This window comes from Spirosoma gilvum, from assembly GCF_054776815.1.
Genome location: NZ_BAAHBH010000001.1, coordinates 1,038,084 through 1,153,426, shown reverse-complemented (window position 1 = coordinate 1,153,426; position 115,343 = coordinate 1,038,084). Strand labels below are relative to the sequence as shown.

The 115,343-nt window shown below is 49.8% G+C and carries 84 protein-coding genes, 1 tRNA gene and 1 pseudogene (2 of these 86 cut by a window edge); 41 read left to right on the top strand and 45 right to left on the bottom strand.

The features are described 5' to 3' along the window. On the bottom strand, nt 1-984 hold the 5' end (the start) of the coding sequence (locus ACYVFD_RS04600; RefSeq protein ID WP_461088577.1) for a metallophosphoesterase. It extends 2,601 nt beyond the left edge of the window; the window shows 984 of its 3,585 coding nt (coding positions 1-984); the start codon lies at nt 982-984; its stop codon lies beyond the left edge, outside the window. Between the two features lie 518 nt (nt 985-1,502). Here ACYVFD_RS04600 and gltB point away from each other — a divergent pair. Both gltB and ACYVFD_RS04590 read left to right on the top strand, forming a co-directional pair. Further along, complete coding sequence (gltB, locus tag ACYVFD_RS04595; protein ID WP_461088576.1) at nt 1,503-6,077, top strand: glutamate synthase large subunit; 4,575 nt, start codon at nt 1,503-1,505, stop codon at nt 6,075-6,077. A 12-nt stretch (nt 6,078-6,089) separates the two neighbouring features. Beyond that, on the top strand, nt 6,090-7,580 hold the full coding sequence (locus tag ACYVFD_RS04590) for a glutamate synthase subunit beta (protein ID WP_461088575.1): 1,491 nt from the start codon (nt 6,090-6,092) through the stop codon (nt 7,578-7,580). 116 nt (nt 7,581-7,696) lie between these two features. On the opposite strand, the gene ACYVFD_RS04585 is transcribed toward ACYVFD_RS04590, so the two are convergent. Next, nucleotides 7,697-8,407, bottom strand: a complete 711-nt coding sequence (locus tag ACYVFD_RS04585) for a DUF2461 domain-containing protein (RefSeq protein WP_461088574.1) — start codon at nt 8,405-8,407, stop codon at nt 7,697-7,699. A gap of 214 nt (nt 8,408-8,621) precedes the next feature. Here ACYVFD_RS04585 and ACYVFD_RS04580 point away from each other — a divergent pair, with 214 nt between their 5' ends. After that, complete coding sequence (locus ACYVFD_RS04580) at nt 8,622-9,005, top strand: DUF779 domain-containing protein (protein ID WP_461088573.1); 384 nt, start codon at nt 8,622-8,624, stop codon at nt 9,003-9,005. 147 nt (nt 9,006-9,152) lie between these two features. Continuing rightward, nucleotides 9,153-9,587, top strand: coding sequence for a DoxX family protein (locus tag ACYVFD_RS04575; protein ID WP_461088572.1), 435 nt, complete (start codon nt 9,153-9,155; stop codon nt 9,585-9,587). A gap of 104 nt (nt 9,588-9,691) precedes the next feature. Here ACYVFD_RS04575 and ACYVFD_RS04570 read toward each other — a convergent pair whose 3' ends face one another. The 5 genes from ACYVFD_RS04570 to ACYVFD_RS04550 form a co-directional block, all read right to left on the bottom strand. Next, entirely contained in the window at nt 9,692-10,744 is a 1,053-nt protein-coding gene (locus ACYVFD_RS04570) for a spore photoproduct lyase family protein (RefSeq protein ID WP_461088571.1), read from the bottom strand. Nucleotides 10,745-10,882: 138 nt separating this feature from the next. Beyond that, nucleotides 10,883-11,704, bottom strand: coding sequence for a sulfate/molybdate ABC transporter ATP-binding protein (locus ACYVFD_RS04565; RefSeq protein ID WP_461088570.1), 822 nt, complete (start codon nt 11,702-11,704; stop codon nt 10,883-10,885). Beyond that, nucleotides 11,701-12,366, bottom strand: a complete 666-nt coding sequence (modB, locus tag ACYVFD_RS04560; protein ID WP_461088569.1) for a molybdate ABC transporter permease subunit — start codon at nt 12,364-12,366, stop codon at nt 11,701-11,703. Before modB ends, ACYVFD_RS04565 begins: the two co-directional genes overlap by 4 nt. A gap of 98 nt (nt 12,367-12,464) precedes the next feature. Beyond that, nucleotides 12,465-13,196: a molybdate ABC transporter substrate-binding protein gene (modA, locus tag ACYVFD_RS04555; RefSeq protein ID WP_461088568.1), complete on the bottom strand. Its 732-nt coding sequence runs from the start codon at nt 13,194-13,196 to the stop codon at nt 12,465-12,467. A gap of 5 nt (nt 13,197-13,201) precedes the next feature. Next, complete coding sequence (locus ACYVFD_RS04550) at nt 13,202-13,708, bottom strand: molybdopterin-dependent oxidoreductase (RefSeq protein ID WP_461088567.1); 507 nt, start codon at nt 13,706-13,708, stop codon at nt 13,202-13,204. A gap of 251 nt (nt 13,709-13,959) precedes the next feature. Between ACYVFD_RS04550 and ACYVFD_RS04545 the strand changes: the two genes are divergently transcribed. From ACYVFD_RS04545 to ACYVFD_RS04535, 3 genes are all read left to right on the top strand, one after another. Next, nucleotides 13,960-14,523: a hypothetical protein gene (locus ACYVFD_RS04545; protein ID WP_461088566.1), complete on the top strand. Its 564-nt coding sequence runs from the start codon at nt 13,960-13,962 to the stop codon at nt 14,521-14,523. Then, nucleotides 14,520-15,929: a glycosyltransferase family 39 protein gene (locus ACYVFD_RS04540; protein WP_461088565.1), complete on the top strand. Its 1,410-nt coding sequence runs from the start codon at nt 14,520-14,522 to the stop codon at nt 15,927-15,929. The genes ACYVFD_RS04545 and ACYVFD_RS04540 overlap by 4 nt, the downstream gene beginning before the upstream one ends. A 112-nt stretch (nt 15,930-16,041) precedes the next feature. Continuing rightward, nucleotides 16,042-17,016 carry a DUF4886 domain-containing protein gene (locus ACYVFD_RS04535; RefSeq protein WP_461088564.1) on the top strand — a complete coding sequence of 325 codons (975 nt, stop codon included), beginning with the start codon at nt 16,042-16,044 and terminating at the stop codon, nt 17,014-17,016. Between the two features lie 164 nt (nt 17,017-17,180). On the opposite strand, the gene ACYVFD_RS04530 is transcribed toward ACYVFD_RS04535, so the two are convergent. Beyond that, nucleotides 17,181-19,850, bottom strand: a complete 2,670-nt coding sequence (locus ACYVFD_RS04530) for a cation-translocating P-type ATPase (RefSeq protein WP_461088563.1) — start codon at nt 19,848-19,850, stop codon at nt 17,181-17,183. Nucleotides 19,851-20,229: 379 nt separating this feature from the next. On the opposite strand from ACYVFD_RS04530, the gene ACYVFD_RS04525 reads away from it, so the two are divergent. Continuing rightward, nucleotides 20,230-20,799 (top strand): antibiotic biosynthesis monooxygenase, encoded by a 570-nt coding sequence (locus ACYVFD_RS04525; RefSeq protein ID WP_461088562.1) that lies wholly within the window; start codon nt 20,230-20,232, stop codon nt 20,797-20,799. Between the two features lie 9 nt (nt 20,800-20,808). On the opposite strand, the gene ACYVFD_RS04520 is transcribed toward ACYVFD_RS04525, so the two are convergent. The 9 genes from ACYVFD_RS04520 to ACYVFD_RS04480 form a co-directional block, all read right to left on the bottom strand. Then, on the bottom strand, nt 20,809-22,089 hold the full coding sequence (locus tag ACYVFD_RS04520) for a sensor histidine kinase (protein WP_461088561.1): 1,281 nt from the start codon (nt 22,087-22,089) through the stop codon (nt 20,809-20,811). Between the two features lie 104 nt (nt 22,090-22,193). Next, nucleotides 22,194-23,567 carry a sigma-54-dependent transcriptional regulator gene (locus ACYVFD_RS04515; RefSeq protein ID WP_461088560.1) on the bottom strand — a complete coding sequence of 458 codons (1,374 nt, stop codon included), beginning with the start codon at nt 23,565-23,567 and terminating at the stop codon, nt 22,194-22,196. Between the two features lie 123 nt (nt 23,568-23,690). Then, the gene (locus ACYVFD_RS04510) at nt 23,691-24,059 is read right to left on the bottom strand and encodes a four helix bundle protein (RefSeq protein WP_461088559.1); all 369 of its coding nucleotides are present in this window, start codon (nt 24,057-24,059) and stop codon (nt 23,691-23,693) included. 175 nt (nt 24,060-24,234) lie between these two features. Continuing rightward, nucleotides 24,235-25,389 (bottom strand): ABC transporter permease, encoded by a 1,155-nt coding sequence (locus tag ACYVFD_RS04505; RefSeq protein ID WP_461088558.1) that lies wholly within the window; start codon nt 25,387-25,389, stop codon nt 24,235-24,237. Between the two features lie 92 nt (nt 25,390-25,481). Continuing rightward, entirely contained in the window at nt 25,482-26,726 is a 1,245-nt protein-coding gene (locus tag ACYVFD_RS04500; RefSeq protein ID WP_461088557.1) for an ABC transporter permease, read from the bottom strand. Nucleotides 26,727-26,845: 119 nt separating this feature from the next. Next, nucleotides 26,846-27,217, bottom strand: coding sequence for a four helix bundle protein (locus tag ACYVFD_RS04495; RefSeq protein ID WP_461088556.1), 372 nt, complete (start codon nt 27,215-27,217; stop codon nt 26,846-26,848). A gap of 127 nt (nt 27,218-27,344) precedes the next feature. After that, nucleotides 27,345-28,007 carry an ABC transporter ATP-binding protein gene (locus ACYVFD_RS04490; protein WP_461088555.1) on the bottom strand — a complete coding sequence of 221 codons (663 nt, stop codon included), beginning with the start codon at nt 28,005-28,007 and terminating at the stop codon, nt 27,345-27,347. A gap of 80 nt (nt 28,008-28,087) precedes the next feature. Continuing rightward, complete coding sequence (locus ACYVFD_RS04485; protein ID WP_461088554.1) at nt 28,088-29,533, bottom strand: TolC family protein; 1,446 nt, start codon at nt 29,531-29,533, stop codon at nt 28,088-28,090. 4 nt (nt 29,534-29,537) lie between these two features. Next, nucleotides 29,538-30,797, bottom strand: coding sequence for an efflux RND transporter periplasmic adaptor subunit (locus ACYVFD_RS04480; protein ID WP_461088553.1), 1,260 nt, complete (start codon nt 30,795-30,797; stop codon nt 29,538-29,540). Between the two features lie 486 nt (nt 30,798-31,283). Between ACYVFD_RS04480 and ACYVFD_RS04475 the strand changes: the two genes are divergently transcribed. Continuing rightward, the gene (locus ACYVFD_RS04475; RefSeq protein ID WP_461088552.1) at nt 31,284-32,123 is read left to right on the top strand and encodes an alpha/beta hydrolase; all 840 of its coding nucleotides are present in this window, start codon (nt 31,284-31,286) and stop codon (nt 32,121-32,123) included. A gap of 311 nt (nt 32,124-32,434) precedes the next feature. Here ACYVFD_RS04475 and ACYVFD_RS04470 read toward each other — a convergent pair whose 3' ends face one another. From ACYVFD_RS04470 to ACYVFD_RS04455, 4 genes are all read right to left on the bottom strand, one after another. Further along, nucleotides 32,435-32,788 (bottom strand): tellurite resistance TerB family protein, encoded by a 354-nt coding sequence (locus tag ACYVFD_RS04470; protein WP_461088551.1) that lies wholly within the window; start codon nt 32,786-32,788, stop codon nt 32,435-32,437. A 157-nt stretch (nt 32,789-32,945) separates the two neighbouring features. Then, nucleotides 32,946-33,338, bottom strand: a complete 393-nt coding sequence (locus ACYVFD_RS04465) for a hypothetical protein (protein ID WP_461088550.1) — start codon at nt 33,336-33,338, stop codon at nt 32,946-32,948. Nucleotides 33,339-33,752: 414 nt separating this feature from the next. Further along, nucleotides 33,753-35,108: a HAMP domain-containing sensor histidine kinase gene (locus tag ACYVFD_RS04460; protein ID WP_461088549.1), complete on the bottom strand. Its 1,356-nt coding sequence runs from the start codon at nt 35,106-35,108 to the stop codon at nt 33,753-33,755. Then, the gene (locus ACYVFD_RS04455; protein ID WP_461088548.1) at nt 35,105-35,800 is read right to left on the bottom strand and encodes a response regulator transcription factor; all 696 of its coding nucleotides are present in this window, start codon (nt 35,798-35,800) and stop codon (nt 35,105-35,107) included. The genes ACYVFD_RS04460 and ACYVFD_RS04455 overlap by 4 nt, the downstream gene beginning before the upstream one ends. Before the next feature lie 317 nt (nt 35,801-36,117). Between ACYVFD_RS04455 and ACYVFD_RS04450 the strand changes: the two genes are divergently transcribed. Next, nucleotides 36,118-36,597, top strand: coding sequence for a DUF2975 domain-containing protein (locus tag ACYVFD_RS04450; RefSeq protein WP_461088547.1), 480 nt, complete (start codon nt 36,118-36,120; stop codon nt 36,595-36,597). A gap of 3 nt (nt 36,598-36,600) precedes the next feature. Beyond that, nucleotides 36,601-36,816 carry a helix-turn-helix domain-containing protein gene (locus ACYVFD_RS04445; protein WP_461088546.1) on the top strand — a complete coding sequence of 72 codons (216 nt, stop codon included), beginning with the start codon at nt 36,601-36,603 and terminating at the stop codon, nt 36,814-36,816. Between the two features lie 50 nt (nt 36,817-36,866). On the opposite strand, the gene ACYVFD_RS04440 is transcribed toward ACYVFD_RS04445, so the two are convergent. The 3 genes from ACYVFD_RS04440 to parS all read right to left on the bottom strand — a co-directional run bounded on the left by ACYVFD_RS04440 (nt 36,867) and on the right by parS (nt 39,089). Then, entirely contained in the window at nt 36,867-38,072 is a 1,206-nt protein-coding gene (locus tag ACYVFD_RS04440) for an RNA-guided endonuclease TnpB family protein (RefSeq protein ID WP_461088545.1), read from the bottom strand. Nucleotides 38,073-38,211: 139 nt separating this feature from the next. Then, nucleotides 38,212-38,700, bottom strand: coding sequence for an RES family NAD+ phosphorylase (locus tag ACYVFD_RS04435; protein WP_461088544.1), 489 nt, complete (start codon nt 38,698-38,700; stop codon nt 38,212-38,214). Next, nucleotides 38,700-39,089, bottom strand: coding sequence for a type II RES/Xre toxin-antitoxin system antitoxin (gene parS, locus ACYVFD_RS04430; RefSeq protein WP_461088543.1), 390 nt, complete (start codon nt 39,087-39,089; stop codon nt 38,700-38,702). Before parS ends, ACYVFD_RS04435 begins: the two co-directional genes overlap by 1 nt. 287 nt (nt 39,090-39,376) lie before the next feature. Between parS and ACYVFD_RS04425 the strand changes: the two genes are divergently transcribed. Both ACYVFD_RS04425 and ACYVFD_RS04420 read left to right on the top strand, forming a co-directional pair. Then, nucleotides 39,377-41,662: a GH92 family glycosyl hydrolase gene (locus tag ACYVFD_RS04425; RefSeq protein ID WP_461088616.1), complete on the top strand. Its 2,286-nt coding sequence runs from the start codon at nt 39,377-39,379 to the stop codon at nt 41,660-41,662. Between the two features lie 94 nt (nt 41,663-41,756). Then, nucleotides 41,757-42,407, top strand: a complete 651-nt coding sequence (locus tag ACYVFD_RS04420) for a GNAT family N-acetyltransferase (RefSeq protein WP_461088542.1) — start codon at nt 41,757-41,759, stop codon at nt 42,405-42,407. Between the two features lie 141 nt (nt 42,408-42,548). Here ACYVFD_RS04420 and ACYVFD_RS04415 read toward each other — a convergent pair whose 3' ends face one another. Continuing rightward, nucleotides 42,549-43,526, bottom strand: coding sequence for an NADPH:quinone oxidoreductase family protein (locus ACYVFD_RS04415; RefSeq protein ID WP_461088541.1), 978 nt, complete (start codon nt 43,524-43,526; stop codon nt 42,549-42,551). 276 nt (nt 43,527-43,802) lie between these two features. Beyond that, nucleotides 43,803-46,361: a M14 family metallopeptidase gene (locus ACYVFD_RS04410; protein WP_461088540.1), complete on the bottom strand. Its 2,559-nt coding sequence runs from the start codon at nt 46,359-46,361 to the stop codon at nt 43,803-43,805. A gap of 183 nt (nt 46,362-46,544) precedes the next feature. Here ACYVFD_RS04410 and ACYVFD_RS04405 point away from each other — a divergent pair. Then, nucleotides 46,545-46,616, top strand: a tRNA-Glu gene (locus tag ACYVFD_RS04405). A 239-nt stretch (nt 46,617-46,855) separates the two neighbouring features. Here ACYVFD_RS04405 and ACYVFD_RS04400 read toward each other — a convergent pair. Further along, entirely contained in the window at nt 46,856-47,251 is a 396-nt protein-coding gene (locus ACYVFD_RS04400; RefSeq protein WP_461088539.1) for a hypothetical protein, read from the bottom strand. Between the two features lie 400 nt (nt 47,252-47,651). Here ACYVFD_RS04400 and ACYVFD_RS04395 point away from each other — a divergent pair, with 400 nt between their 5' ends. Together ACYVFD_RS04395 and ACYVFD_RS04390 are read left to right on the top strand one after the other, a co-directional pair. Then, complete coding sequence (locus ACYVFD_RS04395; RefSeq protein WP_461088538.1) at nt 47,652-48,179, top strand: hypothetical protein; 528 nt, start codon at nt 47,652-47,654, stop codon at nt 48,177-48,179. A gap of 390 nt (nt 48,180-48,569) precedes the next feature. After that, entirely contained in the window at nt 48,570-48,779 is a 210-nt protein-coding gene (locus tag ACYVFD_RS04390) for a hypothetical protein (protein WP_461088537.1), read from the top strand. A gap of 207 nt (nt 48,780-48,986) precedes the next feature. On the opposite strand, the gene ACYVFD_RS04385 is transcribed toward ACYVFD_RS04390, so the two are convergent. Next, nucleotides 48,987-49,391, bottom strand: a complete 405-nt coding sequence (locus ACYVFD_RS04385; protein WP_461088536.1) for a hypothetical protein — start codon at nt 49,389-49,391, stop codon at nt 48,987-48,989. Between the two features lie 294 nt (nt 49,392-49,685). On the opposite strand from ACYVFD_RS04385, the gene ACYVFD_RS04380 reads away from it, so the two are divergent. The 6 genes from ACYVFD_RS04380 to ACYVFD_RS04355 all read left to right on the top strand — a co-directional run bounded on the left by ACYVFD_RS04380 (nt 49,686) and on the right by ACYVFD_RS04355 (nt 58,628). Further along, complete coding sequence (locus ACYVFD_RS04380; RefSeq protein ID WP_461088535.1) at nt 49,686-49,856, top strand: DUF1059 domain-containing protein; 171 nt, start codon at nt 49,686-49,688, stop codon at nt 49,854-49,856. Nucleotides 49,857-49,974: 118 nt separating this feature from the next. Further along, nucleotides 49,975-50,334: a DsrE family protein gene (locus tag ACYVFD_RS04375; protein WP_461088534.1), complete on the top strand. Its 360-nt coding sequence runs from the start codon at nt 49,975-49,977 to the stop codon at nt 50,332-50,334. A 254-nt stretch (nt 50,335-50,588) separates the two neighbouring features. Beyond that, the gene (locus tag ACYVFD_RS04370; RefSeq protein ID WP_461088533.1) at nt 50,589-51,749 is read left to right on the top strand and encodes an FG-GAP repeat domain-containing protein; all 1,161 of its coding nucleotides are present in this window, start codon (nt 50,589-50,591) and stop codon (nt 51,747-51,749) included. Nucleotides 51,750-51,820: 71 nt separating this feature from the next. Next, complete coding sequence (locus ACYVFD_RS04365; protein ID WP_461088532.1) at nt 51,821-53,071, top strand: GDSL-type esterase/lipase family protein; 1,251 nt, start codon at nt 51,821-51,823, stop codon at nt 53,069-53,071. 9 nt (nt 53,072-53,080) lie between these two features. After that, nucleotides 53,081-56,563: a PVC-type heme-binding CxxCH protein gene (locus tag ACYVFD_RS04360; protein WP_461088615.1), complete on the top strand. Its 3,483-nt coding sequence runs from the start codon at nt 53,081-53,083 to the stop codon at nt 56,561-56,563. A 46-nt stretch (nt 56,564-56,609) separates the two neighbouring features. Then, entirely contained in the window at nt 56,610-58,628 is a 2,019-nt protein-coding gene (locus tag ACYVFD_RS04355) for a M13 family metallopeptidase (protein WP_461088531.1), read from the top strand. A 50-nt stretch (nt 58,629-58,678) separates the two neighbouring features. Here ACYVFD_RS04355 and ACYVFD_RS04350 read toward each other — a convergent pair whose 3' ends face one another. After that, entirely contained in the window at nt 58,679-59,638 is a 960-nt protein-coding gene (locus ACYVFD_RS04350) for an NAD-dependent epimerase/dehydratase family protein (RefSeq protein ID WP_461088530.1), read from the bottom strand. Between the two features lie 5 nt (nt 59,639-59,643). Beyond that, on the bottom strand, nt 59,644-60,627 hold the full coding sequence (locus ACYVFD_RS04345) for a methylenetetrahydrofolate reductase (RefSeq protein WP_461088529.1): 984 nt from the start codon (nt 60,625-60,627) through the stop codon (nt 59,644-59,646). A 291-nt stretch (nt 60,628-60,918) separates the two neighbouring features. Between ACYVFD_RS04345 and ACYVFD_RS04340 the strand changes: the two genes are divergently transcribed. The 8 genes from ACYVFD_RS04340 to ACYVFD_RS04305 all read left to right on the top strand — a co-directional run bounded on the left by ACYVFD_RS04340 (nt 60,919) and on the right by ACYVFD_RS04305 (nt 74,704). Continuing rightward, nucleotides 60,919-61,881, top strand: coding sequence for an amidohydrolase family protein (locus tag ACYVFD_RS04340; protein WP_461088528.1), 963 nt, complete (start codon nt 60,919-60,921; stop codon nt 61,879-61,881). 128 nt (nt 61,882-62,009) lie between these two features. Continuing rightward, nucleotides 62,010-63,044: an FHA domain-containing protein gene (locus ACYVFD_RS04335; RefSeq protein WP_461088527.1), complete on the top strand. Its 1,035-nt coding sequence runs from the start codon at nt 62,010-62,012 to the stop codon at nt 63,042-63,044. A 362-nt stretch (nt 63,045-63,406) separates the two neighbouring features. Beyond that, complete coding sequence (locus ACYVFD_RS04330; RefSeq protein WP_461088526.1) at nt 63,407-64,858, top strand: PP2C family protein-serine/threonine phosphatase; 1,452 nt, start codon at nt 63,407-63,409, stop codon at nt 64,856-64,858. Next, the gene (locus ACYVFD_RS04325; protein WP_461088525.1) at nt 64,858-66,438 is read left to right on the top strand and encodes a serine/threonine protein kinase; all 1,581 of its coding nucleotides are present in this window, start codon (nt 64,858-64,860) and stop codon (nt 66,436-66,438) included. Before ACYVFD_RS04330 ends, ACYVFD_RS04325 begins: the two co-directional genes overlap by 1 nt. 6 nt (nt 66,439-66,444) lie before the next feature. Next, nucleotides 66,445-67,728 carry a serine/threonine-protein kinase gene (locus tag ACYVFD_RS04320; protein ID WP_461088524.1) on the top strand — a complete coding sequence of 428 codons (1,284 nt, stop codon included), beginning with the start codon at nt 66,445-66,447 and terminating at the stop codon, nt 67,726-67,728. A gap of 117 nt (nt 67,729-67,845) precedes the next feature. Next, complete coding sequence (locus ACYVFD_RS04315) at nt 67,846-71,817, top strand: FtsW/RodA/SpoVE family cell cycle protein (protein WP_461088523.1); 3,972 nt, start codon at nt 67,846-67,848, stop codon at nt 71,815-71,817. Between the two features lie 72 nt (nt 71,818-71,889). After that, nucleotides 71,890-72,792 carry an FHA domain-containing protein gene (locus ACYVFD_RS04310; protein WP_461088522.1) on the top strand — a complete coding sequence of 301 codons (903 nt, stop codon included), beginning with the start codon at nt 71,890-71,892 and terminating at the stop codon, nt 72,790-72,792. 262 nt (nt 72,793-73,054) lie between these two features. Then, a complete protein-coding gene (locus tag ACYVFD_RS04305) occupies nt 73,055-74,704 on the top strand; it encodes an SMP-30/gluconolactonase/LRE family protein (protein WP_461088521.1) in 1,650 nt (549 codons plus the stop codon). Nucleotides 74,705-74,758: 54 nt separating this feature from the next. On the opposite strand, the pseudogene ACYVFD_RS04300 reads toward ACYVFD_RS04305, so the two are convergent. Beyond that, a pseudogene (locus ACYVFD_RS04300) lies at nt 74,759-76,180 on the bottom strand (glycoside hydrolase family 32 protein). Between the two features lie 368 nt (nt 76,181-76,548). Here ACYVFD_RS04300 and ACYVFD_RS04295 point away from each other — a divergent pair. The 3 genes from ACYVFD_RS04295 (at nt 76,549) to ACYVFD_RS04285 (ending at nt 80,099) form a co-directional block, all read left to right on the top strand. Further along, the gene (locus tag ACYVFD_RS04295) at nt 76,549-77,118 is read left to right on the top strand and encodes a DJ-1/PfpI family protein (protein WP_461088520.1); all 570 of its coding nucleotides are present in this window, start codon (nt 76,549-76,551) and stop codon (nt 77,116-77,118) included. A gap of 46 nt (nt 77,119-77,164) precedes the next feature. Then, nucleotides 77,165-78,376 (top strand): dienelactone hydrolase family protein, encoded by a 1,212-nt coding sequence (locus tag ACYVFD_RS04290; protein WP_461088519.1) that lies wholly within the window; start codon nt 77,165-77,167, stop codon nt 78,374-78,376. Between the two features lie 139 nt (nt 78,377-78,515). Beyond that, complete coding sequence (locus tag ACYVFD_RS04285) at nt 78,516-80,099, top strand: Na+/H+ antiporter (protein WP_461088518.1); 1,584 nt, start codon at nt 78,516-78,518, stop codon at nt 80,097-80,099. Between the two features lie 48 nt (nt 80,100-80,147). On the opposite strand, the gene ACYVFD_RS04280 is transcribed toward ACYVFD_RS04285, so the two are convergent. From ACYVFD_RS04280 to ACYVFD_RS04265, 4 genes are all read right to left on the bottom strand, one after another. Further along, nucleotides 80,148-83,675 carry a VCBS repeat-containing protein gene (locus ACYVFD_RS04280; protein WP_461088517.1) on the bottom strand — a complete coding sequence of 1,176 codons (3,528 nt, stop codon included), beginning with the start codon at nt 83,673-83,675 and terminating at the stop codon, nt 80,148-80,150. A 20-nt stretch (nt 83,676-83,695) separates the two neighbouring features. Beyond that, nucleotides 83,696-84,730, bottom strand: coding sequence for a GntR family transcriptional regulator (locus tag ACYVFD_RS04275; RefSeq protein ID WP_461088516.1), 1,035 nt, complete (start codon nt 84,728-84,730; stop codon nt 83,696-83,698). A 348-nt stretch (nt 84,731-85,078) separates the two neighbouring features. Next, a complete protein-coding gene (locus ACYVFD_RS04270; RefSeq protein ID WP_461088515.1) occupies nt 85,079-86,581 on the bottom strand; it encodes a RagB/SusD family nutrient uptake outer membrane protein in 1,503 nt (500 codons plus the stop codon). 9 nt (nt 86,582-86,590) lie between these two features. Beyond that, nucleotides 86,591-89,842, bottom strand: a complete 3,252-nt coding sequence (locus ACYVFD_RS04265) for a SusC/RagA family TonB-linked outer membrane protein (protein WP_461088514.1) — start codon at nt 89,840-89,842, stop codon at nt 86,591-86,593. Between the two features lie 120 nt (nt 89,843-89,962). Here ACYVFD_RS04265 and ACYVFD_RS04260 point away from each other — a divergent pair, with 120 nt between their 5' ends. Continuing rightward, entirely contained in the window at nt 89,963-94,012 is a 4,050-nt protein-coding gene (locus ACYVFD_RS04260; RefSeq protein ID WP_461088513.1) for a two-component regulator propeller domain-containing protein, read from the top strand. A gap of 24 nt (nt 94,013-94,036) precedes the next feature. Here the strand turns inward: ACYVFD_RS04260 and ACYVFD_RS04255 are convergent, their stop codons facing one another. The 3 genes from ACYVFD_RS04255 to ACYVFD_RS04245 form a co-directional block, all read right to left on the bottom strand. After that, nucleotides 94,037-97,009, bottom strand: a complete 2,973-nt coding sequence (locus ACYVFD_RS04255; RefSeq protein WP_461088512.1) for a PVC-type heme-binding CxxCH protein — start codon at nt 97,007-97,009, stop codon at nt 94,037-94,039. Nucleotides 97,010-97,022: 13 nt separating this feature from the next. Then, nucleotides 97,023-99,200: a hypothetical protein gene (locus tag ACYVFD_RS04250; protein ID WP_461088511.1), complete on the bottom strand. Its 2,178-nt coding sequence runs from the start codon at nt 99,198-99,200 to the stop codon at nt 97,023-97,025. Between the two features lie 100 nt (nt 99,201-99,300). Then, entirely contained in the window at nt 99,301-100,317 is a 1,017-nt protein-coding gene (locus ACYVFD_RS04245; RefSeq protein WP_461088510.1) for a hypothetical protein, read from the bottom strand. Between the two features lie 173 nt (nt 100,318-100,490). On the opposite strand from ACYVFD_RS04245, the gene ACYVFD_RS04240 reads away from it, so the two are divergent. Further along, entirely contained in the window at nt 100,491-102,176 is a 1,686-nt protein-coding gene (locus ACYVFD_RS04240; protein WP_461088509.1) for a glucosidase family protein, read from the top strand. Between the two features lie 93 nt (nt 102,177-102,269). Here the strand turns inward: ACYVFD_RS04240 and ACYVFD_RS04235 are convergent, their stop codons facing one another. Continuing rightward, complete coding sequence (locus ACYVFD_RS04235) at nt 102,270-103,097, bottom strand: SPFH domain-containing protein (protein WP_461088508.1); 828 nt, start codon at nt 103,095-103,097, stop codon at nt 102,270-102,272. Then, nucleotides 103,094-103,282: a hypothetical protein gene (locus ACYVFD_RS04230; protein WP_461088507.1), complete on the bottom strand. Its 189-nt coding sequence runs from the start codon at nt 103,280-103,282 to the stop codon at nt 103,094-103,096. Before ACYVFD_RS04230 ends, ACYVFD_RS04235 begins: the two co-directional genes overlap by 4 nt. Before the next feature lie 213 nt (nt 103,283-103,495). Between ACYVFD_RS04230 and ACYVFD_RS04225 the strand changes: the two genes are divergently transcribed. From ACYVFD_RS04225 to ACYVFD_RS04210, 4 genes are all read left to right on the top strand, one after another. Continuing rightward, nucleotides 103,496-104,605: a hypothetical protein gene (locus ACYVFD_RS04225; RefSeq protein ID WP_461088506.1), complete on the top strand. Its 1,110-nt coding sequence runs from the start codon at nt 103,496-103,498 to the stop codon at nt 104,603-104,605. Nucleotides 104,606-104,758: 153 nt separating this feature from the next. Then, complete coding sequence (locus ACYVFD_RS04220; RefSeq protein ID WP_461088505.1) at nt 104,759-105,670, top strand: pseudouridine-5'-phosphate glycosidase; 912 nt, start codon at nt 104,759-104,761, stop codon at nt 105,668-105,670. Nucleotides 105,671-105,903: 233 nt separating this feature from the next. Continuing rightward, nucleotides 105,904-106,296 (top strand): response regulator, encoded by a 393-nt coding sequence (locus tag ACYVFD_RS04215; protein ID WP_461088504.1) that lies wholly within the window; start codon nt 105,904-105,906, stop codon nt 106,294-106,296. A gap of 212 nt (nt 106,297-106,508) precedes the next feature. Further along, nucleotides 106,509-106,676, top strand: a complete 168-nt coding sequence (locus ACYVFD_RS04210) for a hypothetical protein (protein WP_461088503.1) — start codon at nt 106,509-106,511, stop codon at nt 106,674-106,676. 143 nt (nt 106,677-106,819) lie between these two features. Here ACYVFD_RS04210 and ACYVFD_RS04205 read toward each other — a convergent pair whose 3' ends face one another. Then, nucleotides 106,820-107,239 carry a response regulator gene (locus ACYVFD_RS04205; RefSeq protein WP_461088502.1) on the bottom strand — a complete coding sequence of 140 codons (420 nt, stop codon included), beginning with the start codon at nt 107,237-107,239 and terminating at the stop codon, nt 106,820-106,822. A 436-nt stretch (nt 107,240-107,675) separates the two neighbouring features. Between ACYVFD_RS04205 and ACYVFD_RS04200 the strand changes: the two genes are divergently transcribed. After that, nucleotides 107,676-107,912, top strand: coding sequence for a hypothetical protein (locus ACYVFD_RS04200; protein ID WP_461088501.1), 237 nt, complete (start codon nt 107,676-107,678; stop codon nt 107,910-107,912). A gap of 52 nt (nt 107,913-107,964) precedes the next feature. Here ACYVFD_RS04200 and ACYVFD_RS04195 read toward each other — a convergent pair whose 3' ends face one another. The 3 genes from ACYVFD_RS04195 to ACYVFD_RS04185 form a co-directional block, all read right to left on the bottom strand. Then, entirely contained in the window at nt 107,965-109,248 is a 1,284-nt protein-coding gene (locus tag ACYVFD_RS04195; RefSeq protein ID WP_461088500.1) for a hypothetical protein, read from the bottom strand. Nucleotides 109,249-109,529: 281 nt separating this feature from the next. Further along, nucleotides 109,530-112,649, bottom strand: coding sequence for an efflux RND transporter permease subunit (locus ACYVFD_RS04190; protein ID WP_461088499.1), 3,120 nt, complete (start codon nt 112,647-112,649; stop codon nt 109,530-109,532). Between the two features lie 71 nt (nt 112,650-112,720). After that, complete coding sequence (locus tag ACYVFD_RS04185) at nt 112,721-113,815, bottom strand: efflux RND transporter periplasmic adaptor subunit (RefSeq protein WP_461088498.1); 1,095 nt, start codon at nt 113,813-113,815, stop codon at nt 112,721-112,723. A 539-nt stretch (nt 113,816-114,354) separates the two neighbouring features. Here ACYVFD_RS04185 and ACYVFD_RS04180 point away from each other — a divergent pair. Further along, nucleotides 114,355-114,594, top strand: coding sequence for a hypothetical protein (locus tag ACYVFD_RS04180; RefSeq protein ID WP_461088497.1), 240 nt, complete (start codon nt 114,355-114,357; stop codon nt 114,592-114,594). A gap of 33 nt (nt 114,595-114,627) precedes the next feature. On the opposite strand, the gene ACYVFD_RS04175 is transcribed toward ACYVFD_RS04180, so the two are convergent. After that, on the bottom strand, nt 114,628-115,343 hold the 3' end of the coding sequence (locus tag ACYVFD_RS04175) for a hypothetical protein (protein WP_461088496.1). The gene runs 1,051 nt beyond the window's last position; 716 of the gene's 1,767 nt are visible here — the last part of the coding sequence; the start codon falls outside the window, past its right edge — the gene reads right to left on this strand; it ends in the stop codon at nt 114,628-114,630.

The window sequence follows — 115,343 nt, the reverse complement described above, 5'->3', positions numbered from 1 at the left end:
ATAAAAATAATGAAGAGAGGATGCGGTTGCCGTTCCTTCCAGTTGAACTACCGGCGGCCCGGCCGCTTCGATGATATAATAATATTTTTGGTTTGGAATAAGATTGGAAAGCTTAATCTGATGGTCTGATCCGGCGACTATTTCGGTAGCCAATTTCGCGTTGACATTCCCCACAGTCAGGTCGGTAGCCAGGGTACTGTACCGAACCTGCCCCTTCGAGAGTGCTTCCGTACTCCAGCGAATGGTCATGCTGGTGGTAGTGCCCATCTGGAGGTAAGGTCCCCGCAAGATTTTATGCTGAAGGGTGGTTGTCACCGGAACTGCCTCTAGCCAGAATCCGAATCGAAGGTCGGTGCTATTGATAAGGGGATTGGCCGGATTCGGGACAATGCCTCCCGACTCTATGCCCTGGTGTACTTCAGCCGCAATGGTATTTGTCCCGGTATGCAGAAACACCCGTTTTTCGACATTGTCGGTCGATACATCCGATGTAATGGTCTTCCAGGCCGCTTCGTCGGTGACACTTGACGCAGACATGGTATGGGTAAGAACCACATCCGTTGGTAAATTTTCCCGCTTCACTTCTGCCCCATTGACATATAGCGCAATGCCATCATCACGCTTGTAATGGATAATAAATTTCTGATAGTCATTGATGTTTGAGATCGTGAAGGTCTTTCGGAAATAAATGGTAGGAAATTTTCCAGCGCAATTGTATATACCCGGTGGACAGCCTGTGCCTACAGTTGTCGTTTCGCTGTCGACTCCCCCCGGCGAATAACCCAAAGGTGCCTGTCCAGATGGCCAGTTCGAATCATCGAATGCCGCCCCTCCTTTCCAGTTGTTGGAATTAGGTGGCGCAGCATTGGCCCAATATTTCCAGACGGCATTCGAGTCGATAATCGTTTGGGGAGCTTGGGCGATCAGCGTAGTATGTACACCAACTAAAATGATGCTACCAACTAAGTATATGATTGCTTTCATGTAAAAGAGAGGTTACAGTAAAAGAAAGTTAAATTATATCTTAGATAAATCCAAAATATAATTTAAAGTATCATATTTTCATGCTATTGAGAGCAATAGCCGGTTGAACTAGCCAGCCGTTGGAAAACTATCCCTGACCTCGATGCCCAACGCGTATTGAGAAGGGCTTGTCAAGGGCGTGGCTTGCTGAATTTAGGGTATTGAAGTAGTGATACGACTGTCGTCAGGATGCAGTTTAGAAACAGAACATATTCACTTTTCAAGAAGAATTATAATCAAATTCACAATTCAGCCCATTTGCTATTAAATTCCGGCAAACGCTGTTTTTGCCAAATTTTTTTTGTAGTATATTGCGTGACTTTGTCACAAACGCCCTTCTGTCCGATTGCCTTCTCCTTGATTAATTCACAGGCCGGGCAACCTGTTAATTTAGATTTTCTTAATAATTGGCCCTATTTTTTGCAAATCTGCTAATCAGCATTTCAGAAAAAGTGGCCTTATCCAACGCTGTTACGACCATGTCTGATCAGGTTGACCAACTGGCGGGACTGTACCGCCCCGAGTTTGAACACGACAATTGCGGTATCGGCTTTGTGGCCCATATTAAAGGCCGCAAGTCACACCAGATTGTTTCGGATGCGCTCCAGATGCTTCGGCGTATGGAACACCGGGGCGCTGTAGGGTCCGAACCCAACTCCGGTGATGGAGCTGGCTTACTTATCCAGCTTCCGCACGAATTTTTCGTCGACGAAACCCGTAAACTGGGTGTTCACCTGCCTCCTGCGCTCGAATACGGCGTGGGTATGGTGTATTTCCCAAAAGACGTCTGGCTTCGCGAAGAATGTCGTGCCATCCTGAACCGGAAAATGAAAAAACTCGGCCTGGAGCTGCTTTGCTACCGGGTTGTACCCGTCAACAATAGTGATCTGGGAAATGGCTCCCGTTCGGCCGAACCCCAAATGGAGCAGGTGTTTATCAAACGCCCTTCCGACATTACTAATGCCGACGATTTTGAGCGTAAACTTTACATTCTACGGAACTATAGTACCCGAATCATCAACGAAACGATTGCGGGTGTCGACCATTTCTACTTTTCGTCGCTTTCCTGTCGGACCATCACGTATAAAGGTCAATTAACGACGCTTCAACTGGAGCCTTACTTCCCTGATTTACAGAATGAGGAGGTCGTGTCGGCTATCGGGGTTGTCCATTCCCGCTTTTCGACCAATACGTTCCCATCCTGGAAATTGGCCCAGCCGTTCCGCTACATTGCGCACAATGGGGAAATCAACACCGTAAAAGGAAACGTCAACTGGATGAAAGCGGCCGAAGGGCTGCTCGAATCAGCGAAGTTTACGAAGGAAGAGATGGACATGCTCCTGCCCATCTGCGATCCTAAACAGTCGGACTCGGCCAACCTCGATAATGCCATTGAGCTGCTGGTCATGAGCGGTCGTTCGCTGCCGCACGTGATGATGATGCTTGTTCCTGAAGCATGGGATGGCAATGACCATATGGACCCTGTCCGGAAAGCGTTTTATGAGTTCCACGCGGCCTTGATCGAACCCTGGGATGGCCCGGCGTCGATCTCGTTCACCGATGGTCGTATCGTAGGGGCTACCCTCGACCGGAACGGGCTTCGTCCGTCGCGCTTCTGGGTGACCAACGAGGACATCGTGATCATGGCTTCGGAAGTGGGCGTGCTGGACATCGATCCGGCTACGGTTGTTTCGAAAGGTCGTTTGCAGCCCGGTAAGATGTTCCTGGTCGATATGGAGCAGGGCCGGATTGTATCGGACGAAGAAATCAAAGCTGACATCTGTTCGCGACAGCCTTATCAGCAGTGGCTGGCCGACAATAAAATCAAGATTCAGGATCTCGAAGCACCCATTCGGTCGTACAACCCGTACGATCCGGCCAAGCTGCTTCGCATGCAACAGGCGTTTGGTTTCACCTCCGAAGATTTGCGTATGATTCTGGCACCGATGGTTGAAACGGGGAAAGAAGCCCTCGGTTCGATGGGTGTCGATGTGCCACTGGCGGTTCTTTCGGAGCAAAGCCAGCACATGAGTCACTATTTCAAGCAGTTGTTTGCCCAGGTGACCAACCCACCGATCGACTCGATTCGGGAACGGTCTATTATGTCGCTCATTTCGTTTGTGGGCGCAACGTATAACCTCCTGAGTGAATCGCCCGAACATTGCCATCAGGTTGAACTGGAGCAGCCGGTTCTGACCACCAAAGAATTCGATAAGCTTCGATTCATCGATCAGCCAAAATTCCAGGCTAAAACGATTAACTGCTTATTCACGGCCGATGGTCTGGGCAAATCGCTCGAACGGGCGTTGGAACGTATCTGCCGGTATGCGGAAGATGCAATCCAGGATGGCTATTCGATTCTTGTCCTTTCTGATCGGGCTATCGATTCCAGTCATGCTCCAATTCCATCTCTCTTAGCCACCTCAGCCATTCACCACCACCTGATTCGTCAGGGACTGCGTGGTAAAGTCGGTATCGTGGTCGAAGCAGGGGATGTATGGGAAACCCACCACATCGCTACCCTCATTGGGTACGGAGCCTCGGGCGTTAACCCTTACATGGCGTTCGAAACCATCGCCAGCATGAAAGAAAAAGGGCTGCTGGGCGTAGACTACGACCTCGACAAGTTGTATAAGAACTACGTGAAGGCGATCAATGGCGAACTCCTGAAGATCTTCTCGAAGATGGGGATTTCGACCCTGCAATCGTACCAGGGCGCGATGATCTTCGAATGTCTGGGATTGAATCAGGACGTGGTTAGTCGTTATTTCACCGGTACAGTATCACGGATTGGCGGGATGGGTCTTGATGAGATCGCCCGTGAGATTCTGGTGCGTCACTCGATCGCTTTCCCCGACACCCCAATGGTAAGCCCTCGGCTGGAAGTCGGCGGTATTTATCAATGGAAACAACGGGGTGAAAAACACATCTTCAACCCCGATACGATTCACCTGCTCCAGCAGTCGACGCGCAAGAACGATTACTCGATCTTCAAGAAATACTCGAAGCTCATCGACGATCAAACTCAGAAAGCGATTACAATTCGCGGTTTGCTGAAATTCAAAAAAGGCACACCAGTTCCGCTGGATGAGGTTGAACCCATCGAAAGCATCTTCAAGCGGTTTGCTACGGGCGCCATGTCGTTCGGGTCGATTTCGTGGGAAGCCCATACGACTCTTGCCATTGCCATGAACCGCATTGGCGGTAAAAGTAATTCCGGCGAAGGTGGTGAAGATGAGTTACGCTATAAGCCACTCGAAAATGGCGATAGCATGAACTCGGCCATCAAGCAGGTTGCTTCGGGCCGCTTTGGCGTAACGAGCTATTACCTGACCAATGCGCAGGAGCTACAAATCAAAATGGCACAGGGTGCCAAACCAGGCGAAGGTGGTCAGCTACCGGGCTTCAAAGTCGATGACTGGATCGGCCGGACCCGTCACTCAACCCCTGGTGTTGGCCTGATTTCGCCACCGCCCCACCACGATATTTACTCGATCGAGGATTTAGCACAGCTTATCTCCGACCTCAAAAATGCCAACCGGGCTGCCCGCATCAGTGTTAAACTGGTATCGGAAGCAGGCGTTGGTACTATTGCGGCCGGGGTTGCGAAAGCCCACGCCGATCATATCCTGATTTCAGGACATGACGGAGGTACGGGTGCTTCTCCCCTCTCGTCGATTCGCCATGCGGGTCTGCCCTGGGAACTGGGTCTGGCCGAAGCGCATCAGACACTGGTGAAAAACAAACTGCGGGGCCGCGTAACGGTACAAACCGACGGTCAGATTCGTACGGGTCGTGACCTGGCAGTTGCAGCTTTGCTGGGCGCCGAAGAGTTTGGTGTTGCCACGGCGGCACTGGTTACGGCGGGCTGTATCATGATGCGCAAATGCCACCTCAACACCTGTCCGGTGGGCGTTGCTACGCAAAATAAAGAACTTCGGGCTCTGTTTACGGGTAAGCCGGAACATGTGGTGAATATGTTCACGTTCCTGGCGATGGAATTGCGCGAAATCATGGCCGAGCTGGGCTTCCGTACTGTCAACGAGATGGTTGGTCAGGCTCAGATGCTCGAACTGCGTGATAATCTGCCCCATTGGAAATACAAGAAAATCAACCTCGATGGGCTGTTGTACAAAGAGCCAACAACCCTCGAAGTTGCTCAGTATAAGCAGGAAGAGCAGAACCACCACCTGGAAGAAGTGCTCGACCGAAAACTGATCGAACTGGCTCAGCCAGCTCTGACATCCGCCGAATCGGTTTACGGTGAGTTTACGGTACAGAATATCGACCGGAGTATTGGTACGATGCTCTCGAACGAAATTTCGAAAGTATACGGTGGCCCCGGCCTACCCGAAAGCACGATTCATATCAAGCTTCGCGGTACAGCCGGTCAAAGCTTTGGAGCTTTCAGTACCAGTGGTATTAAACTTGAACTGGAAGGTGATGCCAACGACTACTTCGGCAAAGGCCTTTGTGGAGCCCAACTGATTGTGTACCCCGACCGGGTTGCTCAATTCAAACCTGAAGAAAACAGCATTGTCGGTAATGTTTCGTTCTATGGCGCAACCTCGGGCGAAGCCTTTATCCGGGGTATGGCGGGCGAACGCTTCTGCGTACGGAACTCAGGGGCTAAAGTTGTAGTCGAAGGTATCGGTGATCACGGTCTGGAATATATGACGGGTGGTCTGGCCATTATCCTGGGTAAAACGGGGCGCAACTTCGCGGCAGGTATGTCGGGTGGAGTAGCTTACGTCTGGGATCAAGACGGCACCTTTGCCTCGAAAGTAAACGGCGAAATGGTGAGCCTGGAAAGCCTGAATGAAGAAGATCTGGGCATCGTTCGCGAATACGTCGACAAACACTTCCAGTACACTACCAGTAACGTTGCCCTGTCACTGATTCAGAATTGGGACAAGCTGGTTGGTCAGTTTGTGAAGGTGATGCCGGGCGATTTCCGTCAGGCGTTGGCTGGTCGCGGCATCTCGCTGTCTGATCAGATTCGCGACAAAAATGTGGTTTATCAGGACATTACCGTCGATGTGACGCACGGATAAGAACGAAGTAAAATGGGAAAACCTACCGGATTTTTAGAGTTTGCGCGTGAATTACCCAAAAAGCGCGCTGCACAGGATCGAGTTCACGATTACAAGGAAATTGAAGTACCTCACTCCGAGCAGGATTCACAACGGCAGGCCGCTCGTTGTATGGATTGTGGTACCCCATTTTGCCATAGTGGTTGTCCGCTGGGCAATATTATTCCTGAGTTCAACGATGCCGTTTACGAGCAGAACTGGTCGTATGCGTATGAGATTTTAAGTTCGACCAACAACTTCCCCGAATTCACAGGACGGATTTGCCCAGCTCCCTGCGAAGCGTCGTGCGTGTTGGGTATCAATAAGCCGCCCGTTGCCATTGAGTTCATCGAAAAATCGATCGCTGAAGTCGCTTTCGAACGTGGCTACGTTACGCCTAAAGTTCCTAAAGAGCGGACGGGCAAACGGGTAGCGGTCGTTGGGTCAGGACCCGCCGGTTTGGCGGCCGCGGCTCAGTTGAACAAAGCTGGCCACACGGTAACCGTTTTTGAACGCGCTGATCAGATTGGTGGGCTGTTACGCTATGGTATTCCTGATTTCAAACTCGAAAAATGGACCATCGACCGTCGTCTGGCGGTTATGGAAGCCGAAGGGGTAACTTTCAAAACGAGTGTTAACGTGGGTGTTGACCTGAAAGCGAAAGACCTGCTGAACGACTTTGACCTGATCATGCTTACCGGCGGTTCGACCGTTCCGCGCGATCTTCCCATAAAAGGTCGTGAGCTGAAAGGAGTTTACCCCGCGATGGAATTCCTGAGCCAGCAAAATAAACGGGTCGCTAGTCGTCCGGTCGAAGTGGATCACCGTGGGGAAAAATATGGGGATGGCGACATCTTCGCTACCGACAAAAACGTAGTGGTTATTGGTGGTGGCGATACGGGTTCCGACTGTGTGGGCACCTCGAATCGCCATGGGGCTAAGAGCGTAACGCAAATTGAGCTGATGCCAATGCCTCCAAAAGAGCGTGCCGAAAGCACTCCCTGGCCCAACTGGCCGATGATGTTACGGACCAGTACGTCGCACGAAGAAGGCTGCGACCGGCACTGGTCAATCAATACGAAAGAATTTATCGGCGACGAAAACGGCAACCTAAAAGCCCTTCGTATCGTTGACCTGACCTGGAAGAACGAAAACGGTCGGATGCAAATGGTTGAATTACCCGGTTCGGAGCGTGACATTCCCTGTGAACTAGCCCTGTTGGCAGCGGGCTTCCTGCATCCGCAGCATAACGGCCTCCTTGACGACCTCGGACTCGAATATGATGAGCGTGGTAACGTAAAAGCACATAATTACCAGACTACGAATAACCCAAAAGTGTTTGCCGCTGGCGATATGCGCCGTGGGCAATCGCTGGTTGTATGGGCTATTTCGGAAGGCCGTGAAGCGGCTCGGTACGCCGATCTGTACCTTACAGGTGATACTCAACTCGAAGCCAAAGCGGTATCGCTGATCACTGTGGAGTAGTCATAATCAGTATTTTATGCGTGCAAAAGGCTCGTCAGCAATGGCGAGCCTTTTCTTTAGAAAAAGCTTTCCAAAAGTTAAAAACTTTCGGAAAGCTTGCGAGAATCCAATCAACCCTAAAGTGTCACGGGTTCATCTTTCTCGTCGTAGAACAAATAGTTCAACAGATCGCAATAGGGTTTGATGATCCGGCATCCCTTTACGAGTTCATCGACAAAATTGGGCTTAAGAACTTCCTTGTCTGTATAACGATGCATAAAGAATAGTTCTTTCCGGCGTAGCAGGTCGATTTCGGGGTGGTCAGCCGGGTATCCTTTCGGCATCACTTTCAGCGTTTCACCGTGGGCCTCGGGGAAGTATGCTTTGAATTCGTCGGCTTCAATAATGTCCTTTAGTTCCTGTACATTGTAATCGACTTCCTGCCGAAATTTAGCCAGATTGGCCGGGGTTGGTTGCCACATCCCTGCGCCCAGAAAGGATTGATTATCAGGCTGAATATGTACGTAGTAATCGATACGACCTGAGTGCCTGCCGCCCGGACCAATGGCAAAAGCCAGATTGGATTTATACGGTGCTTTATCTTTTGAAAAACGGATGTCACGGTTGATCCGAAATATACAATCTTTAGCCGATGTGTTGGCCAGTGGTTCGAAGGGGCTTAACTCGGCGAGTACACGTTCAGTAACGCCTACAAGCTCCGCTTTGGCCGCATCATATCGACTACGATTCGCCTGAAACCATTCCCGATTGTTGTTTTGAACAAGTTCACGCATGAACTCCAGCGTAGCCGCTGTAAAGGTGGATTTTGATGCCGATTGTTTTGCCATAACGCATCAAAGGTACTATAGAACGCTGATTTTAATGATAGTTATAGCAGTTTATGTTTTAAGTAAAACACATTATACGTTTCGATATATCACCTGCACCCTATAACTCCTTGTAATCCCCGACTTACGTTGATAGGATTCTGCATGTATTTAAGAGAATTTTATTAGCAATTTTGCATGATAGCGTCAAAATTTGTAATAAATCTCAGCTATCATGAATCGTATCGACTGTACACCGGCTGCTGCCGACGTTATTGACAAACTAAGCGCCCAGCATGGCCCCTTGATGTTTCACCAGAGTGGCGGTTGCTGCGATGGCTCCTCCCCCATGTGCTACCCGGTCGGCGATTTCATTATTGGTTCGTCAGATGTCTGGCTTGGTCAACTTCATGGGTGCGATTTCTGGATGTCACTCGACCAGTTTGAGTACTGGCAGCACACACACCTGACAGTCGATGTTACCCCTGGGCGCGGAGCTAGTTTTTCGCTGGAAATACCCCTCGGCATCCGGTTCATTATTCGGTCGCGACTGTTTGAGTCTGATGAAATGACCCACCTCACACCCGTGCACGTGGGCCCATTTGAAGAAATCAGTTAGCGCTCTTTACAGTTAGCGAATCAGACGTACGCACGTCTTAAAACTAGATTAATCCGTTAAAAAATATAATTAACAGATTAACCATCAGCTTGCTTTGCAGTTATTCTATCTGTAGATTCGATTCAGATTCACGAAATGCTTACAGATATGAACCTACTAACGCGCATCGAACACTGGGGCGATACTCATCACCCCGCCTGGACCGACGCCCTACGGATTATGCTGGGCCTTATTCTGATCCTCAAAGGAATCAGTTTTATTAGTGACACTACGTATCTGAACCAACTCGTCGGAGGGGTCCATTTTGGACTTTTTCCGGTCATGGCTGTCCATTACGTTGCTTTTGCACACCTAATGGGTGGCTTCCTGATTATGCTGGGGTGTTTGACCCGATTGATGTGCATAATTCAACTGCCCATTCTGGTTGCGGCCGTTTTCTTTGTGAATATCCGTCAGGGATTTTCTCCACTGAACTCCGAGTTGTGGTTATCACTCATCGTATTGGGCCTTTTATTGGCGTTCACGGTGCTAGGTTCCGGTCGTTTTTCGATGGATGAGTACGTTAAACAACATGCCCACTGAACCTGAACCGGGATTTATATGATTTAACGGACCGACTTTGATTGGCTTTCTTTAAAAGCGTTTATAAAATCAAAGTCAGTCCGTTAAATCATATAAATCCCGGTTCAGAAAATATACCGAATCTGGCACCAGGGTATTTCTTCCTGGACAAGCTTTTCGAATATCTCGATCATTTTTCGCTTCAACTGATGCTGGTAGCGAATATTCCAGCCGCCAAACTGGCTTACCTTACTCTCCTGTAATTCAGGCACCCACAGCAATTCTTCTGCTTTCGGATTAATAGCCAGGTTGGCCTGGTGCTGCCATTGGTTATGCGTCAGAAATATTACTTCACATTTGAGTTGTTCCCGAACTTCAGGCCGTAGGGCCGCATTCAGTTGACGGAATAAATCACGGTAGTCGTTCCGCCAGGCTTTTCGGTCACCATCGGGTCCAGTATAGACAATGACCGGAGAAAAGTTAACGTGCACCTCATAACCGGCTTCGTAAAAATCGTTGATAGCCGCCAGCCGTTTCTCAATACTATCGGTACGCACATCGACCAGTTTACTCACATGAGCAGGCATCAAACTGAACCGTATCCTCACTTTCCGCTCTGGATCGACCTTAAGCATATCGCGATTTACATACTTGGTAGCAAACGTCGCCTTAGCCCGTGGATGAGTCCGGTAAAACTCAAAAACCTGCCGAATTCCATCGGTGAGTCCATAATCAATGGAAATATCTGAGTTACAGCCTATATCGTACGTATAAAACTGGTCTTCAGTCTGGTTAGGCACTTTAGGCCATGGTAATGTCATTACGTGCTGATTGACCGATACCAGGTTTTCCTCTACGTTGGTAAAAAGCGTGATAGGATTCACCGTTTTATGGCGGTCAACATAACAATAAGTGCATCCCCCAAAACAGCCGTTCGCCAAACTGGGAGCGATATAATCCGCACTTCGACCACTCCATTTAATATCCTGGCTTTTCAGTCGACCCAGCACCAGCACATTGGACTTAATCTTGAAATGATTCATGCCCAGATCAGGCAGGCGATTGTGCTGCTTTATTTCCAGTGCCTCCGCTTCGGGAAATTTGGCCAACACGGCCTCCCCCCGATTATTCAGAGCATCGGCCGTATACAGGATCATTGATGGATTGAAATCAGTCATGAAATTACGTTGAGGGTATATAAACTAAACGCTTCCAATGGTTGCTTAGTTCATTAAAAACCATCAGCCAACCTACTAATTATCAAACACTTAACTACATAATTAAACCCATTTATTGGGCGATTAGCATAAATCACTTTATATAGAATTATTGACTTGGATAAAGTCACCAACCCGCCGTTTTCCCCAGGCCGGGTTCGTTGACTGAAGCTGCGAGGTAGCCGTTTGGACTATCCATTGTTGCCGCTCCTCATGATACGAGATATGCGTAATGGGTTCCAATACTAAAGCACCTTCGAGCTTATCAGACGAAACTTCGTCCTGTTGTATTTGTCCCTGAACAATGCGAATCACCCGCCTGGCTAATGTCTGTGTATCCTGTACATGGTGGCTAACCAGCAGCGTTGTGGTCTTCCATAGGTGATGTAGTTCCAGTAGAACCTGCCGGAGTGTATGGCTGGCCTGTGCATCAAGGGCGGCAAATGGTTCGTCGAGCAACAACACCTGTGGTCGCCGGACCAGGGCACGGGCCAATGCTACTCGCTGCCGTTGGCCACCCGACAACTGGGCAGGTTTCTGATGCATAAACGTACGGAGCCCGGTAATGTCGATCAATTGGTTCACAAACGCCTGGTCGCCATTGGGAGCTGCAAACTGTATAGCTTCCCGGACGGTCATATTTGGGAAGAGCGCCGTATCCTGAAACACATAGCCAATCGACCGCTGTTGGGGCACCCGATTAATACGTTGCTGTGTATCCAGCCAAACATGATCATCTACAACAATTCGGCCGCTTCGTGGTGACTCCAACCCGGCCACCAGGCGCAGCAAGGAGGTTTTTCCGGCACCCGACGGACCGGTTAACACTGTTAGACTGCCTGATTCTAAGGCAAGTAGCACATTTAACTCTCCAGCCCCTTCAGTAAACAAACGCGGCATCACGACATCAATCTCAATCATACCGTTACGCGTTTATTGATGATATAGACCAGTAACAAAATAGCAAATGATAGGGCCAGCAACAGGATCGCATAAGCATGAGCTGTCTGGAAATGTAGCAGTTCCACTTCATCGTAGATCGCTATTGATGCCACACGCGTCTGACCGGGTAGATTACCCCCAATCATTAATACCAGGCCAAATTCGCCTATCGTATGCGCGAAGGTGAGGACAATCCCGGTCAATAAGGCAGGTTTGCAATTGGGTAGTAATACCCGCCATAGGGTCCGGGCTGGAGACTGGCCCAGTGTATAAGCGGCTTCTCGCCAGGATACGGGCAGGTTTTCGAGGCCAGCCTGAATCGGATGCACCATAAATGGTAAACTATACAACAGGGAGGCTACCACCAACCCTTCGAAGGAGAAGACCAGTTGCAGGTTCAGATGGTGCAACAGCCAGTCGCCGAGCCTACTCGTTGGACTAAAGGTCAGTAGTAGGTAAAAGCCAACCACCGAAGGCGGCAAGACAAGTGGTAAACTGATGATAGCTTCTACTACGGGTTTCAATCGAAATCGGCTCAACGCCAGCCAACTGGCCAGCGGCACTCCTATCATTAACAAGAGCAATGTTGTTATTCCGGCCAGCCGAAGCGTAAGCCAGATCGGTTCCCAGTCGATGGGCATAGGTGTAAAGGAGGAAAGGGAGGAGAGGAAGAAGGGGACGGAAGGGATGGTTCTGGTTTTCCATTTATCCCTTTCGTCCCGCTCCTCCCCTTCCTCCTTTATTTATATCCAAATTTCTGCAAAATACGCCGGGCCTCGGTACTACGCAAAAACGTTATAAATTGTCCGGCAGCTTTCGCCTGTGTTGTCCGTTTGAGGATGACTACACCCTGCGCAATGGGTACATACCCTGTTTGTGGCAGATCGACCCAATGCCCACGATTGGTAAGACTTGGGTCGAGCACGACCGACTTGGCCGTAAAACCAACTTCAGCCGCTCCCGAGAGAATGTACTGATTTACCTGCGCAATGCTCTCGCCATAAACGATTTTAGCCTGTACTTTATCCAGTAGCTTTTTCGCTTTCAGAAAATCAATAGCTGCTTCTCCATAGGGTGCCGTTGCCGGATTGGCGACAGCTATATGTCGCACCGATGGTTCCGACAATACCTTCAAGTCGGCAGATACTGGCCAATCACCTGTGGTCCAAAGCACCAACGAACCATAGGCATACACCACCGGGACTGCCGTTGTCAACCCCGCTTTGTACAGCGTTTGCGGGTATTCCATATCGGCCGATAAAAATACATCGTACGGGGCTCCCTGCTGAATCTGTGTGGTGAGTTTACCCGATGAGTTGACAACCGTTTCGACTGTAACGCCCGCTTTTTTCTGAAAAGCGCTCTTAAGCTCCTCCATCACAAACTGCGCATTAGCGGCTACCGCTACCCGTAAAGGCTGAGCAAATCCACTCAGCGGGCACAAAAAAAGGAACAGAATGAGTTTTTTCATTACGCTTAATCAGCTACACGAACGTCAAGCGTTTTGACCTGCCGAACCCAACGGGTCATTTTTTTCTCTCCCGGCACAACGATCCGAAACGGGCCTACATCGTTGCCCAATGGTTCACCATCAACGCTGTCAACCAGTAATGGGAGACGAGTAGCAAATTCCGGGTCTAATTCAGGCAAGGTAAATATTACTTCATAGTCATCAGCCGCTCTGACAACAACATACTTTTTCAAATTTTTACCCCGTAATTGGCCTCCCATCGTAGCTCCTGCCTGCCTAAGCAATTCCGACACGGGTATACCTGAATACTGGTGCTCTTTTTCGTCATGGTCTTTAGCCGTTACGGTTGTATGCGACATCGCTTTCAGATCAGACGCCTGTAGTCTCAAGGGTTTCGTGACTTCGCCAGAGATGGTCAGAACGGTTTGGGCGTTACCGCTGAGACAAATCATGAACAATAATCCAGTGACTACCCATATACCCATTTTGCGCTGTAGACTTAGCCGATTCATACCGTTTAATCGCCAATCGTTATATCCGCACAAACATAACGATTGTTTTGATTGAATTCAGCCGATTGTATCGATTTTGGCCTTTATCTTAGCCGTAAAGGATCATTTGCGCCTGGTGTATGTGTCGTCCCGAATTGAGACTGCTCGCCGAACTGTGGCACGCCTGATACAAGCGCCTGACTATCAATTACATAATCAGCCGTACCACAGTTTAAAATGCGCTCTCTACGAATCATTACGTATTTCGAATAATGAGTCAAAAACGTCTTTCCTACTGGCAATTCCAGCTTATCTATCTGACGGGCAGTTGTCTGCTAGTGTCCTTATGGCTCTGGCTCCCGAAAAATCAGGAATGGCTTTCCTCAACGGTAGAGCGGTTTTATACACAGCGACAACAACTGGGCAGTCAGACAAATCTGTCGGCTCGACGGCAGGAAGGTTATGGAGATGTCTACACCTTTACATCACTGATTCAACAGCGATGCGGGCCCGACGATTATTTTCTGATTCCACCCCAGCAATACCTGATACGAAATGCCTGGCAGCAGGGGAAGACAACCGGCTATGCCTGGTTATACCCAAGTGTACTGTATTATCACCTTGGCAAATCGGTTCATCTAATCGATATGACGGCTCCTGATTCAGTACTTCAGCGAGCTACGCATACCTTTTGGGCATACGACAATAAGGTATTTCTGCTCACCTTCAAGCCTCATAATCGGCCACTGGTTCTCAGCGAATTTCGAAAATATGACACTCATTTTTTTGCTTACACCCCCGATCAGGCTCGTCGTTACTATCGTTCCAAACCATGAGTTTTTCTATACTTTTCTTAATCGCCACGCAATTTCTGACTGGTTTTGGGGCCATAGCCCGCCTACGTCCGGTTACAAATGGGTTCAGCCTGCTGGGGCTTTCCATGCTTATGGGTTTAGGCCTTAGTTCTGGCGTACCGTTTATGCTGGAGTTTATCCACTTACCCATCGCCCGGACACCCATGTTTGTTGGATTGGTCACGATGGCTTGTATATCGCTTTTTGGGATACGACAGCGAAGGGATTATCTGCAAAGCCTCTTTTCTCTATCCCAGCTTCGGGTGCGGCTATACGAACTGCCTTTTCTGGCTTTCTGGGGGTATTTGTTATTTATCAGTGCCTGGAAATGTGCCTGGTTTCCTAATCTTCCATTCGACACCATCGTTGGTCCCGATTTGGTAGCCACCTTTGCGGTCAAAGAACACCGTCTTGTCTCGTCCGTTTTTACCAGTCACTTACCATCGGTATCCGTATTCAGCAATCAGCCTTTTTATGCACCGTTTACGGCTATGCAGCAGATTATCTATTTGCTGGCGGCTGATGGTGTCGGTCCATTTGCGTTCGGAAAACTGTGGCTTACTATCCTGGTCATACCGTTTGGATTATTCCTCTATGCTGAACTCCGCGAACGTATTCACCCGTTGTTGGCAGGGCTGCTTATCACCATTCTGGCCTGTAGTCCCGAATTGTTTGCCTATACGTTTCTGGTGCAGACCGACTGGGCCAATGCCGCTTTTTTCGTGACGGGGGTTATGGTCCTGCAACGGTATCTGGAATCTGGGCAACGTGGATCATTTATCGCCGGTATGCTTTTCCTGGCGCTGGCCTGCTGGACTCGTACTGAAACCATCCTTTTTGTACCCATCGGTTCGCTCCTGATAATCAGCCAAACGGCGTCGGCCCGTAAAATCCAGGCGTTCCAGGATGCAACCCTCCTACTACTGACCTGTTTGATCCCTGTGTTGTTCTGGAACTATGGATTCTTACGCGGCTTCGTACCCCTGCCCCCGCACACGCACTTAGGCGTCGTTCATTCAGTATCGGCCCCATATGTTGCAAATCTGCTAGCAATCTATCAGGACATGAACGAGCTGGTTGTCTTTCACGATTCATATTGGAACTACGCCGTTCCTGTTTTCATTGTCTTGGCGCTGACGAATCTTCTTATCTTCCGCGATAAACATGGTCTATCCATTTTAATCTGGATTCTCGGAACCTATTTTCTCTTTGGCCTGATTATCCTGCATGTCGAAGGCGCCAATATTTCTTATACGTTTCGGCGCGGATTCTTCAAGCTTCTCCTGTTGATGTACGTGTATTTGGGATCGAGTTCCCTGTTTCAATGGCTCTCAAGCTGGCTTTATCTGTGGGAAGGCCAGGCAACAAAATCACCTGTTAATCAGTAATTTACTGGATAAACTATCGGCGAATGCCATTTATTGATCGTTTTTCTACGGGTAGAGAAAGCCTAAAACCGGTTTACTATTAGTATTACTCATTGCCTGACTTCCCGTATTTATGCATTCACTCAATCGTTACGGTCAATACGTTTTCATTCTCTTTGTCTTTCTGCTTTCCGTCGATACAGCGTTTCCACAATCGCCAACGGCGAATCGTGGCGAAAAGTCCTTGCGCTTGTTCATGATTGGGAATAGCTTTTCGCAAAACGCATCGAAGTACCTACCGGAGTTGAGCAAAGAAGGTGGGCATACGCTCATTATCGGTCGGGCGGAACTTGGGGGCGCACCCCTGCAGCGGCATTGGGAACACGCGGAAGCCGCCGAACGGAATCCCGACGACCCAAAGGGCAAACCTTACGGCGGGAAATCATTGAAAACATTGTTATCGGACGGCACCTGGGATGTTGTCACGATTCAGCAGGCTTCTATCCTTTCCGGCGATGTTGACACCTACCGGCCCTACGCCCGAAAACTGTACGACTATGTCAAAAAACTCCAACCCAATGCAGTCGTGGTCTTTCACCAAACCTGGGCCTACCGCTCCGACTCGAAGGACTTTAGCCGTATTGCCAACGGCGACTCAGCGAAAAATGCGCGGCAAATGTGGGAGAAATCGAGGGCGGCCTATCATACCGTTGCCGATGAACTGAACATACCCATTATTCCGAATGGCGACGCGTTCTGGCAGATTAACGCAAGCAGGAAATGGGGCTATCGGCCCGATGCTGATTTCAACGCTTCTCAGGCCCAATCGCCGACCCTGCCCAATCAGACTCACTCACTGCATGTGGGCTACTTCTGGAATAATGGAAAACTAGCGTTTGACTCTCACCACGCCAATGCGGCAGGCTGCTACCTGGGCGGGTTGGTCTGGTATGGTTTCCTGTTCAATGAATCTCCCAAACGGCTGACATTCGTTCCTGCTGAAGTTGACAAAGCGTTTGCCCGCCGACTCCGTAAAACCGCCTGGTCGACCGTAAAAAAGGAGGACAAAAACTACAGACTTCAAGCTGTTCATTATAGACTATTTTAAAGCCTAATAGAAAACAAAAACAGACAACTTTGTCATTTCGACCGAAGGGAGAAATCTCAAGGTTTTTGAACTCTCCGATCAGGAAATTCGTAAGATTCCTCCTTCGTCGGAATGACAAAAACCACACAAAATAAACGGTTTACATGCGCCCAGGCCTTCCCTGCTTACTTCAGCGCTCTTGCCAGCACCCGCACAAGTTGTATAATCAATACAGGCACAAGACCAGCCGCCAGTATCAACTCGAATTCGGTGATGGTCATTGGCTGAATGTTGAGCACATCGTGCAGCATCGGCACAAAATACGTGAACGCCAGAATCGCCAGACAAAGCGCAATGGCATACCAGATATACCGGTTACGGGTGATTTCGTTGACGAAAAACGACCGCTCCGAATGCAGGTTGAACACGTGCATGAGTTGCGCAAATGACAAGGCATAAAACGTCAGGTTGTTGCCCTCATCCTGATTTAGCCCGAGCAGCCGCGTACCGAGCACATACGTCCCCAGCACCGCAGCCGTCATCGCCAGTGCATACAAAACCACCGTCCGCCAGTCGCGGGTGTCCATAATGGGTGTTTTGGGATCGCGGGGCGGCTGCTCCATCAGGCTGGCGTTTTCTCGGCCAACACCCAGCGCCAACGCCGGAAAAACGTCGGTTACGATGTTGATAAACAGAATTTGCAGCGGCAGCAATGGCGTTCCAACATTCAGAAAACCGGCAAACGTAACCACAAAAATCTCGCTCAGATTACACGACAGCAGGAACAGTACGAACTTGCGAATGTTCTCAAAAATGACTCGTCCCTGGGCAATAGCGGACACAATCGACGTAAACGAATCGTCCTTCAGAACCATATCGGCGGTTTCGGCAGCTACTTGTGTGCCGCGAAGCCCCATGGCGATGCCGATGTCGGATTTTTTAAGCGCGGGGGCATCGTTTACGCCATCGCCGGTCATGCCCACAATGTCGCCCTCCTGCTGGTACAGGTCGATCATGTCGAGTTTCTGGGCCGGACTAACGCGGGCAAACACCCGGCAGTCGAGCAGTTTCTTTTTCTCCTCGGTTGTGAGCTGGGCAATCGGCTTGAGGTCTTTTCCGGTCAGAACGATTTCTTCGCCGGGCTCAATCAGCTTTACTTTGGAGGCAATGGTGAGCGCAGTGGCCGGATGGTCGCCGGTAACCATAATCACCTTGATGCCCGCTCGTCGGCAGGATTCGAGCGAAGGTGTTACCTCGGTCCGGGGTGGGTCCAGAAACCCGATCAGCCCCAGATAGGTCAGGTCTTTATCAGCAAAATCGTCGCCGGGTCTGGTCATCTTATCAGTTTCACGATACGCAAAGGCCAACGTTCGTAATCCGTCGGCTGCCATCTTTTCCGAAATCTCGTACTGCGCTTTCCGGGCTGTTTCATCCATAGACACCGAGCGTTTCATGACCTCTTCAGCGGCTCCTTTCACGGCCACTACATACCGGTTTTCGTGTTCGTGCAGCGTGCCCATAATGCGGGTATCCGAACTGAACGACCTTTCTGCCTTGCGGGGATAATCACGGTTGAGCCAATCGGGATTTTGACCGGCAGCTATTGCAAATTTCAGCAACGACACTTCCACTGGGTCACCTACTTCCCGCGCGTTCCCGTCTACAATATCGTAGTCGGCATTGTTGCAGAGTACGCCAATCTGAACCAGTTTCTGAAACGCTTCCGACTCTGCAATGTCGTTGTCGCCTGCTACAATCCGAAGCGTTTGCTTTTCGGCATCTGCCTGCACTTCCGCCGACCGATCGGGCAGTTGTACGGTGTTGACCTCAATGCGATTCTGGGTAAGCGTGCCGGTTTTATCCGTAAAAATGACATTCGTGCCGCCCAGCGTTTCAACCGCCGACAGTCGTTTGACAATTACTTTCTTATCGGCCAGTCGCAGCATTCCGTAGGCCAGTGCGATGGTCGCCACCACCGACATGCCTTCCGGAATAGCGGCAATGGCCAACGCCAGCGCCGTTTCGACTAACCTAAGCGGCTCCTCGCCCCGAATTAGCCCAACGATCAGAAACAAAACGGCCAGCCCGACCGTCACCCAGATCAGTACCTTGGCCAGGGCATCCAGCTTTTCTTCGAGCGGTGTGGCCGACCGTTTGGCCTCCTCCACCATCGTGGCAATTTTACCCAGCTCCGTCTGTTGTCCGATACCCGTCACGATGGCCCTCCCATTTCCGGCGGTTACCGCCGTTCCTTTGAACAACCGGTTGAGCTGGTCCCCCAGTGGCGCATCCCCGGCAGGTAGCTCTGTATTTTTATCGACGGGCAACGACTCGCCCGTTAGTGCCGATTCATCGACCTGCAACTGATTGACCAGAAACAGATTCGCATCGGCCGCTACCAGATCACCGGCCTCTACAACCAGCACATCACCAATGGTTACGTCTTCGGAAGCGATTTCGCGTATATGCCCCTCCCGCAACACCCGAGCGGGGGTACTATCCAGTTTTCGGAGCGCGTCCATCGACTGCCGGGCGTTCCATTCCAGCACAAAACCCGTAACGGCGTTGATCAGCAATACGGCGATGATCGCAAACCCTTCGACGGTATCACCCAGAAAAAAGGAGATTCCAGCCGCAGCCACCAGAATGTAAACAATGACACCCGTAAACTGTCGCAACAGGATTCTCAATACACTTTCACGTTTGGTTTCCTGTAAAGCGTTCGGCCCAAATTCATCCAGCCGGGAACGGGCTTCGTTGGCCGATAGCCCCTTTCTGGGATCAGTAGCTAAGTCTTGGAAAAGTCGCTCGGAATCCAGTTGATGGGGCTGATTGGGAACGATGGGTGTCGGCATGATTGGGTATCAGTGAGGGGAAAGGCAAAGTACTACTTTAATCCCATTTTAATACACATAAATTCGTCTTTACTCGAACCTGTTTAAACTTTCTCTAATCAAGCTATAATGGATGTATTTTGTCATCCCGACGCAGGAGGGATCTTCGGACGGAGACCATTTAATCGGCTCATCCGAAGATCCCTCCTGCGTCGGGATGACAAAAAAGCCATTGAAATTAAAGTTTAAACAGGTTCATCAATTAGTTATTCCTTGCTCAAAGAAAATGCCATTGACAATTTCGTTTTCGATCTGCCGCCAAAACACTAGCGATTTACAGCTTCTTTCGTCTATTTTTAAGCGCAAAGTTGAAAGTTATTCACGAAAAAGACATTCTGCCATGCCAGCCGGTATCCCCATCGAACTAGACAGTGCCGTTACGACAATTATTGTTCAACGCCCGTATAAGAAGCAGGTTGAGGCTTATGAAAACTGGTTAAACGAAATTGTGCCGCTGGCTCAGTCATCGCCCGGTCATCGAGGGGTAAATATTATCAGGCCACACGGTAGCAGCGATGAATACACCATTGTGCTGCACTTTTCGTCGGAAACGAATCTGCGCAACTGGCTGGAGAGCGACACGCGCCGACGTCTGATTGAGCAGGTGCGCCCGCTGCTTAACACCGACGAAACGATAGACATAAAAACCGGCCTGGAATTCTGGTTCACCCCACCGAAGGCCAGTAATAGAGTGGCGTCCCCTTACAAACAGTTTCTGATCACGCTATCAGCCATTTACCCGCTGTCGATGCTTGTTGCGTGGCTCCTTGCGCCTGTTTTTTCGGCACTGCCTTTGTTATCGACGCTTTTCGTTAGAGCGTTTCTGACAAGCGCGGTTATTGTCGGACTGATGACGTTCGTAATTATGCCCCGCTATGTTCGACTGGTAGCCAACTGGCTTTTTCGATAAGCAGAATATTTAGGTAAACTCAATCAGGAACTCGGTCCAGCCATCGGGTTTGGTCTGGAGCGAAAACGGGAAGTGATGGTTCAGGAGAATTTCGCGGGTTACGGTCAGGCCGATGCCCTGCCCGTCGGGTTTGGTGCTGTAAAACGGATTGAACAGATTAGCCGCTGTCGATTCGGGAATTGGGTGGCCGTTATCGCGAATCAGGAGGGCCGTAGTCGTTCCGACAACCTCAATCCGGTCGCCCGGCTCGCAGGCTTCGAGTGCATTTTTGATGACGTTGACTAGCACCTGCTCCACCTGTTCGACATCGATAGACCGAACGTTGGTGCTATTCGCTGTGTACGTAAGGCTGACATGTCTCCCCTCGGCCTGCCGCTGCATCAGTCGTACCACGTTCCGGGCAATATCGCTGACATCGGCCGACTGTCGCTGGGGTTGAGGCAATCGAACCACATCGGCAAACCGACGCATAAAATGGTTCAGGCGGTCGTTTCGCTCAACGGCCACGCGCAGTGCATGTTGCACGTCGGGTTCATCGACATACGACTGAGTAACGCCCAGTATGGAGTTAACTGCGCCAATGGAGTTGTTCACCTCGTGCGCCATCATCCGAATCACCTTACTATAAGCGCTCTTTTCGGTCGCCAGAATCTCCGGCGTTAGCTCTTCAATGATCAGGAATGACCGACGGAAGCCCCGATCCATGAAATTCGATCGCTGCACTTTGTAGGTTTCAATACCGTTTGGCTTCATCACACGCGAGTCGCCATCGGTCATATCGGCCATTTGCGCCAGCAGCGAAAACCCAATCTGATCCAGTTGTTTGGCCACTACGTCATCGGGCTGTACCGACAGAAGCTGACAGGCTCGTGGGTTAATGGACGCAATTCGCCCGTCGAAGTCGAAAATCAGGATGGCAATCGGAGCGGCTTCGATCAGCTTTTCCAGAAAAAACTGCTGTTCAATCTGCCGGGTGCGCTCCTGCCGGAGTTGGTCGATCATCAGGTTATACACGGTTATGAGTTCATCGACCTCCCGATTACCCGTCGGCACGAATTTGACTGTAAAATCTTTATCGCGAATGGCTTCAATCCCCGACGCGATAAACTCTGACGGTTGCTGAAACTGGCGGTAGATGCTGACGGCCACATAGATTGACACCAACAACCCTAGCTCGCTGGCAATAAACAGGGGCTTGTTCTTCTCTAAAAGCAGAAACAGCAGTCCGCCAATAGCCAGGTGAATGGCAATGATATACAGCAGGTATCGGGTTCGAAAGCTAATGTGCATGGGCAGAGGGCATGGGGCGAAGGGCAGAGGGTATGGGGCAAAGGGCATGGGGATAAATCGACTCTTTCCCCCTGCCCTTCGCCCCATGCCCTTACCCCTTTGCCCTATGCATCTTCGTACGGGATTCCAAATTTCTCCAATCGGCGGTAGAGTGCAAAACGGGTGATGCCGAGTGCCCGCGCTACTTTCGCGACCCGGTTCTGATGAAAGGCCATCGCCCGCTGAATCATCTGGTACTCCATCTCTTCTAAAGTCATGGTACCAACGTCTGGCAGGGAGCGCGGTGCCAGGTGCTGGGTGCTGGTCTTTTGCGGGAGATTGCGCTCGAAATCGTCGGGCTGGAGTTCGGTATTGGGCGAGAGTAGTACGGTTCGCTCAACGATATTCTTAAGCTGGCGAATATTTCCCGGCAAGGGTAGATTTTTCAGCCACTTCTGAGCGGCCGCACTAACGCGCAACTCAGGCCGGTTGTAGATGGTTTTCAGGTTGTTGACAAAGTAATTGACCAGCAATGGAATGTCGTTGGGGCGCTCCCGAAGGGCGGGCAACCGGACGGTAATCAGGTTGATACGGTAGAACAGGTCTTCACGAAACTGCCCCTTACTGACCATTTCTTCCAGATTTCGGTTGGTCGCGCAGATGACTCGAACATCAACCGTACGGGATTTACTGCTACCCAGCGGTTCAAAGGTCCGGTCCTGTAATACCCGCAATAGTTTAACCTGACTGGCGGGGTCGAGATCACCGATTTCGTCCAGAAAAATAGACCCTTTATTGGCCAGCTCAAACCGACCGACGCGGTCGGTTTTGGCATCGGTAAACGCACCCCGTACATGTCCAAAGAGTTCGCTCTCGAACAGCGTCGACGATATGCCGCCCAGGTTAACCTTCACAAATGCCTGTCGTTTTCGGCGGCTGTTCTGGTGAATGGCTTCGGCAATCAGCTCTTTACCTGTTCCGCTTTCGCCCGTAATGAGCACCGGTGCATCGGTTGGTGCCACCCGCCCAATGGTCGTCAGAATATCCAGCAGATTAGGGTCTTCGCCGACGATATTTTCAAACTGAAACTGCTGGTCAAGTTTCCGTCGGTTGGGAGACGTTGGCGTGGGTTGCGCCAGATTCAACGTCGTTCGCACCGATTGGACAATGTGGTCGTTTTGCCAGGGCTTGGTAATGAAATCTTTAGCACCAGCTTTCATACCTTCTACGGCCAGGTCGATGCTACCCCAGCCTGTTATTAGAATTACGGGCACATTAGGCAGTCGCTCTCGAATCCGGCGCAACAACCGAAGCCCATCATCGCCCGACGTATCGACCGAGAAATTCATATCCAGAATAATCGCTTCGGGCGTTTCCAGATCCAGCACCTCGAACGTCTCGAACGGCCCATCGGCTACCCGAACGGTGAACCCTTCTTTCCGAAAGAGTAAAGAGAGTGAGGTCTGAATGGCAATATCGTCGTCGATGATGAGGAGCATATGGGCGGGGTGCAGGGAGCGTGGAGCGGGGAGCGGGGGTGTGGAGCGGGGGCGTGGAGCGTGGAGTGGGGAACCTTACTGATTACACCTTGCTCCCTGCTCCACGCTCCCTGCACCTCGCTCCTAGCCCCTTACTACAATTGTTTTCTGGAAACTATTAATTTTTCGGCTGAGATGTTCGAGCCTGTCAAATAAGTCTTGCTTTACAGTTTCGGAAATGTGTTGCCTACGCTGAATGACAACCAGAATATTGGCGCATTCATAGCAGGAACGACGGGCATAGTTTAAAAAATGATAGAATTCTTTCGACGAAGCAGAACCTGATCCTTCACAAATATTATTGGAAATACTCATTGTTGCACCTCTCAATTGCTCGGCAAACCGATATAGTCGTTTTACTTCCAATTCATCAGCAATATCCAACAGACTATCTCCTATTTCAATAGAAAAATGCCAAATCTCTAAATTCTCAAATCGAAATTGACTCTTCATAAAAGTATACTGTAGTTTAAATTAAGCGACAATATACTTATTTGCAGGGAGCTTGGTGCGTGGAGCGTGGTGCGTGGTGCGTGGTGCAGGGAGCAAATCAGTAATGTACCCTACCCCTGCTCCATGCTCTCTGCACCTTGCCCCAAGCTCCACGCACCCTGCACCCCGCTCCACGCTACTCTTCATGCAAGGCAACGGCGGGTTGAATTAAGGCGGCCTGACGGCTGGGGAATAAGGCGCAGAGCGTGACAATGCCGTAAATGACGGCGATGGCAATCAGAATGGCGGTTATATATACCCCGGCCTGCACGTCGAACACGTTCAGCAAGGGGAACTGGGCGGCAAAGAGTAGACCAATTAACATGGCAAAGGTCGCCAATACCCAAATTTCCCCGACAAACTGCGACGAAATGCCAGCACCCGTAGCACCAATAGCCCGCCGTAATCCAATTTCGCCACGACGTTTGGCAATACTCAGGTTCAACACGCCAAACAGACCAAGAGCGACATTGATCAACAGAAAGCTGGAGACAATCAGGGCAATAATGATCGGTACCTGTACCAGGTTATGCTGGTTTTTCCGGGAATCGGTCAGGTAATCGACCTCAACACTCCACCCTTTTGCCATCGACGCAATCTCTTTTACGATTTTAGCTTCGAAAACGGCGTCGGTTCCGGGTTTCACTTTAATCAGCATGGTATCATTCCAGACCGCATCCGCTTTCACCAATTCAAAAAGTGCCGGTTCGTTGGTCATGTATTCGCCTTTGGCCTTGAAATTATCGACTACGCCAACGACGCGAAATTTCTCACCAATAATCTTACCCAGCGGGTTTTCATCCCCAAATAGTCCTTCTTTGGTTTTTCGATTAATGAGCACTGGAGTGTATTTTCCAATGCTATCGATATCCCGATACCAACGGCCTGCAACAACGGGGATGTCAAGTGTTTTGGCAAAATCTTCATCCGCCACGTAAAAATCGGCGATGACCTTCCGCTTCTGGTATTCAATCCCGTTGTTCATCTGATTGGCCGAAAAAGGGAAGTTGCTGCTCATGCGCGAAACCGATGTTACTTCAGGATACGCCCGTAATCGCTGCTTGATCCGTTGTAATTTCTCGGCCACATCAACCGTATCCTGATTGCTTTTCAGGCCCAACGCCCACACGTTTTCGTACGAAAACCCGATCGGTTCCCGGTAATTCCTGACGTTTATGACGATCAACGTAGCCAGACCAAACAAGACCATAAACGAAGCCCAGATCTCCACCATCAATAAAGCGTGGGTCTTCTTCTTGTTCCAGATAAGTTTAAACAGATGTTGTAGCATGATAGTATGTATTGGGGTAAGGGCAGAGGGCGTGGGGTAAGAGTGGAGCGTAAAGTTGTATACCTGTCACCCTACGCCCTTACCCCTATACCCTATGCTTTTAACGCTTCGGCGATGGTAAGTTTCGACATGCGGAGGGCGGGTAATACGCCTGAGAGGAAACCAAAAACCAGACAAACCAACAAGCTGACCAGGAAAACATTCAGGTTGATCGTCAGATCAGCATAGGCAATCCAGCCACTTGCGTTGATCAGATGTATAGCGATCAGCGTCAGCACCAGGGCTATTGTACCTCCTAGCAATGTGATGAATACATTCTCGATGATAAATTGCCAGACGAGCGTTCGGACGGGCGCACCAAATGCTTTTCGTATACCAATTTCAGAAGCTCGTTCGAGAATTCGGCTGACGTTGACATTGACCAGATTGATCGCTGGCAAACCCATCAGCATGAGCATGATAAAAGTGATGACTCCAAAAAAGATGGTCCTCAAACTGTTGTTTTCGCCGATAATCGTTCCAACGAAATTCTCCATGTAGGGATCGCATCTCACTTCCAAAGCCCAGTATTTAAAACCATCTTCCACAGCTGGTAATGGTAACTTGTTGATGCGGCTCTGGAATTCGTCCTGAATGCTGGGGAAATCAGCTTTATCCCTGGCCAGAACCATAGCGACATACCCTCCCCGCATGCCACCTCGCTGGTAATTACTTTTCGGAGTCGTATAGGGAAAGTACACATCCGAATACGTAAATGGCCGGGTAATGGGGCCGCTTCTGACTACGCCAATTACCTTATAGTCAATACCTTCAATTTCGATTTGTTTTCCAACGACAGATTCGGCATCATCAAAATACTGCTTTTTCAGGTCGTCGGTAATGACGGCTACGTAATCGCCATTGGCAATGTTCTGTTCGTTGTACGGCTTTCCTTCGAGAAACTCAAAATCGGCAACCCGCCAGAATTCGGCATCGGTAAACTTGGTATTGAGCTTGATTTTCTGCGAGCCTACATACGCATTGGAAGTATTGACGAAGGTGCAGATGGTTGACCGTTCGGGGGTTTTCAACGTTTTGACGTAGTCCGTTAAAAACTTAAAACTCATTGGCCCCGAACTCCGGCCAGTACGTGCCGAATCACGCTGATCCATCTGCATGATGTACAGCGTACGATCCCGCTTTGTTTCGGGGTAGTGTGTCCCGAAAATATGGTCGAGGAACGACGTGAGCACCATCAGCACCGTTAGGGTCAGGCTAATGCCGAAGAGCGTAATGAAGGTATAAAACGGGTGCCGCAGCAGGACCTTCCAGGCGATTTTTATGTAATTTACTAGCATAGGGCAGAGGGGTAAGGGCAGAGGGGGTAAGGGAGTGGACAGTGGGTTCGAGGCAGTGGGTATGGGATACAATCGATGCTTTCCCTATCTCTTACCCCTCATGCCCTCTGCCCTTTCCCCTATACCCTCTGCTCAAGTGATTTTTGAAAATTTGTGATCTTTCGACTTAATTCTTCCAGGCGATTAAATAGGGATTGCTTCATTTCCTCTGTAATAAAATTACGTCGTTGCAGAAGAATTAAAATGTTAGCACACTCATAGCAGGAACGTTTAGCGTAATTTAGAAACTGGTAGAATTCCTTCTTCGATGCGGAGCCTGAACCTTCGGCAATGTTGTTCGATATACTCATCCCGGCTCCACGAAGCTGTTCGGCAAAACGATATAGTTTTCGTAATTCCATAGCATCGGCTATATCAAACAGGCTGTCACTGATTTCGATACTTATTTTCCAGATTTCTAAATCTTCGAAACGAAATTTCCGAATTAGCATAGGGATAAGGGTTTGTGGCAAACGAGTCTGCCGGTAACTGTTTTGTTTATCCAAACTGAGACATCTGAAAGCGACTAAAGTATCATCCATCTTCTGCCCTTACCCCTATGCCCTATGCCCTCTGCCATTACAACACTTGCGTTCCGTCGAATAACCTTACCAGCCGGTGGGTGCGTTTGGCCATTTGTTCATCGTGCGTCACCATCACGATGGTAGCGCCGTCGTTGTTGAGCTGTTGCAGAATATTCATGATTTCGTTGCCCATCGCACTGTCGAGGTTGCCGGTCGGCTCATCGGCCAGAATGATGTCGGGGTTGCCGACGATGGCACGGGCAATGGCAACGCGCTGTTTCTGCCCCCCCGACAACTGTTTCGGGAAATGCTTCATGCGGTTGCTCAGGCCCACTTTCGTGAGGGCATCTTTGGCGTAATCCTGACGCGGGCGACCGTTGGCCGAGCGATACAACAACGGAATCTCTACATTGTCGAGTACCGACAGGTCGTTGATCAGATGGAAGCTCTGAAAAATGAAGCCAATCTTCTGATTCCGAAGATGCGCCAGTTCTTTGTCGCGGTACTGTGTAACGGCCTGCCCGTCGATCTCGACGGTTCCTTTCGAAGGTTCGTCCAGTAGCCCCATCACGTTCAGGAGCGTACTTTTTCCGCAACCCGACGGTCCCATGATGGAGACAAATTCACCCTTTCGGATATTCAGGTTGATGTTGTTCAGCGCCAGCGTCTCGATGGTGCTGGTCCGGTAAACTTTTTCGATGTTTTGAAGGTGTATCATTGGCTGGGGGCATGGAGCTTGGGGCATGGGGATAAGGGTTGTGACTGAATCACCCTATGCCCTTACCCATTTGCCCGATGCTATTTTATTTTCTGGTTTGTTTCAAAATCATACAGTGTCAATAAACGCAGGGTGTAATGGGCTTGCCAGAAATCGCGCAGGGCGAGAATGGCATCCCGGCGGGCGCGGTCTTTTTCCTGCGTGGCAATACTTAAGTCGGTCACACTCAGATCACTTAGCTTGAAGCGATCCTGGGCAATCTGATAGCGGCTTTGCCCAATCTGGTCGGCCTGAGCGGTGAGCGTTACCTGCTGGCGAAGCATCTGCAAAAGCGTTACCTGGGTGAAAATTTCCTGCTCAAACGTCAGTTTATCCTGCTCTACGGTTTGCTGGGTCAGTTCGCGGGCTGCTTTTGCCGTTTCGACCGTTGCCTGCGCCCGGCCCCAGGTCATGATGGGCAGGGTAAACTGCAACGAGACGTATTCGCGGTTCTGCGGTTTCGTATAGATATCACCCAGATTCGGGCCCTGGTTCGACAAGCCATATCCGGCCGTCAGTAAGGCATTCAGGCCGTTATTTTTTCGAGCCTTGTCCAGATCACGGTCGGCTTCCAGTTGCCGACGCCGGAAAGCAATCGCGGCCGACCGGTTGGCAATGGCTTCGTCGAGTGCCCGCTTCACATCGACAGTCAGCATGGGGAGCTGATTGGGAATGACCAGTTCGAACGGCCGTTCATCCCGCGCCCCAATAAACGTTTTGAGTTTCAGCGAAGCCACAGCCGCTGTCTGCCGAGCCGACGCCAGATCCTTTTCGGCACTCAGCACACCCATTTGCAACTGCAACAGGTCGTTCTGCGAGATCTTGCCCAAATCCAGTTTATGGAGCGCAATCCGGTAAAGTGTGTCGTTATTAGCCCGGTTCGTTTCGGCAATCCGCAGATTGACCTGAGCTACCAGCAGATCGAAATACAAAGTTGTGGCCGATAGCGAAACCTGTTCCAGGTTTTCGATAAGCTGCTGATTTCCTTCGGCATACAGCAACGGCTGAATCCGACGATCCCACCGCATGACGTTGAACTGAAAAAGAGGTTGGGTCAGGCCAATGCCAAACGGGACACCATTATAGAGCGTGTTATTCTGGATAAAATTATCGAACCGCTGAATCTGCTTCTGAATAAAAATGGTTCCGCCTGTTGGGGCAATCGTCTGGCTGAGCGACAGATTGAGCGTCGAGTTGTTGTATGATACGGGCTCAAACCGGATGTTGCCATCGGGCTGTATAACCTGAATATACGACCGCGTAAAATTCGGCAAGGTTCCGTCCAGACTAAGCTGGGGTTTAAACTGCGCCAGAAACGCCCGGTACGACCAGACATTGGTGCGTTGCTGGGTAGCGGCCCGTTTGGATGCCACCGACTGAGCCTGGGCCAGTTGCAGTACCTCGTTCAGCGTCATCACCTGGACCTGACCGAAGGTTTGCCCCGCCATCCCCAGTATGCCGAAAAGAAAGATGTAAAAGCGGTTCATACGGTTAGCGTTTCGGGTCAATGGTGATCTCTTCCAGATGCTCATACTTGCTCAGATCGGTCAGGATGATCTGCTCACCCGGCTGAATACCCTGCTTGATTTCCACAAAATTGAAGTTGGAGAGACCAACGGTAACTTCCTGTCGATGGGCGACCTGACTCCCTTTGGGCAGCACATAGACAAACTGTTTCCGTTTTCCTTTAAACGCGGGTCCGTTAGGCACCCGAACGGCATTAGCGGTTCGGTCGGTCACCACAAAGACATCCGCTTTCATATTGGGGCGCAACGAGGTATGGCGGTTGTCGTCCAACTGAATCACAAACTGAACGACCCCATTCTTGACGGCGGGCTTCACCTGCGTAATCTGCCCCCGAAGCGACGTCTCGTTTACTTTTACAATAACTGGCAACCCTACTTTCACCAGGTCGGCGTACACATCCGAGCACGAACCTTCGACCCGGAAACTGGCCAGATCGGCCAGTTTAGCCAGCATTTCGCCTTCATTCACGGCCGAACCAATGTTTTCATTCACCCAGGTCAGCACACCCGGTCGGTCGGCGACGATGTCGGCCTGCTTCAGTTTATGCTGAAGTTCTTTCAGATTCTTCTCTTCGATCTGAGCCTGTATGGTCGTTTCGCGCAGGCTGGCCCCCATCGACTGCCGGTTATACGTCAGGTCGTTTTCCAGTTGTTTCTTTTCCAGTTCGGCTACACGCAGGGCATTTTCGGCTCGGGTAACATCTTCGGCCGTGTTTCCGCCTACTTTCTGCAACCGACGGACACCGTCGAGTTCGGCTTTTAGTTTGCTGATGTTGAGCTGTTTAATCTGGTCATTCACCTCGGTATCATACAGACTTTTATTTAGTTTCATCCGCAACTGATCGATGCCATTTCGTTTCAATTCGAGCTGGTCTTTTATCTTTTCCAGCTCAATTTCTGTCAGCGATTTATCGAGGTCGAGGATGGGCTGACCGGGTTTTACGGATGTACCGGGCGTAAGCAGAACGCGCCGGATGCTGGCCCGGATGGGGCTAGTGATGATCTGTTCGAACGCTGGAATAACCTCGCCCGTGGCATCGAGCGTATTTTCAACGGGCCCTACCTCCGCTGTAGCCAACCGTATCTTTTCTGCTTCGACAGAAGTTTTCAGCGCATCGCGCGTCCAGGTTAAGGCAACGGCCACCACAATAACGGCCACCACACCCACCAGCAGGTTTTTATTGCGACTTCGGGTGACGACCTCCGGGGCTAGTTCTCTGTCCATTTTCTGTGTTGTTCTTCACAGATAAATAGCCAAACAACATGCCAGCCCACAATACCCTGATTATCAGTGGCTTCATAGGATTAGGCGCAAAGAAAAATGTGCGCAATCGCACACATATGTGTGATTGCGCACAAGTCAACGACAAGAATCAAAAAAACTTTATTTTTAAAAAAATAATGAGAATGAAGGTAATCTGTTGGGAATCTAACACGTAAATTAGTAGGCATAACACAATAAAAAGCGATTAATCTGATCAATTTCCTTGTGTACCAAGCGCCTAGACGGTAGAAGGAGGAATACTTGTGTAAAGTAAGCTAGCGAGAATCATTTTGCGATTATTTGATAACTTACGTAAATGCACTTCGCGTAACAGGTATTACCGCAGTTAATTGCGGTACAAACTACTGCGGTAATACTAACATTGGTGGCAATTTCGAACGAGACATTCTACCATTTTGTACAATTATTGAACTATTCTTTGATTACATGAAACGCTATATAGTCATCTTTATATTTCTCACTTTACAGGCATCAGCCCAATTGCCGAAGTTATACAATCATATTTCCAACGAAGTGCATGTAATTCATTCCCGGGTATTAAATCAAGACCGCCAGATATACATTCACGTTCCAAAACTCGATTCTGCACATATAAACAAAGCATTGCCTGTGTTGTATCTCTTAGATGGGGAGAACCATTTTCACATCCTTTCCGCATACATAGAGTATTTAAGGCATTGGCAAGCTGTTCCTCCAATACTAGTAGTAGGCATTGTTAGTGTGGACCGGGTAAAAGACCTCACGCCGACTAGTAGCTTAATCAACTTTGACGGCAAAGTCAACTCTAACTATAAGACATCGGGCGGCAATGAGCAGTTTTTTGACTTTATTCAACAAGAATTGATGCCTTACATGGAGGCCAATTACAAAACCGGTCCTTTCAAAATATTTGCCGGACATTCGTTCGGTGGCCTTACAACAATCAATTGCATGCTTATGCGCCCTGATATGTTTGATGCTTATATTGCCATCAGCCCCTCATTATGGTTTGGCGATAAATATGTTTTGAAATTAACAGCCAAAAAATTAACCGGATCATCTGCACTTAATAAAAAGCTTTTTTACAGTAATGGAAATGAAGACGGTTCGTTTAGGAGCGACTTACGAAATTTTGATAGCCTAATTAAACAAAGTAATATAAAAGGATTTGAACACAAGTATGTTTATTATCCGGATGAAAACCATATGACAGAACCAATTCCTGCATATTATGATGCACTAAGATTTATCTATAAAAATTGGGCGGACACGACAACGAAGAAATAGTGTACAATACCAAAAATAGAAAAGCCAAAAAACTACCAACAACAGTGTGTTAATAAAATTGTGGCTGGACGTTAAGTATTCGACAACGAATCGCAAATTTGCTTTTGTTCGCAATTGAATCTGACGTTTTTCAATTACCACAACTTCATAAACACGTTGATGATACGGTTGGGTACGCTGGCCCATCCTCTCTATGCAAACAAGCAGAATTAAGCGTGAGTAATAAAGGAAATATTTAATTATATCATCAAATCCATACTCACCTAATCACTCAATCGCTAATTCGCTCAATTACTTAGCCGACAGCCTTGTCAGAGCTGCCGAATTTCGCGCCAGAAGCGACGGATAAAATGCCATTCATGGGCAGAGATGCCCTTGTGTGATCGGGCCACCCGCAGTAACGTAGCCACAAATCGGCGTTTGAGTCTTTCCGTCAGTTCAGTTCGTTTACTAACCAGCCGACGCATGCCAAACGCATACGCTTCCTCGGGCGATTCCCTTACATCTTCTCGCAAAAAAAAGCCGTTGAGCGCTACTGAGCCATGTGGCTCTCTGCTAAGCAATGCCCTGGCTGTTTGTATTTCTTCCTGATGAGGCCGCCCGTCTAACGTAGCCAGGGCATAAACGAGGCTGCCTAAGCCTAGTGCTATATCGGGTGAGTACATAATTAATGGGAAAGGAATTTGTAAGCGAAAAGAAAAATTGATCTTACGTTGAGTTGGTGCATGTTTACAGGCTAGCCCACACGCGGGCTTCCTGTCTCTGTGTGGACCAGCCTGTAAACATGGGCAACGATCTGGCAACGCTTTCGCTGAAGCCTCGTTAGTTGCCGCCGGTATGGCTCAGGTTTTGTTGTACGCTGGCTGCTACCTCCGCATCCATCGATGTAGCCGGGCGGGGTTCGCTAACGCGCTGAATCTTGTAGTTCCGAACGGCTACGTCCATTTCGGGGGTGTGCGGTGCCACTACCCCACCCACCGGCTCGATGCCCGGAGCCTGGTGTTTATAACTTAGCACTTTTTCCTGATTCATGGCGGGCGCGTTAACCGCTACGCCTTTTTTATCAGCCCATTGACGAGCCTTGGCCGCTTTGTTTGGGTGTTTATAGTTATGCGTTGAGTACGTCACATCACGACGTGATTTCGAATCATCCTGAGCCGCAGCGTTGAGGATGGTTAGCGTACTTAGGATAGCAATAACAAGATATTTTTTCATGGCTTTTGTCAGTTTTCAACTAGTCAACCCGGCAAAAAAGGCTTCTTATAAGCCGTGCCTGATCGACAGAACAAAGGTCATGAACGGGCGTTAGGCTCGTGTTAGAGCCACATTAGAACGGCATTAGAAATTTCAAAGGAAGTCTGAACTAGATACAATTCATCGAAAATCACCAGTGTAGAAAGATTATTTCTGTATTTAACGTGGTTACGGATTATAATAGAAGCTCATTAAGGGCGATTTTGTCATCCCGACGCAGGACCGGGCCGCCGGAGCGGGGATCTTCGGTAATCGGAGATTTTCCGCCTAGTCCGAAGATCCCCGCTCCGGCGGCCCGGTCCTGCGTCGGGATGACAAAAACAATCCACTGATATTCTGTGGATTACCTTGGAGTAGATGCATAATTCACGTTATTTAGCGGGGTAGCGTAACGGTAAACGTCGTACCAAATTCAGGGGATGATTCAACCTCAATTGTCCCTTTATGAATTTGAATGATCCGTTCGGTAAGGGGTAGCCCAATTCCATAACCGGGTCGACTGCCCGCGTTACGGCCCCGCTGGAAAGGCATAAAAATCGCTTTAAGCTGGTCGGCCGGAATTACACTGCCGGTATTATGCACCTTCACCTGAACCGACCCAGCCTCGACCAGCAGACTAACCGCTACGGAATGATTGTCTGAAAACTTACTCCCATTGTCGAGCAGGTTGAGAAAAGCCGTACGTAAAAGGCTGTCATTACCCAATACCTGCCAATGCGTCTTTACGTCTCCGGCTAAGCGTATGTGAAGCGTATAATCGGGATGAAGTCGCTGAAATTCCTGCCGAATCTGGTCGAACAGTTTATCGATATGCACCGTCCCCATCGGCACGGCCGAGGAATCCATACTGGCGTTTGTCAACGCCAATAGCCCGTTGGTCATTCGATTGAGGCCGCGCACATCGTCCAGTACCGACCGAATCGTGGCCCGCAGTTCATCGGGTTCATCTTCGGCCAGCAGGGATACTTCCAGTTGGCCAGTAATAGCCGTCAGGGGGGTTCGTAATTCGTGCGAGGCATGCGATACAAACAGGCGTTGCAGCCGAAACGCTTCTTCTAGCCGGTTCAGCATTCGGTTGAAGCGGTGCGCCAGTTGAGCCAGTTCATCGGCCCGATCTCCTTCGGGCAAACGTTGCGACAGATTAAGGGCCGTAATGTCGTCGATTTGCTGATTGATCTGATTGATGGGCTGCAACGTTCTTCCGGCAAATAAACGACCGGCCACCAGCATCAGCCCCGTCATCAGAAACCAGCCAATGCCCAGCAGCTTAGCAAAATTCTGAATCGTCCGTACATTATACGTATCGACGGCCGAAGCAATAATCGCAAACGGAATCCGGTCGTCGATGAAGAGTACCCCCACAATCTGCCGGTCGCCCTCTCGCCAGTTCGCCTGCTTCTGTTTCCGAATCCGGTTTAGCGTCCCTTCTGTTAGCGTCAGGTAGTCGGTACCACTTTCGTAAACTAACTGATTCGTCGCATTATAGATAATGATTTCTTCATCGGGCAGTACGGTCAACTGGTTCTTATCCATCAACTTGTAGAGGGATGGCCCAATACGCTCCCGCCCGACCAGCAGATGCCCCGCTGTGAGGGCTTCGGCCCGCAGCCGGTTCTGAAACTCAGTTTCCCGATACCGCTCGGCTACCAGATAGAGCAGCAGACAAAACAAGGCCAGAGCAACGGATACGATGGCCGTAAAAAATAAGATCAGTTGATTGCGCAGACTCATTTTTCTTTCAGGACATACCCCATGCCGATTAGCGTGTGAATAAGTTTATTCGGTGAATCTCTGTCAATTTTCGCCCGTAAATAACTGACATACACGTCAATGACATTAGTGCCCGTATCGAACCCAATATCCCAGACGTGCTCGGCAATATCGACCCGTGAGACCACCCGGCCAGCATTATGCATCAGGTACTCCAGCAGGGCATATTCGCGAGCGGTCAGATCGATGGTTTGCCCATTCCGCCGGGCTACGCGTTCGTGCAGGTCAAGCTCCAGATCAGACACCCGCAGCGTTCGGCCCGGCTCTTTCACCCTGGGTACCCGACGCAGGAGTACTTTTACCCGCGCCAGCAATTCCATAAAGTCGAACGGTTTTGCCAGATAATCGTCGGCACCGGCTTCAAAGCCCAGTAATTTATCGGCAATGGTATCGAGGGCCGTCAGCATCAGAATGGGTACCTGACTAGGCTTGTTTCGGATGTATTCGGCAAGTTCCAGCCCCGTTATATCAGGCAGGTTAATATCCAGAATAATCAGGTCGAAAGGAGTCTTTGCCAGCAGGGCTTTGGCTTCTTCCCCCGTTGAAGCAACCGCTACAGAATACGACTGGGTCTGAAGTCCTTTTTTAATAAACGTGGCAACTTTAGGCTCATCTTCAACCACTAACAACTGTGCATTCTGGCCTGTATCCATATTATTGGCGAATAAAGTAACGATAAGCACTTACCCCAGCGCTACGAACTGCCCTGTAAGATAGCGCTGGCTAAGTTATTGCCAACTCGTCGTAAATCAACCAATTATTGATACCCGGCTGATTTTCAGATAAAAAAATTGGCCTGCTTCGCGAAAACGAGCTGCAGGCCCGACGGTAGGCTACTTAAAAGCAGGTTTATTGCAACCGTTGGAAATATTCACTACTAGTAGCGTTTTATCAACCACAAATAATCACTAAATATTTATTGATTATCAATAAATATTTATTATGTTTGCAGCATAATCTTACTATCACTATGAAAAAAGTTTCAATAATCTTCCTTCAGGCAGTCGTCGTGCTTATCGGCCTGGTGGCACTTACTATCCTGATTCGGGTTCCCTTAACCGAAGGGCGAGCCACCAACCTGGACTTGTTCAGCATTTACGCCGATCCGTTCATCCTGTATGGATACGCAGTCTCAATCGCTTTTTTTATTGGATTGTATAAGGCGTTCAAATTACTGGGGTACATCGGACAGAATAAAGCCTTTTCATCAGACTCGGTCAGCGCGTTGAAGAGTATCAAGTATTGTGCACTTACATTCAGTGGTTTAATTATGCTGGCAGGATTATACATAAAAATAGCCCATCATAAAGACGACGATCCGGCGGGTTTTCTGGCCATGTGCATCGTAACCATTTTTGCGTCTCTGGTAGTGGCAACGGCTGCGGCAATCGTTGAAAAAATCTTACAGAATGCCGTCGATATGAAATCTGAAAATGACTTAACCATTTAAGCTATGCCAATTATTGTAAACTTAGATGTGATGATGGCAAAGCGAAAAATTTCTCTGAATGAACTTTCGGAAAAAGTTGATTTGACATTATCGAACCTGTCAATCCTGAAGACAGGAAAGGCGAAGGCCGTTCGTTTTAGCACCTTAGACGCAATCTGTAAAGCATTAGACTGTCAACCCGGTGATATATTGGAATACGTAAATGACGAGAAAAACTAACAAATCGTTAGATCGTTATCAAGTGAACCACCACCTTCTAAGAAGGTGGCTTAGGTATCGGGCAAAGCCCTCTTGGGCTTACCGGACACTAACTTTTCCTGTTTCAACGCCCCGACCATTGTCAGCGACTCCACAGGCCCAACGCGACGTTCCATCGCTGAATCTTTTAATAAACCGAAGTGCAAAATGTTGATAGCCGCATTCATATCCCTTAACACTACCTCCCCGCAATTGGGACAAGTCCACTCCCTATCGGAGAGCGTGAGGCCTTTGTAAATATACCCACAGGGGTTATGGAGTTTGCTTGATGGTTCAAAACGACCAATTGTGACCACATTCTTGCCACGCCAATCCGCTTTGTAGGCCAACATCGCTCTAAAACCAGACCAACCCGCGTCACTAATAGAACGAGCAAGTTTATGGTTCTTGACCATGTTGGACACCACCAGATCTTCTAACACAATGGTGTCATATTGCTTGGTTATCGCATCTGATGTCTTGTGCAGAAAATCGTTACGTTGGTTGGCTACCTTCTCATGCAAGCGGGCAACCCGTTGGTTGGCCTTCTTTCGGTTGTTACTTCCTTTCTTCTTTCGGGATGCCCGACGCTGTAAAAGCTTGAGCCGGACAAGGGATTGGTTTAAATGTTTGGGGTTGGCATATTCCGTACTATCTGACAGTGTAGCAAAGGTTTTGATACCTAAGTCAATACCAACAGAAGTTTGCCGAACGACAGGCTTTAATTCCGGTTTCAGCTCACCAGTTTCGACCAATACCGACGCAAAGTATCTGCCTGTTGGCGTGCGTGATACCGTCACGGTCTTTACCGCCCCTGTAAACGGACGATGCAAAACAGCTTTGATTGGTTCTTTGAACTTTGGCAAGTCAATTGTTGCCGCCTTAAAATCAATCGTTACGTTTTGCGGACACTGGAAGGACTGCTTGTTATGTTTCTTTTTAAAAGTCGGAAAGTCGGCTACTCCTTTAAAAAACAGGCTATATGCTGAGTCCAGATTGACCAGTGCTGATTGTAACGATTGGCTATTAACTTCTTTTAGCCAAACACATTCTTTTTTGAGGTCTGCCAATTGTGTGTTCAACTGGAAGCGGGAAATATTGACCTGCTTAGTTGAGTACGCTAACATCTTAGTCTCCAATGCCAGATTATATACAAAACGAACGGCTCCAAAATGCTTATTGAGCAACTGGGCCTGTTCGGTTGTGGGATAAATCCGGTATTTGAAAGCTTTTAACATGAGATAAAACTATGTCTATTTTTACACACAAACAACTATTTGTCTAAAAACAGGCATAGCCAAAATAAGTACATAACCACTGCCTAAGGCGGTGGGTTTCCGAGTTTCACTAAAACTACCTTCTGATACGTCGCTCTTTTTACAAAGTAGCCGTTGGTAATCGAGGATCAATTGGGTAGGCTTCAATCCGCACAATCCGGCATTGTGTCCTTAGCGGATGCAAGGGATCTAGTAGCACATTGCGCGATGGCGATAACGACACAACCGCCGAAGGTAATGCGATAGCCAAGGTGCCGTGTTGTCCGAATTGGGTATCTATAAACTGGGGCAATCCCATTGGTGTGATGTGTGGACTGTTCCAGCCCGCAGGCAAATCGGCCGCTTCCAGCCACGTAATGCTTGCGTCAGGAATTTCTATCTCACAAAGAATTAAAGGAGGCAAATCAGCCAGGGAAGTTCCTTCCAGGTGAACCATGTATTCCAGAAAACATAGCTCCGGGGTTGTGGCGGTATAGACCATTGGTCGTCCGCGAGCGTTCCAGCGACCACCGTGTAGTTGAGCCCCAATCCCATCAAGAATAGTATCCCGATGGCTATCGGTCTGAATTCTGTAAACAATCGTTGACATTAACTAAAGACTCCATAATCAATTCGCCCCAGCAGATCCTCAACTAGTTGAACACCAACTGAACTGTCCAGCAAATCCAGGGGCGAACGATTTTCCAGAAGCCGCAGTGGCCGTCGCAGCCAGCGTGTAAACTTACCTTTATCCTGAAAGACGGCTTCTCCATACACAGCCAGCCGGGTCAATAGCAATAACCGTTCGGAAGTTGGGGCATCGAGATGTGTCGTTTTGACCTGTCGGTGAAAGGTCGCTACAGACTGGTTCAGCAAACGCGCCATCTCCTTGTCTGTAACACCAAGTAACCCGGCAACCCGACTCGTTTCAGGCCCTGCCAGCCCCTGTCGTGACCGGTCGATCAGTTGAAGTGGTGTAAGTACAGGATTGATGGTCATGACTCCTCTGTTAATTAAAGGCACAATACAAACTCATTTGATTGCAAGGTAACACGCATTTGTAATATATGGTTGCGAAAAAATCGATTTCTTGTTCAGTCTAACTTATACATAACGCTCTTTTCTGTCATCACTCATTCTTCGGGATGACAGAAACAAATCTGAATAAGCTCAACTATTTTAGGCTGAGTACTCACTATGCTTTTTTGCCAACCTATTAACTTTCATGCACCGCCTGGCTGCCCGGACAGAAAATGAGCCTATCTTCGGGGAAAAACTTTGCCTTAATGAGTGTTCGCCTGACCATCCTCCTTCAATTTCTCTGTTTCCTTTCTTTCGCGCAGCAAAACCTTGTCCCCTACGTTCATCCGCTGATCGGCACCGAAAAAATGGGGCATACCTTTCCGGGTGCCACCGTCCCTTTTGGCGCTGTACAGCTTAGCCCCGATTCCGACACGTTGTCGTATGAGTTCAACGGCAAATACAACGGCGATGTGTACCGATACTGCGCTGGCTATAAATACGAAGACAAAACGATTGTCGGGTTCAGTCATACGCACTTCAGCGGGACGGGCCATTCCGACCTTGGCGACTTTCTGATTATGCCCACCGAAGGCGCATTGCAACTAAATCCGGGCGTGGCCGCGAATCCGAAAACCGGCTACCGGTCTGCGTTTTCGCACGCCAATGAAGTAGCCGAAGCGGGTTACTACAAAGTCAAACTGGATGACCACAACATTCTGGCCGAACTGACGGCCTCGAACCGGGTTGGTTTTCACCAGTACACCTTTCCAAAGTCCGACCAGTCGCACATAATTCTGGACTTAACCCACGGCATTTACAATTACGACGATAAAGTTGTCTGGACGTACGTCCGCGTTGTGAACGATACGCTGATCACCGGCTATCGGCAAACCAACGGATGGGCCCGTACCCGAACGGTCTATTTTGCGCTATCGTTTTCCAAACCGTTCAAGTCGTACGGACGCCAGAGCCTGGATAAGCCGCAGGTGTACAAAGGCTTCTGGGGCAAATTCGACCAGAATCACAATTTTCCTGAAATAGCCGGTAAGCGAATCCGGATGTATTTCGATTTCGATACGCAGTCGGGTGAGCAGGTAAAGCTGAAAATGGCGTTGTCGCCGGTAAGTCAGGAAAATGCCCTCGCCAACATGCAGGCTGAAATCCCGCACTGGAATTTTGATCAGGTGAAAACGCAGGCGCAGGCTGCCTGGAATAAGGAATTAAATAAAATCCAGATCGAAGCTTCCGAAACCGATAAAGTGAATTTTTATACCTCGCTCTACCATGCGTTCGTCAACCCAACAACGTATATGGACGTCAACGGCCAGTACAAAGGGCTGGATCAGGACGTGCATCAGGCCAGCGGGTTTACCAACTATACCACCTTTTCGCTCTGGGATACGTACCGGGCACTGCATCCGTTTTTCAACCTTATCCAGCCCTCGCGAAACAACGACATGGTGCAGTCGATGCTAACGCATTACGACCAGAGTACGCTGAAAATGTTGCCCATCTGGTCGCACTACGCCAACGACAACTGGTGCATGAGCGGCTACCACAGCGTGTCGGTCCTGGCCGATGCGATTGTCAAGGGCGTATTTAAAGGCGACGCCCAAAAAGCCCTCGACGCCTGCATCGCTACGTCGAACCACCGTAATTATGAAGGCATTGGCGACTATATCGACAAAGGGTACGTACCGGCCACCGTCAACAGTAACTCAGTGTCGCACACGCTGGAGTATGCCTACGATGACTGGTGTATTGCTCAACTGGCTAAAAAGCTGAACCGGCCGGATGTGTATGAAACCTACCGAAAGCGTTCGGAAAACTGGAAAAACGTCTACGACAAGTCGATCAACTTCATGCGACCCCGCCTGGCCGACGGCTCGTTCAAAACTGGGTTCGATGTGCTCAGTACCCACGGACAGGGATTTATTGAGGGCAATTCCTGGAATTTTAGTTTTTTCGTTCCGCAGGACCCCGCCACGCTGATTCAATACATGGGTGGTCCGAAGAAATTTACCGCCCGGCTCGATACGTTGTTTTCCATGAACCTGCCTGATAAGTTTTTTGCCGAAACCGAAGACATTACGCGGGAAGGTATTATTGGTGGATACATTCATGGCAACGAACCGGCTCACCACGTAGCCTATCTGTACAATTGGGCGGGTCAGCCCTGGAAAACACAGGAACGCATTCGGATGATTCTTAATATGCAATACAAACCCACGCCCGACGGACTGGGCGGCAACGACGATTGCGGCCAGATGAGCGCGTGGTACATGTTTTCGTCGATGGGTTTCTATCCGGTTGCACCCGGTTCAGAAGACTATGCCTTGGGTAGCCCATCCGTCAAAAGCGCCCGGCTGCAGCTCGAAAATGGCCAGACCTTCACGATTGAGGCTGTTAATCAGGGGGATAAAAATGTCTACGTTCAAAACGTACTGCTGAATGGCAAGCCCCTGACGAAACCCGTTATTACTCATGCCGATATTCTGAAGGGTGGAAAGCTGACGTTTTATATGTCGGCCAAACCGACGAAGAAATAGTTCGTATCAACTGATTTTTCCGGTTTTCTGTGCTCAGGTAAAGGGCAGTTTTATGTACATTTACCTGAGCACAGATCAACAACTCAACCCACACATGAAAGGAAGCAAACTGGATTTATGCCTGAATATGGGCTACTTTCGGATGCAGCAGGACATTTTTACGTGTCAGTACGTCCTTTTCGAAAACAAGCTTTGCCCCGTTTACTGGCTTCGCATTGTGCTGGCAGATGTGGACTACGGTACCAAACAACTCCGGCTCCTTCGAAGCAATGAGAAATTTTCTGTAGCCGTCAAACCCTTTATGTTGTCCTATGAGTTAGAGAATCTGTACGCCCTTTATCGAAGTGCCATCAATTTCGATGCGCCCGACTCAGTTGAATCCTGTCTGCTCGATGGCGCGATTGATAATGCGTTTGATACGTATATGGTAGAGGTGCGCGACCAGGGCCAGTTGATCGCGGCTGGCATTTTCGATGATGGTTTTCAGAGCATTGCCGGAATCATGAACTTCTACCATCCTGCTTACCGAAAGCATAGTTTGGGCAAGTTTCTGATGTTACAGAAAATAGCTCACGCCCGTCGGCAGCAGAAGATTTATTACTACCCCGGCTATATTGCGTATGACTACACCAAGTTTGACTACAAGATTTTCCCCTGCGAAGCAGCTACCGAATTATTGGATACGAACAGTGGCCTGTGGGTCCCGTTTTCCTGGGATCTGCTCAAAACGTTATCGGAAGATTAAAAAAAATGTTTGGTAATTCCTCCTCCATGGTCTGTGTCCTCACAGATCACCTATGCGTCAGCTTATTAAAGCTAGCTAGTAGAATGGTCTGTGAAGACATAGACCACGGAGGAGAAGCCTACCTGGCACTTGAAACATAACCTACTCGACAACAACTACGGCTTTCCCAATAACCCGTCGTTCCATCATATCGGTTAGTGCCTGTGGCGCTTCGGCTAACGAATATCGTCTGGATATATAAGGGGCTAGTTTACCCTGCAAAACCCAGGTGGCAATATCCTGCAAATTTTTCAGACTTAATGCGGCTTCTTTCTGCGTAAACATGCCCCAGAAAACACCCACCAGCGAACTTCCTTTCAGTAAGGCCAGGTTAAGCGGAATCTTAGGAATCTCTCCCCCGGCAAACCCAACGATCAGATAGCGCCCACGCCAGGCCAATGATCGAATCGCAGGCTCCGCCCATCGGTCTCCAACAGGATCATAGACCACGTCGATGCCTTTCCCCTGCGTAATGTCTTTGATTCGTTCACGTAGGTCTTCGGTAGCGTAATTGATTAGATGCGTAGCCCCTTTTTCCTGACAAACGGCCAGTTTTTCAGCTGTCGAAGCGGCTGCAATCACCGTAGCCCCCATCAACTTCCCTAGCTCAACAGCGGCTAAACCAACTCCACCCGCAGCGCCCAACACAAGCAGCGTTTCGCCCGGCTGTAGATTGGCCCGATCTTTCAGGGCATGATACGACGTTCCAAACGCATATAAGGTCGAAGCACCCGTTACGAAGTCCATACCTTCCGGCAACGGAATCGTCGTACGGGCATCGGCAAGACGTTCTTCGGCCAGTCCACCATGTGTCCCGTACGTAAATACCCGGTCGCCTGGTTTAAGGTGTGTGACGCCCTCACCGATGGCCTTAACGATTCCCGATGATTCACTCCCTGGCGAAAAAGGCAACGAGGGCTTAAACTGATACATATTCCGAATCGTTAGGGTATCCGGGTAATTCAAACTGGAAGCTTTCACCTGAATCACCACCTCACCAGGACCGGGCACAGGCGACGGAATGTCTTCCAGAACCAGGGTATCGGGCAGCCCGAAGGCTTTACAAAGAATCGCTTTCATACAAATGATGAATGATGAATAATGTAAAATGAGTAATGGATTGGCGTTCATTATTCATTTTACATTGAACCTGTTTAAACTTTTTAACTTTCGGTATAACTAGATCGATTTTTTGTCATTCCGACCGGGACGCGTAGTCGCAGGAGGAATCTCAAGATTGACTAATGGGCGACTTTGAGATTCCTCCTGCGACTACGCGTCCCGGTCGGAATGATAAAAAAGAGTCTTACATTTTCCACAAAAAGGAAAGTTTAAACAGGTTCATTATTCATTCCTTTAGTTACCAACCATAAATACGGCATTGCTAAACAGTAGTTTACCGTTGTACCAGAAACCCCGGAACAGCGGATCATCGGCCAGATAAACAACGCTACCACGGCCCATATCCTGAACACCCATCAGCAAGGTATTTTTCAGTTTTTCTTTCGCGTTACGACCCGAAAAACCCGCCACGTAATTATCGCCTTTCAGATAGCCGACATTCCAGCCATCTTTCAGAAAATCGAAGTTAAATGCGTTTTGTACAAGCGTATAATAGCCCCCGGTCAGGCCAAAGCCCAGCGGATGACTGGTATCAACATTAACCCGATAAATACTACCTGGAATATCGTCCGAAATAGCCGCCCGCTCCCGGTTGACATAAATTTTCAGGGAATCGACCGGATTGCCTTTTTTATCCTTTTTCCCTTCTTCCTTATCCGATTTCTCCTTCAGGTCAAAGCCATCTTTACCCGACAGGAAAGCCGCTGCCCGTTCCATCGCAATGAGTTTACCCCCAGCCCGAATCCACTCTTTCATCGCCGTAAGGGTTCGCTCATTTAGGATACGCCCATAGTTGTAGTTCGTAGGCAGGACCAGTACATCCAGTTTGCTCCACTCCACATTGCCTAGCGTATTGCCATCCAGTAGTGTTACCGGGTAGTTCAGTTCCTGATCGAAGAAATGCCAGACTTCACCTGCCGACGGCGGAGGAGTGCCATCCCCTACTACCAGTCCAACACGCGGAGCTTTCAGACCCGTTACAAAATCGGACCCAAAATCAGAACCCGACGTTACAAAACCCGTTTGAACCGGAATTACCTCAGCCCCCGTCTGAGCTGCCACCTGCGCAACGACCGTACCGAGTCGATCTCCCAGGCGCTCATTACCCGTCCTAGCCACGATCAACGTTCCCGATGCATAGGTTTTTCCTTCCAGTTCAAACGCTTTTTCGGCCGCCCGCACCCGTATTTTTTGCTTCAACAGCGCAGCCAGGGTCTGCACGGCCGGTAGCGATTGCCAACGGATCAAGTACGCATAAGCAGCCGGAACCGTATTCACAGCCAATTGATTAGAAGCAGGCAGGGGCTTGGGTTCAATTCGGGTGGTCACGCCAAACGTCTGCAAACCAAAGGCATAGGGTAATGACCAGGCCGTAATATCGTAGGTAGCCGAGTCTTCCAGCGCCGAATTCTGTTCAAACAGAATTTTCAATAAGGTCGACTTAGGCTGATAGGCGCTAATGACAATATCGTCGGCCGCAATCGCGACGTTTTTATCGGTTTTCTGGGACGTATAGTTAAACCCAGTGGCGACGGTCTGCGCCTTTCCGGCCACGCCAAAATTAATTTTATTCCGATCCAGCAGTTGCTGCAAGGCCCTGATTCGTCCGGCATCCCCATTCGATTTGATCACATAACTTTTATAGGGGCCAATCGGTGAATTGCGGGATTTATCGAAAAACTGTCCGAACTCCTTGACGATTTCCGCCGGACGGTCGGCTACCGATTCGAGCGTAGCGATGCTGGCCGTGTAGTGATGATCGATCCGCTGACGCAGGGTAAGCGTATCCCCATCGGCTTTTGTAATCGCCAGTCCGGCCCGGCCACCTCCCCCCTGCTCGTACGTCATGCCAATAGCACCATTGTAGGTCGGATACGTATCGCCATAGCTGGGGTAAAATAAGTCAAAGCGTTCGCGGGTATAGTACAGCCAACCATTTCGGTCGAAGTAGCGGCTGCAGTATTGCCCAATGATCTGCTGGAACTGACGTTGGTATGGCGTAATATCTTCGTGATACGGTTTAGCCGAAGGCGCAAAATAATAGGGACTCTCCACACCCATTTCATGAAAATCACCATGTAGCTGCGGCATCCATTGCTGATACAGTGCCATGCGTTGCTGGGTAATCTCCTGCGTTTGCCAGGCCCAGTCGCGGTTTGGGTCGAACAGGTAATGCGTATACCGGCCACCGGGCCAGGGTTCGCTGTGTTCCCGGGCATTCGGGGTCGGATCGGGTGTACGGCCCTGCATCTGATTGTACCAGTTCACATACCGATCATGCCCGTCGGGGTTCAGGCCCGGATCGAGCAGAACGATGGTTGAGTTCATGATTTTCTGCGAAACGGCATCGGTCGTATTGAGCAGTCGGTAGAGGACCTCCATAAAGGCTTCGGTACTAACCGCTTCGTTGCCATGCACATTGTAACTCAGCCAGGCAATGGGTGGCTGTGGGGTCGCTGTGGGGTTACCTTCCAGTAGACCAATCCGTTTTAGGTTATTGGTCCGTATTTCTTCCAGACGCGCCAGATTGGCTTCGGAGGCTACAGCAACCACCATTAACTGGCGGCCTTCGTAAGTCGTACCATAGGGAATTAATTTTACCCGATTCGGTAACTGACGGGCAACTTGTTCGGCATAGGCCAACACACGGTAGTGAGGTGTAAATCGGCTACCAATCTTGTAGCCCAGGAACTGTTCGGGAGTTGTCAGACTCGTTGATGATGAAGCGGTTGACTGGGCAAAGCCTGCCAGCGAATAGGCAACCAGACTTGCCAGCAATAAAAATTGTTTCATGAAGGCTGTAAAAAAATTTAAAAGCTAACCTCCTCAAAAATAGCAGTAAAACGAGCACAAACCCTTTTTTTGAAAAAATTTTACAGTCAGGTATTGCATTATAAAAGTATCGCCTTACCTTTGCACCACGTTTCGCTAACGCAGCGGCAAACAAGCCAAAACGTTAGGTCTTTCACACAAGACGGCCGATTCGTCTAGCGGTTAGGACATCGCCCTTTCACGGCGGTAACACGGGTTCGATTCCCGTATCGGTCACTTAGTCCAATGGCTAATTCTGAAAAAACCAGCCCTAATCCGGCTGGTTTTTTCTTTTATTCCCTCCCTGCTCCAGGAGGATCAGGGATCAGTTTCAAAAGTTGTGGAGGGCGTTGCATTTTTCTAGGTTTGTCGCTTCGCCCGTAGGTCAGTAAATTAACTGCCCCTGATTTATTAAGTGATGAATGGATTGAACGAGCCTTGTTCCATAATGCTATAGCAGGTCCGGCTTGCCATTCCTACAACCGCTTATAGACCGAAAATACGGTGCCCGACGAATGGCTGACCAGAATTAGCTCAGTGGCAGTAACCGATTCGATAACACCCCGGCCTTCCCGGTTATTGTCTTTATCAATTAAATAAAGGGCTTGCTTGCCGCTGGATTGTGGCTTAAGTTCATAGCGACCCTTTACTTTTACTGTGTAGAATTCACAGGTGCCGTCGTTATTAAAACGCAGGTAATCCTGTGCCTGGGTAATGGCCTCTTTTCGTTCAGCTTCATCAATCTTATTGTTGGCATTGCTGTCGATAATCTTTTGAGTAAGTTGCCACTGACCGATTAAATTAGCAGGAGGCTTCATCTGAGTATGGGCAAGAGTGATTACCGAAACTACGAATACTAAGAAGGATTTCATAGCGAGTCTAGAGCTTACAGTTTTTACGGGAACAAGCTAATCCTAAACTAATTTACGTGTATTCAAGAGCTTATCAACCAACCGATTTATTTAATGGACAACCTGCCTTCCTTATTTTCTACGGTGAAACTGGCGCTCTGCATTCGATGCCGCAGATGGAAAGGTGATTGTTTAGTTAAACGGACATCCGTCACCTGCTATTGATGAAATAAAAGTCTGAACCAAGTGCTCTCAACACATGATCGGTTGTCAAACCAATAAGACCTGGATTTAAAATGACCCATAAGCGCAACCAATTGCATTAGCCTAACTAAAGCTACCTTTCGCTAAAATAGTGAGGATCGGCATCGCCAGTTTCTGTTTATTGACTGACATTCTGGTTCACTTAACTAGTAAGGGTATGAAGTGTCTGTTATGCATTCTGATCGTCCTTATCAGCCTGACCAACAGTAGGCAATCCATTGAAGAGCAGTTGAAAACAAAGGTACTCCAACTGGAAGCTGACCAGCTCCGTCAGAAAAATCAATCCGTGGCCGATCTTCAGTTTGCCTCGTTCCGCTATAGCTTAATTCCCATCAAAGACTGGTGGAAACGGCTCTATGATACTCACGTGGAGTTTAGAACACAAATGAGCCTTCTAACGAATGAATCCTACGGGCAGTTGCGTGAACAAGATCGATTGAAAGGCACTCACAAAGCTGATTCGCTGGCGGCTATAGTCAGGAAACAGGAACAAGCCAACCAAACAGACTTATCGAAGGAAGAAGCTTATTTCAAAGCGAAGTATGAAACGGCCGACCCTGGTCAGCAGGTTTACGAGACCATATACGAGCTTAGATATAATCAGTCAGGTCAGCCCCGACAGTCTAGACCCATACGGCAAGCTTTTTATCAAAGAGATCTGTCTCGGGTACAATCGTTTAAATAAGCTTATCGTAGTTGCCGGTAGAACCCGACATTAAAGACGCACAGCGTCAATAGGTTTGTGAAGGCGCTCAAAATATAGTTTGGAGCACGGCGCACAACCAACCTATATCACCAATATAAGGAAGCTGTTTAAACTTTTTTAATTTTATTAAAACTGGGTAGCTTTTTTTGTCATGCTGAGGAACGAATCGGACCGCCGAAGCGGCATCTTTGGTAGCAGTATTCTTGTAGTTACCGAAGATGCCGCTTCGGCGGTCCGATTCGTTCCTCAGCATGACAAAAACACGCACTTTCGATTTTTCTTTAAAAGTTTAAACAGCTTCAAGGTTAAGCATACCTAAATCAAACCTCTAACACTGGTTTGGAAGGAAAGCAACTCATGTAATCTATCATGAGAAGCAAATCAGCGTATACAGTCCCCAACCCATTCATTCTACTGAACGATCTACTGGATCGTCCGCTCCAACAAATCCACCTGGACATTGCCCCTGTGAAACCTTATCGATTCAATACCAGCCAGCTACCCAATGGTTTATACCTGATTCAGGTTACGCCCGCTGATCAGGTGCCGACTATTTTACGACTGCTAATTCAGCGATAGTCTACGGAGCAGGCTTTAGTATTGACCTAAAGCCTGCTCCGTTATTGGGTAAAGCCCTCGACGGCGTATGGTTTACCCAAGCCGGGCTCACGCAGTCATCACCGCAGGAAGGGGCTATTTATGAGATCGAGCAAGTCGTCTGTTACAAGCTAGTAGCCTCTTAAGTAGTTTTGCACCAGCGCTTATCTGAGTTTCAATGATGACATGTCATTGGGTTATAGGACCAATACTGACGGGCTTATTGGTAGCAAGTGGAGCAGGTACGTACTCGGTTTTATCGGGATTTGGCTCAGTCAAGCCCAACGGATAAACCGGACTTAATTTAATATCATACCAGGCATCAATAAGTTCCTGTTTCAGCAGAAGTTTAGGCTTATAACCTGGACAACGAATAACGACTAAATCGGTGGCTATGGCGTCTGACAGGTCGACCTGAAAGCTACCATTGGGGCTTACCTGGCAGTAAATCGGCTTATCTTTAACTTTGATACTAGCCTCTGGCAATGGTTTATACGTCAGATTGTCGCCTATTTGTCCCTGAAATGACTGAGCGACTGCAAGCCTAGTCAGTAGAACTATGCCAGCTAATAAGACAGCTCTAATGAATATCATACGATCAAATGTTAGTGTATAAAGTAGAAATAGGCTTCATAGTTAATGCATAGCATAGTACTGTGCTAAACATACTACACCAGTGGTTCTATTTCCTGCTCTATGGTAAAAGAAGACTAGTCGGTTAATAAGAAAGTGATCAACTGTATGGGATTATACGACGGCTTCCGGTTTTGGCTCTGTCAGCTCCGTTTATAAACTACAACCCGCCATCTACATAGTTGAATCATTCTCTTCCCCTCTTAGCGGTAAGTTTAACCTGTTATTCCAACACACTCAATCGATTTTTCAATTATGAAAACATTATATTGTAAGGAGGTGGGCTTCGATTGCCCGGCAGTCGTGAAAGCAGATTCCGACGAGGAAGTACTCCACCAGGCAGCTCAACACGCCCACGCAGTTCATGGCGTCACCGTTACGCCAGAGATGGCCGAACAGATTAAAACCCTCATTCACAATGAATAATTACGCTACTACCCTGATAGCCAGGAAGCTGGCAATATTCATTGCTCTATGGAGCTGCTTGTGTTGTACTTCGTTAAACGCTCAGTCAACAAACGTAAAGCCAACAAGCTCACCAAAAATGAAATTTCTGATCCATGTTACCCATGGCCCGGCCGACCCTACTCGGGCAGCTCTAGCTTTTCTGGTGGCACGAACGGCTTTGGAGGAAGGGCATACGGTCACCCTATTTCTAGCTGGCGATGCCGTTACACTACTGAAAGACAGCGAAATGGATAAGGTAGTAGGACTTGGTACCGGTAAGCTGCGCGAGCATTTTGAAGCGATCGTGAAAACCGGTGGTCATTTTTATCTATCCGGCATGTCGTCCAAAGCAAGAGGGTTAACCGATGCCGACATCGCTGGCAAACCTGTAGAGTTTGCCTTGCCTACAGTCCTGGTTCGACTGGCCACCGAAAGTGATCGGATGTTCACGTATTGAGCCTTTACTACTATTCCAGAATATAAATTAGCCAGTTATCTGGGCCAAGCTAGTGTGTGGCCCGGATAACTGGCTAATCTATTGTTGGTAAATGTATAGTTTAACTTGAATTGGTTTACCGCTTTCCATTTTTTCATCCTCAACAAGGCCTCGATATAATGTAGAGTAGTAAAATTTCTGCCCAACAACCTTATCTAGCCAATGGCCCCTAATCGCTTGTAAGCGTTATCTGGAAGGGAATTAAATGTCACACTATGCGTTTCCAACGAATAAGCAAACACCTTGTCTTTTTTCTTCTTTTACTGATTGGTGTTCAACCCACATTTGGTCAAGCGAAAAAGCGGGCTACATTTCGCAAGCAAATGATAGCGACCGAAAGTGCGGAATCGGTAGGCGTCTTCGATGTCAATGGCGATAAACACCCGGATCTGATTTCGGGTAACTATTGGTATGAAGGTCCTGCTTTCCTGAACCGGCATCTGATAGGCCAGAGCGATCGAAAAGGCGAGTACTTTGATGACTTCGCTACCATTCCCCTCGATATTAATGGCGACGGTAAACTGGATTATATAACTGGGGGATGGTTCAATAAAAAAATGGTCTGGCGCGAAAACCCGGGCAATAACGGCGAATGGAAAGAGCATGATCTGGCCCAATCGGGTAATGTCGAAACAATCCGGGCCTGGGATGTCGATGGCGACGGACGAATCGATATTGTACCCAATACGCCCAGCCTGCCGTTGGTTTATTATAGTCTGGTACTTGATCAGGCCGGTAAACCAACCGGACAGTTTTCGGCCACTAAAGTAGCCGAAAAACACGGTCATGGACTCGGCTTTGGCGATATTAATGGCGATGGCCGGGGGGATTTTATTGTGGCCGATGGCTGGCTGGAAGCCCCCGATAAGCGATCCGACAAGTCGCTCTGGAAACACCATCCCTCGTTCAACCTGGATCACGCCAGTGTCCCCATTCTGGTTGTCGATGTAAATAAGGATGGCCTGATGGATGTGATTGTCGGGCAGGGGCACAATTATGGACTGGATTGGTATGAGCAAAAACGGGTCAATCAAGCAATAACCTTTATCCGACATCCCATCGACCCGTTTCAGTCGCAGTACCATACCATGGAGTGGGTGGATATTGATCAGGATGGCGAGAATGAGTTAATCACGGGAAAGCGTTACCGAGCCCACAATGGAAATGACCCAGGAGCCAATGACCCCCTTGGGCTGTATTATTTCAAGTGGAATGGGGAGTCCTTCACGAAAAACTTCATCAGCTACGGCCCCTATGGAGAAGGCAAAGGCGCTGGTCTCTACTTTTCGGTGGCCGACCTGCTTGGCACCGGTCGAAAGGACATTATCGTTGCCGGAAAAGATGGGCTGGTTGTTTTTTTTAATGAAACCCGCTAAACAAAGTCGGTATTTTCTATAGGCAACTAGCCTTTTCAGATCAAGAACCTTTGCTCTACCATTACTCCTCCATGCGAAAGCAGTTGATTGCGCTGACCTATCTCTCAGGTTTGCTTTTTATAGGATTTGGCCTGCAGGCTTCGGCCCAGTCCCAAACGATTTCCGGTAACGGCCTGTCAGAAAATGGATTTAAACTTACGAATAGCGACCGGGTAGTTTTCCTGGGTAATTCATTGATTGAAGATGATGTCCAATTCGGCTATCTAGAATTGGCGCTAACCACCCGCTGGCCCGGTCGGAATATAACCTACCGAAACCTCGGCTGGTCGGGCGATAATGTGTTTGGTGACGCTCGTAGCTACGTCACAACTCCGCCTACGTCTTACGAACTACTCATTCAGCAACTCACCAACGCCAAACCAACGGTTGTCTTTCTGGCTTACGGGGGTGTTGAAGCGCAGGAGGGCGAAACGGGATTGTCGCGCTTTAAACAAGGGCTGAATCAGTTGCTCGATAAGATCGACCAGCTTGGAGCACAAACCATTTTAGTATCACCGATACCCGTGTTGTTGCCTTCTTCCAACAACGTAGCCCAACGCAATGCAGCGTTGGAAAGTTATGCATCGACCATCGCCCAAATCGCGTCCGAACGAAAAAAACGCTACGTCGATGTGTTCAAGCCGATACAGGAAGCCAGTAAACAAAGCCCGATTACCGATGACGGTATTCACCTCAACGAAACGGGCTATTACTACCTGGCTACCGCTCTTGAAAAAGGACTGGCCCTACCAACTCGCACCCATGATATTACCATCGATCTGGCAAAACAGCATGTCGATTCCCCTATACCGACAAGGCTGCTGGCTACGGACAAATCAACCACGACTGTGAGTTTTGTCGTCAACGAAGCCATTTTGCCGCTACCTGCCCCAAAGCAGGATGATAAAGCCTTGCTCGTTGATAATGGACAGATGCTGACTATCAAAGGTCTGAAGAAAGGATTTTACACGTTAAGCGCTGATGCGGATGAGGTGATTACTGCCTCGGCGAAGCAATGGGCGGAGGGTGTTGTTCTTCGGCAAGGACCGTCATTTACTCGTTCGGCGGAGCTGCAAACCCTTATCCAGAAGAAGAACAAACTTCATTTCTTCCAGTACCGCCCTCTGAATCAGACTTACATAATTGGTTTCCGCTCCTACGAGCAGGGACGCCACAAAAAAGGGCTGGAAGAGCAAAGTTACCTCATCACCTGGCTGGAAGGAGAAATTGATGCTGCCAGCCAGCCCAAGCCTACAACCTATTCCCTTACGCTGCTAAAGTAACCCATCATGATGCCGCGCATCCGTTTCATACGTCCTTCCTCGCTCTTCCGCAAAAGCTTGCTCATGCCGTTGCTGGTGCTCACCACGGCTCTGGTTAATCAGGATAAAGTGCCCGATGTGCCGAACCCCGACGTGCAGAAAGAGCTCGAATCGTTCAAACTGGCGGATGGCTTTGAGGTGACCTTGTTTGCCGCCGAACCATTGGTGGCCAAGCCGATACAGATGAACTGGGATGCCGATGGGCGGCTATGGGTTGTGAGCAGTACCGCCTACCCGCACCTGAAAACAGGCGAACAGGCCAACGACAAGATTTTTGTGCTCGAAGACACTAACGGCGACGGCAAGGCTGACAAATCGACCATTTTTGCCGAAGGGCTGCTTACCCCAACGGGTATTCTGCCCGGTGACGGTGGCGTGTACGTAGCCAACTCGACCGAAATTCTGCATTTTTCAGATACCGATGGTGATGGCAAGGCCGATAAAAAACGACGGATACTCAGCGGGTTTGGTACGGCCGATACGCATCACCTGATTCACACCTTCCGCTGGGGACCGGAGGGCAGTTTGTATTTTAACCAGTCCATCTACATCTACAGCCACGTCGAAACATCATCGGGGGTAAAGCGACTGGAAGGTGGGGGCGTCTGGCGATTACGACCTGAGCAGCTTGATCTGGATATCTATGCCAAAGGGCTAGTCAATCCCTGGGGATTACAGTTTACCCGCTGGGGCACAACGTTCATGACCGATGGGGCTGGCTTCGAAGGCATAAACTACGCGTTTCCGGGGGCAACTTTCCTGACAGCTCCCGGTGCTGAACGTATTCTTCGCGGACTTAACCCAGGCCAACCCAAACACTCCGGCTTAGATGTCATTTCTGGGCGACATTTGCCCGACGATTGGCAGGGCACGCTCATTACCAACGACTTCCGGGCCAACCGCATCAATCGATTCAAACTGGAAGAACAGGGTAGTGGGTTTGCGTCGAAACAACTAGCCGATTTACTGTGGACCGACCACGTTGCGTTTCGTCCGGTCGATATTTCAGTAGGGCCAGATGGCGCCATTTACGTAGCAGACTGGTATAATCCAATCATTCAGCACGGTGAAGTCGACTTCCACGACCCCCGTCGCGACCAGCAGCACGGGCGCATCTGGCGAATCGTGGCCAAAAATCGGCCATTGGTTAAACGACCTCAACTGGAAAAAGCGACGGTCACTGAATTACTCGATGCGCTTCGTCAACCCGAAGACTGGACGCGTTTACAGGCCAAGCAAGTACTCAAGCGGCATGGCGCTAAAGACGTGATTCCGACGCTGGAGAAATGGGTAGCCGGGCTGGACCCGAAAGCGACCGACTACGAACATTTGCTGCTGGAAGCCCTTTGGACCTACCAGACCCTCGACACGGTGAATGAACCCTTGCTGCTGAAGTTACTGAAAGCCAGTGACCACAACGCACGAGCAGCCGCTTTGCGTGCTTTTCAGTTATGGCATGGTCAAGTAAAGGATGAACCTGCCTTGCTGGCCAATGCGGTGCAGGACCCGCATCCACGGGTGCGACTGGAAGCTGTCATTGCCTTACGAAAACTCCAGTCGGCCGAAGCGGCCCAGAAGGCGCTGGTGGCCCTCGATCAACCGATGGATGAATTTCTGGATTTTGCCCTCTGGCAAACTGTCCGTGAGCTCGAACCAAAGTGGGCCAATCGATTGAAAGCAGAGCCAAACTTCCTGGGTGATGCGCGCAAAACGGTCTTTGCCCTGAAATCGGTGAGTAATGCGGAGGCCGTTGCCCAATTGACCCGGCTTTATCGGCAAGGGCTGGTACCCGACGACTATCAGAAAGACGTACTCACCTCAATAGCCAAGTGGGGCCAGCCAGAAGCGCTTTCTACGTTGTTCGACATGACCGTTCAGGGTCAACGGGATAAACAAACCGTAGCCAGACTAAGCACACTGGCCGATGCCGCCCGCCAACGGAAGCTTAAGCCAACGAATGACCTTAGTCGAATTACCGCTTTTCTCAATAGCGATGACGAAGAGGTAACCACGACTGCCATTCGGCTAATCGGGCTGTGGCATATGGATGAATTGAGCAACCGATTGGTAGGACTGATTCCTAAAGGGACCAAAGCGGTTCAGAAAGCGGCTTTAGGCGCCTTAGCGACCATTGGAAGTGATCAGTCGAAAAAGATGCTGGTCGGCCTAAGCGGCCCCGGAAACTCCCCTACCCTGCAGTTAATGGCAGCCGCACATCTGGTGTCGGTAGATGCTCCCGAAGCAGCGCGAATCGGCACACAGCTATTACGAACCATACCAGCCGATGTTGACGCTACGGAGTTGTTTCAGGCATTTTTTGCCACTAAAACAGGACTCCAGGCGCTGGCGGATGCCATCACGGCCCAAAAGATTCCGGAGTCGTATGCCAAAGCGGGTCGGCAACAGATGGCCCGTAATCTCCCCTTTAACCGGCAACGGGCAGACGAGATGACCCGACTACAGAAAGCCCTCGAAGCGTCAGGAGGCACGCTGCCCGTAGAGCGTATGCCGCAACAACTCAGCAACGATGAGATTACGGCCTTAGCCCAAACCATCAATCAGTCGGCCGACCCTATGCTGGGCGAACAGGTATTTCGAAAGAGTGAGCTACTTTGCCAGACCTGTCACGGTATCGGCGGAGCAGGTGGGCGAATCGGGCCGGATCTAAGCAGTTTGGGTACCAGTTCACCCGTCGAAACCATTATTCGTTCGGTTTTATACCCATCACTATCGATCAAGGAAGGCTACGAACTCCAGCGTATTGTCAAAAAAGACGGTACCGAGATGATGGCTTATCTGGTTAGTAACGGCCTGTCGGAGGTTGTCGTGCGCGAAGTGAGCGGCCAGGAACTAGCGATTCCGAAGGCTCAGATTAGTACGATTGAAAAAACACCGGGTACGCTGATGCCTTCCGGCCTTACGGCAGGTCTTGACAAGCAGGAGTTCATCAACCTGATTGGGTTCCTGTCGAAACTGGGTGGTGGCTTTCGCGTACCCACAACTCAGTTTGTTCGACGCTGGAGCACGATTTCGGGGAGTAAGGATTTAACACGCAAACTGGCAGCAGAGGGAAATGCCTATGTGGCCAAGGAAGCCGGAAAACTACCGGCCATGCCGATCTACAGCAACGTATCGGGAACGCTGCCCATTGATGAATTGCCAATTGTGGATGCAGGAACAAACAAGCGATACAGTTTCGTTCGGTTCGATCTGGAAGTGGTCAGCAAGGGCAACGTCGATTTAGGCTTTACATCAACGGCGGGCGTAACGGGTTGGGTAGGACAGAAAGCCTTGAAATTGACACCCCAGGGCACGATTGTCGATCTGCCCCAGGGCGTTCAAACCATTACGTTAGCCATCGACCGGACGCAGTTTAAAGCGGCCCAATTGGGCATCCAATTGCAGGATGCGCCCCAATCACCGGCACAAGTGCGTTTGGTTATGGGGCGGTAAATTGTGTGATACATTTCTAGTCAGTATAAAACATATCTGTGTTTTCATGAAAAGTCTACCCTATGTCGTAATGACGCTGTTGTTGGCAGGAGCCTGCAAGCAAGTCTCGGATACCAATTCTAACCGTGTGGTCATAACGGGAATTGATACGACTAAAAAACCGGGGGATGACTTTTTTAGGTACGCCAACGGTATCTGGTACGATACGGCCCGCATACCGGCCAGCCAAACGGGCGTAGGTTCATATTCCTTTTTGAATTACCCCCAGCGCATTCGATTGCAGGGCATTCTGGACAGTCTTGCGGCAAGTCAGCATCCAACCGGAAGTACCGAACAAAAGGTAGGTGATTTTTATGCTTCCGGAATGGACACCGTCGCGATTAACAAACGCGGGTATGAGCCCATCAAGCCACTACTCGCCCGCATCGATGCGGTCACTGACGTTGCTTCTTTGCTGAAGCTGGTGGCTGACGAGCAGAAAGTTGGCAATAGCTCCGTCATTAGTTTTTCGGTAGGCCCCGACGACAAGCACAGTACGGTCAATATTACGCAGTTTTATCAAACCGGAATCGGGTTACCCGAACGAGACTATTATTTTAAGACTGATTCGTCGACGGTTGCCATCCAGGCTGCCTATAAAAAATACCTTACCCGCCTTTTTGAATTAATAGGCACTGATGCAACGAATGCTCAGAAAAATGCAGCCGTTGCCTATACCGTCGAAAAACAATTAGCCACCGCTCATAGAACCAACGTCGAACTTCGGGATGTAAAGGCGAATTACAATAAACTGGCCGTTGCTGTGCTGGCGAAAAAACAGCCTGCTCTACGCTGGACCACGTTGCTGAGTGACTTAGGCGTAAAAGCAGATTCTGTCAACGTAGGCCAACCGGCTTATTATAACCGGCTGAATACGCTATTAACATCAGTTTCTCTCCCGGATTGGAAAATCTATTTAAAAGCGCGTTCGCTGAGCAATTATGCGAATTTCTTAAGCCAGCCCTTTGCGGATGCCTCGTTTGCCTATACCAAAATTCTGACTGGCCAGGCTGTTAAGAAAACACGGGCTGAAGAGATGACGCAGGCCATCGACGGCTCACTGGGCGATGCCCTGGCTCAGTTATACGTCAAAAAATATTTCCCGGAAGAAGCCAAAAAGCGGATGGCTGTTCTGGTCGACAACCTTAAAAAAGCCTTTGAAACCCGCATCAATAAGCTGGATTGGATGAGCGACTCCACGAAGGCAAAAGCGAAAGAAAAACTGGCCGCCTTCAGTCAGAAAATCGGCTATCCGGATAAATGGCGGGACTATTCGAAGGTAGATGTGAAACGGGACGCTTATTTTGAAAACCGGTTATCGGCCAATAAGAATGAGTACCTCTACAATCTGGCGAAAGTAGGCCAGCCGGTCGACCGAACGGAATGGTTGACAACTCCCCCGACCGTAACGGCGTATAACAATCCTCCACTCAATGAAATCGTTTTCCCGGCCGGTATCCTGCAAGCACCCTACTTCGATGTGAATGCCGATGATGCGCTGAATTACGGCGGTATCGGCATGGTGATTGGTCACGAAATCACGCACTCGTTCGACGATCAGGGGGCTCAATATGATAAGGTTGGCAACGTGACCAACTGGTGGACCAAAGCAGACTATGCCAAATTCAAAGCGAAAACCCAGCAGGTCATCAATCAATACAATCGGTTTACCGTGCTGGATTCGGTGCCCATAAAAGGCGCTTTAACCGTAGGCGAAAACACCGCCGACTTAGCTGGTGTTGCCATTGCGTACGATGCCTTTAAATTGACCCAGCAGGGAAAAGATACTACGAAGCTGGACGGTTTTACGCCCGATCAACGATTTTTCATTTCGATAGCCAGGATATGGCGGGTAAAAACGAGGGATGAATTTTTGCGTATGTATGTAAACACCAACCCGCACTCACCAGCCAGATGGCGCGTAAACGGTCCACTGATGAACTTCACTCCCTTTTACAAAGCCTTCAACGTGCAACCGGGCGATAAAATGTTTAAGCCCGAAACGGAGAGAATAACAGTCTGGTAAGTTTGGGTATGGCAAGAGTGGTTAGAGGTCATCCACCCATTCGGACGGTATTACCGACTAATTGTCAATAAATTGCGATCCCGTAGCCAGCTCAACGCCTGCTTGATAGCATCCAGGGAGCTATAACGAGGCTCATAGCTCAATAATCGACGAGCTTTTTCAATGCTGCCATTGGGACTGTGAGCCAGGTGGTCCCAGGTTAAGTCGGCATCTCGGCTGGATACCTGTTTCCGAAATTCCTCCCAGGGAACAAACCGTAACCTGGCTGGTTGGCCAAACCAAGCTGCCATCGCTTCCGCATAGCCTCGCAGGGTTAGTGCTTTAGCCGATACAATATGAAAGCTCTCACCCACAGCCTGAGCCCGATGCGTCAGTGCCTGCATAAAGCCCAGAGCCACATCGTCGGCATGTACATGGTGTAAGGTTTCCATACCCAGGTTTGGCAAAAGAACTTCCTGTCCCTGTGCTAATTGAGTAAACACATCGGGATTGAGGTTTCCGGCCGGATTGATGGGTAGCCAGCCCGGACCAACCAGATGGCCCGGATGGAGCACCGTGGCAGGAAAACGTTGCTGATCGACCTGATGTAAGAGATAATCTTCAATGGCCGCTTTCTGAATACCATAGTCCCCAAATGGATGTCGGGGCTGAGATTCATCCGTTGGTACTTCGACACTGTGGCCATGTACCCACATGGTTCCACAATGCAGGTAGTGCTCCAGGCGGCCCTCCAGGGCGCTCACCAGTTGCCGGGCGCTCTCAAGCTGAAAACAGATGAGGTCAATAACCACCTGAGGGGCGAGTTCAGCAATGGTTTGTCCAAATATGCCCTGTTGTTCCAACTGGGTGCGATCTAAAGAGACCAGTTGGACCTGTTGCCAGGCTTCATGCGGTTGATAAGGTTCTCGCTGCTGGCGACAAACGCAAATAACCTGGTGTCCAGCTTCCACCAGGCGGGGCACCAGAAAAGTCCCCACATGGCCAGTACCACCGATAACGACTACACGCATGAAGGTTAGTTTAGGCTATTCGTTTGCAGGCTGTTCGTAACGTCCAACTCTTTTGGCGACTTCCTAACTCCTTTTGCTTTCAGCATCTGCCCGATGCCGTTTGCTATATCGATAGACGCTTCGATCTCTGCTTTGCGAATGGCGACACTTTCGATATTAAAGCCGAATGGAATGGAGCGTTCCATACAGAAGGTGGTCAGCGCGGAGGCAATGTCGAGGCATATCCTGACGGATTTTTCAAGAATATCGTCCGATTTTTTCAGTTCTTCCTTCAACTCTTCCGGTACATGAATGCCCAGCCATTCCATAAACTGGAGCGTTTTGGCCGATCCACAGGCGGTAATCGTAAAAATGACCGTCGGCGGGGTCCGATTATGTCGGCTACAACGCTGAACCAGGTCTTCGATCACCTGTTTGGCATAGTCGAGATTGAAAATGCATTGCGAGATAAAATACGACACGCCACAATCCATTTTATCCAGTATCCTGACATCCTCATCGTTCAGCAGGTTATGCCGTTCCGGGATGGTTACAGCGCCGATAACGGATGTATCCTCGTGCTTACTCCAGATTTTGTAAGCTTCTGAAAGGCTCGTTTTTACGGGAAAATCTGGTGCCGGTACACCCACAAAAACAGGATAGAAATTCTGTTGGTGTAGCTCGTCCAGCCAGTCGGAAAGCTCTTCATTGGAAAATTTACCAGCAGGACGATAGATTATTTTGGGAATTGATAAAGCGCCCAGATAGCCGGAAGCAAAAACAAGAGGATCAAGCGCGGTTAAAAAGGGGAATGGTCTCTCTTCTTTTGTACGGGCCGACTCATCCTGTACATCGTAGACTACAAGGGCATCGATATCCAGGGTAGCCAGTCGTTCTATTGTTTTTTTGGCAATCTCAGCAATGCGTTCAGCAGGTGTATCAACTTTGGGCGGAGTGATGCCGTAAAGCAACACACCTGATTCAGCAGATTTGATTTTTTCTAGAAACATAATGGTAGTAAACCTAAAGCTCCAGGTATTTTTTCGACAGAGAAACGATTTGTTTTCACTGGCGGGAGTTTTCCTGAACAAACTATACGTACAGCCCAGTGGCTCCTATGTGGGCCGATTCTACGGTTCAGCAAAGATGGTTCGCCTGAGTCCATTGGACAAGTAGATTCGGATAAATTTCAAACCTTTGAAGCATTTAGCCTTATGACAAAGGAATCGAAGTAAGTACTTACCCCAAGTTTAGGAATTTTAGTTCGTTGTCATTTCACCTGAATCACTAAATTGCTCCCCATGAATCGTCGAAATTTCCTTGCTTTAACCGCTGGCGCTTCCGCAACGGCTGGGCTTTCTTCGTTAAGCTGGGGTGAAGATCCGGCAATCCCCATTATTGATACCCATATCCACCTATTCGACACAAAACGCCCGCAGGGTGTTCCCTGGCCGATGCCTACAGATGGCATCCTGTACCAACCGGCACTTCCCGACCGGTATCGGCAGGTTGTTGTTCCCCTTGGCATTGTAGGTGCCATTGTGGTGGAAGCCAGCCCCTGGGTCGACGACAACCAGTGGGTTCTCGACCAAGCTGCGCAGGACAAGATTATCGTCGGAACAATTGGCAACCTTGAGCCGGGAAAGCCAGATTTCCGCCAACAGCTGGATCGTTTCCAACGCAATCCGCTATTTCGTGGCATCCGGTATGGTAATCTTTGGAACCGGAATTTGTCTGCTCAGCTATCGAATCCCCGATTTGTATCCGACCTTCAGGCACTGGCGCAGGCAGGATTAGTGCTGGATACAGCTAACCCTAATCCTGCTTTACTGGCAGCCATCGTTCGGTTAACGGATCAGGTGCCGACCTTACGGGTAATCATCGATCATCTTCCCCAGATGACCCCTCCCCAGGAAACCGCAGCCCGAAAAGCCTCTGAAGCCAGCTTGCAGACGTTGAGTCAGCGCCCTCAGGTCTACGTAAAAATCTCGGAAGTACTGCGCCGAGTAGACGGGACCGTTCCGCAGGAACTAAGTTTCTATCGCGACCGGCTGGATACGTTGTTCGACCTATTCGGAGAAGATCGGTTGCTGTATGGCAGCGACTGGCCGAACAGCGATCAATGGCTGCCTTTCGATGCCGGATTGAAATTGGTTAGCGACTATTTTTTGAGCAAAGGCCGAAGCGTGGCAGAAAAATACTTCTGGAAGAATTCCCTAAAAGCGTATCAGTGGGTCCGGCGCGACGCATCCCAACCTAAGTAAGGTCAACAATTCGGTATGGTGTCGCACCCTTGCCGAATAACTATTTTTCGAGCCGAGTGGATGTTATTGGATAGATAGGGCCCATCAACATGATGAATGGCAAAAGAAAACGCTGAACGTTTGCGTTTATGGGTGTAGTAAGCACTTATTCGCATTCACACATGGCCGATCAGCCCAACTGGCTTCAAAAACTAGGGAATTTACTCGTGCCTTCCAGCCAGAACCAAAGCACACCCATCGCTACGGTGACGAATAAACGCATCTTAGACGAGCTGGTGACTTCGTTTGAGGATTCCATAAGCCGGGAGTCGGTCGGATCAAGCATGCTGTTCAACGCGCACTATCTGATTATTCTGCACCCGGATACCTACGACGAACGCCAGAATGCATTTCCAGTCATCGTCGATGAAGCCATAAAGGCTTTTAAAACCATCATTGAATCGCACAAAGGGGCATACGAACGAGTGGCTCCCGTAGCCTCCAGTTGGTTCTTTAAGTTTGGGGGTGGCCGGGAGTTTAGTGGTGAAACGGTCTCTCCAACGGATGTCTATGTAGTGGGAGCACTTACGGGTATACTGCCGGGTAATGAGCAACGTCAATCATCGGACAAACTGCATGTGACGCGCCGGGTCAAGCAAACAAACCGCTATGAAAAAGTGGATGTGGACCTCAATACATTCCAGCATATCGACTTTCGCGAGCCAGGTGCTTTTGTCGTAAAATTCAAGTTTGACTCGTCGCCCTCGATCGGCGAGCGGGCTACGATGCCAGGATCAGCCACCCGAAATGCGACCAGTTTACCGCGTAGTATCGCTGCCGGACTGGCCGACATTACGTATTACATTGCCGAGTTGAACAAAGAGGATTCGTACCTGATGCGCGACCGGGAGATCGTAATAGCTAGAAAGGAGCCTGAAAATCAACACTTCCCAAACTATTTACTCCTCGAATCGGTCTATGTATCGAATCCCCACGCCCGTATTCGGTACGACGATGTAACTCATACATTTCAGCTGGCATCTTTCAGCCGAAATGAAACCCGCGTGAATGAACAGCTTATTCCGCGCAGTGAACCCGCCAGTCCACAGTGGTATACCCTGCCCGATAAAGCCCAAATTCTGCTCAATAGTATGGTTACGCTTAACTTTCAACGAACCATTTAAGATGATGGATACACTAGTTGTTATCGTGTTGCTCTTGTTCGTTGGATTCCTGGTCTTAAAACATTTTCAGGATTTACCGCGATAAATAAACAATCCTTTAGCTAACAGGATTAACAAGATGTACAGGATTTTCTTGAGCAAAATTAATCTTATAAATCCGACACGTCGGCCCGGCTGTTAATCCAGAAGCTGTTTAAACCTTTACAAATTGATCCCAAACAGGGGCGTTTTTGTCATTCCGACGCAGGAGGAATCTTCGGATGAGGAGATGTTTAGTGATTACCGAAGATTCCTCCTGCGTCGGAATGACAAAAACGCCATCAAAATAAAAGTTTAAATAGGCTCCCTGTCAAAAAGAAGTAATGAATTCATTAGTATTTACCGGCGGGACTGACATTGGCAAACGCCGAAGTGATAACCAGGATGCCTTTATTTGCTCAACGATCTGGGCCGAAACCAGTGCCTTACTCGCCGTTATCGACGGTGTAGGTGGCTATGCCGGTGGCGACCGGGCTGCGGCTATAGCCAAGGAGTCGATTGAGCAGTATATGGCCACGCCCAACGGCAACCCATTGTCGATGTTGCGCGAAGCGGTCGTCTTTGCCAATAATCAAATCTACAAGGAGCGGCAGCAGGAGCCACGATTGGGGGGCATGTGTTGTGTCCTGACCACTGCCATCGTAGATATTCAGGCGGGTAAGCTGTACTTTGTTCATGTGGGTGATACCCGATTATACCGATACCGCCAGGGCCTACTCGAAAAACTCACCTTCGACCACTCGCTGGTTGGGATTCGGGAAGATGCCAATGAACTGACCGAAGCCGAAGCCATGCAACACCCCCGCCGGAACGAAATTCTGCGGGATGTTGGCTCAGTAGTACACCGGGTCGATGATCCTGATTTTCTGGACTCGGGCGAAACTGACTTTCTATCCGGCGATCAGTTACTGCTCTGTAGTGACGGACTTACGGACATGATCAACCAGGCACAAATCAAGGCGATTCTGGACCAGAAGACCTCCCTTGATGAAAAGTTGTCTGAATTGATTCGGTTTGCCAATCAGCAGGGAGGCAAGGACAACATTACTGTCGTTCTGGCCCAAAATAATGTGCAAACTACTGAGACTCCGACGAGTTCAGTCGACGTGGTCCAGACCCTTAAACCGAAATCACAACCTGTAGTTGTTCCATCTGTCGGTGACAAGGCAGCTCCTGTAGAGCCAAAGCCAGCCAGGAAATCGTCAACGGGGTTATTTATTCTGTTTGGTCTGATCGCACTAGGGCTAATTGCAGGAATTATATGGTATCAATACCAGCCATCCAGCCAAGCTGAAACAACAGCAGTCGATAGCCTGTCAACGACCAGTAGTCAGCCGAATGCGACATCATTGGTTACGAATTCTGATATGCGATTCGACTCATTGCTACAAACCGCCTATCGCAGCAAAGACCACCAGCTGGTTCTACCCGCCGATACATTCCGGCTTACGAAACCGCTTCAGATTATCGACTCATTACAAGGTATCCTGGGTAGCAGCCGACCAACTGTTCTGATGCCCGCCGATTCGGTGCAAATACCGGTCGCCTTACAGATTAGTCGAAAGGGCGTTGTTCAACTGGAAAATATTGTGATCCGTGGGTTTAAGACAGGCATCGAAACAACCCACGATGCAAAAATACAGCTTACAAATGTGTCTTTTCAGAACGTGGGTTTGCCTATCAGCGCGGCTATTCGGCAGGATACCTTCCGCAAAGCCGTTATCAGTATGTCGGTGCAAAATGGTCCTGATTCAACTAAAACACGACGGCATTAATGTCCACGATTCGATTTGATACGCGGTTTCCGGGTTATGAAGTGCTGAGCGAATTAGGACGGAGCAACGCCCGTATCCTGAAAGCACGTCACCTGGCAACGGGCGAGCTGGTGGCGATTAAGCACTTTGCGCTCAATACCGACGCCGAAACGCTCCGTCGGTTTGAGCGGGAGTCGGCTATTATGGCCAGCATCGCCCATCCCAATATCGTAAAGGTCAGGGAGGTTCGTCTGGAAGCCGAGCTGCCTTATCTGGTCATGGAACTGATTGAAGGGGGAAGTCTGGATCAGCTCATTGCCAGTCAGGGTTCGCTGGATGTACCAACGATCAGTCGGTTAGGTCTTCAAATGGCCAGTGCGTTTAAAGCAATTCACCCCCAGGGAATTGTGCACCGCGATATTAAGCCTGAGAACATTCTGTACCGTTCACTGCCTAGTGGTGAATTGCATTTTCTGCTGACCGATTTCGGGGTAGCCCGCCTGCACGAACAATCGAATACACTGACGGGGCAGTCGCTGATGACTTACGAATATGCATCGCCTGAGCAGTTTAACGATCCTCGGAATGTTGGTGTTGCCACAGACTATTACTCCCTGGGTGTGGTCCTGTATGAGTGCCTGCACGGAAGCGTTCCGTTTGCCCTGGATGATCACACAGGCATTGTGACGTTTATGAATAAAGTGCTGACGGAAGCACCACCCGCCCTGACAATTTCGTCAAGTGATCAGACCCTTAGCCCATTTACAGATTTACTGAAGGGACTATTACAAAAGAAAGCTGTAGACCGACTAAGCGATCCAGACGAATTGACGTGGTTCATCAAACAGGCCGAACTGGCTTATTTACAGTCGAATCGTCCCCAGCAGACCCGACATTTACCAGTAGAATCGGTTAAGTCTGCGTCAATCAGTGAACCAGAAACGAATACGCCTGAACTTGTAACACCTGCCAAGGCTGCCTCGACCGAAACAAGGTCTGTGCAAAGCCCCCCCCGTCGTAAACCAACGACTAGTGGACTCAAATGGGCCGCACTGGCGCTGACCATTTTGATAGGTATCATTGGCCTGTACGTTGGCATCCTCAAACCCAAAGCCAGTACCCGTACTACGCTTGCCGATACGCCAACAGTCGCCCAAAGGGATTCGATAGAAGAGGCTAATTCTAGTGGTGAAGAAGAGCGTCATCAGCGGGAAGCGGAAGAAGCCATACGGCGGGAGCAGCTCCGACAGGAAGCCCTGGCTGCGGCTGAGGGGTTGAAAATTAAAGTAAATGACTACCGTGTGGGCTTTTTTGGCGGGATCAAAAACGTTCAGCTTCAATTGAGTAACCCGAGTCAGGTAACGTTTTCATCAGTTGCCGTTAAGGTCAACTATTACAAGGATAACGGTGGGCTGTACAAGTCCGAAAAAGTATATTTCAAAAACGTTGGTCCCAATTCGTCGGCCATTGAAACTGCGCCCAATAGCGATCGGGGCACCAAGCTTACCTATAAAATTGTTGGGCATCAGTTTGCCCCTCCGCTAGATTCTCTAATGCGTACTACTTTATCAAATTCGCTTTCATCAGACTCGCTAAATTGATTGACCATGCCAACTGTAAGCGTCAATATACATTTTCCGGGTTACGAAATCATTGGTGAACTGGGGCGTTCGAATGCCCGTGTACTGAAGGCGCGTCATCTGGCAACGGGCGATCTGGTCGCTATCAAGCACTTTACGGTCAATACGGATGCTGACACGCTTCGTCGGTTTCGACTCGAATCGCAATTGATGACCGACATCCAACACCCAAACGTGGTGCGGGTGCGGGAAGTACAGCTAGACATGCCTATGCCATTTATTGTGATGGAATGGGTCGAGGGTGGCAACCTACGTACACTGCTGGGCGAACAGGGCTATCTGGATGTGCCTACTACCATTCAGCTAGGGCTGCAAATGGCCGAAGCCTTTAAAGTTATTCATGCTCGTGGCATTATTCACCGTGACATCAAACCCGAAAACATTCTTTTCCGCCCCTTGCCTAGTGGTGAAATTCGTTTTCTGCTGACCGACTTTGGCGTTGCCCGCCTGCGGGAACAGTCGCAAACAATGACGGGCCAGTCGTTGATGACCTACGAATACGCATCGCCGGAGCAATTCGATAATCCACGGGGCGTTGATGAAGCCACGGATTACTATTCATTGGGTGTCGTCTTGTATGAATGTCTGTCGGGCAGGGTACCGTTTTCGATGACGGATAGCACCGGCATCGCACGATTTATGGGCGACGTACTGCGGACACCGCCCCCCGAGTTGCGGCTTCCATCCGGGCAAAACGTCCCCCCTAGTCTGGACACGATCCTGGAGTGGATACTAGCCAAAAAACCGGTCGAACGGCTTCGTGACGTACGTGAACTCGTGTTTCTGCTGGGGCAAGCCCAGGTTGAACAAGTACAGGGTAGTCGATCCGTCGATCGTCGGACGGCTGTTGCATCACGGACAATGGCAGCCCCGCTACAGCCACCCCAGCCACTGACTCCAACCGAACCAATCGATGATATTGAGTCCTACAGGCGCTCCCAAAGCTGGATCAAGGGGCTGATTTTCTTTATAGTCACCTTACTGATCGGTTTGGCGGTGCTGTATAAAAACCATCTGGATGAAGCCAAACGAAAGATTCAAACCGTAACAGCCGATTCAACGCAAACCGTAACTGACTCAATAGCCACCGAACCGATATGGGACGATACGACCACCACTTCATCAGAGCAGCCAATGGAAACCCTACCGGATTCGACCGTAACCGAAAGCCCTCCGGAAGCCGTACCTGAACCGCCTGTCACACCACCTGATTCGTCGAACGTAGTCGCAGATTCAACCAGGACGTTTTAACTAACGTGAATTATGGCTAATTGATTTTTGCCATCCCGTTCAGGATAACAAAAACGACTGCAACTCACTATTAATCAACTATTTAATTTATAGTTCTCCAGGATTTTGTTATACTATATGAATAAATCCTCTGGGCGTTCTTATTTGCTGGGTGCATCGGTTATTCTGCTCTTGCTATTTGGGCGGTTGTATATGAACCTGCTCCCGGCACTGAGCCAGGCAAAAAAAGCGCTTTCGAGCGGTCAGGCATTAACGCTTGAGCTTAGGCTGAAGTCATCGTCGGTTCAGCGTCTCTTCAATCTGGGCAATTACTACAGCGACCCGAAAGACCGAGCCTTCGTTGCCGATTCGCTGGTTGCCAAACTCCGACAAAGCGGTTCACCCGAAAATCTGGGCGCCTTGAATAAACGGCAATTTTCGGTGGTGGCTCCGGTCGCGTGGCGGAGTCGATTAGGGGGTACCGATTTTCAGAGCCGGTTGCAGGTTTCCCGCCAGCAAATGGGCTTCGACTCGATTCTCTACGTCCATGAACTGGCTAGTCCCAAATCCTATCCAGCTACTGTTAGCGCCGGAAATGGAACCGCGTCAATAGCGGGCCGGGTTACACATGATGAACAGCCAATGACCGATGTACTGGTTCAGCTAAAGCGCCATCCCGCTACGGCTCAACCCGATACCCTTCCGGATCGGTTTACCTACGCCCGAACGGATGCCGAGGGTCGGTTTTCCTTTACGGGTTTGGCCGAGGGCTCGGGGTATAGCGTGGTGCCCCTAAAACCTGGTTTTGAGTTTGGAAGTCGGAGGGGAACGAGTCATCTGACCAGTGATCAGAACTATACCTTTACCGCCCGTCGGCATCAACTACGTCTGATTGGCTCCACGGTTTATGGGCAACTCAAGACCGACCATGCCTTTGCCGTTCGTACGCCCACAGCCTTCACCATGCAGTTCTGGATGATTGTGGCCCTGTTCATGCTGGCATTTTGGATCGTACAGGCCTTTTGGGACCTCCGTCGTTTTCAACCCGATCCGCTGTTATTACCCATTCTGATGCTGCTAACGGGTATATCCGTGCTGACCCTCCTGGCTATTCAGGACCCTTTGCAGGACATGCTGTATGCCTGGCAAACCTTGCAGGGGATTGCGATTGGCTTGCTCGGCATGACCATTTTTTCACAGCTGGCTATTGGCCGTTTTTACGCAGATTGGCGGTACGACTGGCTGTTTACCTTCCGGAATCGGGCTTCGGTACAGCTCTCGGGCTGGACGTGGCTGGTCCTGGCGGTTGGTCTGGCAACATTAACCTTACTCGCTGGTTCAGGACCAGAAGGCAGTGGTGTCCGGGTAAATCTGTCGCTACTGGGGTTAACGTTTCAGCCCAGCGAAATGACGAAATATCTGTTGCTGATCTTTTTTGCGGGTTTCTTTGCCGCCAATGAGCAACAGATTCGTCAACTGCCCGATCTACGCTGGCGGTTCAGGGTAAGCCTGGGCGCACTGGCCGGAGCAGGATTACTGATGTTGCTCTATCTCTTGCTGGGCGACATGGGACCCGCCCTGGTGGTTTGCTTTACGTTCCTCCTGTTTTACAGCATCGCCCGTGGAAACTTGCCTCTGACTCTGGCGACTGGACTTGGCTATGGCCTGGCACTCTGGTTGTTGCCCGGCTGGATGGCTACCTTACTCAGTTTTGTTGTGTTAGTCGGGTATATGTACTGGCGGGGTGAAGCCCGATCACAAACAGGGATTGGCTGGGCGGCTTTACTGACCGAAGCGCCGATATTGCTCTTACTCGTGATGGCGATGTTTGCCTTCGGCGACCGGCTACCCTTTGTAGGAAACCGTCTGGCCGACCGGAAAGCCATGTGGCTCAACCCCTGGAATAACGATGTGTATGGGGGCGACCATCTGGCTCACGGTTTCTGGGCGTTGGCAGCGGGCGGCTGGACAGGACAGGGCTTAGGAAAAGGGTTTGCCAATGCCATACCAGCCGCTCATACCGATATGATACTACCTAGTTTGGGTGAGGAACTTGGAGGATTGGGCGTAGTGGCTGTTTTCCTGCTGATGGGTATCTTATTGCACCGGATTTTATTGCACGCCCGACGGGCCGGTCAGCCGTTTAGTTTTTTTCTGGTGGCTGGTATCGCCATTGCAACAGGCGTTCAATTTCTGATCATTGCCAGCGGCTCCATAGGGTTGCTGCCCCTGACGGGAATTAGTGTCCCCTTCCTGAGCTATGGCAAAATCTCGCTCATTATCAATCTGATGGCTATGGGTGTTGTATTCAGTGTGGCGCAGCGGCCGGGGCAACCAGAGCAACGTCAATATCTGGAAAAACATTATGACGTTGTGCTGATGGCGGGTATTGCCGGGTTTTTGTTGGGCATAGTGGTGCTGATTGGTCGCTTATTGCCGATTGTTGGCTGGCGTGGCAACGACTACATTGTGCGACCTGCCCGAGTAGTGACCCGCAACGGCGATCCAGTTTATAGTTATAATCCCCGCATTGAGCGATTGACCCGTGTACTGGCCGCTGGCACCGTCTACGATCGAAACGGCCTGGTTCTGGCAACGAGCACACCCGAACGGGTTACCCGGCAGTTGGCCCAACTCCGACAGAGCGGCCTGAAAGCCGATCAGCTGCAAACACTCACGCAAAAACGACTGCAACGGTATTATCCTTTTGGCGAACACCTGTTTTTCTGGACGGGCGATCTAAATACGCAACTCTTCTGGGGGCAAAGTAACGGCTATTATGCCGAAGCTACCCATTTTAGTGAGTTGCGTGGCTTTAACAGTCGGCCACGAAAAACGAACCTGATTGCCACCGACTACCAGGCTGATCGCTTTAGTCCCACCGTTCAACAAACACGTACGCTAACCGTTTATGATTACAGCGAGCTGGCTCCGGCGTTACGAGCAGGGATCGATAGCCGCGAAGTAGCCGAACGCAAGGGCAAAAACCGCGATATTCATCTGAGTGTCAACGCGGAATTACAAGTAGCCTTACAGCAGGCGCTGGCTCGATCGGCGTATAACAATAAGCGCCTATCGGTGGTGGTGCTGGATGCGGGTTCGGGCGATGTGCTCGCATCGGCGACACATCCATTACCCAATCTAAAAACGCCCGACGTGATGCTGTTGTCGGATCGGGATCGGCTGAAATTACCATATCTGGTGACTGAACGCGACTTGGGCATGACCTATTCAACAGCACCCGGTTCAACGGCTAAAATCCTGACAGCGATGGCTGCTTTTAACAAATTGGGCTCATCAGCCTCAGCCATTCGCTATCCGATTTCGTGCCAGGAGATCATCCGACGGGGAGTACGGGAATCGGAACCCTGCGGAGAACTAGTGGACATGCGCAAAGCGATTGTTCGGTCGAGCAACGTCTATTTTATCCGAACAGCGAACGATAATGCGCTGGATAATGAACTGGCGGATTTGTACTTAGCTACGGGGATGAATGTCGATCTGATTGGTGGTTATTCGTTTTCTGACACCCATACCGATGCCGAACGCCTTCAGATTCGGCAGCACTGGCGTGATTCGTCGTTTGTAGTACGCCGGAAGTTGTACCAGAGCACGCAATATCCAAGACGTTACCGAAGTGAGTTTTCGGGCCTGGCCTGGGGACAGGGGCAATTGACGGCAACACCCGCATCGCTGGCCCGAATGGCGGGGGCGATTGCGAACAAAGGAATCCTTCAACCCTCGCGTTATATACTCGACCGGGCAGGAAAGCCAGAGTCCACCGGGGCAGGCAAAGCCCTAGCCCGACGGTCTGATTATGCCGAGCAATTAAAAGAATTCATGATTGAACAATCCAATCCATCGGCGGGTCGTAATAAGATTAGTGTCGCGCGGGTAGCGGGTAAAACCGGCACGCCCGAACGGATCGTACAGGGTGTTCAGCAAAACGATGGCTGGTATGTTTTTTTTGCCCCGACACCCGATGGTCGGTCGAATACAGTTGTTACCGTACGGATCGAGTTGGGGGAATCATCCGCCGATGCGGTTAACTTAGCGAATACAGTAGTCGCCCCGATTTTAAAACAGCGTAATTATTTGGGCAGCTTTTAACGTAACGCGGACATCCTGTCCGCATTGGTATAAACGTTTCTGACTATGCGGACAGGATGTCTGCGTTACCCCATGAGCCTACTAGACAAGGTCAAAAATTTATTCGGGTTTACCCCGGCAGAGCGGCAGTCGGCTGCTACGTCTTCATCGGTATCAGAAGAAGCGCCCAAGCCATCAATCCCCACCATACCAAAATCAACACCGACGGGTCCGCCACCAGCGGCTCAGCTTCGGGAACAGGTCATGCGATTCATCATCGGAAAACTTCGGGCGTATCAGAATGAGCCCGACACCGCTCCTGTGGGATTACGATTATCGGTTTTAGGCACGAACCCTGAGGATGAAGAGCTGTATCGGGTCGTTTTGTGGGCAAACCAACCGGGAAAGTTTCAGGCCGAGCTGGCTCGTCAACTGGCCGACAACTACATTACGCTTCCTAAAAACTGGCAGTTTGAGTATGCCTTTTTTACGGACACATTGCCGCACAGCACCTATCAGGAGGGGAATCTGGGATTGGTTATAGTTGATAAAGCAAAGCCCGAAAGCACCCAGCTTCTGGCCAGCGTGGTTGCCCTGGTGGGTCAGTTGGGGCAGGCAGAATACGTGCTTGATTCGGCTCAAAAGACCACATACTGTATTGGTCGGGGCCATACAACCCAAACGGCATCGGGTCGGGTTCGGGTCAATGACATTGTCATTTTAAATGACGACGATCCTGGGTTTGACCCTCAGAAAGGTTCTGGCAATGGAGCCGTTAGTCGGGCACATGCAACGATACGCTATGATCCTACACAAAGACGATACGCCTTGCTCGTTGATCCGGGCGGACTGCCTGCGGGGGGAAACAAAACGAAAATCATACACCCCAACGACACCATTGAGCGGGCCGATATTGCAGGCATGAGCTATCCACTGCAAAGCGGAGATCAGATTGAACTAGGTGGCGAGGTAACACTCCTGTTTGAACTTCTGTAGGCTTACGTTCTGGAACGTAAATGAGTCAATGAAATATTTTTTGTCCTGCTGAGGAACGAAGCATCTTCGCTAGCGTCCCACTTCTCAGTTACCGAAGATGCTTCGTTCCTCAGCAGGACAAAAACACCGATTTAAAATACTCTAAACCAGGTGTGCTTTAGTACGTAAATGCTCAGAAATAGATGTCAGTAAATCCTTATCCATGAATCCTTTTGGTGTTTAAGTAAGACGCACGTTCTTATACCACCTCGTTTCTACGTACATGAAAGTCCTTTCGCTACTTTGCCTTTTTTCCATTCTCCCGTTGTTACTGTTGGCCCAGGCCACGGAGTCGTACCCGGTTCATCCCGACACACAGCCACAGGAGGGAGTTCCCAAAGGTGAAGTTCTCAAATTTACGTTCGAGACCTCCAAAATTTTCCCAGGTACATGGCGTGAATATTGGGTATATGTGCCCGCTCAGTATCAGCCTTCGCAACCCGCCTGTGTGTATGTAAACCAAGACGGTATTCAATGGCAGGCCCCGGCCGTTTTTGATAATCTGATTCATAAGAAAGAAATGCCCGTTACCATTGGCGTGTTCGTCATGCACGGGCGCGTTAAAGCGGCTAATCCGGGTGATGCGCTGGACCGATTCAACCGGAGTTATGAGTACGATGGATTAGGCGCTAACTATGCCCGGTTCCTGCTGGACGAACTTCTACCCGACGTAGAAACCAGAAAAACGTCGGACGGGCGTGCTATTCGGCTTTCTCACGCTGGGAATGATCGCGCCATTGGCGGATCAAGTAGTGGGGCGGTCTGCGCGTTTACGGCCGCCTGGGAGCGGCCCGATGCCTTTAGCCGGGTGTTCAGTACCATTGGTACCTATGTGGGTTTACGCGGAGCCGATCACTATCACACCTTAATTCGTAAAACTGAACCAAAACCGCTTCGCATTTTTCTACAGGACGGTACCAACGATCTCAATATCTACGGCGGTGACTGGTGGATGGCCAACCAAACCATGGAGCGAGCCCTGACTTTTTCGGGCTACGACGTGCAACATATTTGGGGCGAAGGGGCTCATAACGGTAAACATGGAACGGCCATTTTCCCCGATGCCATGCGCTATCTATGGAAAGGCTGGCCCGAACCTATCAAAACGGGAAGTTCTAAGAACCAGATGCTGACCGACATTCTAGTACCAAATGAAGGCTGGCAGCTGGTTGGTGAAGTGTATCGGGCTACAGATGGACTACGTGCGAATGATAAGGGAGAGGTATTTTTTACCGATGCCCCTGCAGGAACTTCCTGGAAAATAGGCCTGGATAATCAGCTCAGTCGGATTAATGAAAAAAAAGCGCCGATCGGAATTGGAGTGAATGAGAATGCCAGGGTCCTAACCAGCAATGGGAACAGCTACATGACTACTTCGTCACCGAATGGACTGGGTGAGGTGTGGCTTATACGACCCAATGGCAAAAAGAGTAAAGTCGATACGGACATTCTTGGTGCTTCGGGAGTAGCGCTTTCTCCCGATCAAACCCTGTTGTATGTGGCGGATAAGCGCTCTCACTGGGTCTATAGTTTTTCAATCCAGCCCGACGGAATGCTGGCTAATAAGCAACAATATTACTGGCTGCATTCGCCCGACACAGCCGATGATGCGGGAGCCGATGGCCTTAAAACAGATCGCGATGGGCGGCTCTATGTGGCTACACGGATGGGGATTCAGGTGTGTGATCAGGCGGGCCGGGTCAATGCCATTCTTCCAACGCCCAACGGAAAAGTAACCAACCTCTGTTTTGGTGGCCCAAATTTCGATGTCCTTTATGCGACCTGTGGTGATAAAGTGTACAAACGCAAACTGAATAGTAAAGGAGCCAATGCGTGGGATAAGCCCAACAAGCCGACAGCTCCCCGATTGTAAATTTAGTCAGTTCACTTAGGGCATCAGCCAGCCATCGCATCATTTTAGAGCTTCTTATTTCCAGATCGATTTAGCGGTGTACAGTTTGAAGTCCCTGATCTCAATACGGTTACCCCAAAACTCAAGATTTTCTTTAGCACCTGACACTGGCTTTCTTTCCAGCGAATACGAATAGGCTCCACCATCAATGAACACCTCAATAGACGTCCGATCTACATAAATATCAGCCGTCAGCTCCATACTGGTCATAGTTTCTGGCGAGTAGAAAACGCCATTGACCAAATTGGCATTCAGGTCATAATTGAGTATCCTTTGCCCGAAAAGCGATAACCCTGCACTGGTCGCATGCGATAGTTTAAGGGTGGTTGTTAATCGAAACCGATCTAAGTCCGTAAATGATTTCAATTTTTCGTTTGCCTCGGTGGCACTTAATGACGCCCCTTGCAGTACGGGTTCAAACAACGGGGCGGTTTCTTTAATCGGTTTACTAGTCAGTCTAAGGCCGTTTTTGGTTGTTCGAAGTTGCAGCTCGGTTGGTAGCAGCATCATATTGTTGAAGGGCATCCCTGGCTGCGAAATGCGTCCCCAGCCAATTTGAATGCGCCGGGGGTCGCTTTCAGGCATATTCGCAAAGGTTTGTGCTGCATAGATACTGCCAGTGGTATAGTAATGTTTGCCCGATTCCGGCGTAAACGTTTTTCCGTCAAACGAGCCAATCATGTAGGTGGCTGAAGCGCCATACATGACCCATTTTGTCTTGCTTCTATCGCCATCTACGGGCAATTCGAACAAATCAGGGCACTCTCAGAAACCCGTTACATGGCTTTCGTATTGCCACTCCTTCAGGTTTTTTGAGGTATAAATGGAATGTCCGTCCCGCTCATTGAGTACCATCACCCAGTGGTTGCCCGGCCTGAACCAAAAGACACGCGGATCGCGGGTATCCTTACTGTTCCACTTCGCCTTCGAATCAATCAGTGGATTTTTAGCATATTTCGTCCAGGTGCGGCCTTTGTCTAAACTATACGCCATGCACTGGATTTGTTTTTCTGGACTGTCAACGGTAAAAAAAGCAATCATGGCCGATGTATTTCCCCGATTGAAACCAGCCGTATTGGCGTAGTCGATGACGGTAGACCCGGAAAACATCGTTCCGAGGCTATCGGGCGAGAGTGCCGTTGGCAATTCCTCCCAGTGAACCATATCTTTGCTGACTGCATGGCCCCACGACATATTTTCCCAATCCCGTTCGTAGGGGTTATGCTGGTAAAACAAATGGTACTCTCCCTCGTAGAAGATCATTCCATTCGGATCGTTGATCCAGCCGCGACGGGAGGAAAAATGGTATTGGGGGCGGTTTTTCTCTACATACAGCGAGTCCTGACCGGCAAGTTTATCATCCAGATACAGTTTACTCAATCCGTCTGCCTTACCATCATAGCGTATGGCTATGGTTGTCCCCTTTAGCCCAGCCATATCACAAAATACCCAGTAATCCGGTTTTTCAGCGGTTAATCGGATCTTGAATGAGCGCTCCAGTTTATCCCCGATCCAGAACTGCATGGTTCCTCTGTTTTGCGATTGAGCCACGGGCAAATTCAGGTATCGCTTCGTGATCGGTACAGAAACAGTTTGCGCCAGTAGCGATCGACTGAACAGTACGACCAACATAAAGAGGTATACGCTAGATTTCATTCGCGTTACGTGTTTATCCGTGAAGTAAGGATTGAGGGTTTTATACTTTTACAATCTACAGCCCCACAATAATGCCCAAACAGGTGATTGATGGAATTGGCTGAATAGCTCTGACAAACTCAAATCTGACTGACAAAATACGTACCTCTATGAACCGTAAAATTTTGGTCGTTACCGGCGATGGTGGCGAAAGTTACGAAACGCTCTATGCTGTCCACCGCTTTCAGGAAGAAGGCGATACAGCCGTGATTGCAGCCCCCAGCAAACGCCGACTCAACCTGGTGATGCACGATTTTGAACCCGGCTGGGATACGTACATGGAACGCCCCGGCTATTGTCTGGCTGCCGACCTCACGATCAAAGACGTAGTTGTCGACGATTACGATGCCATTTTGCTGCTGGGCGGCCGGGCCCCCGAATACCTTCGCAACCATGCCGACCTGTTGGAGATTGTCCGCCAGTTTGACCAGCAGGGCAAGTGGGTCTTTGCCATCTGCCACGGTATTCAGATTCTGGTGACGGCCGGTTTAGCCAACAAGCGAACGGTAACCGCTTATGAACATGTACGGAGCGAAATTGAAATGGGCGGTGGCACCTACTCGACCCAGCAGGCCGTCAGGGATGGAAACCTGGTAACGGCTCAGACCTGGCAATCGCACCCTGAATTTTATCGGGAAGTATTTGCCTGTCTTAACGAAACCGAACTGGTAAGCAAATAGCGAACAGGCCCCCAAACTTTCTAATTTTTAGTCGTACTCAACCTGCATGTTTTCCCGTAGACATTTTTTACTTTACTTCATTTTTCTGTTGACCTGCATTCGGCTACAGGCGCAACAGAAAAATGAGGCAAACTATGACGAGTCGAAGGTTCCACCGTATACGTTGCCCGATGTTCTGAAAACAACTAAAAATCAAACCGTTCGTACTAAGGCGGACTGGGAGAAGGTTCGACGTCCTGAAATTATCCAACTGTTTGAAGAGCAGGTGTACGGGCAAATGCCCAAGTCATTTGACCGGCTTACCTACTCCATAAAAAACGAACGGGCGAATGCGATGGCTGGCAAAGCTACCTTGAAAGAACTAGCGATTGAGGTGGTTAATCATACCCGGCCAGTGTCTATAAACCTGGTGCTGTTTATACCGAATCAACCAAAAGGACCAGTTCCCGTTTTTCTGTTGATCAACAACCGGGGCAAAGACAATACGGACCCTACCCGAGCGCATAAAAGTGAGTTCTGGCCCGCCGAAATGGTCATCGATAGTGGTTATGCAGTGGCAGCTTTTCACGTTAGCGATTTGGCCCCTGATGACACTATTCAATACACAACCGGTGTGCTACAGCTTTATCCCGAACAGTTGACCGCCCCTGACGGCATGCGGGCCATCGGTGCCTGGGCCTGGGGAGCCAGCCGAGTGCTGGATTATCTGGAAAAAGATCCTGCCATCGATGCCAAAAAGGTGGTTCTGGTGGGGCATTCGCGAGGTGGGAAAGCGTCGTTATGGGCGGCTGCCGAGGATCAGCGGTTTGCCCTGTGCGTCACAAACTGCTCGGGCAATACGGGAGCTGCCCTCGCTCGCCGACGGTTTGGCGAAACAGTTAGTCGTATCAATACCGTTTTCCCACATTGGTTTACCCCTAATTACAAAAAATACAATCATAACGAAGACCAATTACCTGTTGATCAGCATATGCTGCTGGCCGCTATTGCGCCACGACCGCTGTATGTAACCAATGCGTCGAAGGACTTGTGGGCAGACCCCATGGGAACCTACTTATCGGTAAAACAAGCCGCAAGCGTCTATGCGTTATATGGGCTTAAGCCTACCCTACCCACCCTTCCTCCCGCGATAAACCACCCCCTTATGACCTCCGTTATCGGCTACCATAACCGGGAAGGCGAACATAACTTAACGGCCTACGACTGGCGTAACTTTATCCGATTTGCTTCCATACAGTTTAAACGAAAGAGCAACTAACTCCCTCGTCTTTTTCTGCTTTTTATGCATATAGCCCTTCACCTTAGCACTCAAATTTGATCCATAAATTGAAGCACAAATGGTGGAAAGAGTCTATTTTTAGCAACATTAGCGCTAAACACCATATACTCTCGTCTTAATGCATACCCTTTTACCTTTTCTGCTCGCCATGGTAGCGGCCATCGTGTTGCTAAACATGTGGGCGAACAAACTAAAAATTGCGTATCCAATTCTGCTGGTGATTGCCGGGCTGCTGGTTAGCTTTATTCCGGGATTGCCCATGGTACGGATCAATCCCGACCTTATCTTTTTTCTGTTTCTTCCACCACTCCTGTTTGAGGCTTCCTGGACGATCTCATTCAAGGAAATGAAAAAATGGTGGCGCATCATTGGTAGTTTTGCGTTTCTGGTCGTTTTCTTCACGGCCTTGTCGGTAGCGATAGTGGCGCACCACCTCATACCTGGCTTTACCCTTGCTTTAGGCTTTCTATTGGGCGGAATCGTATCGCCACCCGATGCGGTTAGCACCGGAGCCATCACCAAATTTGTAAAAATCCCCAGGTCCACGTCGGCCATTCTGGAGGGCGAAAGCCTGCTCAACGATGCATCCTCGCTCATTGTTTTTCGATTTGCCCTGGTCGCAGTCGGTACAGGTCAGTTCATCTGGCAGCAAGCGGCTTTAAGTTTTTTCTGGATGGTCATTGGTGGTGCGGGGGTGGGTCTACTCTTGGCCTGGATCTTTGTGCAGGCCCATAAACGCCTTCCTCTCGATGCGCAATCATCCATAGCACTGACGCTCATTGAGCCGTATTTTATGTATTGGGTGGCCGAACAGCTACACTGTTCGGGGGTGCTGGCGGTGGTTAGTGGTGGCTTATATATGTCGGCCAGACGAATGGTTTTCTTAAACAGCGCCAGCCGTATTCAGGGCTTTAGCGTTTGGGAAAGTTTTGTGTTTATTCTGAACGGGGTCGTCTTTCTGATCATTGGTCTGGAGCTTCCCGAAATTGTGGAGGGATTACGGGCAAAAGGCGTTCCGTTACATACAGCTATCTTCTATGGTATACTGGTAACCGGGGTCCTGATTGCGGCCCGAATGATCAGTTCGTATGCGGCCCTGATTGCCACGCTTATTTTTCGGCCAAGTGTAGCCCCCCGATCCAGATCTCTTAGAAGTAGGTGGCTGATACCCCTCCTGCTCGGTTGGACGGGTATGCGGGGGGTGGTATCGCTGGCTGCCGCGTTGGCTATCCCCATCACGTTGGACAATGGCTCCGCGTTCCCTCAACGGAATCTGATTCTGTTTATCACGTTTGTGGTCATACTCCTTACCCTCGTCGTACAGGGACTAACGCTCCCCACTATCATAACCCGTTCGGGCGTGTTTGATAGTATTTTAGAAGATGAATCGAACGAGCTAACCCGACAACGAATGAAACAGGGGTTGAAGCAGCACGTATTCCAGCATCTGAAAACAAAATATGAAACCGAGCTGAACGGCAATGCCGGAATGGAGAAATTCCTGAAGCAATGGGAAGAACGGACCAAAGCCACTGATGATAGTTGGATGAATGGAAAGACAAAATCAATTTTTGTGGAACTACTCGAAATCCAGCGGCTATACCTTTCCGAACTCAACAAAGACCCTAGGATTGACGAAGAAATCATTCGTCAGCAGCTGTACCAGATCGATCTGGAAGAAGAGCGGTTAAAAATCATTTGATCCCTATCTTTCAGCTTAGCTCTGCCAATAGCTTACCCGATTGGCTACTTACAAGTCAACCTGTTTTCTGATGTCAGAAGCGACCTGCACTACCTGTAGCCGGCTTCCATTGTTGCCAATCAACACCCAGGTGGTTCCATCCGTTCGGCGAAGCCGGGCAATCGTTTTTGCTTCCTTGTCGGCCTTCAGACCTGCATGTTGGCTTACGTTGAACCCACCTTTTCCAGTACCTAAAAGCAATACACCCTTCGAGGCATCGCACCAGCCACCAATGGTTTCGGGCGCATACGAATTGCCAATCAGCAAAGCATCCTGATGCCCATCCTGATTGAAATCATCGACCAGAATACCGTAAACAGGAGCCAGTTGAGTTTCCAGAGGAAGTGGATGTAAACGAAACCCGGCGCCGGTATTTTCGAAGTACATCGTTCGGAAGTCTGTCGCACGCAGATGATACGCTTCTTTTAGTTCATCGTCGGTAAATGACTCCTCAAATGTCGCTTTTGAATACGACTGAAAGTCAGGGAAACGGCGTTTCATGGATGGAATTTGTGCAGTCAGCAAATCGCGCGTAGGTCGTAGCCATCGTTTCCCCTGGCTGTAATAGGTCATGATGGGGTCTATCTTGCCATTCTTATCGAAATCGGCGGCAAACACGTCCATCGGGCTTTTGGCAGATGCATTGTATTTGGTGTTGAGTCCGAGGTTTCCGGCTAGTAGATCAAGGTCGCCATCCGCATCGAAATCGGCAGCAACGAGCGTATTCCACCAGCCGGTCGGCAGGTTCTGGCCGGTTGAAGGTGATGCCTGTAGGGTATACGTCACAGCCCTTTGTTTCTCTTTTTTGGATCCTGGCTGTGTTTGTCCGTATAATACCGTCACGGGCATCCACTCGCCACAAAGCGCCAGATCCTGCACCTTATCCTTATTGAAATCGCCCCAAACCGCCGAGGTAACCAGCCCAATCTTTCCTAAGTCGGGAGCTAGCTGTTGGGTCACATCAACGAATCGACCGTTGTCATTTCTGAGTAGATAGCTTTTGACGGGCATGGGATAGCTTCCCGGTTTGAGTCGACTGCCCCGAAACAGATCGAGGTCGCCATCCTGATCGAAATCGCAGGCTACCACACAGGAGCCACTTTCCCTGATCTGGGGTAATACCTGGGCCGAACGTGTAAACTGGCCTTTTCCATTGTTTATATACAACCGATCCTGATAAGCCGCTGATAGACCATCGGCATGACTACCACCACTGACAACGTACAGATCCCGATCGCCATCGCTGTCGGCATCGAAAAATAGCGCTCCCGTATCTTCCTGATCAGCATTTTTCGGCAGTTCTGTTTTTCGGAAACGGCCATCCAGCTGTTGGAAATACACATAACTTTTCTGTCCGAAATCGGAGCCCATGAAGAAATCCTCGAGTCTATTTCCGTCGGCATCGGCAACGGCCAGGGGCGGACCGTTTTGCGAATGTTTGTGTGGCAGTAAAGGTGTGCGGGCAAAATCGTTGAACTCGCTTTCTGTATGGACGCAATCCAGACCCATATCAGCCGCTGCTACATCCCGAAATGTCGACGGCAACTCGGTTGGAGAAGACTGGTAAAGGCCAACTGGCTGATAAGCAACCTGCAAAAACTGATTCGGTTTAACCTGCCGGAGCATCTGATATTGACCGTCGTTCCAGCTAATTTTGACAGAGTCAATCAATGTGGTAGCCCCCAGCCCGAAGTGCAGATACGGCTCTACTGAGGATACGTAGCCACGGGTAGGGTTAAATTCGGCCGTCTGAATGTTGGCACCCGTATAAACGGTCACTTTCGTACCCTGCGCTGGATTTCTCGTCAAACCTATCCGCAACCAGTTATTCCGGGATTGCTCATCAACGTTCTGCCTGTCATTTCCGTTGAGGGTATTTTCATAAACAAACGCTTGGTCGTTAATGGCGTTAATCACCAGATCCAGATCTCCGTCGTTATCCAGATCAGCATAGGCGGCCCCATTTGAGAAATTGGGGGCTGTAAATCCCCACTGTTCCGATACATCCTCAAACGAGGGGACACCCTCTCCTCCCCGATTCCGATAGCAAAAATCAGGGAGCTTAACGTCGGGCAGTTCCAGCAGTTTTTTATAGGCTTTGGCATTTTTCTGCTGCATATCACCAAAACCACCAGCGTGTAAATCGGCCAGATAAGCCGTAAAATCCAGGTTCGTCACATCGCGACGATACCCATTGGTAATGAGCAGATCACGGTAACCGTCATTGTCAAAATCGGCGAATAACGGAGCCCAGCTCCAGTCCGTTTTGTCTACTCCGGCAAGTTGGGAGATGTCGGAGAAAGAAGGCGTGCAGGCGGAAGGGAGCACAGCCGAACGAGCAGACAACCGGGAGCCCGGACGTTTATTTTCATCTTTTCTGCCTTCTTCCTTAACGCCCCTGTTCAACTGCAACGTGTTCCGCATGTACTGTGGCTCGTACCCCATTTGAACGTCCATTCGGAAACGATCATAGTTATACCCTGGCAACATCATTTTTTGCCGCTCGTTGGTATTGGGCAGCATATCGACTACCATAATATCGGGTAGCTGGTCGTTGTTGATGTCGGCAATGTCGACGCCCATGGCGTTGTGGGTCTGGTGTTTGAGGTACTCTGCCGCCCGGTTCGTAAACGTACCATCGTGGTTGTTCACCCAAATCAGATCGTTCGACAGGAAATCATTGGCACAATAGATATCTTCCCAACCATCGCCATTCAGATCAGCAATGGCAATCCCCAGGCCATACCCTTCCGTTAAAATGCCTGCTTCGTGCGTAACATTTTTAAAGGGCGGAAAAGCGAACGAGCGAAAGAGTGAGTCCTGGTGGGTCGCCCGTTCTACCTGCATGTTCCGATAAAGTCGGTCATTGCTGGCCGCTTCACCGTGCGTCTGTTTTGGGCGCAGGGCGTTGCGGTTATAGCGATCCAGGGCATTGGTTAACACATATGCATCCAGGTCGCCGTCGTGGTCGTAGTCAAAAAAGGCGGTCTGAGTGCTGTAACCCATGTCGTCCAGGCCGTATTCGTGGGCCTGTTCGCGGAAGATAACGGGCTTACCTTTTTCCTGAGTATGGTTGATAAAGAGCAGGTTAGCCCGTTTTATCGTGTCTTTATCGTACCCGGCCACGCTGACATAAATATCCTGCCAGCCATCCTGATTGATGTCGGCAACTGTAACGCCAGTACACCAGGTGTGGGTGTTAACCCCGGCCGATTCCGTTACGTCGGTAAACTGAAGGGGCTGCCCTGGGCGTTGGCTGTTATTGAGGTATAATCGACAGGAAACCTGATTGCCCGTAAAAAAGACATCCTGTAAGCCATCGTTATTAAAATCACCAATGCCTACGCCCCCACCGTTGTAAAGATATTCGAACCGCAGAATATATACCGAGTCCGATTCGTCGATCCGGTTGTTGAAGGCAATACCAGTCTGTGTGGCAGGCAGTCGTCGAAACAGCGTTGGCTCCGATCGGTTGTGACCCACCGCCCAGACCAGCGAGGCCGCAAACGGTATCAGTACGAGCAAAATTCGTTGCATAAACCGGAACAGGTTAGGGTTTACAGGGAGCCACGTTTGATAAACTGCATCGGAATCCGAACCCGCTGCTTCTCATTGTGATCGATGATACGAGCCAGATTCTTACCGACAACCGACACATCGGTTTTAATGACCGAAATACCCCCCCCGACAACGGCTTTGTAGCGAGCATCGTTGAAAGAAACCAGGCCAATATCCTGCCCCAGCACCAGCCGTTTCTGAGCGGCTTCCTGAATCAGGCTGATCAGGTCATCATCATCTACCAGCAGATACGCAGCCCCTTTCTGGAGGGGAATTTCATCGACCGCATCCAGTACCTGACCATCGATCTGGTGCTGCTCCGTAAAGTTCAGGAAAGCGCTGTACCAGTCGGCGGGTACGTATTCGTTGTCGGAGGTTACAAAATTCAGGGTATGGTATTTCTGAAGCAGGGCCACATTCTGCTCCAGAACCATTCGCAGTTGATCGCCACCGCTGAAACGAATTGTAGCGCAGTTGCGACCCAGACTGTTGGTCGAGCCATCTAACAAGATGAGTCGCTCGGCCGGAATTTTCTTCAATACGTCTGTCAAATCACCCATATCGGCCAGGTGATGCGGCATCAGCACAAAGTAATGGTAATTACCCGCCTGCTTTTCGAGGCCATCCAGCAGATACTCACGCTGGTAATCGTAGACATAAATATCGACTTTGTAGGCCTTACCCAACTGCTCGCTGACCGACTTAAATAAGGCTCGGTTCGTTTCGCTGATAGCCCCTGTCAGAAACAACACCCGCTTAATGAATTTACCCTCAGAAACGTAAAAGCCTTTCCGGTAAAGCGAGGTAATATGACCGCTTTTGAGCAGGTTACAGTACGCCTTTTCGACTGTAGCGCGGGCCAGGTAATACTCGGCACTGGTTTCATTAATCGATGGCAGTCGGTCGCCGGGTTTAAAAACGCCCGCTTCAATCTGCGCGATGATGCCATTTACAATCTGTAAGAATTTGGGCGTTTTACCATTTTCGTCAACGTGCAAAAAGCGTTGATGGCTCACTACAGTTCCCCCAAGCATATTCGTTTCTGGTTAGTGTTGAGTCACATCCAGCCTAATCCTACTACCATTAGCAGTATGAGCAGTAGCATGATCAGGGCCTCGAACAGGTAGGTTTGCTGTAAGCTACCCGTTTTGAAGGATTGCCTGAGTCTACGGCTCATGTGTCGAATAAACCGGGCAGGAATCATAGGCTGAATACCGAATCGAAAGTAGCGCGAGACACTGGGAGCCGCTTGGACGATTTGTGCAAATTATTGGACAATACGCACACAAGCCTTTCAAAATGAGATTTTTACAAAAATAGCCCAGCGACAAAGTAGCTGAGCTATCGATATGTAAACCTAGAATGCAAGATTGCTGTCCTCGTTAGTAACCCGGATTCTGTTTAACATTCGGGTTGAGGTTGGTTTCAATATCCGGTATGGGATAGAACAGGTGTTTGTTTACGTCGAAGGTCACATCATTACGGGCCGAACTCCAGTTCCAGGAGGCCAGGTTGATTTTACCCGCCATATGCCAACGGCGCAGATCGAACCAGCGAGAACCCTCTTCGCCAGCCAGCTCCCGCAGCCGTTCCGTTTGTATCCAGTCGAAAATTTTAGCTTTGTCGGTTTCGGTCGTCGCCAAATTGGCGGGGATTGTGCCCCCTTTCACCATCTCACGGGCACGGGTTCGTACCTGATTGATCAGACCGATGGCGTCGGCGGTTGAGCCACCCGACTCCAGGGTTGCCTCAGCTTTCAGCAACAGAATGTCGGCATAGCGGAGAATACGCGGATTATTAACCGAGGCCACACCTGACTGCGATTTCTGGTCGCCCGTTTGCCAATACTTCAGAAAATACAGATTGGCCGGGTCGAATGTCGATTTGATACGAGGATCGCCGGGTTCAAAGGCATTCGCCAGCTTTTGCGTAGCCGTAAATCGGGCCTGTCCGCCCAACTGAGAAGAGCCTTCGTACCATCCCCAGAAGGTCGATGTAGAACCAACCCCATTTCGCTGAAAATCGTTGGAAAGCCACACATTGTCGAAGTCGGGTTGCGATGCCTGAAACTCAAAGAGCGATTCGGCGTTATTTTCAGTTTTCACGTCGAAATTGTCATTGAAATTGGGCACCAGGCTTACGCCCGTAATTTTATTAAAGGCGGCAATGGCGGCAGTGTAATCGGCGGCTGCTTTCTTGGCCGACGCTCGGAAGATGAGCGCTTTGCCCAGCATCCCATTGGCCGAACTACTGGTTACCCGTCCGCGATTGGCGGCATCCCAGGAAGCGGGCAGTAACGTAGCCGCTTCGGTCAGGTCTTTGATGGCCTGGTCGAGTAGTTCGGTATCTTTCGAGCTGGAGGGAGTGATCTTGTCGGGCGTCTGAATCCGTTCGGTAATCAGCGGAGAGGTCCCGTAGTAATTCCAGAGCAGGAAATTGGTGTACCCACGCAGAAAAAGCGTTTCACCCCGCAGCCAGTTTTTAAAGTTGGCCGTTTTTATAATCCCCTGCTCCTGATCTAATTTCTGCAAGGCCGTATTGGCCCGGCTAATAAGCTGATAGGCAACCCGATAGAACACCTGATTATTGGCAGTCGATGGCTGTAGCGTACCGAAGATTTCGAAAGCATAGGTTCCAGTCGAGGTAATATCATCGCCGGGGAGTTGCCAGAATCCGTGGATGGGCGAGCCACCATTATACCAGTACCAGTCGGTCAGTTTGGCGTACACACCCAATACTGTTTTGTTGAAGTCAGACTCCTCCGTAAAATACGACGCTTCGGTTGGGGTAAGCGGTTGCAGATCGAGGTTTTTCTCACTGCAACTGGCGTAAAAGAGGGTCGTAAAAATGACCGTCAGGACAATAATAATCGAATATCGTTTCATGATCAGGGGTTAAAAAGTAGCGGAAAGGCCCATCGTGATGGAACGTACGGGTGGAATCAGGTCGGTACCGCCCCGGTCAATATCTTCCGGATCGGGACCCGTCCAGGGTGTAATGACCAGGAGGTTTGTAGCGCCTACATAAGCTCGAAGGCCATTGATAAACCCGAGTGAACGCGTGAGTGAGGCCGGTAGCGAGTAGCCAAACTGAACATTTTTTAACCGCAGAAAAGCCGCACTTTCTACAAATCGGTCAGAGAACCGGTTGTTGTTGGCCGGGTCAGAACGAACCGCTCTGGGCATGGTTGTAGACGGATTCTGGGACGTCCATCGGTTGAGGGTGGTTTTCCACTGGTTGGTGCCAGTACTGCTCATGCTTTCCCCAGCCGCCCGCCAGCCGTTGTACCGATATATATCGCCGACACCCTGGAAGAAAATCGAGAGGTCGAACCCTTTGTAGCTTGCCCCCAGATTGATTCCGTAATAATAACCCGGTATGGTACTGCCCAGAAACGTGCGGTCGTTGGTATTGACCTTTCCATCTGGTGTTTCAGACCGCACCTGCCCTGCATCCTTCGGATCACCGTATACATCCTGAAAATACATGTCGCCGGGCGCAAAGTTGTTGTTATTGGTTCCGTCGGAATACTTCGCTTTCCAGGCATCGATCTCCGCCTGATTCTGGAAAATTCCCCCTTTCTTGTAGCCCCAGAGGTAATTCATCGGCTTACCCACTTCGATACGACCATATTCATTGCCAAACGGCAGGTTCTGGAAAGTCGACTCCACCCGATTTTTCACCGTCGTCAGGTTACCCGACAGGTTATAGCGAAACTCTTTGCCAACAGAGCCATTATAAGCCAGTTGAAACTCCATACCGCTATTGCGGACTGAGGCAATGTTCAGGATCGGTTGGTTTTGGTTACCGACGCTGGCAGCCAGGTTAGCTGCCTGTAAAATTCCCGACGTCAACCGGTTATAGTATTCGATGGTAGCGGTCAGTTTGCCCTTCAGAAATGATCCATCGACACCCAGACTGGTGGTTTTCCCAATCTCCCAGGTCAGGTTCTGCACCGGAAAATCGGGAAGCGATGTGCCATTATACAGCGTACCGATCCCGTTCCCATTACCCGAGCCCAGCGCATAATCAGGCGCATCGGATACGAGAGATAAATAAGCAAACGAGCGGGTTTCCTGATTACCCAGCTTACCCCATCCCCCGCGAATCTTCAGATCGTCGATGAAGGTAGCCGATTTCATAAAGGGCTCGGCGCTGATGCGCCAGGCCAGCGAAAGCGCCGGGAACGTCCCCCATTTATAGCCCGGTGCAAACCGCGAAGCTCCATCCCGCCGAACGGTCGCATCCACGTAATAGCGGCTGGCATAGTGGTAGCTAACCCGACCCAGATACCCTTGTAAGGTGTTGATCTCCCGGAACGAACTCGAATTGGTGTAGGGCTGAATGTTGACCAGATTACGGAACTCTGGCTGAGCATATTGAATCTGTGAAGCACCGCCCTGCAAGAATTCATAGACATACCGCTGGTCCATGGCATTCAGCAGCACATCGACGTTGTGATCGCCAAACGAATGGGTGTAGTTGACGCTAAACTCCTTCACAATGTTCGAGTTGCGGGCATGCCGTTCGCCATAGTTCCCTTTTGAGGTACCATCGCCTACGGCATAGGGATTGCCTGGATTTTGCAGGAAGAGGTAATTGTCGATAGCTGTCCAGGAGTTGCGTCGATTATAGTACCAGTCCGCGCTCAGTGTCCCTTTAAATTTTAAGCCTGTGATTGGCTCAAGCTGGAGGTACGCCGTTCCCATGTTCCGCAGTAGAGTGTAGGTATTATCTGTCGTAGCCGCTGCGCCATAACTATTATTGTTGGTTTCGGGGCCCCAGAGCAGGTTGGTAACGTCGATCACATACGGCGGGATAGACGGCAGATACTGTGGCCGGGAGGCCACGGGTGTGCCAAGTTCGGGGTTGGGTTTAAACGTCATCTGCACCGAGGGGGCATACCCATGTGGACCGTTTGCATCGTAGATCGGTTGCCAGGGCGACGTATCGGCGGCATATTGCAAGGCACTGGGTATGTTGTCGACAGCTTCTGAATACGCCAGCCGATAGGTCAACCCGGCCGACAGGTATTTCGAGATTTTTGTGTCGACATTCGTGGCCAGCGAATACCGTTTGAGTTTGTTATTGATCAAGGGGCCTTCCGTATTCGTAAAGCCGCCTGATACATAATAGCGCGTTGCTTCGTTGCCACCAGATACGCGTAAGCTATAGTCCGTATTTGGCGCATTCCGGTTCAATAAAGGCGTTTGCCAGTCGGTGGTAGGTCGATTTCCTAAGTAAGCAGCATTGGCGGGATCAAACTGGACCGGTAAATTTTTGGCTTCGTTGGGGTTATTGGCGTAGGCTTCCCGGTACAGGGCCACAAACTGCGGCACATCGAGCATATCCAGCTTCTTGGTCACGTTCTGAATGCTGTGCGAGATTGATACATCGACCTTTGGCGCTCCCCGAGCGCCTTTTTTGGTGGTGATCAGCACGACCCCGTTGGCCGCCCGAACGCCGTAAATAGCCGCTGCCGAAGCGTCTTTCAATACAGAAATCGACTCGATATCATTGGGATTGATCATCGACAGCACGTTCACATTGCCGCGAATATCCCGCGTGACCGAACCGCTGGCGTTATCCGTTCCCGTACCGTATTCAGTCAGTGGTATGCCATCCACTACATAAAGCGGCTCGGCGTTTCCGAACGTACTTACCCCCCGAATCCGTACCTGCGGACGCGCCAGTGGACTACCGCCAGGTGTAGAGACAAATACGCCCGCCATACGTCCCTGCATGGCTAGTTCGGGGGCCTGCGCGATGCTTTTACTAATTTCCTTGGACGATACGGTCGAGATAGCCCCCGTCAGATCCTTTTTTTCACGCGAACCGTACCCAATGACCACCACCTCACTGAGTGAACCTTCTTCGGCCTTCAGCGAAACCGTATAGTCGCTGGCGTTGGTGATGGCAATTTCCTGTCGAATGAAGCCGACATACGAGACCACTACCCGTTGGGCCGAATTGGGAATCGACAGACTAAATACCCCGTTTGCATCACTGGTTGCCCCCTGAGTCGATCCGGCGACTACGATGTTGGCTCCCGGTAGGGGCGTATTGCTACCCGCGTCGAGAATTTTTCCGCGAATGGTTCGATTCTGGGCATAGGCACTACCTAACAGCAACAGCAGTAGGGCCATTATTCCCAGTTTTCTACATAAATAGTAAGGGTGGTTCATAAAAGACAGTTGATAGAAAAGCGATTCTGTTGCTAAAATTGGTATGATTAGAAGATACCTTTGTCCTATTCTGTCATAGGTATGCGTATGTACAAACCGCTCTTTTTCCTGCTTTTTTTAAGTCTGTCGGTGTATGGGCAAGTGGCGTTTGACCATCTGACGACCAGCGACGGCCTGTCGCAAAGCACAGTTTGGGAAATCGTGCAGGATCGAAAAGGGTTTATCTGGATGGCAACGTCCGATGGCCTGAATCGCTATGATGGCTATACCTTCAAATTATTCCGTCATCAACCAGGCCAGCCGGAAAGCCTGCCTATCAATAACATAGCGGCCCTGTATGCCGACCGGCATAATACCATCTGGGTCGGCCCACGTAATAATGGACTGAGCCGACTGCGTGAAGATGGCGTGACGTTCGATCATTACCCGTTGTATACCGGTGCCGCCAGGACCGAACAGGCCAGTATTGCCTGTTTTGCCGAGGATGAGTCTCGCCTGTGGTTCGGTACGGCCGAGCAGGGGTTATTTTATTTCGATTATGCGAAACGGCGGGTAGTCAGGTGGACAGATGCCCGCATTGGCCAGTCGGTTACGGCTCTGTATCGGGATGAATCCGGTCTGCTCTGGATTGGTACCAACACCGGTAGCCTGCTGGCTTTCTCTCCTGAAAAAGGAATCATAGAGCGTTACCAGCTATCCCTGAGCCCAGACGTATCCAGCAACCATCGCTCCATTAGTGTCATCAAAAAGGACCATCGGGGCCGGTTTTGGATTGGCACCAATGGTCAGGGGCTCTTTGAATTTAACCGGGCGCAAAAAACGTTTCACCAGGAATTTTTCAAGCCCGGTGTGTACGAAACCGTCAATGTGATTACCGACGTGATCGACGACCGGGCGGGCAATCTGTGGGTCTTGACCGATTATGGCATCTGGTATTACCCGCAGGGGGAATCGATGCAGAAACAATATTTACTCCCCGATAGTGAAGATGAGCACAGCCTGAGTACGCATGCCTTAAAAAAAGGGCTTTGCGATGCCATTGGCAATATCTGGATTGGCTCGTGGCAGGGCGGTATCAATATCCATTTCGCGCAGCCTCCCCGCTTTCGCTCACTTCGTCATCAACTCCATAACCCACAGAGCTTACTGACAAACCGGGCCAGTGCCGTTGCGCAGGATCGAAAGGGAAATCTTTGGGTGAGTTCGACCAAAGGCATTACCACCATCTCACCCAACCGACATCAGTTTCAGCGGTATACATCAGCCAACTCACCATTGGCTTCCAACGATATTAACCTCCTGTTCGCTACCTCGACCGGCAATGTGCTCATGAGTACCTGGACGGCCGGATTTGCCCTATACAATCCTGACCAAAAACGCTTTACCCCCTATTTGTTACCCGGAAAAAGCAAATCGGTAAAGGCCTTTGCAGCTTCCAAATCAGGCAATGTCTGGATTGGAAGCCATGAGCGGGAGTTATTTCAATTTAACGAACAAACCGGTCAACTCCGCTCGTTCACAACACCCAGACTGGCGCAGCTTTTCCAGCGATTCGACCTGAACATACTGTGTGAAGATTCGGATGGAAACCTCTGGATTGGCACGTATAATTCCGGGTTGCTCCGATGGAATTTACAAACAGGACGCATTAGCCAGTTTGTTCGTAGTGCCAGGCCGGGCTCATTGGGGAGTAACAGCATCACTACCATTTATGAAGACAGTAAGCACCGGCTTTGGTTCGGCACCAACGGGAGTGGTCTGCACCGGTTCGATGCCCAAACGGAAACGTTTCAGGTCTGGACAACGCAACAGGGGTTGGTCAATAACGCGGTGGCTGGCATCGTCGAAGATGATCAGCACAACCTCTGGCTGTCGACCAACGGCGGGCTCTCCTGCTTCCACCCCGACTCGCAGGTGTTCGAAAATTATGACCAGAGCGATGGACTCGTTGGCAAAGAATTTCTGCCGAATGCCAATACACGGTTGGCGTCGGGTGAGCTGGCGTTTGGAAACATGCAGGGGCTGGTCCTGTTTCGGCCCGAACAGGTTCGGCAGAAAACTGCCCCTCCGCGCGTCTTTCTGACCGAATTGAAGCTTTTTAATCGCCCCGTACATCCAACCGATCAGGATGCACCGTCGCCGATGGATATGACGGATGTCGGTCAGTTGACCTTTCGCCCCTATCAGTCCGTCTTCACGATCGATTTTACAGCCCTGTCGTTTCTGCCACATAGAAACATCCGGTACGCCTATCAGTTGATGGGTTTCGATCCAGACTGGAACTATGTAGGTGCCCAGCGTTCGGCTACGTACACTAATTTACCCGAAGGCACCTATCAATTTCGGGTTAAAGCGGCCATTGGCAACAGCCGCTGGAGTTCGGCTAAAACGACTCAGGTCACGGTGCTTCCACCCTGGTATCGTACCTGGTGGGCGTATTGTCTTTACAGCTTACTGTTCCTGCTAACACTGCTGGCATTCCGACGGATTATTCGGATTCGCGAGCGGTTGAAAGCCGACATTCGGATTAAGCAACTGGAAGCTGAGTCGATTAAGGCACTCGACGATGCCAAAACCAGTTTCTTTACTAATATCTCGCACGAATTTCGAACGCCCTTAACGCTGATCCTCAGCCCTTTGGATAAACTGATTGTCGATCCAGCCTTTGGCGAACGACTCCATCACCAATTTCAGACAATACAACGAAATGCTCAGCGTCTGCTGCGACTGATCAATCAATTACTCGATCTGTCGAAACTGGAAAGCCAGAATCTAACGCCCGATATCAGCCGTAATGATTTCGTACCGTTTGTCGAACGAATCGTTCATAATTTCGATGACCTGGCCGACAGCAAACAAATACATCTGACATTCAGAAGTAATTTCGACACGTTCGATGGCTATTTTGACGCCGACATTATTGAAAAGGCGGTGTATAATCTGCTCTCCAATGCGTTTAAGTTCACGGATCGGGGTGGTGATGTACAGGTTAAGCTACAAATCGATGCCCCTACCCTGATTGCCCAACTGAGTGTGCTGGATACCGGAATCGGTATTTCGACAGAAGCGCAGTCGCATATTTTTGAGCGGTTTTATCAGGCCAATGGCCAGCAAGTTCTCAAAAAATCAGGGAGTGGTATTGGGCTGGCCCTCACCCGTGAACTCATTCAGCTTCATAAAGGCGATATAACCGTTGTCAGCACCGAGCAGGTGGGTACGACCTTTACCATTACGTTGCCCCTTTCGGATAGTGCTTTCCCACCCGAATGGTTGTCGCAGGTACCGGACTTGCCCTCGGAGTCGCTTCAGCCACTGATGCCTTCAATAGAACCTGAGCAGATAACGATTATCCCCGGCAAATCACGACCTATTTTACTGATCGTAGAAGATAACGAAGAACTACTGCTGTACCTGAAAGAAAGCTTTGCACCTAAATACCACGTACTGACAGCCTCTACGGGTCAGCAGGCCATCACCATTGCCCAGAAGAATATACCGGATCTGATTTTATCGGACTGGCTCATGCCCGTTCAGACTGGTCCCGAACTCGGCGGTACGGAACTGTGTCAGGCTATACGGGCAAACGAAAAAACCAGCCATATTCCATTCCTCCTGTTGACATCGCGATCAGCCAGCCAAAGCCAGATACTGGCTTTTGGAGCCGGTATCGACGATTATATGACAAAGCCGTTTAATCTGGCCATTCTGGAAACCAAAGTCGCCAGTCTGATCCAGAACCGGCAGTTGCTACGGGCAAAGTGGGGAAAGAAACTGTTGGCCGCCCCTTCCGACATCCAGCTCCCTCCGATGGAAGAGCAGTTCCTCCAGAAAGCCATTGGCATTATCGAACAGCATATCGATGATACGCATTTCGATGCTGAGCAATTGGAACAGGCGTTGAACATGAGCCGGATGCAGTTTTATCGGAAATTGAAAGGCATTGTCAATATGTCGGGAACGGAATTTATCCGGCAAGTACGACTGAAACGTGCCCTTCAGCTGCTGGAAAGTGGCCATTACAACGTTTCAGAAGTTGCCTGGCAAGTGGGGTTCAATGATCCGGCTTATTTCAGTCGCTGTTTCAAAAAAGAATTCGGCAAAGCTCCTCAGGCGTTTTTAACGGGGGTTTGACCGGTATGCGAACGGTTAAGCCTATCACTTCAACGTACTCAGGTAGTCCACTAAATCCACTAATTGCTGCTTAGAAAGAACCTCGCCAAACGGAGGCATCATCGACCGACCAGTATTCGTTCTGGATAGAATATCCGTCTTCCGCAGTGTCTGCGTTACCCCGCCGGGCAGTTTCAGAACTATCTCATCGTTCGATTCGCTACCGAGCAATCCCATGAGCTGCCCTCCATCGCGCGTGTGAATCAGATAGGTTTCGTACCCATAGTTGATGCCTTCGTCGGGATACAGGACTGCCCGAAATAAGCCCTCTTTCGATAATTTTGCACCGATTTTCGAGAGCTCCGGTCCAAACAAGGCACCCGACTGCTGCACCCGGTGGCAGGTCTGGCAATTTTGAGCGAAGATAGCTTTTCCCCTGCTGGCGACCCCCGTTTCGTGAACGAGCAGGTAAACAGGCGGTAGGGGTTCTCCATTTTTACCCGGTGGCTTAGGCAGGTACTCAGCGGCTTCCCGTTTGATCTCGTTTCGGAATGCTCCAAACAATACACTACTGGCTGTCGACTTCAGGGCGTCGGGAAACGACCGCTTCTTTACTTCATCGAGTAAGGCCCGCTCCCCTACCCAGCTACTTCCCAGCAAACGGGCGGCTGTTTTGCGTAATTCTATCGGGCGCGTATCATCCAGCATCACGCCTGTCAACAGCGTCAGGGCATCGGGGCTCCCATTTCCTTTGAGCGCCAGCATGATGGCTTCGGCCGTAGCATCCTCAGGCAGTTGTTGCTGCACAAACGCTTTCTCACCAAATTTCCACAACAGTTGCAGGGCTTCGACACCGGTTTGCTGAGCAGCACAGCAACGGACCAGATCCAGCAGTTGGTCCCGTTTATCGGTTAGTTTGAATTTTTCAACCAGCCGAACATAGCTCACCGTTTTGCCAGCGGTAGCCAAAGCCGTTTCCAGCGCCCGGTTCAGGACTTCTGTTCGAACGATGGTCGTACCGTCCATGTGTTCGAGAGCCAGTCGCTGGACATCCGGTCGTGGGTCGCTCAGCAGTGATATCAGGGCGTCGTTTTTCGCGGAGGACCGATGAAAATCGAACGCTCGGAAATACCGTAATGTTTCAGCCACATTGGCTGTTTGCCGAATGATCTGTGTTAACAGTGGCAACGCTTTCGCCGACCGGATTCGCCAGACAATATCCCGACCAGCCGGAGTGTTCCAGTTACCGCTTACCTTCCGTAACCAGGCGTCGAAGCAGGCATCTGCATTTAGGTCGGACCCTATACCCAGCGCTTCGAGCGCCCAGCGATCCCGACCATCGTGCTGAACGGCCAGGGTCGCCCAGGATTCAGCGGCCTCGGTCGTCTTCAGAAACCGTAGTGCAATAGCCCACTCCCGACGAACTTCCGGCGCAGGATCATTGGCTAATGCCGCACAGCGTTCAAATGGAAACGGGGTTTGTTGACGAGCAACCCGCAGGGACGTCATGCGTATATCTGGATTGGGATCATGCAGGGCCTCGGTGAGATACGATGCACCGCTGGCAGGCAACTGAGCCAGCAGCCATAACGCCCGCGCCCGCCAAACTGAGTTGGATGACCGGAACAGGGATTGCAGATTTGGCTCAGCCGAAACACCTGCTTTTTTCAGGGCCGCCCAGGCTTTTCGGTGTGCCGCCCGGTTGGGGCTTTTGAGCGCTTCGGTAGCTTCCTGTGGCGTTTTGAAGCTGAGTTTAGGCATGTGGTATCCGGTGTTCGCACCATAGCTAATGCGGTAGATCCGGCCTTTATTGGCATCAGCAGCCGTGCCACCGCCAATGCCGGGATCATACCAGTCAGCAACCAGCACCGACCCGTCACCTGCTACAGTTACATCCACCGGACGAAACCATTGCTGACGACTTTTCAACAGATTCTGAACCCCGGCGGTATATCCTGCCCCCTGTTTTTGCGTGATATATGACCGAATCACATTATGCAGGGCTTCGGCATGAATCAGTTGATTGCGGTACAAAGCCGGAAACATCGCTCCTTCGTAGACACACAAGCCCGCCGGGGAGCCCGACCCGGTAATCAACACATTGGGGATTACACCAGGATCGTTCTGATGCCAGTGTCGCTCGGGAACCGTTCGTTCCAGATTGGTACGCGAGGTCGTCCAGGATGCGCCCGTCATTTCATCGGCAAACCCATAGTTACCGTATTCCATGACGTAGTTGATCCGTACGGACTCATTACCGTCGTCGTCGTTGTCCGACACCCAGAGATTACCAAAAGAATCGAAGGCGGGTTCGTAGTGATTCCGGAAATTATGGGCAATAGTTTCGATCTGGCTCCCATCGGGATTGCAGCGGAGAATAAGCCCATTGCGATACGGGTTTCCTTTTCCATTGATCGGATTGCCCGCCTTATCCAGTACGGGTTTCCCCTGTCGGTCGCGCACTTCGCCCCCGTTGTTGCCCATCGAAAAATACAGTTTGCCATCAGGCCCCCAGAAGGGCGCGTGGATACCGTGGTCGCGCTGCCCAAAGCCCGAAAAAAGCGTATCGACCCGGTCGGCTTTGTCATCCTGGTTGGTATCGAAGAGCATGAGCAGGTAAGGGGCTTGCGCCAGAAACACGCGATCTTCGGCCAGCAGCAGTCCCATAGGCGCTTTCATGCCCGGGTGTTCAAAAAAAACGGTACGTTTATCCGCCCGTCCATCCCCGTTAACATCGGTCAGAATGACGACCTTATCCCCTTTTTTATCAAATTCGGCCGGGGCTACATCGTAGTTGTGCGACTCGGTCACCCAAACCCGTCCCCGCTCGTCGACCTCCATGTTGGTTGGATTGGTCACCAATGGCTCCGCGGCAAACTGCTGTACCACAAACCCTTTAGGTACCTGCATGGTCGCCAGCGCCATCCGAGGATCATGGGGATCGGGCAAAACGCCTGTAAAACCGACCAGTAAGCTCAGGCCGCCAAGTACTGTCAGCCACCGTGTATTCATCATCATACGCATGACACTATCACTTCAATATCGTCTCGCCCGTTTGCGCATCCAGCAATAGGGTTGAGCCCTGTGTTAATGGGACTGTAACGAATTTCCCGTTTTTCAGCCGAAGTGTACGGGTGCCGCCATCTTTGGTGTGCAGGAGCAACAACCCCGAGTTGGCATAGGTAAAATCGTCGCGTTCGTTGTAAATATGACAACCTGCCTGTCGGAAAATCTCCCGAAACCCTCCGGTACCATTGAGGGGGAGTCCACAAAATACGGATGTAAACCCGCTTTCCTTTTTGCGGGCAATGATCGTCTGTTTCCCCCCTTGTAATTCGGCCAGCGGCTCGGCTGTTTTATCGGTCACAACCACCAATGGATCAACAGGGCCGCTAAAGTTATACGTATAGACAGGTTTGAGGAACGATACAGTCGGTTTTTGAGAACCGTCGATTCGTTCAAGGCTCATGCCCGTCAGCGATTTTACAAAGGCCAGGTCCAGTCGTTGCCCATTGGTGTAGCCGGTCAGGTAATTCCAGATGATCGTTCGTTCCTGCCGAGCTACCTTCTCCCGAATGTATTTACGCTGATCGTCGGTGAGTTTATATACGTTCATGAACACTATGGCCTTGTATTGAGACAGATTAACCCGTTCCAGGTCAAAATCATAAACATGATCGCCCACGGTACCCGACCGCATAGCCTGCTCAATGGAATGATCCAGCACATTGACCGTAATGGGCAGTGGAGCCGATTTCAGGTAATAAAACACATCCTGACTCCAGACGTACAACACATCGGCTTCGGAATGATACGGGACAGTCAGTCGTTTATCGAACAATTCTTTTTCGGCTTTCATACTGGCCAGATAACCTGGGTCATCCCACCAGCCGAAGCTTTTCTGAACCCCAAAATCATAAAACCAGAAGCCAATGCCGCGCATGAGCGGGAGCAAGGCACACCGTTTCATGATATTGGCATAGGTAGAGTCGTAGCGGGAGACATAGCGGATATTCTCAAAGTCATTCTTATACAAATAGCCGTTATCGATCTCGTCGAACCAGAGCTTGCCATGTAGCAGCGTAGACTCGATCAGCCCCCTGGAATTGCCTGAACCACCCGCTTTCCGGCTATCGGGCCAGTAGGTTTGCGGAGCCGATAGATAATCGACATAAGGGCTGTCGAGCACTTGTCGGATGAACAGATGCCCCCCTACCGTTTGCCGGTTGAAGGTCATGTGTAGGTAACCATAAAAAATACCGGTGATCAGCGGACGCGGCCAGTTCTCTTTAACCAGTCGGCAGAAGTAGATGGCATCATCGGCGACCACCTGCTGCTGGGCCGTAAAATAGTCGATGGTGCGCTGGTCCTGAACCGGATCTTTAAAGAACCCATCGTGCGTTTTAAGTCGGTCAGCTACGTTCGGGACGGTTGCATTTTCGAAGGTACTGGCAGACGATTGCCAGGCTTTTTGCAAGGCTTGCGAAGTTTTGTATTTCGCCTTCAGCCAGTTTCGAAAATAGGCTGTCATGGCCGGGCCCGTGTCGGGATCGTGTTCGATGAACCCCCAGTAGTGCCATTCACCATAAATACCTCCGGCTACGTGCATCCCCAGAATGGCATTGCCTTCGGGTGTTTTCGAGAGCCGCTGGCAAAATTCAACCAGCTTTTGCCCTGCTTCGGACTTCCATTTGGTCGATGCCAGGCTCGCCCGTAAAGCCGCATGAATATCGTGCTCTTCGTTGTGATACGGTGGCCCGGCTTTCAGGGTCGTATCGACCGGAGCATCGGCATATTGGGTGCATTCAGCCGGATTGGCCTTGTTCCACCAGAACGGTGCGTTGACATGGATGCGGATAACGACCCCAGCCTCCGGGCACTGATCGAGCACCCCACGCACCTGCCGCCGGGCTTTTCGGAGATCGAGGGTATCGCTATGTTGAAACCAACTATCTTCCAGCCACAGATCGACCTGATAAAGACGGAAACCGATCTGACAGAAATTATTCAGGTTACGGGCAGCCACTTCCTCCCACGACCAACGGCCACCATACGCATGCGTGAGAGCATAAAAGGCTGGTGTCTGAGGTTTTCCATTGACAAACAACGTTGGGCGCCCCTGATAAGGCTTGACTTCCGCCGACTGGGTTGTTTGAGCAATCGAAATTGAAGAAAGCAGGCAAAGAGCCAGTAAAAGATAAACCTTCATTATCAATAAGATAGGGTAGAACAAACGGGGTTACGCATCAATACGGTCGACACAAATTCTCCTGATGAATTGACGTAGTTTCGACGTTTTCCCATGACGACTATTGTTTCACCTTGGTTTTGAACCAATCCATCAAGTTCTCCTGATACTCGCCCAGATAGCTGTGCTCCACGCCTTCGATTTCTTTCCACCAAAGGTTAACTCCCGCCTTCAGAAAATCATCCTTCAGTTTCCGATTTTCGACGTTCAGCCATTCTTTTTCGCCCCAAACCATCCAGACGGGCGTGTTTTTAAACCTGGCGGCTTCGTTGTCGGTCACATTCTTCCCCAGCGCGGCCGAATACAGCCCGACAGCCGCCCAGCGATTCATCGTTTTCTGGGCAATACGAAACGTACCGCCACCTCCCATCGAGAAACCGTAGAGATACTGCCACTTCGGGTCGGTTTTGAACTGGCGGTCAAAATCGGCCAGGCACTCAAAAATGTCCGTTTCGGCCATGTCGCGGTAGCCTTTGTCGCCCCGCCCCCAAGGCAAAATCATAAAGCCCTCCCGACGAGTCATTTGCGCGGTTGCACCCGCTGCTTTGGGTTGCAGGTAATCGTAAAGCATATGCCAGGGGGGATTGTTCGTACCGCCACCACTGCCGTGCAGTTCTACATAAAATGGAAAGTCGGTTTTGGTTCGGCTGAATCCTTTGGGCAGAAATAACCAGTAATAGCTGTTTTTCCCGTCGGTCTTTGACTGGAAAGCCATAATGAGCGGACGTGTTCCCTCAAGATAGGTTTCCCAACGGGCTCCATCACCCTGAAAAAAGGCAAGTGTTCCAAGAGCAGCTTTCGTATGGGTGTCGTTCGGGCGCAGGCCGCTTGTCGAATCCAGGCTCATCCGCATCACCGACTCGAAGTGGCGTTTCAATAGCGGATTTTTCTCGTTAGCGACCAGTGTTTGCAGGTAAGCAACGAGTTGCTGAATCTCAGCACGCTCGCTGGCCAAGGGCAGCTTAACCGTTTCACTAGGATTTCCCGGGCCTGTCGGCTGCGCATAGCCAGCCAGGCCGATTAGACTCATACTCAACAGTAAAGCGCATTTTTTAGTAACACGAACGAACGTACTCATGAAAGAGATAAAAGTGTTAATCGGACAGAGTGCCTCTAAACTCTCTGCAAACAACGTGTCCGCTGTGGTTTGCTTGTCCTGCATTATCCTGACTACCGACAAAGCAGGACAATGATCAGAAAAAAATGCAGTTTCTTGCGAATATATTCGTTTACAGTCTGTTTCCAATCCTCATGAGTTCGTTCGTTAAAGCCCTCCTTCTTTCCGTATTAATTGGTAGTAGTTTATCAGAGAGTTTCGGCCAGCCCCAAACCCAGTTTGGCGAGGGGACAGATGAATATGGTACGTTTTTAACCAGTCTGAAAACGCAGTTGATCAACACTGAATACCGAAAAACGGTCCGGTTTGGCGGTAAAGAGCGGAAACAATTTGTGCAATGGATTCGGGATAATGTGCACGTGATGAAGGCCATGAGATACCTGGAGCCGGACATCAGCAGTTTCTGGCAATTCTTCATGGAAAACCAGACGCGGGAAGGCCTGTATTACGACTACTATTACCCGATGGTAGCCCGCGAAAGCCACCGCATGAACCTGTTCGATAAACGGTATTGGAAGATCATTGCACGAGATACTATTCAGATGCATCGCCTACCGGTTGAAGCCGACCTGGAGTACCTGATGGTCGAGGGCGGGCACTACATCTGGCAGGCTACCGGCGACACAGCCTACCTTCATCAATGGATTGGTAAACTGGAAAAAGGACTCCTGTACGACATGACAGACCCACTTCGCTGGTCAAAAAAATACCAGTTGATGAAACGCGGCTATACCCTCGACACCTGGGATTTTATGCAGCTTCCCACGACGCGTGCCGAATACATCCGTCAGGGAAACGACGTGCAGACCGGCATTTTTGACATCAACGAAAAAACGCCGATGGGCATCATGCATGGCGACAACAGTGGCCTGTATGCCGCCTGCCGACAACTGGCACAGCTCTATAGTGTACTGGGCAATTCGGCCAAAGCTGCTCATTGGAATGAACAGGCTGATGGGATTCGGAAACGAACGAATGAATTATGCTGGAATGGTCGTTACTACGCTCATTTTGTTCCCGACGATCCAACCCCTGCCTATCTCCACATGGATCAGAAGAATACCCTCAGTCTGTCGAATCCGTACGACATCAACCGGGGTTTGCCGACAGAAGATATGGCTGAATCCATCATTCAAACGTATCAGAACCTGAAGGGTAAAAACGTCGAAAATGCCTTTGCCGAATGGTTTGGTGTCTACCCGCCCGTGGAGCCCAGTTATGCGGACTATTTGCCCGGCTCGTACATGAACGGGGGGGTCAACACCATTGTTGGGGGTGAGTTGGCGAAGGCCGCGTTTCAGCACGGCTATGAAACATACGGCGTGGACATACTGAATCGGATGATCCAACTGAACGAAAAACATGGCGGAAAGCTCCCTGTCTCTTACAAGCCCGACGGCACCGTCGATGCGGGTATTCCTGATAACTGGGGACAAGCTGCCGTAATGAGCGCCATGATCGAAGGGTTAGCCGGGGTCGTGGATAAAGGGGCCTTATTTGAACAGGTAGAGTTGACTCCCCGATGGCTGGCTGCCGGGAAAGCCGATGCATCGGTTACCATTGCCTACGGCCCTTCCGGAAAATCAGTACGTTATGTTTATCAGCATAATCCCAAAGCGAAAACGATTTCGTTATCAGTCCAGGGCGATCCGAAGCAGTATACCATTCGGCAGCTTTTACCGGCCGGGAAACAGGTCAAACGGTTAACCATCGATGGCATGGTAAAACAAACGACCCTGGAAAACGTCCGGAATAGCCAATATGTAGTGGCACGGGACATCTCCGGTGGTGCTCATCGAATTGAGTTAAGCTATCGATAGCCAGCCAAACGTAAAAACGCTTTCTCAGCGAAAACAGGGCAAAATCGCGGTCTGAAGGGATGGCGTTTTTGTCCTGTTTTCTTATGAGCGTGTCTATTTCGGCAGTTGGATCAGTGCCGACGTATTCGAGCCAAGCTGGGTGGTAGGCAGTTGACCGTTCCACTTTTTGATCCACTCCTGCTGAACCAGTAAGGGCGTAAGCGTTTTTTGCTTCAACTCGTTGGCTCTTGCTTCCGCTTCGGCTTCAATGATTCTGGCCCGGGCAATACCGTTGGCTTTGGTTACCGCAATTTCGGCCGTAGCCCGCTCAGCGGCAATCTGGTTTTGCAAACGCAACGCATTCTGAACTGCCGTATTTTTGGCGTCGATCATAGCTTGTAGCGATTCGGGGGGCGTTAGGTTTGAGGTGATATTTTCAAACGCAAATCCATCGTCGGACAGGGCTTTCCGAAGCTTAGCTTCTACCTGTTCTTCGAAACCCACCCGGTTATTGACCAGCGAATCGGGCGAGAAGGCGTTAGCCACATCCCGATACGAGTTATAGACAATAGTTCGGAGTATGTTGTTTTCAATGTCGGGTAGTTCCTTCCGGTATTTGCGATATACGTTGGCCCCTTGTCCTTTCACCAGGTGGTAGTTGAGCGTCGGGTCGATCTTGAACAGGGTCCCTCCTTTTGCACTCACATTAAACGGGTCGAAATCTTTAGTTTGGGTAAAGGTGGGATACTGTTCAATAAACGACGTCAATGGATTGTAGAAAATCCAGCCCGTCACGTTTTCAATATCGGACGCGCCCCGGTCGGAGCCAATTTTACTCACTTTGATCCCTTCGTGACTGGCATCGACGGTGGTGCAGGAATTCGCCAGTAGAATTACAATAATTACTAAAAGAATACCAGCCAGGGTAAGTTTTTTGATCATCGTTTAAATGGAAGTTTAGTGAAAAAGTTGGTTTTAACCGTCACCCATATGTATACCCCCAGAATCAGGCCGACCAGCATCAATAGCCAATCACTGGGTTGGTTGAGCAGCCAGTAAACACACTCCATAGTCAGGACGGAAAAGATAATGAAGGCAACAAGTTGAAGAACTCGTAAAAGGGTCATCGGAATTCGTGTGAAAAACGGTTGAAAGTACAACGGACTTTTATTCGCAACGCAGAGTTGTTTGTAAGCGGCTCTCGAACAGACTCAAAGTGTTCAAATGACGGACCTATGGAACACCACAAAAAATCAAGCCATATGATCATACCTAAGTCTTGCGATTGAAACCTATGGTTGTGTAATTTGGGAGATCTAACCCATTTCCTCTTTTCTGTCATGACCCAACCGACGACGTTTCCCAACACTATCCAAACTCGCGCCAATCGATCTGCGCTCCTGGTTGGCAGCCTGCCCTTTGCCGACGAAACAGCCTGTATGAGGCAGGCCCTTGAGTCGTTGGGTTCTGCCCTCTTTTGCCTGCCCGATGGGGAAGTCGGCGAGAAAAGTCCGGCCTTCCCAAAAGGGAATCGGATTGCCTGGGTCGTTTATGCCATCGAAAAACTGACTGCCGATTCAAAAAACTGGCAAATAACTAAGCAAGCCAAACGAAGCACCGACGATGGCATGGCGGTCGATTATGACAGTTTTCAGAAACTAAAGCCCCTGCATACGCCTGCTGAGATGCCCAACCATGTTCAGCTGGGCTATGACGACTTTTTCCGAAGCAGTTATCCTGTTTTCCGGCGTCTTCGCGACCAGTATAGACTCCCGGCACTGAAGTTTCAGATGGGCGTACCTACGGGCTTTGCCATGGGGTTTGCCTTCGCCAGTCCGATCACCTGGCTACGATACACCTATGCGTTCAACACGGTCATCGCCCGTGAAGTCAATGCTGCCCTGGCCGAAGCAGGCAATGATCTGCTGATACAGATTGAAGTTCCGCCCGAGTTATACGCTGCCTATAAACTACCCACTCCGCTGATGGGTCTGGCGTTGCGCCCAATTCTGGACCTGCTCACTAAAATCAGCCCTGGTGCCCAGATCGGCATGCATCTATGTCTGGGCGACTTTCACAATCATGCGTTGGTACACCCCAAAACCTTAGGCAAAATGGTGGCTTTTTCCAATCGACTCGTCGAAGCCTGGCCGCAACAGCACTCGTTGGCCTACATCCACTACCCGCTGGCCGAAGGATTGGTGGCCCCTCCGACCGACCGAAACCATTATGCACCGCTCGCCAATATACAATTACCAACCAATACGCGCTTTGTGGCAGGCTTTGTGCATGAAAAGCGCACGCTGGACGAAAACCGTCAAATTCTGGAAAGCATCGAATCCGCCCGCCAACAACCAGTTGACATTGCCTGTTCCTGCGGGCTTGGCCGTCGGTCGCCCGAAACAGCCCGTCAGCTACTCGCCCTGACGGCTCAACTTACGGACATTTAAGTATATTGCCTGGCGTTGGCAGGTAGCCGACTGGTAAGCCACCTTCCCGAAAGCTCTACCCTTTCGGGAAGGGTCAATTCATGATATACCTTTAGCGTATGAAAATTGCATGATTCTGGCGCAAACGAGTCGTTAGCCCTCGAAACTGACCCTATGAATCCTTATATAGCCATATACCCCGAAGTACAGGAGGCCATCGCCAGTGGCAAACCGGTCGTAGCACTCGAGTCGACCATTATCTCCCATGGAATGCCATGGCCACAAAATGTCGAAACAGCGATAGAAGTAGAAGAGATGGTGCGAGCCAATGGAGCTATTCCGGCTACCATCGCCATTTTTAATGGTAAATGCCACGTTGGCCTTTCCCGTCAACAACTTGAATATTTTGGGCAGGCAACGAATGTGTGGAAAGTAAGTCTGCGCGATATGCCTTTTGTGATTAGCCAGCAGTTGTATGGCGCTACCACCGTAGCCGCTACCATGCGTATAGCCAGCATGGCCGGTATCCAGACATTCGTTACAGGAGGTATTGGAGGAGTTCATCGGGGAGCCGAACACAGCATGGACATCTCAGCCGATTTGACGGAAATGGCGCAAACGTCGGTGGCGGTGGTATCGGCCGGTATAAAGAGTATACTGGACATTGGACTCACCCTTGAGTACATGGAAACAAAAGGCATTCCAGTCGTTACAATTGGCCAGGACGCCCTACCTGGATTTTACAGTAATCAGAGCCCTTTTTTGTCGCCACTCCGGCTGGACACCCCCAAACAAATTGCAGCCATGCTTAAGGTCAAATGGGAACTGGGACTTCAGGGATCTGTACTGATTGCCAACCCCTTACCCACGCATCAACACGTGCCATATGATGAGATTGAAATAACCATACAGCATGCCTTAGAAGAAGCCAATAGCCAAAAAATTACGGGCAAACAGATCACCCCATTCTTACTCAACTACATTGCCACTCATACCCAGGGCGAAAGCCTACAAGCCAACATAGCCCTGATTAAAAACAATGCGATTGCCGGAGCCAACATTGCGGTAGCTTTAGCTTCCATTTAGCGTAACAACCGATAGCTCTTAAACCAATTTTGTAAACCATCAGTCGGATAGCCAAACTCATTGTCTCAATTTCCTAGTCGTTAGTCAATAATCCGCGAAATAAGCACCTTCCTTATCGAATACGGGAACTAGTGGGTAAAACGGATTATTGCTCTTGTCAATGAGTTATATCATGGACAAAAGGAGGTCTATTTCAGACCTTTACTGCTTGTTCCGATCCAGTAGGCTTGCAGATGATGACACTTCCTTTTATTTGGCTTGTAGATGATGATCCAGATGATCGGCTTTTGCTGCGAATAGCCTTCCAATGGATGCTGCCTAAAGCCACCATGCTGCTGTTGTCCGACGGCGATCAGGTTATTCCTGCCTTTCAGAAGCTAAACCAGCGTCCTGATCTTATCCTTATGGGTCTACAGATGCCCCGCCCAAATGGTCTGGAAACCCTCGAATCGCTTCGCCGATACCCTGGCCTAGGTGAGGTACCCATTGTTATCTTAATCGATACAGAAACTAAAACGATTAGGGAACAACTATTGCGAGCAGGTGCCGACGAGGTAGTTTCAAAACCTAATGCCTTTGATCAGCTTCTTCAACTGGTCGTTCACTGGATCATAACCTGGCTATAGTACTTTCTTACGAATTGGCATTCTTCAGGCTTTTTCGCATCCAAAAAGCGGTATTGTATTACAAACTAGGCAAATTTTTATAGAACAATGATAAAAATCATGTAACACTCTGATTCTTATCATCTCATAAATATATATTATATAATTTTGCTTTGTAACATACTACTAACTTTGTCGTAAGTATAGTTACATATTACCTTCCGCTTTCCAACATGATAAACTTTATCCAGCTTCAGGACGATTCCTTCTACTCTAATCTGGTAGAATACATTAATAAAGTACAGCAACATTATGCGGGTCACCCGCAGGTATTTCCGATGACTCATCAGCTCGCCAAACAGATCCAGGAGGAATCGATTCGCAGAAAGCGTAGCAATTAGGTGCTTACAATCAGCCGTACTACTAAATCTGGTTGTTTGCGATTTAGGTGTGTAGCCTACGAAGTAACGTATAGGCTACCGTTATCCAGAACACTATAGATAGTTACTGACTGTTTCAATGAAGCTGCATACCCTACCAGCAACTACATTAATCGGGATGGGATTCTGGCAACGCCGAACCAGAACAACCGAATATGCTCCACTATTTTAAGCAACTCAACATGTGAATCAGGCTTGGTAATAAACCCACTGGCTCCCAGGTCGTATGCCCGGTCAACATCTGAATCTATTTCGGATGTAGTCAACATAATAACCGGTATCTGTCGATAGAGGGGTGAATTTTTGAGAAACGTGAGCGCTTCAAATCCGTTGATAACCGGCATATTAATATCCAGCAGGATCAGGTCTGGAACTGCTGGCAACAATGGAACACGTTCAATAAACTCGTCGACAGACGAAACAAACAAGAGCTTATAATTAATGGAATCGTCTTTAAAGGCAAGTTTTAATAAAAGCTGATCATCTAGATCGTCATCGACGATTAATAGATTGTAAGGCTTCATAGTGAGTAGCTGGGATCATAGAGGTAGACAAATTAAATAGATTAAGTCGAAAATTTACGGTGTCAATTTAACTATGTCAGCTCTTCTATTTTCCCACTGGCAGATCCGTTCAGGTTGCCACCGGTCCATGTCTAAAGGGCCTTACTGAAAGTTAGTGATAATCAGCTTTACAATTCTTATACCAAATTATTCAATAAACTGATCCAATCCCCTCTACGGCTTACAAATAAAGGCAGTTGACGGCGCGTACTGTCGAATTTTAATTTCAGGTATACAACCCACTACCCTATCAAAACTTAAGATCAGTACCCCTTCAGCCCTAAATCAGGTGTGCCTATTTGTCTAAAATAAGGCTAAAAAAATGCTCCTTTTTCAGCAAAAAACCTCCTTTTTTTTGTTCTATTATTGAACATAAACAACGAATACTGACCGAAAAATGGAACCTTTCAGCGTTTCCAATCTTGCATCGATTGCCCCCGAATCGGGAACCGCTCGCGTTCCTCGTCGAAAAGTAAATGGAGAGGCTACAGCGGCCCTCCTGATAAAAATGGCTAGTGAACTATTAGCGGCATCGCCCACGCTTCGCAAACGAATCAATGTGAATTTATCCGATCTGGCTGCGGCTGAAAAAGTACGTCGCGAATTAGCCAGAAAATCCACGGGTACTCACTAATTTATTCAACTAATGAGTTACGAAAGCCCCATCAGAAACGGTGGGGCTTTCGTCATTTCTTCTCCAGTACTTTATGAACGAGTTGCTTCAGGGTATCCAGTTCAACCTGAAGTTCCTGTAGCTTGTGGTTTTTCAGTTGGTCAGCTTTCTCCAGTTGAATCGTGTACAGTGTTAGTTCTTCAATCTTTTCCAATAAGATCGCGTTCATTCTTGCTAAATCAACCCCCTCCTCAACCATTTGCCTGGCAGTAGGCACACCTGGCAAATGGCCTTGCTGGTCGATGTAAGCCGCTACCGACGCCAGTGGTCGTAAGGTATAGTCCGATGCAAAGACTTTATCGCTCCAGGCATTAGCCTGACTGATCCGAAGTTGATAGCGCCCTTTCACAACGTCACCTTGTTCATTGACCGTTAAAAACGCATCTGTAGCGTACGAAACCGGACTCTGGCTCGTAAGCTGCTCGAAGCGTACACCCGACTCATGCAGTTGCTCTCCCCGCACGTGCAGTCGGGCAGTAGGTGCCGACGTACCAATGCCCACATTGGCCTGATTGCCCAGAATAACGGCGTGGCTGACTGCAACTCGGGCATCGGCTCCAATGGCCGTTCCGTGGTGTACTCCTTCTTCAGCCTGTACATTATAGCCCATTAGTACATTGTCATCGCTGGTTGTCACAAGCGTACCGGAGTTGGGCCCAATGATAATATTATTACTTCCGGTCGAGTTATTGTAGCCTGCCCGATAGCCCACAAATATATTTTGCGAGCCTGTTGTATTGCTATTCCCGGCATGATAACCCGTAAATACATTGTTTGCTCCAATGGTATTGGCCAACCCGGCATTATACCCCATAAAGGTATTCGATGCACCGCTGGTATTGGCATACCCGGCATGGTAGCCTACCAGCGTATTGTTGTTTCCTGCTCCATTCGTAAATCCTGCTGCTGCCCCTAGAAAGGTATTGTTGATTCCGTTTGTAGTTGTTGCCCCAGCGTTATAGCCCATAAAGCTGTTGTTGCTTCCACCCGTATTTGATTGCCCGGCGTAGGTTCCAACAAATACATTGTTGAAACCGCCTGTATTGTCCTGACCGGCAGCCGTTCCCACAAACGTATTAAATCCACCTGTGGTTGTAGACTGACCAGCAACCCGACCCACAAACGTGTTCTGATCACCTGTCATCGTCAGGTTTCCAGCTTCAACACCAACCAAAGTTGTGTTGACCGTGTTCGTTGCGGAATTGGGCACTGTAGCCGTGTTGGCGATGTAATTGGTCTGAGCAACGGTCAGAAAGGGTAGTACACTGACGATCAGGGTATAAAAAGAGGAGCGCATAGTTGATTGATGGCGTTTGTTGGTGCCATAAAACAACTATGCGCCCTCGTTTGGTAAAACCCTAAATGAATGGAAGGTCGTTTTGAGTTAACAACTAGCATAAATCACAATTTACTACTCATCCACTCTTTTAAAACTGCTTTCCATCTATTGCGTCTTTGTAATTTGAAACTGCTCGCCGAACTGTGACACGGCTGACACAGGCGATTGATTATCAACTATGGAATCAGCCGTTCCACAGCTTAACATGCACTCTCTGTAATTTAATTAACCTCGCTGTTTTACACCGTCGCAATGGGCTTGGCCGGAAGCTCTGCCTCTGTAAATAAATCCTCCTGCTCGCTCTGATCCCCTTTTCGCTTGCGCGACAGGAAGGTGTACATAGCCGGAATCACGAACAGGGTCAGCACTAACGAAAACAACAGGCCACCAATAATGACAATCCCCATCGACATTCGGCTCTGACCGGCAGCTCCCAGGGCCAACGCAATAGGTAACGCGCCGAGTATCGTCGCCAGACTTGTCATCAGGATCGGGCGAAGGCGAAGCGAAGCGGCTTCCAGGGCCGCTGCCCGTATTGACATACCTTCTTCCCGAAGCTGGTTGGCAAATTCTACGATCAGAATCCCGTTTTTCGTAACCAGCCCAATCAGCATGATAATACCAATCTGACTGAAGATGTTGAACGTCTGATTAAAATACCAGAGTGAGAAAACAGCTCCCCCAATGGCCAGCGGCACGGTAAGCATGATGATGAACGGGTCCACAAAACTCTCGAACTGAGCGGCCAGGATGAAGTAAACCAGCACCAGGGCCAGTATGAACGAGAACAGGGTGTTCGACTGGCTCTCGGCATAATCGCGCGAGGCTCCACTCAGGTCGGTACGGATGGCTTGGTCGTTGAGCTGGTTCCGAACGGCGTTCATGGCCGCAATGCCATCGCCGATGGTTTTACCAGGCGCCAGAGCTGCCTGTACGGTGGCACTCATGTAGCGATTGAAGTGAAACAACTGCGGTGGACTGCTCTGTTCGTCCATTTTGACAATATTGTCCAATTGCACCACCTGGCCCTGATTGGTTTTCACGTACATTTTCGTCACGTCGAGGGGTTCATTCCGGTTCGCCCGGTCGAACTGGCCAATCACCTGATACTGCCGACCAGTCATCGTAAAATACCCAAATCGTTGACCAGCCAGCGCCAGTTGCATGGTTTGGGCCACATCGGCTACGGATACCCCAATTGCTTTCGCTTTTTCCCGGTCGATGAACACATTCACTTCTGGCTTATTGAATTTCAAATTCGCATCGACGGAGGTAAACGTGGGGTCTTTCTGCGCTTCTTCCAGAAAACGGGGCAGGTACTCGCGCAGTTTCTCAAAATCGGGGGCCTGAATCACGTACTGCACCGGTAATCCTCCCCGACTGTCGACCGATATGGTCTGCTGCTGTACTACTACCGATTTGGCATCGGGCATCTTTTTGAGCAGTTTGGTCGTTTTATCTGCAATCATCTGCTGAGTGAGTCCTTTCCGATCCATTTTGTCGGCCAGAAACACCCGGCCACTACCTGAGTTGGGGCTACCAGATCCCGTACGACCGGGAGCCGTTACGAGCATGATTCCCTGTTTGCCCGGCATGGAGTCCTCAAGCATCTGCCCTACCCGCAGCATATAATCGTCCATCGACTCGAATGAGGTTCCTTCGGGTGCGGTCATGTTCAGGCGAAACCAGTTGCGGTCGTCGAGTGGGGCCAGTTCCGAAGGCAGGTCTTTCCCAAAATACCAGATCATGCCCAGTGTAGCCAGAATGATCGGAAGCGCCACCCATCGGATCTTCAGGAAGCCAACCAGCTGGTCGTGGTAGGCCGTCGTCATCGCTTCGAAATAGGGTTCGGTAGCGTTGTAGAACCGGGTTTTCTTATGGGTCTTTCGGTTCAGGTAGGCGTTCAGCATGGGCGTGAGCGTGAGCGATACGAAGGCAGAAATCAGAACGGCCACCGAAATCACCACGCCAAATTCACGGAACAGCTTACCTACAAAACCTTCCATGAATATGACCGGAAGAAACACCGCCGATAGCGTAATAGACGTAGACAAAACCGCGAAGATGATCTCATTCGACCCTTTGATAGCCGCTTCAATCGGGTTCATGCCCTGTTCGATCTTCTTGAAAATATTCTCCGTAACCACAATGCCATCATCGACCACCAGCCCGGTTGCCATTACTATGGCCAGCAGGGTCAGCACATTGATGGAATAGCCCATCAGGTACATGATGAAGAATGTTCCGATCAGTGACACCGGAATGTCGATCAGGGGCCGGAAAGCCACCAGCCAGTCGCGGAAAAACAGGAAGATGATCAGTACTACCAGCCCAATAGCAATCAGTAAGGTTTCGCCCACTTCTTCGACCGATCGCTTCACAAATACGGTCGTATCGAACATAATGTCCAGCTTATAATCGGTCGGGAGGTCTTTCCGAATCTCGATCAGGCGTTTATGAACCTCTTCCGAAATATCGAGGTGATTCGAACCCGGCTGTGGCACAATGCCGAGCCCAATCATCGGTACACCATTCAGGCGGAGCACACTTTCCTCATTTTCTGGGCCAAGTTCGGCCTGACCAATATCGCTCAGGTGAATGACGTTGTCGCCGAGGGTCTTTACAATCATGTTGTTAAAATCCTCTTCAGTCCGGAAACGACCTATCGTTTTCACTGTCAGCTCGGTATTGCGTCCAACCACCTTACCACTGGGCAGTTCAACATTTTCGCGATCCAGGGCCGTTTTTATGTCTTGTGCCGTGATGTTGTAAGCCGCCATTTTATCGGGGTCCATCCAGATTCGCATGGCGTATTTTTTTTGCCCCATGATCGATACTTCACTCACACCATTGATGGTCTGTAAGCGCTGCACAATTACATTTTCGGCAAACTCATTGACTTCCAGATGCGAACGGGTATTGCTCTGCAAGGTCAGAATCATGATTTGATCCGAGTTGGCATCGGCCTTGCTCACAATCGGCGGGCCATCGATGTCGAGGGGCAGCGTTCGGGCCGAAGCCGACACCTTATCACGAACGTCGTTGGCAGCCCGTTCCATGTCGACATCGATAGCAAACTCAACGGTTATCTCGCTCCGTCCCTGGCTGCTCGACGAGTTAATGGATTTAATCCCTTCTATACTATTGAGCTGTTTTTCAAGCGGTTCGGTTATCTGCGATTCGATAATATCGGCATTGGCTCCGGCATAGTTGGTTCGGATCGAAATAACGGGGGGGTCGATGGAAGGAAACTCGCGAACCCCCAGGTATTTAAATCCCAACCAGCCAAAAAACAGGATGAGCAGGTTCATCACAATGGCCAGTACGGGTCGCTTGATCGAGAGCGTGGAAAGACTCATAGTCAATTCGTTTTAATGGATAAAGAATAATGAATAATGGATAATGCTGGAAGGCCATTTTTCATTATTCATCAACCATTTTTCATTTTAACTTTCACCGAAGCGCCATTTTTCAGCGACATGATGCTACTGATGATGACTGAGTCACCCGGTATCAGGCCTTCCATCACCTGAACCTGCTGATCGTTTCGGACGCCGGTTTTGATGAACGTTTCCTGCGCTTTACCCTGCCGAACGACATACACCTTTTTACCTTTCAGCACGGGCACTACAGCCTGCGTTGGAATCTGGATGGTTTGGTTGTTGCCCAGCGGCACATCGAGCCGAACGAACATACCGGGTACCAGTCGCCCGGAGGGATTGGCCGTGTAGGCTCTTACCTTCATGGTCCGTAACGATTCGTCGATCAACGGACTGATGGCCGTCACCTGCGCAGTCATGGATGTCCCGAGCCCATCGGCGGTGAACCGAACAGGACTACCGATACGAATCTGGCTTGCGTATCTTTCGGAAACGGAGAAGTCAATTTTAACGGGATTCGTCTGTACGAGCGTGGTCACCAGCGTTCCGGGGGTCAGAAAAGCGCCATTACTAATGGCCCGCAGGCCAAGTTTTCCGCTGAAAGGTGCCCGAATTTCGGTTTTGGCCAACTGAGCCATCAGCAAGTCTTTATCGGCACGGGCGGTGTTTACATTGCTTTCGGCAATATCGTATTCTTCCCGGCTGATCCCCTCTACAGCGAGCAGACGCTTCTGACGGGCTTCGATATCTTTAGCCCGTTTTTCGAGGTAGCCCAGCTTGACCAGTTGTGCTTTCAGCTCTTCGTCGTTGATTTTAGCGATCAGTTCCCCTTTGCTGACATAAGCGCCTTCTTTCGCGTTTAGCTGCATGAGTCGCCCCGACACTTCGGCCTTCAGTTCGACAATTTCATTGGGTAAGACCGTACCGGAAACGGCCAGCACATTAGTTAGTTTTTCGGAGCGGGCCAGGTAGATATCCACGGGTATGGTCGAGGGTTTATCACCTGATTTACCCTTTGCTTCACCTTTACCGGAACTTCCGGCACCGCTTCCACCGGGCGTTTTTGTATCGGGTTTAGGAAAAAAGTAAACCTTGCCAAGCGTTAATGCACTAGCCAGCAAAGCGAGAATAATAAATGTTCGCATAAATAAGTACAGGTATTAATAGGCAATCCCTGTAAAATTTACGCCTAAATACCTGATTTCCTATAGTTGCGACTTAATTCATTCAATAAACCCACTAGCCTATAAACGTTGTCTAATAGTTTATCAAAAAAAGCTAAGCTGAGCAGCTAATCAACGTTTACAGCCAAGAGTGAACAGCTAGAACGCTTGTCTATATACGCAAAGCTATTTTATTGGTTTCTAGTAAGAGCTGCGTACCATAATCTGAGGATTGCCTATTAGTTGTCAACTTGTTATTACCTGATCAACATCCTACCTATCAGGATTTTACTATACTCAAAAGACTTTTTCAGAATTATTAGGTAAAAATAACTAATCAACCAAGAACAAGAATGCTTATCAAGTTGTTAGTGCAACGTCGGCTCTGTATTACACGTATCTATCCATAAACCGAAGCCCAGTTCAAAACATACCGCTCACTATTGGGGCATTACCCTGATCAGACCAGATGTGTTTACTAACTGGGAATTTATTCTGCCGACGAATACTGAAAAACGCATATGTACTCAACAGAAACGAATCGATTGCTCACACAACTACAGACAATTTATAGGGATTTAATACAGATTAGTTCTGTAGAGCGAGCCAATACCTATCAGCTACGGATTTCAGCTATCGAGCAGGCCCGGCACCGCATCAGCGAGGACGTTGAAGCTTGTCAACAAATTCTCGATGAGTTTTCGCCCGAGTTTACGACTATCCAACAAAGCTTAACGACCATTGTCAACGGAAAAAACTAATCCTGTTTAAGTTGTCGCTTCACTTTTAGGGCCCTAACCGATCGTTATTGTCTGTTCAAAGGGAGTCAGGCCGGTCAGGTAAACGTGCACCCCGCTGGTACGCAGGCTCCCAAAATGCGACGAGTAGAGCTCTCCTTCCAGACCTGTGATTTTGGTGTGTTGGTAAACCCCTGGCCCAAACTGGATGGTGTCAGTTCCTACGCTATATTGCCCCATCCCACTTTTCAGAAAAAAATTATCAGTCGACCCATTCTGTGGCGATACGCCCGTCAGGGTCCCTTCTTCTTTAAAGCACAGTTCCAGCGTTACGTGTACCCCGGCTTCACTGGTCACCCGAAACGTCAGTTCATTCCTCCCATTGGTTTCGTGAACCGTTATCGTTGTTTCCAGGGTCTTGACGTTGCTCTGGGGCCGGTGGCCAAAATCCATCTTATTCCAGAAGCGCCCATCCGTACTTGGTGTATGCGCGTAGTCGCCGTTGGCTTTGCGATGCTGGGCTGGTAAGGGTTGATAATACGGGGCTTCAATTTTCTGATGCAGGATGTATTTACCAGCTTCATGCCGGATTCCCTGACTATGAAAATAACCCGTGCTGAAAAAATCGGTCGACAGTCGCATGTATTTCAAAATGGCCGCCCCTTTACGAAAACTAAAAAAATTAGGGCTGTTCGACCGGCCGGAGGCAATGATAATCGGGAAATCGGTCCCCCCAAACAGTGTCGTTGTGATATCGGCCCTCCGAATACGAA

Coding starts and splice junctions, on each gene's coding strand:
- gltB (WP_461088576.1), top strand. CDS start 1,503: ATGTCTGATCAGGTTGACCAACTGGCGGGACTGTACCGCCCCGAGTTT.
- ACYVFD_RS04590 (WP_461088575.1), top strand. CDS start 6,090: ATGGGAAAACCTACCGGATTTTTAGAGTTTGCGCGTGAATTACCCAAA.
- ACYVFD_RS04585 (WP_461088574.1), bottom strand. CDS start 8,407: ATGGCAAAACAATCGGCATCAAAATCCACCTTTACAGCGGCTACGCTG.
- ACYVFD_RS04580 (WP_461088573.1), top strand. CDS start 8,622: ATGAATCGTATCGACTGTACACCGGCTGCTGCCGACGTTATTGACAAA.
- ACYVFD_RS04575 (WP_461088572.1), top strand. CDS start 9,153: ATGAACCTACTAACGCGCATCGAACACTGGGGCGATACTCATCACCCC.
- ACYVFD_RS04570 (WP_461088571.1), bottom strand. CDS start 10,744: ATGACTGATTTCAATCCATCAATGATCCTGTATACGGCCGATGCTCTG.
- ACYVFD_RS04565 (WP_461088570.1), bottom strand. CDS start 11,704: ATGATTGAGATTGATGTCGTGATGCCGCGTTTGTTTACTGAAGGGGCT.
- modB (WP_461088569.1), bottom strand. CDS start 12,366: ATGCCCATCGACTGGGAACCGATCTGGCTTACGCTTCGGCTGGCCGGA.
- modA (WP_461088568.1), bottom strand. CDS start 13,196: ATGAAAAAACTCATTCTGTTCCTTTTTTTGTGCCCGCTGAGTGGATTT.
- ACYVFD_RS04550 (WP_461088567.1), bottom strand. CDS start 13,708: ATGAATCGGCTAAGTCTACAGCGCAAAATGGGTATATGGGTAGTCACT.
- ACYVFD_RS04545 (WP_461088566.1), top strand. CDS start 13,960: ATGAGTCAAAAACGTCTTTCCTACTGGCAATTCCAGCTTATCTATCTG.
- ACYVFD_RS04540 (WP_461088565.1), top strand. CDS start 14,520: ATGAGTTTTTCTATACTTTTCTTAATCGCCACGCAATTTCTGACTGGT.
- ACYVFD_RS04535 (WP_461088564.1), top strand. CDS start 16,042: ATGCATTCACTCAATCGTTACGGTCAATACGTTTTCATTCTCTTTGTC.
- ACYVFD_RS04530 (WP_461088563.1), bottom strand. CDS start 19,850: ATGCCGACACCCATCGTTCCCAATCAGCCCCATCAACTGGATTCCGAG.
- ACYVFD_RS04525 (WP_461088562.1), top strand. CDS start 20,230: ATGCCAGCCGGTATCCCCATCGAACTAGACAGTGCCGTTACGACAATT.
- ACYVFD_RS04520 (WP_461088561.1), bottom strand. CDS start 22,089: ATGCACATTAGCTTTCGAACCCGATACCTGCTGTATATCATTGCCATT.
- ACYVFD_RS04515 (WP_461088560.1), bottom strand. CDS start 23,567: ATGCTCCTCATCATCGACGACGATATTGCCATTCAGACCTCACTCTCT.
- ACYVFD_RS04510 (WP_461088559.1), bottom strand. CDS start 24,059: ATGAAGAGTCAATTTCGATTTGAGAATTTAGAGATTTGGCATTTTTCT.
- ACYVFD_RS04505 (WP_461088558.1), bottom strand. CDS start 25,389: ATGCTACAACATCTGTTTAAACTTATCTGGAACAAGAAGAAGACCCAC.
- ACYVFD_RS04500 (WP_461088557.1), bottom strand. CDS start 26,726: ATGCTAGTAAATTACATAAAAATCGCCTGGAAGGTCCTGCTGCGGCAC.
- ACYVFD_RS04495 (WP_461088556.1), bottom strand. CDS start 27,217: ATGCTAATTCGGAAATTTCGTTTCGAAGATTTAGAAATCTGGAAAATA.
- ACYVFD_RS04490 (WP_461088555.1), bottom strand. CDS start 28,007: ATGATACACCTTCAAAACATCGAAAAAGTTTACCGGACCAGCACCATC.
- ACYVFD_RS04485 (WP_461088554.1), bottom strand. CDS start 29,533: ATGAACCGCTTTTACATCTTTCTTTTCGGCATACTGGGGATGGCGGGG.
- ACYVFD_RS04480 (WP_461088553.1), bottom strand. CDS start 30,797: ATGGACAGAGAACTAGCCCCGGAGGTCGTCACCCGAAGTCGCAATAAA.
- ACYVFD_RS04475 (WP_461088552.1), top strand. CDS start 31,284: ATGAAACGCTATATAGTCATCTTTATATTTCTCACTTTACAGGCATCA.
- ACYVFD_RS04470 (WP_461088551.1), bottom strand. CDS start 32,788: ATGTACTCACCCGATATAGCACTAGGCTTAGGCAGCCTCGTTTATGCC.
- ACYVFD_RS04465 (WP_461088550.1), bottom strand. CDS start 33,338: ATGAAAAAATATCTTGTTATTGCTATCCTAAGTACGCTAACCATCCTC.
- ACYVFD_RS04460 (WP_461088549.1), bottom strand. CDS start 35,108: ATGAGTCTGCGCAATCAACTGATCTTATTTTTTACGGCCATCGTATCC.
- ACYVFD_RS04455 (WP_461088548.1), bottom strand. CDS start 35,800: ATGGATACAGGCCAGAATGCACAGTTGTTAGTGGTTGAAGATGAGCCT.
- ACYVFD_RS04450 (WP_461088547.1), top strand. CDS start 36,118: ATGAAAAAAGTTTCAATAATCTTCCTTCAGGCAGTCGTCGTGCTTATC.
- ACYVFD_RS04445 (WP_461088546.1), top strand. CDS start 36,601: ATGCCAATTATTGTAAACTTAGATGTGATGATGGCAAAGCGAAAAATT.
- ACYVFD_RS04440 (WP_461088545.1), bottom strand. CDS start 38,072: ATGTTAAAAGCTTTCAAATACCGGATTTATCCCACAACCGAACAGGCC.
- ACYVFD_RS04435 (WP_461088544.1), bottom strand. CDS start 38,700: ATGTCAACGATTGTTTACAGAATTCAGACCGATAGCCATCGGGATACT.
- parS (WP_461088543.1), bottom strand. CDS start 39,089: ATGACCATCAATCCTGTACTTACACCACTTCAACTGATCGACCGGTCA.
- ACYVFD_RS04425 (WP_461088616.1), top strand. CDS start 39,377: ATGAGTGTTCGCCTGACCATCCTCCTTCAATTTCTCTGTTTCCTTTCT.
- ACYVFD_RS04420 (WP_461088542.1), top strand. CDS start 41,757: ATGAAAGGAAGCAAACTGGATTTATGCCTGAATATGGGCTACTTTCGG.
- ACYVFD_RS04415 (WP_461088541.1), bottom strand. CDS start 43,526: ATGAAAGCGATTCTTTGTAAAGCCTTCGGGCTGCCCGATACCCTGGTT.
- ACYVFD_RS04410 (WP_461088540.1), bottom strand. CDS start 46,361: ATGAAACAATTTTTATTGCTGGCAAGTCTGGTTGCCTATTCGCTGGCA.
- ACYVFD_RS04400 (WP_461088539.1), bottom strand. CDS start 47,251: ATGAAATCCTTCTTAGTATTCGTAGTTTCGGTAATCACTCTTGCCCAT.
- ACYVFD_RS04395 (WP_461088538.1), top strand. CDS start 47,652: ATGAAGTGTCTGTTATGCATTCTGATCGTCCTTATCAGCCTGACCAAC.
- ACYVFD_RS04390 (WP_461088537.1), top strand. CDS start 48,570: ATGAGAAGCAAATCAGCGTATACAGTCCCCAACCCATTCATTCTACTG.
- ACYVFD_RS04385 (WP_461088536.1), bottom strand. CDS start 49,391: ATGATATTCATTAGAGCTGTCTTATTAGCTGGCATAGTTCTACTGACT.
- ACYVFD_RS04380 (WP_461088535.1), top strand. CDS start 49,686: ATGAAAACATTATATTGTAAGGAGGTGGGCTTCGATTGCCCGGCAGTC.
- ACYVFD_RS04375 (WP_461088534.1), top strand. CDS start 49,975: ATGAAATTTCTGATCCATGTTACCCATGGCCCGGCCGACCCTACTCGG.
- ACYVFD_RS04370 (WP_461088533.1), top strand. CDS start 50,589: ATGCGTTTCCAACGAATAAGCAAACACCTTGTCTTTTTTCTTCTTTTA.
- ACYVFD_RS04365 (WP_461088532.1), top strand. CDS start 51,821: ATGCGAAAGCAGTTGATTGCGCTGACCTATCTCTCAGGTTTGCTTTTT.
- ACYVFD_RS04360 (WP_461088615.1), top strand. CDS start 53,081: ATGCCGCGCATCCGTTTCATACGTCCTTCCTCGCTCTTCCGCAAAAGC.
- ACYVFD_RS04355 (WP_461088531.1), top strand. CDS start 56,610: ATGAAAAGTCTACCCTATGTCGTAATGACGCTGTTGTTGGCAGGAGCC.
- ACYVFD_RS04350 (WP_461088530.1), bottom strand. CDS start 59,638: ATGCGTGTAGTCGTTATCGGTGGTACTGGCCATGTGGGGACTTTTCTG.
- ACYVFD_RS04345 (WP_461088529.1), bottom strand. CDS start 60,627: ATGTTTCTAGAAAAAATCAAATCTGCTGAATCAGGTGTGTTGCTTTAC.
- ACYVFD_RS04340 (WP_461088528.1), top strand. CDS start 60,919: ATGAATCGTCGAAATTTCCTTGCTTTAACCGCTGGCGCTTCCGCAACG.
- ACYVFD_RS04335 (WP_461088527.1), top strand. CDS start 62,010: ATGGGTGTAGTAAGCACTTATTCGCATTCACACATGGCCGATCAGCCC.
- ACYVFD_RS04330 (WP_461088526.1), top strand. CDS start 63,407: ATGAATTCATTAGTATTTACCGGCGGGACTGACATTGGCAAACGCCGA.
- ACYVFD_RS04325 (WP_461088525.1), top strand. CDS start 64,858: ATGTCCACGATTCGATTTGATACGCGGTTTCCGGGTTATGAAGTGCTG.
- ACYVFD_RS04320 (WP_461088524.1), top strand. CDS start 66,445: ATGCCAACTGTAAGCGTCAATATACATTTTCCGGGTTACGAAATCATT.
- ACYVFD_RS04315 (WP_461088523.1), top strand. CDS start 67,846: ATGAATAAATCCTCTGGGCGTTCTTATTTGCTGGGTGCATCGGTTATT.
- ACYVFD_RS04310 (WP_461088522.1), top strand. CDS start 71,890: ATGAGCCTACTAGACAAGGTCAAAAATTTATTCGGGTTTACCCCGGCA.
- ACYVFD_RS04305 (WP_461088521.1), top strand. CDS start 73,055: ATGAAAGTCCTTTCGCTACTTTGCCTTTTTTCCATTCTCCCGTTGTTA.
- ACYVFD_RS04295 (WP_461088520.1), top strand. CDS start 76,549: ATGAACCGTAAAATTTTGGTCGTTACCGGCGATGGTGGCGAAAGTTAC.
- ACYVFD_RS04290 (WP_461088519.1), top strand. CDS start 77,165: ATGTTTTCCCGTAGACATTTTTTACTTTACTTCATTTTTCTGTTGACC.
- ACYVFD_RS04285 (WP_461088518.1), top strand. CDS start 78,516: ATGCATACCCTTTTACCTTTTCTGCTCGCCATGGTAGCGGCCATCGTG.
- ACYVFD_RS04280 (WP_461088517.1), bottom strand. CDS start 83,675: ATGCAACGAATTTTGCTCGTACTGATACCGTTTGCGGCCTCGCTGGTC.
- ACYVFD_RS04275 (WP_461088516.1), bottom strand. CDS start 84,730: ATGCTTGGGGGAACTGTAGTGAGCCATCAACGCTTTTTGCACGTTGAC.
- ACYVFD_RS04270 (WP_461088515.1), bottom strand. CDS start 86,581: ATGAAACGATATTCGATTATTATTGTCCTGACGGTCATTTTTACGACC.
- ACYVFD_RS04265 (WP_461088514.1), bottom strand. CDS start 89,842: ATGGCCCTACTGCTGTTGCTGTTAGGTAGTGCCTATGCCCAGAATCGA.
- ACYVFD_RS04260 (WP_461088513.1), top strand. CDS start 89,963: ATGCGTATGTACAAACCGCTCTTTTTCCTGCTTTTTTTAAGTCTGTCG.
- ACYVFD_RS04255 (WP_461088512.1), bottom strand. CDS start 97,009: ATGATGATGAATACACGGTGGCTGACAGTACTTGGCGGCCTGAGCTTA.
- ACYVFD_RS04250 (WP_461088511.1), bottom strand. CDS start 99,200: ATGAAGGTTTATCTTTTACTGGCTCTTTGCCTGCTTTCTTCAATTTCG.
- ACYVFD_RS04245 (WP_461088510.1), bottom strand. CDS start 100,317: ATGAGTACGTTCGTTCGTGTTACTAAAAAATGCGCTTTACTGTTGAGT.
- ACYVFD_RS04240 (WP_461088509.1), top strand. CDS start 100,491: ATGAGTTCGTTCGTTAAAGCCCTCCTTCTTTCCGTATTAATTGGTAGT.
- ACYVFD_RS04235 (WP_461088508.1), bottom strand. CDS start 103,097: ATGATCAAAAAACTTACCCTGGCTGGTATTCTTTTAGTAATTATTGTA.
- ACYVFD_RS04230 (WP_461088507.1), bottom strand. CDS start 103,282: ATGACCCTTTTACGAGTTCTTCAACTTGTTGCCTTCATTATCTTTTCC.
- ACYVFD_RS04225 (WP_461088506.1), top strand. CDS start 103,496: ATGACCCAACCGACGACGTTTCCCAACACTATCCAAACTCGCGCCAAT.
- ACYVFD_RS04220 (WP_461088505.1), top strand. CDS start 104,759: ATGAATCCTTATATAGCCATATACCCCGAAGTACAGGAGGCCATCGCC.
- ACYVFD_RS04215 (WP_461088504.1), top strand. CDS start 105,904: ATGATGACACTTCCTTTTATTTGGCTTGTAGATGATGATCCAGATGAT.
- ACYVFD_RS04210 (WP_461088503.1), top strand. CDS start 106,509: ATGATAAACTTTATCCAGCTTCAGGACGATTCCTTCTACTCTAATCTG.
- ACYVFD_RS04205 (WP_461088502.1), bottom strand. CDS start 107,239: ATGAAGCCTTACAATCTATTAATCGTCGATGACGATCTAGATGATCAG.
- ACYVFD_RS04200 (WP_461088501.1), top strand. CDS start 107,676: ATGGAACCTTTCAGCGTTTCCAATCTTGCATCGATTGCCCCCGAATCG.
- ACYVFD_RS04195 (WP_461088500.1), bottom strand. CDS start 109,248: ATGCGCTCCTCTTTTTATACCCTGATCGTCAGTGTACTACCCTTTCTG.
- ACYVFD_RS04190 (WP_461088499.1), bottom strand. CDS start 112,649: ATGAGTCTTTCCACGCTCTCGATCAAGCGACCCGTACTGGCCATTGTG.
- ACYVFD_RS04185 (WP_461088498.1), bottom strand. CDS start 113,815: ATGCGAACATTTATTATTCTCGCTTTGCTGGCTAGTGCATTAACGCTT.
- ACYVFD_RS04180 (WP_461088497.1), top strand. CDS start 114,355: ATGTACTCAACAGAAACGAATCGATTGCTCACACAACTACAGACAATT.